General features: G+C 42.1%; 96 protein-coding genes (1 of these 96 running past the window's edge). 22 read left to right on the top strand and 74 right to left on the bottom strand.

Features of this window, described 5'->3' with window-relative positions; all coding sequences use genetic code 11:
- From P1X15_RS22605 to P1X15_RS22590, 4 genes are all read left to right on the top strand, one after another.
- Positions 1-81, top strand: partial view of an SIS domain-containing protein gene (locus tag P1X15_RS22605; protein ID WP_277340412.1) — the end only. Its footprint begins 726 nt before the window's first position; 81 of the gene's 807 nt are visible here — the last part of the coding sequence; the start codon falls outside the window, past its left edge; the stop codon is at positions 79-81.
- 363 nt (positions 82-444) lie between these two features.
- Complete coding sequence (locus P1X15_RS22600; RefSeq protein ID WP_277340411.1) at positions 445-936, top strand: GNAT family N-acetyltransferase; 492 nt, start codon at positions 445-447, stop codon at positions 934-936.
- A 29-nt stretch (positions 937-965) separates the two neighbouring features.
- A complete protein-coding gene (blaOXA, locus tag P1X15_RS22595; protein WP_277340410.1) occupies positions 966-1,772 on the top strand; it encodes a class D beta-lactamase in 807 nt (268 codons plus the stop codon).
- A 33-nt stretch (positions 1,773-1,805) separates the two neighbouring features.
- Positions 1,806-2,846, top strand: coding sequence for a methionine synthase (locus tag P1X15_RS22590; RefSeq protein WP_277340409.1), 1,041 nt, complete (start codon positions 1,806-1,808; stop codon positions 2,844-2,846).
- 51 nt (positions 2,847-2,897) lie between these two features.
- Here P1X15_RS22590 and P1X15_RS22585 read toward each other — a convergent pair whose 3' ends face one another.
- A complete protein-coding gene (locus P1X15_RS22585; protein WP_277340408.1) occupies positions 2,898-3,512 on the bottom strand; it encodes a DNA-3-methyladenine glycosylase in 615 nt (204 codons plus the stop codon).
- 36 nt (positions 3,513-3,548) lie between these two features.
- Between P1X15_RS22585 and P1X15_RS22580 the strand changes: the two genes are divergently transcribed.
- Together P1X15_RS22580 and P1X15_RS22575 are read left to right on the top strand one after the other, a co-directional pair.
- Complete coding sequence (locus tag P1X15_RS22580) at positions 3,549-5,723, top strand: gliding motility-associated C-terminal domain-containing protein (protein WP_277340407.1); 2,175 nt, start codon at positions 3,549-3,551, stop codon at positions 5,721-5,723.
- A gap of 77 nt (positions 5,724-5,800) precedes the next feature.
- The gene (locus P1X15_RS22575) at positions 5,801-8,452 is read left to right on the top strand and encodes a gliding motility-associated C-terminal domain-containing protein (protein ID WP_277340406.1); all 2,652 of its coding nucleotides are present in this window, start codon (positions 5,801-5,803) and stop codon (positions 8,450-8,452) included.
- Between the two features lie 12 nt (positions 8,453-8,464).
- On the opposite strand, the gene P1X15_RS22570 is transcribed toward P1X15_RS22575, so the two are convergent.
- Positions 8,465-11,404: a DEAD/DEAH box helicase gene (locus P1X15_RS22570; protein ID WP_277340405.1), complete on the bottom strand. Its 2,940-nt coding sequence runs from the start codon at positions 11,402-11,404 to the stop codon at positions 8,465-8,467.
- A 297-nt stretch (positions 11,405-11,701) separates the two neighbouring features.
- Between P1X15_RS22570 and P1X15_RS22565 the strand changes: the two genes are divergently transcribed.
- The gene (locus P1X15_RS22565; RefSeq protein WP_277340404.1) at positions 11,702-12,544 is read left to right on the top strand and encodes an AraC family transcriptional regulator; all 843 of its coding nucleotides are present in this window, start codon (positions 11,702-11,704) and stop codon (positions 12,542-12,544) included.
- 460 nt (positions 12,545-13,004) lie between these two features.
- On the opposite strand, the gene P1X15_RS22560 is transcribed toward P1X15_RS22565, so the two are convergent.
- Positions 13,005-13,466, bottom strand: coding sequence for an Lrp/AsnC family transcriptional regulator (locus P1X15_RS22560; RefSeq protein WP_277340403.1), 462 nt, complete (start codon positions 13,464-13,466; stop codon positions 13,005-13,007).
- Between the two features lie 192 nt (positions 13,467-13,658).
- On the opposite strand from P1X15_RS22560, the gene P1X15_RS22555 reads away from it, so the two are divergent.
- The 3 genes from P1X15_RS22555 to P1X15_RS22545 all read left to right on the top strand — a co-directional run bounded on the left by P1X15_RS22555 (position 13,659) and on the right by P1X15_RS22545 (position 16,623).
- Positions 13,659-14,612, top strand: coding sequence for an NAD-dependent epimerase/dehydratase family protein (locus P1X15_RS22555; protein ID WP_277340402.1), 954 nt, complete (start codon positions 13,659-13,661; stop codon positions 14,610-14,612).
- 25 nt (positions 14,613-14,637) lie between these two features.
- On the top strand, positions 14,638-15,849 hold the full coding sequence (gene kbl, locus P1X15_RS22550; protein ID WP_277340401.1) for a glycine C-acetyltransferase: 1,212 nt from the start codon (positions 14,638-14,640) through the stop codon (positions 15,847-15,849).
- 81 nt (positions 15,850-15,930) lie between these two features.
- Entirely contained in the window at positions 15,931-16,623 is a 693-nt protein-coding gene (locus P1X15_RS22545; RefSeq protein WP_277340400.1) for an alpha/beta hydrolase-fold protein, read from the top strand.
- A gap of 114 nt (positions 16,624-16,737) precedes the next feature.
- Here P1X15_RS22545 and P1X15_RS22540 read toward each other — a convergent pair whose 3' ends face one another.
- On the bottom strand, positions 16,738-18,225 hold the full coding sequence (locus P1X15_RS22540; protein ID WP_277340399.1) for an arylsulfatase: 1,488 nt from the start codon (positions 18,223-18,225) through the stop codon (positions 16,738-16,740).
- 83 nt (positions 18,226-18,308) lie between these two features.
- Here P1X15_RS22540 and dtd point away from each other — a divergent pair, with 83 nt between their 5' ends.
- The gene (gene dtd / locus P1X15_RS22535) at positions 18,309-18,761 is read left to right on the top strand and encodes a D-aminoacyl-tRNA deacylase (protein WP_277340398.1); all 453 of its coding nucleotides are present in this window, start codon (positions 18,309-18,311) and stop codon (positions 18,759-18,761) included.
- Positions 18,762-18,975: 214 nt separating this feature from the next.
- Complete coding sequence (locus P1X15_RS22530) at positions 18,976-19,641, top strand: tyrosine-protein phosphatase (protein ID WP_277340397.1); 666 nt, start codon at positions 18,976-18,978, stop codon at positions 19,639-19,641.
- Between the two features lie 99 nt (positions 19,642-19,740).
- Here the strand turns inward: P1X15_RS22530 and P1X15_RS22525 are convergent, their stop codons facing one another.
- The 27 genes from P1X15_RS22525 to ahcY form a co-directional block, all read right to left on the bottom strand.
- Entirely contained in the window at positions 19,741-21,156 is a 1,416-nt protein-coding gene (locus P1X15_RS22525) for an exopolysaccharide biosynthesis polyprenyl glycosylphosphotransferase (protein WP_277340396.1), read from the bottom strand.
- Between the two features lie 369 nt (positions 21,157-21,525).
- Positions 21,526-22,659: a YjbH domain-containing protein gene (locus P1X15_RS22520; RefSeq protein WP_277340395.1), complete on the bottom strand. Its 1,134-nt coding sequence runs from the start codon at positions 22,657-22,659 to the stop codon at positions 21,526-21,528.
- A gap of 260 nt (positions 22,660-22,919) precedes the next feature.
- A complete protein-coding gene (locus tag P1X15_RS22515) occupies positions 22,920-23,780 on the bottom strand; it encodes a YjbH domain-containing protein (protein WP_277340394.1) in 861 nt (286 codons plus the stop codon).
- Positions 23,755-24,783 (bottom strand): hypothetical protein, encoded by a 1,029-nt coding sequence (locus tag P1X15_RS22510; RefSeq protein ID WP_277340393.1) that lies wholly within the window; start codon positions 24,781-24,783, stop codon positions 23,755-23,757. The genes P1X15_RS22515 and P1X15_RS22510 overlap by 26 nt, the downstream gene beginning before the upstream one ends.
- 524 nt (positions 24,784-25,307) lie before the next feature.
- Positions 25,308-25,685 carry a glycosyltransferase gene (locus tag P1X15_RS22505; protein ID WP_277340392.1) on the bottom strand — a complete coding sequence of 126 codons (378 nt, stop codon included), beginning with the start codon at positions 25,683-25,685 and terminating at the stop codon, positions 25,308-25,310.
- A 215-nt stretch (positions 25,686-25,900) separates the two neighbouring features.
- Entirely contained in the window at positions 25,901-26,647 is a 747-nt protein-coding gene (locus P1X15_RS22500) for a WecB/TagA/CpsF family glycosyltransferase (RefSeq protein ID WP_277340391.1), read from the bottom strand.
- A gap of 69 nt (positions 26,648-26,716) precedes the next feature.
- Positions 26,717-27,112: a VanZ family protein gene (locus P1X15_RS22495; RefSeq protein ID WP_277340390.1), complete on the bottom strand. Its 396-nt coding sequence runs from the start codon at positions 27,110-27,112 to the stop codon at positions 26,717-26,719.
- 66 nt (positions 27,113-27,178) lie between these two features.
- Positions 27,179-28,009, bottom strand: coding sequence for a glycosyltransferase family 2 protein (locus P1X15_RS22490; protein ID WP_277340389.1), 831 nt, complete (start codon positions 28,007-28,009; stop codon positions 27,179-27,181).
- Positions 27,999-28,568, bottom strand: a complete 570-nt coding sequence (locus P1X15_RS22485) for a DapH/DapD/GlmU-related protein (protein WP_277340388.1) — start codon at positions 28,566-28,568, stop codon at positions 27,999-28,001. The genes P1X15_RS22490 and P1X15_RS22485 overlap by 11 nt, the downstream gene beginning before the upstream one ends.
- Entirely contained in the window at positions 28,561-29,694 is a 1,134-nt protein-coding gene (locus tag P1X15_RS22480) for a glycosyltransferase family 4 protein (RefSeq protein ID WP_277340387.1), read from the bottom strand. Before P1X15_RS22480 ends, P1X15_RS22485 begins: the two co-directional genes overlap by 8 nt.
- 5 nt (positions 29,695-29,699) lie before the next feature.
- On the bottom strand, positions 29,700-30,869 hold the full coding sequence (locus P1X15_RS22475; protein ID WP_277340386.1) for a glycosyltransferase: 1,170 nt from the start codon (positions 30,867-30,869) through the stop codon (positions 29,700-29,702).
- Positions 30,870-30,879: 10 nt separating this feature from the next.
- Positions 30,880-31,893 (bottom strand): glycosyltransferase family 1 protein, encoded by a 1,014-nt coding sequence (locus P1X15_RS22470; RefSeq protein ID WP_277340385.1) that lies wholly within the window; start codon positions 31,891-31,893, stop codon positions 30,880-30,882.
- Complete coding sequence (locus tag P1X15_RS22465) at positions 31,890-32,864, bottom strand: GDP-mannose 4,6-dehydratase (RefSeq protein WP_277340384.1); 975 nt, start codon at positions 32,862-32,864, stop codon at positions 31,890-31,892. Before P1X15_RS22465 ends, P1X15_RS22470 begins: the two co-directional genes overlap by 4 nt.
- 35 nt (positions 32,865-32,899) lie before the next feature.
- The gene (locus tag P1X15_RS22460; protein ID WP_277340383.1) at positions 32,900-34,225 is read right to left on the bottom strand and encodes a hypothetical protein; all 1,326 of its coding nucleotides are present in this window, start codon (positions 34,223-34,225) and stop codon (positions 32,900-32,902) included.
- Positions 34,225-35,484 carry a glycosyltransferase family 4 protein gene (locus P1X15_RS22455; RefSeq protein WP_277340382.1) on the bottom strand — a complete coding sequence of 420 codons (1,260 nt, stop codon included), beginning with the start codon at positions 35,482-35,484 and terminating at the stop codon, positions 34,225-34,227. The genes P1X15_RS22460 and P1X15_RS22455 overlap by 1 nt, the downstream gene beginning before the upstream one ends.
- The gene (locus P1X15_RS22450) at positions 35,450-36,604 is read right to left on the bottom strand and encodes an acyltransferase (RefSeq protein ID WP_277340381.1); all 1,155 of its coding nucleotides are present in this window, start codon (positions 36,602-36,604) and stop codon (positions 35,450-35,452) included. Before P1X15_RS22450 ends, P1X15_RS22455 begins: the two co-directional genes overlap by 35 nt.
- Before the next feature lie 24 nt (positions 36,605-36,628).
- Entirely contained in the window at positions 36,629-37,723 is a 1,095-nt protein-coding gene (locus tag P1X15_RS22445) for a glycosyltransferase family 4 protein (protein ID WP_277340380.1), read from the bottom strand.
- A 15-nt stretch (positions 37,724-37,738) separates the two neighbouring features.
- Complete coding sequence (locus P1X15_RS22440; protein ID WP_277340379.1) at positions 37,739-38,851, bottom strand: acyltransferase; 1,113 nt, start codon at positions 38,849-38,851, stop codon at positions 37,739-37,741.
- On the bottom strand, positions 38,844-39,815 hold the full coding sequence (locus P1X15_RS22435; protein WP_277340378.1) for a glycosyltransferase family 2 protein: 972 nt from the start codon (positions 39,813-39,815) through the stop codon (positions 38,844-38,846). Before P1X15_RS22435 ends, P1X15_RS22440 begins: the two co-directional genes overlap by 8 nt.
- Before the next feature lie 5 nt (positions 39,816-39,820).
- A complete protein-coding gene (locus P1X15_RS22430) occupies positions 39,821-40,963 on the bottom strand; it encodes a glycosyltransferase (protein WP_277340377.1) in 1,143 nt (380 codons plus the stop codon).
- A gap of 3 nt (positions 40,964-40,966) precedes the next feature.
- Positions 40,967-41,947 (bottom strand): hypothetical protein, encoded by a 981-nt coding sequence (locus tag P1X15_RS22425; protein WP_277340376.1) that lies wholly within the window; start codon positions 41,945-41,947, stop codon positions 40,967-40,969.
- Positions 41,944-43,227 carry a polysaccharide biosynthesis protein gene (locus P1X15_RS22420; RefSeq protein ID WP_277340375.1) on the bottom strand — a complete coding sequence of 428 codons (1,284 nt, stop codon included), beginning with the start codon at positions 43,225-43,227 and terminating at the stop codon, positions 41,944-41,946. Before P1X15_RS22420 ends, P1X15_RS22425 begins: the two co-directional genes overlap by 4 nt.
- Positions 43,228-43,398: 171 nt before the next feature.
- The gene (locus P1X15_RS22415; RefSeq protein WP_277340374.1) at positions 43,399-43,884 is read right to left on the bottom strand and encodes a UpxY family transcription antiterminator; all 486 of its coding nucleotides are present in this window, start codon (positions 43,882-43,884) and stop codon (positions 43,399-43,401) included.
- Between the two features lie 8 nt (positions 43,885-43,892).
- Positions 43,893-45,035 (bottom strand): GDP-mannose 4,6-dehydratase, encoded by a 1,143-nt coding sequence (gmd, locus tag P1X15_RS22410; RefSeq protein ID WP_277340373.1) that lies wholly within the window; start codon positions 45,033-45,035, stop codon positions 43,893-43,895.
- A 799-nt stretch (positions 45,036-45,834) separates the two neighbouring features.
- Positions 45,835-48,186: a tyrosine-protein kinase gene (locus P1X15_RS22405; protein WP_277340372.1), complete on the bottom strand. Its 2,352-nt coding sequence runs from the start codon at positions 48,184-48,186 to the stop codon at positions 45,835-45,837.
- Between the two features lie 74 nt (positions 48,187-48,260).
- Positions 48,261-49,076: a polysaccharide biosynthesis/export family protein gene (locus P1X15_RS22400; RefSeq protein ID WP_277340371.1), complete on the bottom strand. Its 816-nt coding sequence runs from the start codon at positions 49,074-49,076 to the stop codon at positions 48,261-48,263.
- 689 nt (positions 49,077-49,765) lie between these two features.
- Entirely contained in the window at positions 49,766-51,082 is a 1,317-nt protein-coding gene (ahcY, locus tag P1X15_RS22395; RefSeq protein WP_277340370.1) for an adenosylhomocysteinase, read from the bottom strand.
- Between the two features lie 402 nt (positions 51,083-51,484).
- On the opposite strand from ahcY, the gene P1X15_RS22390 reads away from it, so the two are divergent.
- A complete protein-coding gene (locus P1X15_RS22390) occupies positions 51,485-52,291 on the top strand; it encodes a M91 family zinc metallopeptidase (protein ID WP_277340369.1) in 807 nt (268 codons plus the stop codon).
- 326 nt (positions 52,292-52,617) lie between these two features.
- Here the strand turns inward: P1X15_RS22390 and P1X15_RS22385 are convergent, their stop codons facing one another.
- The 7 genes from P1X15_RS22385 to P1X15_RS22355 form a co-directional block, all read right to left on the bottom strand.
- Complete coding sequence (locus tag P1X15_RS22385) at positions 52,618-53,877, bottom strand: asparagine synthetase B (protein ID WP_277340368.1); 1,260 nt, start codon at positions 53,875-53,877, stop codon at positions 52,618-52,620.
- 369 nt (positions 53,878-54,246) lie between these two features.
- A complete protein-coding gene (locus P1X15_RS22380; RefSeq protein WP_277340367.1) occupies positions 54,247-54,831 on the bottom strand; it encodes a Uma2 family endonuclease in 585 nt (194 codons plus the stop codon).
- A 75-nt stretch (positions 54,832-54,906) separates the two neighbouring features.
- A complete protein-coding gene (locus P1X15_RS22375) occupies positions 54,907-57,099 on the bottom strand; it encodes a S9 family peptidase (RefSeq protein WP_277340366.1) in 2,193 nt (730 codons plus the stop codon).
- Between the two features lie 68 nt (positions 57,100-57,167).
- Positions 57,168-57,581 (bottom strand): PIN domain-containing protein, encoded by a 414-nt coding sequence (locus tag P1X15_RS22370; protein WP_277340365.1) that lies wholly within the window; start codon positions 57,579-57,581, stop codon positions 57,168-57,170.
- Positions 57,581-57,826 (bottom strand): DUF6364 family protein, encoded by a 246-nt coding sequence (locus P1X15_RS22365; RefSeq protein ID WP_273212168.1) that lies wholly within the window; start codon positions 57,824-57,826, stop codon positions 57,581-57,583. The genes P1X15_RS22370 and P1X15_RS22365 overlap by 1 nt, the downstream gene beginning before the upstream one ends.
- Before the next feature lie 66 nt (positions 57,827-57,892).
- The gene (locus tag P1X15_RS22360) at positions 57,893-58,675 is read right to left on the bottom strand and encodes a M48 family metalloprotease (protein WP_277340364.1); all 783 of its coding nucleotides are present in this window, start codon (positions 58,673-58,675) and stop codon (positions 57,893-57,895) included.
- A gap of 74 nt (positions 58,676-58,749) precedes the next feature.
- Positions 58,750-59,988 carry a NupC/NupG family nucleoside CNT transporter gene (locus P1X15_RS22355; protein ID WP_277340363.1) on the bottom strand — a complete coding sequence of 413 codons (1,239 nt, stop codon included), beginning with the start codon at positions 59,986-59,988 and terminating at the stop codon, positions 58,750-58,752.
- 455 nt (positions 59,989-60,443) lie between these two features.
- Between P1X15_RS22355 and topA the strand changes: the two genes are divergently transcribed.
- From topA to P1X15_RS22340, 3 genes are all read left to right on the top strand, one after another.
- Positions 60,444-62,906, top strand: coding sequence for a type I DNA topoisomerase (gene topA, locus P1X15_RS22350; RefSeq protein WP_277340362.1), 2,463 nt, complete (start codon positions 60,444-60,446; stop codon positions 62,904-62,906).
- Between the two features lie 294 nt (positions 62,907-63,200).
- Positions 63,201-64,058, top strand: a complete 858-nt coding sequence (locus P1X15_RS22345) for a dienelactone hydrolase family protein (protein WP_277340361.1) — start codon at positions 63,201-63,203, stop codon at positions 64,056-64,058.
- Positions 64,059-64,190: 132 nt separating this feature from the next.
- The gene (locus tag P1X15_RS22340) at positions 64,191-64,517 is read left to right on the top strand and encodes a multidrug efflux SMR transporter (protein ID WP_273212177.1); all 327 of its coding nucleotides are present in this window, start codon (positions 64,191-64,193) and stop codon (positions 64,515-64,517) included.
- Between the two features lie 93 nt (positions 64,518-64,610).
- Here P1X15_RS22340 and P1X15_RS22335 read toward each other — a convergent pair whose 3' ends face one another.
- Together P1X15_RS22335 and P1X15_RS22330 are read right to left on the bottom strand one after the other, a co-directional pair.
- Positions 64,611-67,289, bottom strand: coding sequence for a TonB-dependent receptor domain-containing protein (locus tag P1X15_RS22335; RefSeq protein ID WP_277340360.1), 2,679 nt, complete (start codon positions 67,287-67,289; stop codon positions 64,611-64,613).
- A gap of 156 nt (positions 67,290-67,445) precedes the next feature.
- Complete coding sequence (locus P1X15_RS22330; protein WP_277340359.1) at positions 67,446-69,482, bottom strand: putative porin; 2,037 nt, start codon at positions 69,480-69,482, stop codon at positions 67,446-67,448.
- Between the two features lie 206 nt (positions 69,483-69,688).
- Between P1X15_RS22330 and P1X15_RS22325 the strand changes: the two genes are divergently transcribed.
- Positions 69,689-70,474 (top strand): pesticin C-terminus-like muramidase, encoded by a 786-nt coding sequence (locus P1X15_RS22325; protein ID WP_277340358.1) that lies wholly within the window; start codon positions 69,689-69,691, stop codon positions 70,472-70,474.
- A gap of 6 nt (positions 70,475-70,480) precedes the next feature.
- Here P1X15_RS22325 and P1X15_RS22320 read toward each other — a convergent pair whose 3' ends face one another.
- The 33 genes from P1X15_RS22320 to P1X15_RS22160 all read right to left on the bottom strand — a co-directional run bounded on the left by P1X15_RS22320 (position 70,481) and on the right by P1X15_RS22160 (position 108,407).
- A complete protein-coding gene (locus P1X15_RS22320) occupies positions 70,481-71,113 on the bottom strand; it encodes a DUF1080 domain-containing protein (protein ID WP_277340357.1) in 633 nt (210 codons plus the stop codon).
- A gap of 95 nt (positions 71,114-71,208) precedes the next feature.
- The gene (locus tag P1X15_RS22315; protein ID WP_277340356.1) at positions 71,209-72,150 is read right to left on the bottom strand and encodes an SUMF1/EgtB/PvdO family nonheme iron enzyme; all 942 of its coding nucleotides are present in this window, start codon (positions 72,148-72,150) and stop codon (positions 71,209-71,211) included.
- 3 nt (positions 72,151-72,153) lie between these two features.
- Positions 72,154-72,624, bottom strand: coding sequence for a hypothetical protein (locus P1X15_RS22310; protein WP_277340355.1), 471 nt, complete (start codon positions 72,622-72,624; stop codon positions 72,154-72,156).
- 37 nt (positions 72,625-72,661) lie between these two features.
- Positions 72,662-73,156 carry a hypothetical protein gene (locus tag P1X15_RS22305; protein WP_277340354.1) on the bottom strand — a complete coding sequence of 165 codons (495 nt, stop codon included), beginning with the start codon at positions 73,154-73,156 and terminating at the stop codon, positions 72,662-72,664.
- Between the two features lie 25 nt (positions 73,157-73,181).
- Positions 73,182-74,279 carry a hypothetical protein gene (locus P1X15_RS22300; protein ID WP_277340353.1) on the bottom strand — a complete coding sequence of 366 codons (1,098 nt, stop codon included), beginning with the start codon at positions 74,277-74,279 and terminating at the stop codon, positions 73,182-73,184.
- Positions 74,280-74,289: 10 nt separating this feature from the next.
- Positions 74,290-75,132 (bottom strand): TssN family type VI secretion system protein, encoded by an 843-nt coding sequence (locus P1X15_RS22295; RefSeq protein ID WP_277340352.1) that lies wholly within the window; start codon positions 75,130-75,132, stop codon positions 74,290-74,292.
- A 124-nt stretch (positions 75,133-75,256) separates the two neighbouring features.
- Entirely contained in the window at positions 75,257-76,204 is a 948-nt protein-coding gene (locus P1X15_RS22290) for a type VI secretion system baseplate subunit TssG (protein ID WP_277340351.1), read from the bottom strand.
- A gap of 10 nt (positions 76,205-76,214) precedes the next feature.
- Entirely contained in the window at positions 76,215-78,044 is a 1,830-nt protein-coding gene (locus P1X15_RS22285; protein ID WP_277340350.1) for a type VI secretion system baseplate subunit TssF, read from the bottom strand.
- Positions 78,045-78,111: 67 nt separating this feature from the next.
- Positions 78,112-78,537 (bottom strand): GPW/gp25 family protein, encoded by a 426-nt coding sequence (locus P1X15_RS22280; protein WP_277340349.1) that lies wholly within the window; start codon positions 78,535-78,537, stop codon positions 78,112-78,114.
- Between the two features lie 7 nt (positions 78,538-78,544).
- Positions 78,545-80,449 (bottom strand): type VI secretion system Vgr family protein, encoded by a 1,905-nt coding sequence (locus tag P1X15_RS22275; protein WP_277340348.1) that lies wholly within the window; start codon positions 80,447-80,449, stop codon positions 78,545-78,547.
- A 5-nt stretch (positions 80,450-80,454) separates the two neighbouring features.
- Positions 80,455-81,465 (bottom strand): hypothetical protein, encoded by a 1,011-nt coding sequence (locus P1X15_RS22270; RefSeq protein WP_277340347.1) that lies wholly within the window; start codon positions 81,463-81,465, stop codon positions 80,455-80,457.
- A 123-nt stretch (positions 81,466-81,588) separates the two neighbouring features.
- Positions 81,589-81,981: a type VI secretion system tube protein TssD gene (gene tssD, locus P1X15_RS22265; RefSeq protein WP_277340346.1), complete on the bottom strand. Its 393-nt coding sequence runs from the start codon at positions 81,979-81,981 to the stop codon at positions 81,589-81,591.
- Positions 81,982-82,043: 62 nt separating this feature from the next.
- Positions 82,044-82,340 carry a PAAR domain-containing protein gene (locus P1X15_RS22260; protein ID WP_277340345.1) on the bottom strand — a complete coding sequence of 99 codons (297 nt, stop codon included), beginning with the start codon at positions 82,338-82,340 and terminating at the stop codon, positions 82,044-82,046.
- Between the two features lie 23 nt (positions 82,341-82,363).
- Positions 82,364-83,719 carry a phage tail sheath C-terminal domain-containing protein gene (locus P1X15_RS22255; protein ID WP_277340344.1) on the bottom strand — a complete coding sequence of 452 codons (1,356 nt, stop codon included), beginning with the start codon at positions 83,717-83,719 and terminating at the stop codon, positions 82,364-82,366.
- Positions 83,720-83,783: 64 nt separating this feature from the next.
- Positions 83,784-84,239 carry a hypothetical protein gene (locus P1X15_RS22250; RefSeq protein ID WP_277340343.1) on the bottom strand — a complete coding sequence of 152 codons (456 nt, stop codon included), beginning with the start codon at positions 84,237-84,239 and terminating at the stop codon, positions 83,784-83,786.
- A 121-nt stretch (positions 84,240-84,360) separates the two neighbouring features.
- Positions 84,361-84,825 carry a hypothetical protein gene (locus P1X15_RS22245; RefSeq protein WP_277340342.1) on the bottom strand — a complete coding sequence of 155 codons (465 nt, stop codon included), beginning with the start codon at positions 84,823-84,825 and terminating at the stop codon, positions 84,361-84,363.
- 138 nt (positions 84,826-84,963) lie between these two features.
- The gene (locus P1X15_RS22240; RefSeq protein ID WP_277340341.1) at positions 84,964-85,530 is read right to left on the bottom strand and encodes a hypothetical protein; all 567 of its coding nucleotides are present in this window, start codon (positions 85,528-85,530) and stop codon (positions 84,964-84,966) included.
- A 34-nt stretch (positions 85,531-85,564) separates the two neighbouring features.
- Positions 85,565-88,063: an ATP-dependent Clp protease ATP-binding subunit gene (locus tag P1X15_RS22235; RefSeq protein ID WP_277340340.1), complete on the bottom strand. Its 2,499-nt coding sequence runs from the start codon at positions 88,061-88,063 to the stop codon at positions 85,565-85,567.
- A gap of 178 nt (positions 88,064-88,241) precedes the next feature.
- On the bottom strand, positions 88,242-88,805 hold the full coding sequence (locus tag P1X15_RS22230; RefSeq protein ID WP_277340339.1) for a hypothetical protein: 564 nt from the start codon (positions 88,803-88,805) through the stop codon (positions 88,242-88,244).
- A gap of 110 nt (positions 88,806-88,915) precedes the next feature.
- Positions 88,916-89,842, bottom strand: coding sequence for a hypothetical protein (locus tag P1X15_RS22225; protein ID WP_277340338.1), 927 nt, complete (start codon positions 89,840-89,842; stop codon positions 88,916-88,918).
- Positions 89,843-89,908: 66 nt separating this feature from the next.
- Positions 89,909-90,574, bottom strand: a complete 666-nt coding sequence (locus P1X15_RS22220) for a hypothetical protein (RefSeq protein WP_277340337.1) — start codon at positions 90,572-90,574, stop codon at positions 89,909-89,911.
- Between the two features lie 8 nt (positions 90,575-90,582).
- A complete protein-coding gene (locus tag P1X15_RS22215; RefSeq protein ID WP_277340336.1) occupies positions 90,583-91,410 on the bottom strand; it encodes a hypothetical protein in 828 nt (275 codons plus the stop codon).
- Between the two features lie 253 nt (positions 91,411-91,663).
- Entirely contained in the window at positions 91,664-92,296 is a 633-nt protein-coding gene (locus P1X15_RS22210; protein WP_277340335.1) for a hypothetical protein, read from the bottom strand.
- Between the two features lie 31 nt (positions 92,297-92,327).
- Entirely contained in the window at positions 92,328-94,748 is a 2,421-nt protein-coding gene (locus P1X15_RS22205; RefSeq protein ID WP_277340334.1) for a tetratricopeptide repeat protein, read from the bottom strand.
- Positions 94,749-94,762: 14 nt separating this feature from the next.
- The gene (locus P1X15_RS22200; protein ID WP_277340333.1) at positions 94,763-96,088 is read right to left on the bottom strand and encodes a hypothetical protein; all 1,326 of its coding nucleotides are present in this window, start codon (positions 96,086-96,088) and stop codon (positions 94,763-94,765) included.
- A 28-nt stretch (positions 96,089-96,116) separates the two neighbouring features.
- Positions 96,117-96,587 (bottom strand): hypothetical protein, encoded by a 471-nt coding sequence (locus P1X15_RS22195; protein WP_277340332.1) that lies wholly within the window; start codon positions 96,585-96,587, stop codon positions 96,117-96,119.
- A gap of 2 nt (positions 96,588-96,589) precedes the next feature.
- Positions 96,590-99,742 carry a T9SS type A sorting domain-containing protein gene (locus P1X15_RS22190; RefSeq protein ID WP_277340331.1) on the bottom strand — a complete coding sequence of 1,051 codons (3,153 nt, stop codon included), beginning with the start codon at positions 99,740-99,742 and terminating at the stop codon, positions 96,590-96,592.
- Between the two features lie 320 nt (positions 99,743-100,062).
- The gene (locus P1X15_RS22185; RefSeq protein WP_277340330.1) at positions 100,063-103,830 is read right to left on the bottom strand and encodes a T9SS type A sorting domain-containing protein; all 3,768 of its coding nucleotides are present in this window, start codon (positions 103,828-103,830) and stop codon (positions 100,063-100,065) included.
- Between the two features lie 222 nt (positions 103,831-104,052).
- Positions 104,053-104,970, bottom strand: a complete 918-nt coding sequence (locus P1X15_RS22180; protein WP_277340329.1) for a PP2C family serine/threonine-protein phosphatase — start codon at positions 104,968-104,970, stop codon at positions 104,053-104,055.
- A gap of 18 nt (positions 104,971-104,988) precedes the next feature.
- Positions 104,989-105,729, bottom strand: a complete 741-nt coding sequence (locus P1X15_RS22175) for an FHA domain-containing protein (RefSeq protein WP_277340328.1) — start codon at positions 105,727-105,729, stop codon at positions 104,989-104,991.
- Between the two features lie 119 nt (positions 105,730-105,848).
- Positions 105,849-106,523 (bottom strand): hypothetical protein, encoded by a 675-nt coding sequence (locus tag P1X15_RS22170; RefSeq protein ID WP_277340327.1) that lies wholly within the window; start codon positions 106,521-106,523, stop codon positions 105,849-105,851.
- Positions 106,524-106,541: 18 nt separating this feature from the next.
- On the bottom strand, positions 106,542-107,711 hold the full coding sequence (locus P1X15_RS22165) for a hypothetical protein (protein WP_277340326.1): 1,170 nt from the start codon (positions 107,709-107,711) through the stop codon (positions 106,542-106,544).
- A 21-nt stretch (positions 107,712-107,732) separates the two neighbouring features.
- Positions 107,733-108,407, bottom strand: a complete 675-nt coding sequence (locus P1X15_RS22160) for an FHA domain-containing protein (protein ID WP_277340325.1) — start codon at positions 108,405-108,407, stop codon at positions 107,733-107,735.
- Between the two features lie 324 nt (positions 108,408-108,731).
- Between P1X15_RS22160 and P1X15_RS22155 the strand changes: the two genes are divergently transcribed.
- The 3 genes from P1X15_RS22155 (at position 108,732) to P1X15_RS22145 (ending at position 112,130) form a co-directional block, all read left to right on the top strand.
- Positions 108,732-110,294 (top strand): serine/threonine-protein kinase, encoded by a 1,563-nt coding sequence (locus P1X15_RS22155; protein ID WP_277340324.1) that lies wholly within the window; start codon positions 108,732-108,734, stop codon positions 110,292-110,294.
- Positions 110,295-110,557: 263 nt separating this feature from the next.
- Entirely contained in the window at positions 110,558-111,238 is a 681-nt protein-coding gene (locus P1X15_RS22150; RefSeq protein WP_277340472.1) for a peptidoglycan DD-metalloendopeptidase family protein, read from the top strand.
- Between the two features lie 46 nt (positions 111,239-111,284).
- Entirely contained in the window at positions 111,285-112,130 is an 846-nt protein-coding gene (locus P1X15_RS22145; protein WP_277340323.1) for a S1 RNA-binding domain-containing protein, read from the top strand.
- Positions 112,131-112,420: 290 nt separating this feature from the next.
- Here P1X15_RS22145 and P1X15_RS22140 read toward each other — a convergent pair whose 3' ends face one another.
- Positions 112,421-113,569, bottom strand: coding sequence for an FAD-dependent oxidoreductase (locus P1X15_RS22140; RefSeq protein WP_277340322.1), 1,149 nt, complete (start codon positions 113,567-113,569; stop codon positions 112,421-112,423).
- A 168-nt stretch (positions 113,570-113,737) separates the two neighbouring features.
- On the opposite strand from P1X15_RS22140, the gene P1X15_RS22135 reads away from it, so the two are divergent.
- Together P1X15_RS22135 and P1X15_RS22130 are read left to right on the top strand one after the other, a co-directional pair.
- Positions 113,738-114,229 carry a RidA family protein gene (locus tag P1X15_RS22135; protein ID WP_277340321.1) on the top strand — a complete coding sequence of 164 codons (492 nt, stop codon included), beginning with the start codon at positions 113,738-113,740 and terminating at the stop codon, positions 114,227-114,229.
- A gap of 87 nt (positions 114,230-114,316) precedes the next feature.
- Positions 114,317-115,126: a mechanosensitive ion channel family protein gene (locus P1X15_RS22130; RefSeq protein WP_277340320.1), complete on the top strand. Its 810-nt coding sequence runs from the start codon at positions 114,317-114,319 to the stop codon at positions 115,124-115,126.
- The last annotated feature ends 217 nt before the right edge of the window (positions 115,127-115,343 follow it).

Below are 115,343 nucleotides of genomic sequence, written 5' to 3'. Positions count from 1 at the left end.
TACGACGAACACGCCCACCGTATCGCCAAAATGTACCAAAAAGTAGGGATTCCGAGTTATGTAAGTGACCACGCAGAATAGACTTTCTAAGTTTATGGAAGCAAGTATCTTAGATTCAACACATTAAAAACTTAGAAAGTCTTCTAAGCTATATAAGTGACTACGCAGAATAGACTTTCTAAGTTTAGGGAGATAAATATCTTATATTCAACACATTAAAAACTTAGAAAGTCTTCTAAGCTATATAAGTAACTGTGCTGAATAGACTTTCTAAGTTTAGGGAGACAAATATCTTATATTCAACACATTAAAAACTTAGAAAGTCTTCTAAGCTATATAAGTGACTGTGCAGAATAGACTTTCTAAGTTTAGGGAAGCAAGTATCTTAGATTCAACACATTAAAAACTTAGAAAGTCTGAATAACTGATCCTTCAAAAAACAATATGGATTTACAAATTCGTTTGGCACATCACTCCGATAGTGATTCTCTTTGGGAAATCATTCAACCCGTCATCAAATTGGGAGATACCTACGTATTTGCGCCTGATTCATCACGGCAACAGATGTTGGCGATATGGCTTGCTCCCGAAAAATATACCTATGTAGCTGAAACAGAAGGAAAAATTGTGGGTACATTTTTCTTAAAAGCCAATCAACCCGATTTGGGCAATCATGTCGTTAATGCTGGTTATATGGTGCATCCCGCACATCGCGGAAGAGGTATTGCTGAAAAACTGTGTCGGTTTTCAATGGAAGAAGCACGAAGACATGGTTTCAAAGCCATGCAGTTTAATTGTGTCGTTTCGACCAATGACGTAGCCGTCCGACTTTGGCAAAAATGTGGATTCGAAATCGTCGGTACGCTACCCAAAGCCTTCCGTCACCAGCAGCTAGGGCTGGTAGATGCTTATGTGATGTATCAATGGCTCGGCTAATTTTCTATTCACAATATATCTATTCATCAATGAAACTTAACTTGACTTTCTTCATCAACTTTGTTTTTGCAACTACTCTTTTCGGCCAAAACATCGACTTCGAAAAGCACTTCAAAGCTTGTAATCAAACAGGCAGTTTTGTACTGTATGATTATCAAAAAAAGAGTTATACCTATTATAATAAAGCCGATTTTACGCATCAAACCACTCCAGCTAGTACTTTCAAAATACCCAATTCTTTGATAGCATTGGAACTAGGTGTGGTAAAAGATGAAAGTGAAGTACTCAAGTGGGACGGTAAAAAAAGAAGTATTGACAATTGGAATGCCGACCACGATTTAAAAACTGCCTTTAAAAACTCGACTGTGTGGTTTTATCAAGAAATGGCTCGCCGTATTGGGAAAGATAATTACAAAAAATACCTCTCCCAAATCAACTACGGCAATCAGGACATAAGCGCTCGCGTAGATGATTTTTGGCTAGGTCAAAGTATCAAAATAAGCCCTCAACAACAAATCGAGTTGTTGGTAAAACTCTACGAAAACAAACTCCCTTTTTCACCCAGAACCCTCCAAAAAGTGAAAGAAATCATGGTTCGTGAAAAAGGAGAAAACTACGTAATCAGGGCTAAAACGGGCTGGGCCAACGAAATCAATCCCCAATGGAGTACCGACTTGCGCCACGTAGGCTGGTACGTAGGATACGTAGAAAAGGGCAAAAATGTGTATTTTTTTGCAACAAGGCTCTATAGCGACGATTCTAACAACAACAAAACTTTTGGCCCTTGCCGTATTCAAATCACCCATGACATTTTAAAAGAAATGGGTATTATTTAAAAAATCAGAAACCTTCCAAAACATTACTTTGCTATGCAACCTGTCCCTATTAAAACCACCGTTGTAGGTTCGATGCCGTTTCCGGGATGGCTCGAATTCGCGAGCATGAATCTCGACCAATTTGGCCCTGCCGACATCTCCGAAATGATTGATGACGCCGTCATAGCTGCCATCCACGATCAAGTGAGTGCAGGACTAGATGTCATCACCGACGGTGAACAAACCCGCCTTGATTTCAATTTGTCTTTTTATGGGTTTATAAAAGGGATTGTCAATGACGGCACCGAAACCCGCAAATACGGGCCTCCCGCCCACGACCAACGCGGCAAAAATAGCATCATAGAGCCTCTCGCGGCTCCCAAAGGGTTGGGTGTAGTAGAGGAATACAAACGTCTCAAGCGTCTTGCTCCCGCTGGTCAAATGATTAAAATGTCGATTCCGGGCCCTTATACGCTCTCAGGACGGCTCAATCCTGGCGGGCATTACAAAGACCGTTGGGAAGTAACCGAGGCGCTGCTTCCCCTTGTTCGCAAAGAAATCGAAGATTTGGTCGCTCTTGGCGTACCTGAGATTTGTGTGGATGAGCCTTCGATGAGTTGCTATGCCTATCGGGAAGATACCAAACGTTTTGTGGACATATTCAATCGAACCGTAGCGCCGGGTGTGGGCAAAACACGCCTTTCGATGCACCTTTGTTTTGGCAACTACAAAGGTAGGTCGGTAGGCAAAAAGACCATTGCGCCCATGCTTCCTGATTTTTTGGATATGACAGTCGACGAAATTCATTCTGAAATGACCGTCCTCAATTTTACGGATGTGCATTTATTGGAGCGTTTTGCCGAAAAAGTGGACGTAGCCGTGGGAGTAATTGATGTGAAGAGTTATTATATCGAAACCCCCGAAGATGTAGCCGAACGCATTCGCAAAATTTTGCCTTATGTACCAGCCGAAAAACTGGCCGTTGCGCCCGACTGTGGCATGAGCCAAACCGCTCGCTGGGCCACCAAACAAAAACTCAAAGCCATGTGCGAAGGGGCCAAACTGGTTAGGAAAGAATTAGGGCTACTTCCTTAAAATGCATCATTTCCTATCAGTGGCCTCAACTTTTCATTGAGGCCAATACCTTTACTTCTTACTCACAAACTCATTATTTTTTATATAAAATCGATACGGTAAATCCGCTCCTTGGGTGATTCCGATACGGGTGGTAGTGACCACTTCAACATTAGAGACTGAGGGGGCGTTAATATAAAGTGAACCTTCCGTTAAAAAGGTGGCATTGTGCGCTACCAAAGAAATGCCCATCGCTTGTACCAATTTTCCGGGGCCATTGCATAACTGTTTTAAAGGTGTGTTCCTTTCTAATCCTTCGACAGTTTTTTTGTTTTTGATAGACCTTCTCATTTGCATCAAATCCACTCCTCGGGTTGGTTCAAGGGCGCGAATAAGTACGGCTTCTCCCATGCCCTCTTCGGCACTGACGACGTTGATACAATGGTACATTCCATAAATCAAATAAACATACACCGAACCTGCCGCACCAAACATGGCAGCATTGCGAGTAGTTTTGCGACGATAAGCATGACAAGCGGGGTCTCCAGTGATATATGCTTCGGTTTCGACGATTATACCAGCCGTTTGACCTTCGGCACTATCGTGTACAAGTTCACAGCCCAACAATCGCTGTGCGAGGGTAATAGTATCATACTTTTGATAAAATGCGACGTCTAATCTTTGCATTTTTTGCTAAATTTGGTAGTTTTTCTCTGAAACGGTATGATGCGGTCTCTATTTGGTTTGATGTTATTTCTCAGTTTGAGCTATGTACCTCTTAGGGCTCAACGAATTTATGGAGGGCAGATAGACCGCCAAATTCTAAACACTACACTGCCTTATTCTTACGGTATTGTCTGTACTTTTTTTACTGATAAAGCCGCTTATACTACCCTTCCTGCCAATTTACGATTGGGGATATATCGTAAAAAAGACCATCAATTGATACGCGAATTTTCGGCCACCAAAAGCTCCTACACCAATCAAAGCAAAACCGCTACCTCTTGCGACCGAAGCTCCAATGTAGAGTATATTTTTGTAAAATACACCGAAAACCTCATTCTTACGCCCCAAGTTTTCAACGACCCTGAGGGATATTACATTGTCAATGCACCCGTGGGGCCCCGCAACCCCGCCGACAATATCACGTCATCAGATGTAGTATTGTATCATTGGTTTTCGCCCCAGTACCTCTGGGAGTATTTTGACCCCGCCGAAGCTGGCAAAACTGCCCCTCAATGGCTGCCTGACTCATTCAATTTTTTTTGTAACAACGCCGAAAGTAATTTTAGCTTAATGGTGGTATCTGACCCACAAAAAACGGGGCTTACTTCCAATAATTTTAATCTATCTCTCACCAATAAGACACCGCTTACTTCCAACCCCAGCGGTTCCGTTCCCTATCAAAACGCCCAATGGAAAACTGGATTTTCTGAAAATCAAATGTTGCCCGGAGGTAATTTTGTCGTTCCACAGCCACCCGTTATTTTTTCATCCCAAGGCCAAGCCAATCTCGTCGTTTCGGCACGGCCTACTCGTACAGGTGTTTTTTCGGTGGGCTTTTTGCTACGCCATAGTCGGGCGGGGGTTCTTTTGAGTGAAATCTACCGTGAATACCAGATTCAAGTGGAGGAATGTCTCCCACCACCACCCGCTACCATCCGCCTAAGCGAGGTCGGAAATCCGCAAACCACCGTTTCTTCTAAAATATGCGAGGGAAAATCGGTGCAGCTCAATGCAGGAGCAGGCCAGCCCAACGTCAAGTATGAATGGTTTAGAAACAACACCCTTATCTCCAACCAAAACGACTCCGTGCTAGTAGTCACCGAAGAAGGTTCTTATAAAGTGGTGTTGACCAAAACAGGTGCGTGCTTTACGTCTACATCACCTACTACTGCTCTCCTTCTGGTACCTAACCCTCAAATCACCGTCTCATCTCCAATAGCTGGAGGGATATTGTGTCCCAATGACTCACTCAAACTTACTACGCTCGTTTCAGAACCGTTGGTGAGATACCAATGGTTTCGAAACAATGACTTGCTTCCGACTGTTACTAGCGCTACTTATTCCGCTACCCAAGCAGGAGTTTACTCAGTGAAGGTGATTGACCAAAATCAGTGTGTGGGAGAGTCTAATCCTTATATAGTTTCGCTTGGTCAAAATCAGTCCATTACCTTTCATCCGATTCCTTCACGGTGTGTCAGTGATACCACAGCTATCCTTCTAATAGGCTCTCCATTGGGAGGTTTATTTAGTGGAAAAGGAGTGATAGGCGAAAATTTTTACCCACACAAAGCAGGAGCAGGTATTCACGAACTTTCTTATCGCTTCGACAATCCAAATTTTTGTGTAACTGGCGCAACAAACCAAACTGCGGAGGTATGGGCACTCCCTATAGTCGACTTAGGCAATGACCAATTTATTTCCCAAGACGCTAGTATTCAACTTAATGCTAATGGAAATTTGGGCGTAGGTTATACTTACCAATGGTCTCCTCCCCAAGGTCTTGATGATGATTCTGCCCCTTCTCCTATTGCCTCTCCCGAAGTTACCACTGAATATCAGCTCCTCATAACTGATAGTCACAACTGCACTGCCACTGACACTGTATTGATTGGTATCATCAGAGGCATCGGGATTCCAGATGTTTTTACGCCCAATGGAGACGGTATCAACGACACTTGGGTATTACACGGAGCTGAAGAATATCCCGAGGCGGAGATTATGGTTTTTGACCGCTGGGGCTCACTGGTTTATTATCATACTGGAACCAAACAAGTAGCTTTTGATGGTACTTACCAAAGCAAACCTCTGCCTATAGGTGTCTATGTCTACACAATCAAAACTGAGCCGCAAGCTAGTCATACTTATCGCGGACAGGTATTGTTGTTGAGATAAAAACGCGTTGGATGCTGGAAATTCATTTGCCAACCCCTAACTTGCTCTAAAATTCTGATTCTACTCCATCTATCGTTATGAGACTTTTTTGGTGGCTTTTGATAACAGCATCTATAATTGTGTCAAAAGGGCATACCCAAGCACCTCGGATTTACGGCGGTTTTTTGGCCGATTATACCATTGCCAATACCCCCTCAAGTACGGGGCAGTTTTACAATACACATCAGTTTAAAGCAACCTATTTTGTGGCTACGGAGGACTTGTTGCGGATGCCCCCGTTTTTAGATTTGAATATTTTTAACAACAACAACGCCCTTATATCTTCAACCCGAACCGGGGGAGTTATCCAAAATGGAGTTCTCACACCACAACCTAACTCTAGTGTTGAAGCCTCCCAACCATATACATATACTTCTGTTTGTGGACAAAATATTTCTTTAACAAAAATTACTTACACTTTTTCAACTTTAGATTTTTATAATCTTTCTTATAATGAAATAGGCGGATATTATGCCGAGACATCCCCTATTGGTCAGCGCATCAATGTCACTAACCTGACCCAAACCAATACTCCTGTAGTACTAAGGTTGGAAATAGGTCCCGCTGATTTGGTGGAATACCGGGCAGGTCATACCCATACGCCCGTGGCCAATCCCTTAGCTTTGGGTAATTTTGAAGTTTGCAATGGTCAAAATATTGATTTTGCTAGCCCTATTTTTAAATTAGGAACTCCTCCTAGTCCTAATCTCACTCTTAAATACTCTTTTGCAACCCCTCGCTCTAATACTCCTCTCAGCTATCGCTCAGGCTATTCGGCACAAAATTTCACTTCTAATACCACCGCTCCTTTATCGATAGATCCTAACACAGGACGAATCACAGGACGTGTACAACAACCAGGTACCTACGTGTATGTAATCCGAGCAGATGCTTATCAGGGCAATACGAAATATAGCGCTATTGAGTATGAGTTTGTATTGTCAGTGATTGACTGCCGCCCCAACGAAAAACCAAGCATTACTATTTCTAAATTAGGTCAACCGCAGGTTTTGCTTTCGTCAACTATATGCGAAGACAGTACTCTCCAACTCAACCTCAAAGGATTTTCAAGAGGAGGTTCGTTACAATGGCTACGCAATGGTAACCCACTAGCTGGAAAAACCGATTCGGTATTGGCCGTTCCCGCCGGGCAGGGAGGTACATATAGCTGTACCGTAACGCTCGCCAATGCATGTCCCCCGTCTATTTCATCCGATACGATTTCGGTAGTAGTCATCCCCAAACCATCCATTAATATAGGGCTGTCCACTGGGTCAGGTCAAATATGTGAGGGGCAAAGTCTTACTCTCACCGCCAACACCAACGCTACATCTCCTGTATACCAATGGTTTAAAAATGGCAGCCTTATCCCAAACGCATCGGCGTCTTATTTTGAAACAGGCGAAACAGGTACTTATGCCGTGCGAGTAACAGGTATGACCAATTGTTCTAACCTCTCGTCTCCACAAGCCGTGACTATTATTCCTGCACCGACAGCACGCATCACGGCCCCCTCCAATTTCGTCTGTGAAGGAAATACCCTGACTTTGTCTGCTCCGCTTGCTCCCAATCATACCTATGAGTGGCGTCGAAACAATCAGCCCTACGTAGGGGTCAATCAGTCAAGCATCGCCGCAGGAGATGAGGGTAATTATACCGTTAAAGTTTCTTCTCCAGAAGGATGTTTTGCCGAATCAAGTGTTTTTTTTCTCAAAAAAGCAGCACTTCCCTCTGTAAACATTTCGTCGACCGCCAATGAGTTGTGCGAAGGCGCCACCCTCATTTTAACCGCCTCAGGAAACCAACTCAAGACCTTTGGTTGGACGCGCAACAACCAGCCTATCAGCGGCGCCACTCAAAATAAAATCAGTGTAAGGGAGAGTGGCACCTACCGAGTCACCGTCACTGATACCAATCAATGTCAAACAATCTCTTCGCCCTTTCAAGTCACTCAAATTCCTAGCATTGTAGTACAGCTCGATTCTATTCCTCCCTTTTGTGGAGTTTCGCAGCCCGCAGTATTGCTCAGTGCAAGCCCTACAGGCGGGACTTTTATGGGAAAAGGCGTGGTCAACAATACTTTTGATCCTACCAAAGCAGGGGTTGGTTCGCACGAAATCACATATACCATTACGAGCACATTTGCCTGCCAAAGTGGTAAAGCTGCCCGAACTGTGGTCATCAATGCTCCTCCTAATATAGCCTTGGCAGATACCCACAGTATCTCTCAAGGTGAAGCCCTGAAACTCGACGGAGATATAGGCTCAAATTTTAAATATGAATGGACACCACCTATCTATATCGATGATAGTCAAAGTGCACACCCCACAGTTACTCCTCCCGAAACCACCACTTATACCCTAAAAGTAACGGACGATGAGGGCTGTAGTGCTCAAGATTCAATGACGGTCTACGTATTGTCTCGTATTTATATTCCCGACGTCTTTACTCCCAATGGCGACGGCCACAACGACGTCTGGGAAATCAAAGGTCTTGAAGATTATCCCGAAGCAGAAGTAAAGGTTTTTGACCGTTGGGGTAATCTCGTTTTTCTATCAAACAAAACCTCCGTTCGCCTATTTGATGGCAATTATTTGGACAAGCCCCTTCCTAATGGCAATTATGTATACCTTATCCAATCAAAACAAAACGGACACGAATACCGAGGTAAGCTACTTATTTTGAGATAGATGACCATTTTCTTAAGCCAAAAGCTCCATGATATCTTCTTTGGTCAGAGACTTTACAAAACTCTCTTCGGTGGTAATGATATCGTTAAAAAGTTTTTGCTTGCTCCGCTGCAAATCCAAGATTTTTTCTTCTACGGAGTTTTTGGTAATAAACTTATAAGTAAACACTGTACGCTGCTGTCCAATCCGATGGGCACGGTCTACGGCTTGGGCTTCAATGGCCGGATTCCACCAAGGGTCAAGGATAAACACATAATCAGCTGCTGTAAGATTTAACCCCAATCCGCCCGCTTTCATAGAAATCAAAAATATCCTAACGTCCTCATTTTCTTGAAAAAACGCTACTTGCCCTTGGCGGTCGTGCGTAGAGCCATCTAGGTAAGCATATACGATATTTTTTTCATCTAAATAGTGTCGTACGATACTTAAATGTTTAACAAATTGACTAAAAATCAATACTTTATGATTTCCTTTCAACAATTCTTCCAACTTTGATTGTATCTCTTCTAATTTCCCAGACTCTCCTTCGTAGACCTCATCAATCATGCGTGGATGATTGGCTAGCTGTCGCAATTTGGTCAAGCCTTGCAGTACAATCATGTGCGATTTAGCCATTCCAGCTTCTTCAATCTGTTCTAAAATATAATTTCTATAATAAGATTTGGTCTCTTCGTAGCGTTGTTCTTGTTCTTCAACCATCTGACAATAGTGTACGCTTTCCACTTTGGGAGGAAGGTCAAGTGCCACTTGCGACTTATGACGACGAAGCAAAAAAGGCTTAATGAGTGAATACAATTTTTTGGTTCGTTGCTCATCATGTTGCTTTTCGATAGGTAACTGAAAATGATTTCGGAAATAAGATTGACTTCCCAGCAGCCCCGGATTTGCGAAGGTCATTTGGGTCCATAAATCCATCGTTGTGTTTTCGAGCGGTGTGCCGGTAAGCAATAGCCGATACTTAGACTGCAACTGCATCACGGCTTTTGTGATGTGAGAAGAAGGGTTTTTGATAGCCTGTGCCTCGTCCAATATGATATAATGGAAAGCATATTGCTGCAACAATTCAATATCAATACGCACAATCCCGTAAGATGTCAGCACCAAATCATAGCCCTCAAAGTGATGCAGGTTTTTGTCACGATACGTCCCTGTGTAGACCAATACCCGCATGTGGGGCGTAAACCGCTTGGCTTCTAGTTCCCAATTGTACAGCAACGATGTGGGCATGATAAGCAACGACGGTCGATCTGCCCCTTGTTCTTTTTGGTATTGCAGCATAGCCAAGGTAGTGACGGTTTTGCCCAAACCCATGTCGTCGGCTAAGCAGCCACCAAAACGGTAACTACTCAAAAAATTGAGCCAATCATAGCCCGCTTTTTGGTAAGGTCGTAGGCTTCCTACAAATCCTTCAGGCAAAGGACTTTCGTCGATTTCTTCAAAATCCTTCAATTTTTCCAGTCTACGATTCATGAGTACCTTTGCCAAACTGTCTTCAGCATATTCTTGCACAAGAGCAAGATGATGCTTCCGAAGCGTAAATTTTTGGCTATCAGCATCATATTCAGCAAAGGCAAACAGTTCGTTGTACTTAGTAAGCCAAATCTCAGGAATCACCGCAATCTGTCCATTGGGAAGCGCAAATTCCTTTTTTCGAGCCAAAATCAGATTTTTGAGTTTTACAAACGGGATTTCGTACTCCCCAAATCGTACCTTGGCATATACATCAAACCAGTCGTGGGCTTCTTCAAAAGCGATGTCAATGGAGGAATATCCCAAAAAATATTGTTTGGGGTTGGTGGCATTTTGCCTTACCACAAATCCCGCCTCTTCCAACTCAAAATGATGCACTCTCAACCACTCAAACGCTTCCCCCCTGGGCAATACACAATGCCCTTGGCGCATCTCTAGCCCCTGTTCTTTCAACCAAAATATCTTCGATTTCTCGATCTGTATATTACGCTTTACTTTATGAAAAATATAACTATTGTCTTTTTTTTCTAAGCTCACATTGGCTTGTGCCGCAAAGCTGTCGAATTTAAAAGAAAAATTGCCATACTGAAACAGTAGCTCCAACGTCACCTGAAGATTGTCGTCTTCATGTATTTGGTTATCAGTCTTTTCAGTCTGAAAAAGGGAAGATTCGACCACTTTGTGCTGCTCTGACAAACTCAATACAGGCACTAATTCGGCACGCTCATGTCGTATCTCAAATCCATCGGCATAGACCTCGTAGGAAGCCACCAAAGGGGTTACAAAACGCTGAAAATATTGTTCTTCGACATTGCGAGGAATCACTATGTGGTTTTTGGTAAGAAAGGGACGAATTTTTTTACCATCTACGTTTTTATCAAAATGATAAAGCTTGTTGTCAACCAGCAACCAAGCCGGCTCATCACATACCAAAAACGCATTTTGGCGCCATAAAGTAAGGCGCTCTCCGTTGTGTTTGATGATAGGATAATAATGCGTATTTTCTTCTTTTCTGGCAAAATGGAAATAAACACGTGCACTGCCTTGCATCTGCTCAATAGGCATCCAAGCAGGGTTGTTGTCATTGCCCATTATATATATACGTGTGGCAGGCAGTTTTTCCAAAATCGCGGCTTTGATCGACTCTAGGTAACCACCGATTGCTTCTTGGATAAGTTTATCTCCTTTTTGGGGGTCGTATACTTTCAAAAAAAAATCGATTGCTGTGAGTTTCTTAGGGTTGAATTTTTTTAGAATAGCATCTTGCTGAATGGCTTCAATGGATTTGACCAACTCCGCATCTCCTTCTTCTAAACCCGCCGCAAATTCAGTCACATTTTTGGTAGAAAGTATTTGATTGAGCAAGGTCAATTCTCCTTTGCTATTGACCTGCACCACATACGACCCAAACAAATACCCTAAATACTCATGTTGGAAAAGGGAATAAATAATCTTAAAAGGCTGACTAGAAGATACTTTCATAAAAGCAAAACAATCACTACAAAAGAAACAGTGTATAGAAAAAGAGTCTTTATTTTTTTTGAACAACTTCAAATATAACAAAACACCCTTAATTTTCCAAAGCTCCTTCCAATAGCAAAAAAGTGGCCTAAGCCACCCTTTCAATATTATCATAGGTCGTTTGTGAGAAAAGTCTGCTCGCAGAACATTTTGCAAATATCAACAAAAAATAATCAAGCTAAGAATTCCATTTTTGCCATATTTTGTTCTATTTTAACATCTCTGACACCTTTAAGGTATATTTAATGACAATCAAGCATGAAAACCGAATACGAAAACATCACCCCTGACCGTGGTAGTTCGTTTAGAGTACTTCATTGGTATGCTGACCATGATCGTTTTTTTTGGCACCAACACCCCGAATACGAAATCGTCTACATCCACAAAGGCTCCGGCAAACGCCATATCGGGCAACACCTTTCTTATTTTGAAGAAGGAGCGCTCATGTTTATCGGCCCCAACATCCCCCACCTCAACTTTGGGTATGGTGCTGAAGATAAGCATGAAGAAATCGTGATTCAGCTAAGAGCCGATTTCTTGGGAGAACATTTTCTGCAAAGTCCCGAACTTCAGGACGTCAAGCGCCTCTTTGAGCGCTCCAAACAAGGTATCAGTTTCTATGGCGAAACCCGCTGCCAAGTGGCTATTCAAATGTGCCAACTACCACAACTAAATCATTTTGAGCGACTCATCCAGCTTCTTATTATTTTACAAAGCCTTGCCACCTCCAAAGAATATAGTTTATTAAATATAAGCGGTCTTAGTTACGAACATAGTCACCGCCAAGAAGCCCGCATCCGCCAAGTATATGCCTATGTGGAGCAAAACTATCAAAACGAAATTGACCTTAACACAATAGCAGATTTAGCCAACTTAACAGTACCTTCCTTTTGCCGTTATTTCAAAAAGATAACCCAGATGACTTTTACTGATTTTGTGAATGAGTACCGTATTCAGCAATCTTGCAAGATGCTTATGCAAAACCAGTCTATCACAGACGCATGCTACCATAATGGGTTCAACAATCTTTCCCACTTTACCAAAACTTTTAGGAAGGTAACTGGAAAAACACCCCGCGACTACCGCAAAGAAATAGCGTAATTTTAAGTTTGGGAGATTCAGGTATTTATAAAAAACATGCCCCCGCTCCAAGGGAACGGGGGCAGTGCTACACACTTTACCCTACTTTGAAAATACTTTTAATATCTATAATCTTAGCTCTATGTTGTGTTCAAAACCAAACAACTATTAGCTATATTTTTGTCCTTGTTTGATGTTTCGAAGATAATGGATTTTTTTTTACCAATGGAAGTAAGATTCGTCAGGTTTTCGGCGAAACCTACTTTTTGAACCGTGAAATCTAACTTTTTGGCGGTGAAATGACTATTTTGCCCGGTGAAATGACTATAACACTGCCCCATTTACAGTCGCTTGACGCTTCTTTTCTCACTTACATTGAGTCAAAAAGTCATAAAATTCCATTTTGCATTGCCTCCAAATGCTTTTTTTTCAAAAAACTGACCGTCGTCAGTTTCTATTCACTGTATCAAACCACCCTCATCTACACTCTATAGCCTAAGCTTTTCTTGATTACTTTTAAAGAAAAGGTGCTATTGAGCGTGCCAATGTTTTCAATCCTCGAAAGTTTGTTTCTGACAAACCCATGATACTCGTCCAAACTTGCGACGTTGATTTTTAGTAAAAAATCTACTTGCCCTGCCATGTGGTAGCACTCCTGTACCTCTTCCAATTTTTGGATTTCTTCCTCAAAATTTTCAATAAATGCTTTGTCATGATAGCGCATTGAGACCTGACAAAAAATAGTAATCGGCTGCCCCAACAAATCCTTATCAAGAATGGCCACATACTGTTTGATAAAACCCAGATTTTCGAGGCGTTTGATTCGCTCATATACTGGTGAGAGCGTGAGTCCTAAGGTAGCAGCCAATTCCTTGGTCGTAAGCTTAGCATCGGCTTGTAGTAGCCTTAGTAGTTTTTTGTCAATTTCATCAAGTTGTTCCATTACCAAAAATTTTTCTTTCTATAATATCACTCATAAGTACAATTTAGCAAAAATCGCTTATTTATCACAAATAAACCATAAAATTAACTGATTTATAACAACTATTTCATTAATTATCACGGCACAATTAACTTTGTACCATTAATTACACTTTATCAACACCCCCAAAATCACCCTTTTTAGGGTTATGTTATGAAGCAAGACACTGTTTTAATCATTGGGGCTAATGGTCAAATTGGGACGGCACTTTTGCCTCAGCTCCAGCATTTGTACGGTTATGATCGGGTAATCGCCACCGATATTCGCCCTTCATTGCAATCTACCTCTATCTTCGAAACGCTCGATGCGACCGATGCCGCCGCCCTAGCAACGATTGTAACAAAATATCGTGTTACGCAGATTTATCACTTGGCGGCGGTACTCTCGGCCAAAGGCGAAACCGACCCACTTTGGGCTTGGAACCTCAACATGCAAACCCTCCTCAATGTATTGGAAGTAGCCCGTACTTACCAAATCCAGAAGGTATTTGTACCGAGTTCGATTGCCGCTTTTGGCGAACACGCCCCCAAATACGAAACACCCCAATCCACTCTCCTTGACCCTGCCACGGTGTATGGAATCAGTAAAGTAGCCGCCGAAAACTGGTCGGTTTATTACCATAAAAGATATGGCCTCGATGTGCGTTCGCTTCGCTATCCGGGGGTGATTAGCTATCAGTCTATGCCAGGTGGAGGCACTACCGACTACGCCGTTGCTATTTATCATGCCGCTGTACAAGGTATTGATTTTGAGTGCTTTCTGACCGAAGACACCCTTTTGCCCATGATTTATATGGACGATGCCCTTCGGGCTACTTTAGAGTTGATGGAAGCTCCTGCCCACCAAATCAGCGTTCGGACTTCTTACAACTTGGCAGGCATGAGTTTCACCCCTGCACAAGTCACGGCTTCTATCCAAACGTATTTCCCTGATTTTAAGCCCACTTATCAGCCCGACTTTCGCCAAGCCATTGCTGATTCTTGGCCTAAGAGCATCGACGACTCCGTAGCTCGCCATGATTGGGGCTGGAAGCCAGCCTTCGATTTACCCAAAATGACCCATGAAATGATTACGCACTTGACTGAAATGTATCACCAAGTCGCCTAACTCCCCCTCTTAATTCTCTAAAATCATGTACGGAAATATCAAAGAAGAACTTCAGAAAGAATTGGCCTCTATCCAAGAAGCAGGCCTCTATAAATCAGAGCGTATCATTGTCACGCCCCAATCATCGGTCATCGCCGTACAAGACGGGCGTGAAGTCCTAAACTTCTGTGCCAACAATTACCTAGGGCTGTCGTCGCATCCTGAGGTAGTCAAAGCCGCCCACGAAACCCTTGATAATCACGGCTTTGGCATGTCATCGGTACGGTTTATCTGTGGTACCCAAGATATTCACAAAGAGCTCGAACGCCAAACTGCTGCCTTTGTAGGGGCGGAAGATTGTATTTTGTACGCAGCCGCTTTCGACGCCAACGGCGGGGTTTTCGAACCACTTTTGAGCGAAGAAGATGCCATTATTTCGGACGAACTCAACCATGCCTCTATCATCGACGGCATTCGACTTTGCAAGGCAAAACGTTTTCGGTACAAGCACAACGACATGGCCGATTTGGAAGTACAGCTTCAAGCTGCTGCTAGTTGTCGCCGCAAATTGATAGTCACGGATGGCGTATTTTCAATGGACGGTACCATTGCTCAGCTAGACAAAATATGTGATTTGGCCGACCAATACCAAGCACTTGTGATGGTAGACGAATGCCATGCCAGTGGTTTTATGGGAAAAACAGGGCGCGGTACTCCCGAACACAAAAACGTGTTGGGTCGTATCGATATCATCACCGGCACTTACGGCAAAGCCTTGGGCGGAGCTTCGGGCGGATTTACGGCAGCCCGCAAAGAAATCGTCGAATTGCTGCGTCAGCGTTCGCGTCCCTATCTGTTTTCCAACACTTTAGCTCCTTCTATTGTAGGAGCTTCGCTCAAAGTGTTAGAAATATTACGTGGCTCAACGCACCTACGCGATAAGCTCGAAGCCAACACCCGCTATTTCCGGCAAGCCATGACAGAAGCTGGATTTGATATTTTGCCGGGCGAACACCCCATTGTACCGATTATGCTCTATGATGCGCCCCTCGCACAGGAATTTGCCAAACAACTTTTGGAAGAAGGTATTTACGTCATTGGATTTTTCTACCCTGTGGTTCCCAAAGGTAAAGCCCGGATTCGCGTTCAGATTTCGGCAGGGCACGAGCCTGAGCATCTCCAACGCGCCGTCGCAGCTTTTGTGAAAGTAGGACAAAAATTGGGCGTCATTCCCACCCACGAAGTGGCAGAAAATTAATCTTTTTCTTTTACCTTTATCCCAGAGCCAGCTTATGTATATAGGCTGGCTTTTTGATTTAAAATTAGCCTACTATTACGCATGAAACGCACCGCTATTTTATTGATTTTCAGCACACTTATTGGTTTTACTAGCAAAGCCCAACACCTAGAAAAGCCCAAAGCTAAATACAATTATCATCTGTATTTACCTCAAGACTACCAACAAAGCAACAAGAAATATCCCCTTTTGATATATCTCCACGGAAGCTCCCAACGCGGCGATGATTTAAACAAGCTAAAAGGCTACGGGATTCCGCGCGCCGTGGCACAAGGGCAGCATTTTGATTTTATTGCGGTATCTCCTCAGTGTCCTAGCAACAAATACTGGTTTTCTGAAGATTGGTTTTCGGTCTTATACGCAGAATTACAAAGCAAATACCGTGTCGACCCTAGCCGTATCTATCTTACAGGCGTGAGCATGGGTGGCGGTGGTGTATTTGAAGTTGCCAAAGATTATCCCAATACCTTTGCCGCGCTTGTACCTTTGTGCGCATGGCTTAGTGACACCGAGCGCCTTTGTTCTCTCAAAAATATCCCCATCTGGACTTTCCACGGCACTGAAGATGAGGTAGTTCCTATTTCTGAAACCGATAGCAAAGTCAAAACCTTAGAAAAATGTCAAGGCCGTATTACCTATACAAAACTCGAAAACGAAGGACACGGTATTCATTGGCTTTATGAAAAGCGTGAGGTTTATGATATTTATAAATGGATGTTGCAGTTTAAGAAATAACTCTACGACAACATAACATACAAGAGCGATAGCTTGACCCAAACTATCATTTGGGTCAAAAAAATGGTGCTGCGTCTCCGACGCACAGCCTAAAATTTGAACAATCTCTAACTTCTATTGGCCGAATTTAGGCGATACAAACTCCCATTCTTTGAGGTGTGAAGGCACGTGCTCCCGCTCCACTATCTCATCAAACTGTCGAACCAACTCAGGATGTTGAGCGGCTACGTTGGTTGTTTCGCTTTCATCTTTACTCAAATCATACAACTCCCAAGGCCCTTTCCGATTTTTACGAACTTCGGTTTTGACAGCTTTCCAACTCCCCATACGAATCGCCAACTGTCCACCTTTTTCGGGATATTCCCAGTAGAGATAGGCGTGTTTTTTTTGTTTCGTTTTTTGGCCGAGCAAAGTGGGCAAAAAAGAAAGGCCATCTGTATCAATCGTTTTGGTATATCCTGCTATGTCAGCCAAAGTAGCCATCACGTCGTATTGCACCGACACATGGTCGGTGACCTGATTGGCAGGAATTTTTTTGGGCCACCGCGCAATCATGGGTTCTCTAATTCCCCCTTCGTATACATCCATTTTGAGGCCTCGCAAATTTGCCACGCTCCTAAAATAAGCGGCTTCGACCCCACCATTGAAAGTAGCACCATTGTCGCTCGAAAACATCACGATGGTATTATCATCAATTTTGAGGTCTTTGAGCAATTGCATCAATGCCCCCACTTGCTTGTCCATGTACGTAATCATGGCCGCATAAGTCGCTCTAGGATAAGGAGTTGAAGCATAGCTTTTTTCTCCTAAGTAAGGTTTATCATCAAACTTCCCTATGCATTCGTTGACAGCCTCTTCGGGTGCTTGAAGCGAAACGTGCGGCGTCGTAAAAGGTAAGTATAGAAAAAAAGGACGATTTCGGTTTTCTTTCACAAAAGCCAATGCCTTTTCGGCCATTTTATCAATCGCATAATCCTTCCCTCTATAATAAGCAAAGGCCGCCTCCGTTGCCGTTTCGGGCGTGAGTTTTTTGTGTACATCAATTACCGGATTGTTGAGCGGAACCGACTTACCATTTTCCCATAAGTGAGTAGGATAAAAATTGTGTGACTGCTTTTGGTCTAAGTAGCCATAAAAATAATCAAACCCCTGACTATTAGGATTTCCGCTGCTATTGGCCATCCCAAGTCCCCACTTCCCAATGCAAGCAGTCGTATAGCCTACACCCTGCAACATCCGCCCAATCGTAAAAGCCCCCGGATAGAGCGGCATCTGCCCCCCTTCCAAAGAATCTGGAAAACCGCCCAATTCGTAGTTACCCCGAATATACGAATGCCCCGCGTGCTTACCCGTAAGCAATTGACAGCGGGCTGGCGCACAGACAGGTGTACTGGTATAATGTTGAGTAAAACGAATGCCTTCGCTTGCCAGTTTATCCAAATGCGGCGTTTTTATTTTTTTTTGTCCATAACACCCCAATTCAGCATAGCCCATATCATCGGCATAAATGTATATAATATTGGGTCGAGTCGTGGGTGGGGTGGTTCTCAAAAAAGAGAAACCTACAAGTCCTAATAATAAAAGTGGAAACAAACGAATCATAATATAAAAGGTTTGGGGAAGTTAGCCTGCAAATTAGTACAAACCTTTATTTTGCACAAAATATATACCTTATCTTATTGTTTATGATTGCAGTCATCCAAAGAGTGAGCAAAGCATCCGTCACAATCGAAGGCCATATCAAAGGTCAAATCCAAAATGGATTTCTTGTTTTATTAGGCATTACTCATACCGACACCCACGAAGACATAGAGTGGTTGGCAAAAAAAATAGTCGGAATGAGAATCTTCTCGGATGAAGAAGGAAAAATGAACCTCGACCTCAAGGCTGTTAGTGGAAATATCCTGCTTATCAGTCAGTTTACCCTACATGCAAGTACTAAAAAAGGAAACCGGCCCTCGTTTATCGAAGCCGCTCGACCTGAAGTAGCTATTCCACTTTATGAAAAAATGATAGGTCAATTGTCTACACTTTTGGAGCACCCCATCCAAACGGGCGAATTTGGCGCCGACATGAAAGTTTCTCTCCTCAATGATGGCCCTGTTACAATCGTGATTGACTCCAAAAATCGTCAATAATTCATATACCAATTTGCCATTTTTTTATCCTTATTCGACTATGTTTTTTTATCAAAAAGCATTACTTTCACGGCACCATCCCCACCCAAAACACTGTGATTCAAATTATTATAGTATACAATAGAATAATCCTAAACACCATATAATTATGTCCCTTATCACCAAACTATTTACAAAAAGTAACCCTAAAATTATCGAGAAACTAGAAGTTGACATGCACTCCCACCTACTTCCTGGTATCGACGACGGGAGCCCTGATTTAGAAAGTACCCTACAGTATTTACGAAATCTACAAGAATTAGGTTTTCAGAAAGTCATCACCACTCCTCATGTAATGACCGACCTCTATCCTAACACTCCTGCGAAGATTTTGCAAGTGCTCAAAGTAGTTCAAGAAAAAATCGTTGAAGTAGGTTTACAAATCAAACTAGAAGCGGCGGCGGAATACATGATCGATGAAAACTTTGACAAACTCATTGAAAACGACACTGTTCTCCCTATCGCCGCTAAATACCTACTGGTAGAACTTTCGTATGTTGCCCCCGTACTCAATTACGAAAGCGCGATTTTCAAAGTGCAAGCCCGTGGTTTTGTGCCCATTTTGGCTCATCCTGAGCGTTATTACTATTTTTCAATGGCCGAGCTTGAGCACTTACACCAGCTAGGATGCTTGTTTCAAATCAATATCCTTTCTCTGACGGGCTACTATGGCAAGCATGTAAGTACAGTAGGACACAATCTCCTCCAAAAAAACATGGTGTCGTTTCTGGGTACCGACTTGCACCACAAAAAACATCTCGAAGCACTCAAACGCTTTGCGGCAGACTCAAAACTCAATCGCCAACTCTCCAACTACGAGTGGCTCAATCCCTCACTTTGACAAAAAGACTTTCCTCCTTTACAAAAAAGCCCTTCTCCTGACAGGAGAAGGGCTTTTTTGTATTATTACGAGTTTACGTATAACTATTACCGTTAAAACTCAATAAGCCATCGGATCACCTTTGAGCATATTATAAGCGGTACGAATCACAATCTGCATATCTAATACCAAACTCCAGTTTTCGATATACCAAATATCATAATCTACCCGTTTCCGCATCAGTCCTATTTCGTGAGTCTCTCCTCTAAAACCGCTTACTTGTGCCCATCCCGTAATGCCCGGTTTGATACGATGACGAATCATATAATTGTTGATGTGGGGTAAGGTTTCGAGGCTATGTTTAACGGCATGTGGTCGAGGCCCGACTACTGACATACTCCCCAAAAATACATTGATAAATTGAGGAAGTTCATCTAAATTAGTACGACGCAAAAACTTCCCAACTTTGGTTACTCTAGCATCGTTTTGGGTCGTTTGTTGAAACCCACCTTTGTCTTTGACCGTCGGGGCATTGTGGTGCATGGTTCTAAACTTCCATACTCCAATATTACGACCTTTCATTCCCCAGCGCTCTTGAATAAAAAACACCGGGCCTTTTGAGTCTAGCCAAATCGCAATCGCAATGATAGGAAATAGCCAAGAGGCTACCAATACCAAAAACGCAACGCTAAAAATCACATCAAAAGCTCTTTTTACCATCCACCAATAATCCATTTCGAGAGGTGTGCTACGCACTGTTATTAAAGGAAAATTACCAAACAATTCTAACGAATAGCGAGAAGCACTAAACTGAAAAAAACCTGGCGTAAATCGTACCAAAATACCTTTGGTATCAGCCCAGTTGATAAGCCCTCTTACGTAGTTTTCTTCAAATTGCCCTTGTACTATCACCAACTCATCAATGGCTTGCAGCTGAATCAGACCTCTCAAATAATTAAGCGTTTCAGTCAAAGGCAAGCGGTCGGTGAGTTTGTAAGTCCAGAGCCCCGCAATCTGATACCCAAACTGAGGGTTGCCTTCTATCAATGTTTTCAAACTATCGACCTGCTCTCTCTCACCCACAATCACCAAATTTTGCTGGTTTAAACCATTGGCTTGAAAGTACCGTAAGATTTTGCGAGAACTGTACATTTTGAGGGTCAATATACTAGACATTGCCGCCACATATACCACCGCAAATAAACGCGCTCGCATGTCATCGTTTAGGAAAAACAACGACACCGAAATCACCAAAAACTGAACAATCACATTAGGAATAAGCGCCAATATCTCATCCACAAACGTCACCGTCCGGAAATCATCATATAGCTTCGAAGCTTTTGAAGTAAAATACCAAGTCATGCACAAACCACCCACCACCAGCAAATCGACTTGTCTTAAATGACGCCCCACCAACTGAGCTGCAATAAGATACGAAAGAAGTGCAACAAGACCATCCGACACCAAGCGTGTGTAGCTTTGGCGCCTATGAATTCGGTAATTGACCGCACTAGGTAACAATGAGTTCTGTGCCATAACGTCTAAAACTTTAAGGTGGATACTTGTTTATCGTTATATAATTTGCTTAGGTAAAGGCATGAAATGGCCAATGCATCACTTAAACAAATTCTTGCTTTTTTACAATATAAACCGATATTCATTCGATTTATCTCACAAGCAGGGCGCAGTGCACAATTTTACGAACAATTCTTAAAAATTCATAATAAAAAATGGTATATTTTTCCAAAAACTTACCGAATGATACCCTTATTCATAGAATCCCTTTAAAATCGCTATTAATTCTTAAAGTTGTTATATATTCTGATTTTGAGATTTTTATCGGTAATTGTTCATAAACTATTGTTCGTAAAAAACAAAAAAATACAAATATCATTTTGGTATATATTATTTCAATTGCTGGTATTGTCGTTGTAAATAAAACTGATGATACTGTCGCAGTCTTTGATCCAGTTGATACCCTACCTGATAGCGCTCCCCAATCTTAAAAGTGGCTGCATACAAGTACTCCCATCTAAACTCCTCAGTCGTACGCAACCTTACTTTTTTGCCTTGTATAATCTTTCCGGGAGGAATCGGCACCGCAAAGTTAAAACCTGCCGTGGAGCCATTTTGCGTCATGAAGGCAAACAGCCCAATTTCAACATTGGCAAACTGCCGAATAAAATCAAACCTCACGCCTTTGTCATTCCACAAAAACTGCCCCCCCGTTAATTTAAGGGTAAGATCAAGCGGTCGAAAGCAATAGGCCACATCTGCTAGTAGCAACAACTCGTAAAGTTGGTCATAATAAATCCCCCCTCTCGGATAGTAATAATTGCCCGTTACTCCTACTTCCAAACCATAAGACCACGGTTTGTTAAAATCCACGCGACGGTATTGCACATTCAGTCCGTACTTATCGTTGTGAAAAAAGCCCAACGAGGCACTTAAAAAATGGTCTTTTTTGGCGTAAAATTTATTCAAAAATACGGGTGCGGGTCTAACAATCTGCGGGCGGTTGTCAAGCTCATTGGTAATGGGAAAAAGCACTCCCCAATACAGCGTCAACCCAGGCAACAAATACACTTGGCTTTGGAGCAAAATACTGGCATTGCTCCGCACAGGTTTCAAAAAATTCCCAAAACGGGCAGCGAAGACGGGTTGAATCCAAAAATCAAATTTATAATCGCGTCGTTGGTACGGAAAGACCGATAAGGCCCTGTACGATAATCGCTCTTGTTCGCCCAAGGGCAGCACTTCTAAAGTGGGTCCCAGCCGGTACTTGGCAATCGGTATCCCCTGCATCAGTGGCACAAAATCCCGAATACTTGAATCCTTGACTACTTTCCGCATCTCGTGCAGTCCGATAAATGGATTTCGGTAGAGACGTTGTTCGTAATAGACGGTCTTCGTAAGGCTATCTATCCAAACATTTTCAAAATTTCGACTGCGTTTTTGATCTTTTGGGGAGACAGTCTGCGCCAGCAATTGCCCCGTCCCCAAACATCCTACTAAAATCAACAGTCTACTTCTTATCATTACTTACTTTTTTATTTCTTATCAACAACTTGACCCAAACTGTGATTTGGGTCAACAACGGTATAGCGTCTCCGACGCAAAAACTTGCCTCAAACTATAATTTGTGGCAACAACGGCACTGCCTCTCCGACGCAAAAACTTGCCTCAAACTATGATTTGGGGCAAGAACGGCACTGCCTCTCTGACGCAAAAACTTGCCTCAAACTATGATTTGGGGCAACAACGGCACTGCGTCTCCGACGCAAAACCACGATTAACAATTACTTGACTTTCCTAGGCAACTTGAGCAGATTGACACCAAAAGAAGTCCCAAACATAAATTGGTCACCATTGAGCCAGCCCGCTTGCACAGTCCACTTTTTAAAGAAAGTAGCGTAAGCTCCTACATTCAAATGCTGAGAATCATACTCTGCCATCAGCCCTGCTTTTTGACGAAAACTAACACTCAACCCGCCAAAAGGCCCTTCCAAATAATGATTCCGATAGCGCCAAGTACTTTTCTTTTGCCACACAAAATTCGACAAAAAACTGTAATTGGTATTGGTACTTCCTTGCCGATACACAAAATAAGGACTTCCGTAGCCCGCACTTACTTCCAATTTCCAATCACGCGCTATCTCAAAATGCTTAGTGGCCACCACTACATGAGTGAGCATCGCTCCGTCGATTGTAAAAGGCACCGTCATAATCACCGCCAAGCCTGGTTGTTTTTCGGTTTCTTTCAGTATTTGATACCGCAAATCCATGCCTCGGTCGCCAATCCCCTCTTTTTCGATTTTTTGGATATCTGTATCAAATTTCTGAAGCAATGTTAGAGCTATTTCTAAACGAGGCAAAATAGTAATGTTTGTAAAGAAAATACGTTCTGGATTTCTATTACGATTACCTAATGCATAACGAATAGGGTTGTAGTTTATCCCAAAACTAAGGTATCCGTCATCAGTCATGACGGCGGAGGGGGTATACATCAGTCCTGATTTCCCCGAGAGATTCACTTGAGCGGAGGTGGGTAAGTACCACCACACCATTACCCAAAAGAGGAGTAAAAAAGTGTGGTGGTGGTTTCGTCTTGCTAGTTGCATCGACGAGCTGTAATTATCCTTGATCGTGTTGTTCTTCACAAAGCGCGATGGCTGCGGCTTTGGCTGCATTAGCCTGCGCAAGTGCATTTTGATAGGCAAGTTCGACGGCTGCATTGCTGTTGTTGCGGGCGGTCAAAGCGTTGTTATTGTTGACCAACTTGGTTTGCGTACATACTTTCTTGTCGGTAGTCTCAAAGTTGTTGAGCTGTGTGATAAACACCACCGTTCCAAGATTAAGCATCGCTTTCAAAGTTGTATAAGTGGCAAGTGGAAGTGAGCTTTTGGCGGCTTCCAAGGCGGCAGCTGCCGCTGTTTTCGACACCTGTGCTGCCGCTCTCAAAGGTTGGTAGCGAGCCGTGGCAGTCGAGATACAACTAGTTTCGGTGGCGGCATTGTTGGTCAAAGTCTGCTGATAAGTAGTCTCTACTTGTGCAAGCTGTGTGGTGCGGTTAGATTGTAGCGTAGTAACGGTGGTATTGTATTGATTTTCAACGTTATTTAAGCACTGCGACAAAGGATCAGAAGTTATCCGCGCATTTTTAGGGATTTGTAGACCTTTTGTTTTATCTACCAGAGGTGACTCATCTAGCGTAGGCAATACCACATTGTTCATGTAAGCTTTGAGGCGGGAATCATTGGCTACTTTCTCCAAAATCGCCCTGATATTAGCAGGAGCCTCTGCGCCTGATTCCATCGCCGCTAGTGTTTGGGGGGAAATTCCTGACAGAGCTGCGACTTCGGTCGTATTCAATACCGACGACAACTCCTCAATCGACGTTTTGAGATTGGCCGGAATCGCACCAGAAGGGGTAATTTGCGCCACCAATTTTTCGATTTCCGTTACTTTGGCCGACGCCTCAAACGACCCAGGCGTACTTTTGGCAGGCTCAGACTTTTCGATTTCCACTTTTTCCATTTCAATCTTTTTCAGTCCGTCCATGATTTTTTCATTGGGTCCCAGCGGGTCACCCTTTGAGCAGTTGTACATGACCAGCGTCAACGCCAAGCCGTACACCATGAAAGAGAGCATTCTTTTTTTCATTGTCTTCAATTGTTAAGTATGCAGGTTATATCATTACGATTATTTTATTTAATTAAACTAACGTATGAGTATACACGCACATCATCCATGCATCATACTACTTTTAATTGTTATTTTTATATTCGTTTACTATCAATGTATTTAATTGCGATTATGAGGTATCGTTACCCTTTGCCAAACGACATTTCCGCACTCTGATCAAGTGCTACCTCATTCTACCACACAGACCATTAGCACCTAGCACAGACACAAATCACAGGTTTTGTGTGCGTTAATACTTTTTCAACAAATATCGTAGGGATTGAATACTTTATAGTATATTACAAATATACGCTTTTTTATTATATAAAAACAAAGAAGTCTAAAACTACCAACCATAAATCACTTATAATCAATGATATATTTTTTAAAAAATACAAAAAATACAAAATTTTCTTTTAAAAGTATTATCAAATATTAGTATATTTTATTATATATTAGCACATAAAAAACTTTTAAAGGCAACCATTTTTAAATCCTGAGACCTATACGGCTGTCGTTTGTACCTCAAGATTTTGTTCTATCAAAGCTTTTATATTGGTTGCTGACTTTTCTATCGAAAAATACTGTGCGTATACTTTTTTAGTTTGCTCCACCATTTTTTTCTTTTTCTCAGCAGTTAATAGCTCCCATTCTATCAACAAACGTCGAGTACCCTCTACCGTATCTTTTGCGACCAAGCCCGCTTCTCCATCGGCGATTTCTCGCCAAATATTTACTTGATCCGAAATCAGCACGGGTTTTCCGCAGGCCAACGCTTCTACCACCGCTATCCCAAAATTTTCTTGGTGACTTGGTAGTACAAAAGCCTCACAACCATACAACGCACCCCATTTGGCTTCTACTCCCAACCCTACTACCACTTCCAGCGGTGGCCGGTAGGGTGTAAAAGTTTCCCGAGCTAGTAAGCGTATTGTGTTAGTTAAAATTCTGCGTGAATATATGACAGAGTCTTAATGCACTAATAATGAACTACTTCCTCACAATTATACCAAATACCATTTAAATCACTATCAATTGGTACATAAATTTATACAAAAAGTTATCGAACGGTAATATTTTAAAAATGAAGGGAATTTTAGACAAATTTTATGACTTTTTTTTCGCCATAACGAATAATCAATCCTAGCAGCGGAATCGCTTCTAAATAACGTTTGTAGTACTTTGACGGTGCCGACGCAATCCGCACCAACCACCCCAAATACAATTGATCTGCCCACGCCGGGATATGCACTTGTTTTCCTGTTTTGAACGCAATCGCCGCTCCTGTGCATACCAAAGCGGGTTGGTAGCTAAGGTGCTTTTTGAGGTATGCCCCCAAAATCTCTTGCGTACCACCGCCGATGTTAATCAACACCCAATTGGGCTTTTTGGCTTCGATAAAAGCGCACAAGGCCTCATCTTCCACTTTCCCTTTGGCATAGAGGGGCGCAATGTAGCAATCTTGCTCCGTGATAGCCACCCCTAAAGACTGTAGATAAGTCACATTGGCTCGCTGTTCGTCGGGTGTGGGATTGACCAGAAGCAAACGCCGATTGGTTTCTTTGGGAAACTGCTCCACAAAGTAATTGATAAACGCCAGCCCCGACAGCCGTTTGATTTTGGGACGGCGGAACAAATTCCATAACAACACCATATAACCGCTATCAGGTATTGCCACATCGGCTTGCTGTACCGATTCGTAATACTCCCTTTCGCGGGCAATACTCCCCAAGCCCGGCCCCGAAGGTGCCATCATCAAGCCTCCTTTTTGATTGAGATGCTCGTAGCACGACTCTACCGAATCATCCCAAAAAGCAATTCCTAATATGTTGATTGTTTTCATTTTTTTAACCTCTCCCCCACCCCCTCACGGTACGGCGTCACGGCCTTTCTGGGGAGAGGAGGTGTTGAATTATCTTTTAGATATCAAGGCCACTGCTTTAGCTCCTACTATCCCTAGGGCAGCACCTAGAGCACCGTAAAAAATATCCCCCCAATCGGGATAGCGACTAGGCAACAGCATTTGACCAAGTTCGGCTACGGCCACAATCCCAACCAACCCCAACCACGCCCAACCGCGCCACCGCCAACCTTTATTTTTTGACTGCAATACCCACTCTACCCCAAATCCCAACACGCCCAGAGGCACGGCAGTACGTACATTTCCGTTGGCATTAATCCAATAGCGAATACTCGCCGGAACGGGCAAAATATCTCCCACGTTAGGGTTGGGAATCCAGCTTAACAGCAGCACTAAAATAACTCCCAGCAGCATTCCGCCTCCGACAAGCAGCTGTACTTTATTCATTAAATAAATCTATCTCTGTGTCACTCTGTGAACAAAACTCCGTGAAACGTTGTGTCCAAAAAATGTTCATATCTCTTCTTCAAGTTCCTTTATTTTACAATACACTTGCGTAAAATACGCCATTTTCAAAATCCCGAAAGCCAAGCCCCGCGTACCATCCCGCAAACCACCCATCAAAAAATAACTCCCTACAAAAAAAGCAGGACCAATCAAAGGCGTACGCATCAATCCATACTTTATTTTTTGTTTCCAAGTCCAGTTACCACTGGCCTTTACCTCCTTACTTGTCTTCAAAAAACGCGCTGCTTCCCAACTTGCATAGTCGTTATGTTTATTCACGTAGTGGGTTACTCCTCGTAAATCTTGGTGGTCAATTTTGCTTTTTATGACCCCTACTTTACCTTCCAAAACCGGGTGCTCGTGTACTTCCATGTCCAATTGGCTCCATTGGGCTTCATCAATCCGCTCATATTCTCCTGCCCCTACCCGAAACAAAGCCAACTTATGCAGCGGATAGCCTCCTTTGAGTTGCTTCCCCATAAAATAAATGGTGTAGCGAAGCCAATAACCTACGTATTCATCATTACTCAAAGCCACTTCTATTTCCTTCTTAAACTCAGGAGTCAGGTACTCATCGGCATCTAAAAACAAAACCCACTTGGTAGTGGGCGTATGATTTCTTAAAAACCAATTGCGCTTCTTGGGAAATTGCCCATTCCACTCAAAATTCACCGCTTCTGCCCCCCATTCTTTAGCGATTTGGCAAGTAGCATCTGTACTATTAGAATCAATAACCACTACTTGCCGTGCCCAATTATTTCCAATCGCCGCTAAACACAAAGGCAAGTTTTTGGCCTCATTTCTAACGGGTATGGCTATGGTTAAATCAAGAGGCATCATTTAATTCACTAATAACACGTGGTTTAATTGGTTTACAAGGGTGGCCCGCACACACCATCCAAGCAGGCATATCCTTAGTGACTAAACTTAAAGCTCCAATTACAGCATTTTCACCAATTGTGACACCAGGCAAAATAAAAGCTCTAGCCCCAATAAAAGCATTAGCCCCGATTCGAATTGGTTTGGTCACTAAATTAAATTCTTCTCTATTAAACGCATGAGTACTAGTACAAACGTATACTTCTTGAGCAACTGTTGCATACGGTCCAATCTCAATAATATCATGCGAATATATATTTGTTCTATCTCCTATACATGCTCGGTCATGCATAATTAAATTCCAAGGAATTTGTATCCTTGCTCTAGGATGTACAAAAGGTTTCCCATATAACTTAGCACCAAACAGCCTCAAACAAAACACCCGCCAGCTATTTGCTGGTTTAGGGGTCCAAACACAAAATAAATACCAAAAATATTCCCATAGTAGCATTTTAAAGCGCTGAGAAACAGTCCAAGGGCTATCAAATGCAGAGTTTTGCTCATAAACTTTAACCATTCCTATAACGTTTTTCGGCAATTAATTTTTTAAAGTCTTTAACATATGTATCAGCAATTTTCTCACAAGAAAACTTTTCTCTCCCATACAAATATGCATTTTCTCCAAATTTTTCAATTCTATCTATATCCGCAGACATGGTAATAATTTTCTCTTTCCAACTTTCAACGTCCCCAGCTTTAACAAATTCACCTGTTACATTTTCTATCACTAAAGGTTGGTTAGCTGGTAAATCAGAAATAAGTAAAGCTTTTCCTATGCGCATACATTCCAATATACTCATATTTAAAGTTTCACCCCCAATTGAAGGTAAGACAACTACATCAGAATTTTTTATTTCAACATCTAATTTTTCCCTATCAAAGATTGGTGGGCAAATAGTAATATAATTAGAAACACCATTGACACTTATTAATTCTTTCATTTCTAAGAATAACTCCTCGTCTCCGCCTTCGCTAGAAGTTATAGGGCCAATACATTTTAATTTAATAAAAGGATTTTCTTTTATTGCTAAACAGAATCCTTTTATTAAAGAAACAACACCTTTATCTCTTGAAAAGCGACCTATATATACAAACTCAATAAATCCATTTCTTTTTTTTAAAGTCGGTTGACTATAATTTAAAAAATCTACACAATTATAAACTGTCTTTATAATATTATCTATTTTTGGAACAATTAGTTTCGCGTCTTGAGCAACATTATCACTTCCCACATATATTCTATCAAGTTTTAAAAAAAAATATATAAATTTTTTTGGATCTCGATGGATTGTATGGGTAACAATCGTTGCTTTATTGTTCTTTGTAAATAAAAAACCTTGGAGAAGATGGCAACTTAAAACATCACTTTTTTTTAAGCGAGACATAACCCTTAATACATAAGGAATTCCCATAATAAAATTAATTACATGATTTTTTTTTCTAGGCATACCTTTAACTCTTATATGTGTAATTCCATTATCAATCTCTTCCTCTGATAAACCTTCCGCTAAAGGAGAGTATACACTAACTTCATGCCCTATAGAAACTAATCCACGACATAATCCTAACAGCAATGAATTAACGCCCCCGCCTTTTTTAGGAGGGAATGGAAGTTCATGCCCTAGGACAAAAGAAATTTTCATAATAATTATATTAAAATTTTCATAAATAATTGCTGTAGTTTCGTAGCTGCTTCGCTGACCGAAAAATACTGCTTAAAGGCAGTTTCGGCCTTTTCATCAAGTCCTACTTTTTCTGCCTTATACCATTTTTTCAATAAATTCACTACACCTTCTTGTGTATCAGGCTCAACAATTCCTGCTTTGCCCGCGTCTATTTCTCTCCAAATATTTACTTGGTTAGAAATCAACACTATTTTTCCGCACGCTAATGCCTCCACCACTGCTATTCCAAAGTTTTCTTGGTGACTTGGTAACACAAAAGCCTCGCAACCATAAAATGCCCCCCATTTGGCATCTCCGCTTAACATTCCCGGAAAAACAATATCTTTATCAACACTCGCCAATTGGACCATTTCTTTACCATAAGTGGTCTCCAATCCTGGCCCCGCCACGACAAGTTTTGGTAGCGCCAATCCCTCTTTTTTAAGTTGCAAATATGCTTTGATTAACAAATCAACACCCTTTTTAACGTGGATACGACTCAGAAAAAGCAAATAAGGCGAGTACTGTATTTGAGGACATTGCTGATAAAATGCCGTCTCCATTTCCTTAGAACGAGGAGGTGGGGGTTGTATACCATATCCTACATTCAATTCACGTCTGGGCGCATAAGGTCGAAAGGTTTCTTTTGCTAACCTTAATTCTTCTTCACAGGTAAACAAAATACCGTCGGCGGCGTGTATTACCTTTTGTTCGACCAACTTCCAGTAAACCCAATTCCGAATCGCTTTTAATTTTCGCCCCTCCGCTCGCTGAAACCAAGGGTCTAGCATTCCATGCGGCATCACGTACATTTTAGGAATCTGTTTTCCTTCTTTCTGAAGAACTTTTAAGGCTTTGTAAACCGCAAACCCATGATAAAGCCACAAACCATGCACAATCACCGCATCAAAACGTAGTAAATGTTCCCTCAACCAAGGCAACAACTGAGGATGATAGCTCCATGGGTTATTTGCTTCTCCTAAAGCGTGAATAGTGAAAGGCGATTTTGTAATAAAATTAGCTTTCGTATCATCCAAACATACCACTTCATTGGCTATTCCTAATTGCTCAAGGGCTGGAATCATATTTCGAATGCCTTGTCCTGGCCCTCCAGAAGTTGGATTTATACTAGAGATGACGCGTAGTACTTTCAAATTTTTACTTTTAATATTTTTCCTGCATTTTACAATATAGTTGATAATAAGAATCAGCAATAGTATCTGCATCAAATCGAAGTCGATTGATACGCCCTTGTTCAATAAGGGCTTCTCGGTAATCATCATCTTCGATTACTTTTAGAATGCCACGCCGTATATCATTTATATTAAAAGGATCAACCAAACATGCCGAATCACCTGCCACTTCAGGCATGGAAGAAAGATTGCTCGTTACCACCACTCGCTCTATGCAATTGGCTTCCACAATGGGCATTCCAAACCCTTCAAAGGTCGATACATAAGAAAGAATATCACATTCTCGATATCTTTGTACCATTTCTTCTGCGGACAGATCATAGCTATTAACATAGTCAATGTTACGTCGATTCAATGCTTCTTTGTGCTCTGGAGTGAGTTTACCCACAATGCTTAATCGACAAGAAATCCCCTCCAAGGCATCGATAAGCCTAAAAATATTTTTATTGTGTCCTAATCCGACGTGCAAGATAGTAGGCTTCTCTTTACAAAACACTTTGAGGGCAGGTTGGTATGCAAGTGAAACAGCGACAGGAACAACGACAATTTTATCTACACTACAGCCGGTAAAGGCAATAATTTCTTGCTTAGTAGCTTCCGAAATTGCTGTAACTAGTCTAGCTTTTCTTACTGGACCTGAAAGATACAACCAACGAATAATAAGACGCGCAAGTCCTTTTTTGCGGTACATCATTCCACAGTCTAATATCGTCAACAAAACCCGGTTTTTCTTCATCAAAAGATTTAAGAAATGAACCTCTCCTGTGATATGATTAATGCCTTTCCCCTGTCGGATACTTGCCTCTAGTATATTATAGAATTTAGTAAAATACCCATCATTGAAATAGGAACAAATTTTCACCTCTGCTTCTATTTTTCCTTCAAGGCGTTTTCTTACATCTTCAAAGATATATTCAAGACTAAAGCTAAAGCCTTTCCGAGGGCGGCGTTGAAAAAAATAAATGACTGGTTTTTTAACACTCATAGTTGCTGCTTCTTAACATACTCCAGTTCTTCTTCAATTAAAATATCTAGAACATCAAAAAAAGATAAATCATATTGCCAATTCAACTCCTGTCTTGCTTTGCTGTTACTACCATATATATCGGGAATTTCTGTAGGTCTATAAAAATCAGAACGTACTTTGAGGCATTCCATAGAAATCTTCAATTTAGTAAAGACGTATTCAATAATTGAACGTAGTGAAACCGATGTATTAGAACAAATCACGTAATCCTCAGGTTCGCTCCGTTGCAACATCAAATACATAGCTTCAACGTACTTTGGAGCCCAGCCAAAATCGCGCTTTATATCAATATTTCCAACTTCTAGTTGGTTTGCCACACCTCTTTGAATTCGAATACTTTCTCTTATAATTTTTTTTATAAAAAAATTCTCGCTTCGAAGATATGATTCGTGATTAAATAGAAAACCGCTACAACTAAAAATATGGTACGCTTCACGATAATTTTTAGTAATCCAGTACGCGGAAGCTTTAGAAATACTATAAGGGCTAATAGGATTTATTGCACTTTGTTCAGTAATAGGTAATTGATTAGTCCCTCCAAAAATTTCACTACTAGATGCCTGATAAAACTTTGTATCGGCCTTGATCAACCGAATGGCCTCAAGCAAATTCAAAACCGAAATTATGTTAAAATTAATAGTACCGATCGGTTGCTTAAAAGATAATGCCACAGAACTTTGAGCTGCCAAGTTATATACTTCCGTAGGGCGCGTACTCCCAATTACCGAAATTACTTGCGACAAGTCAGTTAAATCACACTCCACTAATTCTACTTTATCTTGTATTCCTAACAAACGTAGCCCCCTTACGTCACTGCTTGTGTAACTTCTAACAATCCCAATTACTTTATACCCTTTCTCCAATAAAAAACGACTAAGATAAGCACCGTCTTGACCCGTAATTCCCGTAATAATGGCAGTAGAAGACATAATTTTTTCAATAAATTTTTGCAATAAAATATATACTACTGACGTTTCAATGAAGCTATTAGTAATCCGCCAGCTAATACTGAAAATCCTAAAGAGGTAGGTTGTGCCCATTGGCCTTGTAAAATAGGGACAAACGAAAAACTCAAAAACAGCCAAGAAAGGATATTCTTTTGTCTAAGAGATTTATAAGCGCTGATATTCATCTTATAAAGCAAATGAGATCTAACAATAATAGCCAATAACCCTAGAATTAGCCCATTCTCCCCTATAAGACGCCCCCATTCTCCTTCTGATATAAGAAACGTTTGGGTTCCGCTCAATAATTTCCCGCCTGCATTAGTTCCCATACCTAGTCCCTTACCCCATATTAAATCTTCTCCTTCTAGGTTAATGGCATCAAAAGAACCGGCCATAAATCGATTTAAAATAGTAGTTTCGACACCTCCTTCTGATGCATTTGCAATCTCAAAACGTGATGTAAATGCCTGCGTTGCGGTTTGAAAGAAAGCAAGACTTTCTAAAAGACTTAGTATTCCTACGCAAGCTATTGATGCGAAAAGCATTCTCATTAAATATCGAGGTTTCCGAGCGACAACCATTATAGCAAACAAAATACCTACACAATAGGTAAAAAACAAAGAACGGCTGATCGATAAAGGAAGAGCTGCTATTAGTGCGATAGTAGAGGAAATTAGTAATATTTTATTGATCTTAATACGACCATCCAGCCAAAAATAAAGTACATAGATACTTGTTAGTCCATAAAATAAAACTACCCCTGAGATAAATGAAAAAGTCCCTGGAGGACGAAAATAACCCATTGCTCCAGAAAACCCTCCCCCTGACATATCTCCCCCAATCCCTCGATTTACCCAAGCCGATTGAGGACTGTAGAACTGAAAGGCAATCAACACTGTCATGGGAACAGAAAGCCATAGCAAAACTGTTCCTATTTTAATCACATCTTGAAATGAAAATAGACGGCCTATCAAAAACAAAAAGGGAAAATGAATAAGCATAATACGTGCCCCATATAAAGCTACAAATAGATTCGCATGCCCAAATAATAAAGTTGTGATAAAGGCAATAAATGTAATAAAAATACTGAAGGCTATGTAACCGTTCACTTTAAAATAACCACTTCGATAAGCCATCAACATCACAACAATCGCAATCGGGTCCCTTACAATAAGGAGGGGATTGGACAGCCCCGGCAAAACCCATTTACGCAAAGCACCTTCAAAGATTAAAAGCCAAAAATAAAGCCATACTCCTTGCTTAAGCCGTTTCACCATATATAACGACTTCAGAGCGTCTTTAGGCAATTGGGTTTCTTTCAAACTTATAGGCTCTGTAATCATTAGTTGTTCAATGAAGTTATTTTTAATAATTCTTTTATTGCTTCAGCAATCGTATATCCATACTTTTTCCAAGTATATGTCGCCGCCTTTTTTTGCGCCGCTTCCTTCATATGAAATAATGCCGTTCGGTTTTCTAAAAACCAATTAAGTTTTTCCGCAATCTTCTCCGGAGAGCGCATAGGTACTACAAATCCTGTCTCACCTTCTTCAATTAAATCTGCTCCCCCTGTATTTGCTGTAATGATCAATGGCAGCCCTTGACTCATCGCTTCTTGCATTACCAATGCCCTTCCCTCTACAATCGAAGGTAAGCAAAAAACATCACATGTTCTCATCAATGCCAACACCTGCTCATTAGGGCGGCCTGGTTCATATGTAAAATCAGAAAATTCTTTCCGATAAAAATCCATAGGGGCTTGTAAACTGCCCATCACAACCAACTCTATTTCATGCGGCTGAAAGTAGCGCATCGCAGCAAAAAGATCTGCAAGCCCTTTGCGCTGTCCCATCGAACCTGCAAAAAGTAATCTTAAAGGGCCTTTATCTACTTTTCGCCAATTCGTTTCTACACCCTTATGAATAGTTGGTGTTCCAAAAGGAGATACAATAATTTTTTTTTGTAATGCCCAGTCGGGCAATGAATCAACCACAAATTGGCTTGGAACCACAACAGCATCTGCCAATTGTAACTCTTTATGTTTTTTTTCCAATTTTTCGGAAGAATCCTTTATCCCCCCCCCCAAAGTACCCGCCCATGCGGGTAACCGTTGTGCTTCATCCGCCATCAGCCTTTGACCTGTTTCCCAGTAAGCGATAGGAAGGTCATAAACACATGTCAGTCCCAACTTCTTTGCCTGCTTAAAAGTATATAGAGCTCCGTCTTCATAAGCATACACCACTTTTTCATGTTGAGGTCTATGAGTCAACTGAGTGGCTACATGCATGTCTAGACGACGGTATACTTCGTCCACACAAAAAAAGCCTGTCTCATGTTCTAATAACTGATTTAACTTCAATGCCCTCGCTAAAAGTCGTCCAGCTTCATACCAGGGATAGATATGGGTAAACGGCTTAAGCATAGGCTTAAAAGATCGACGTCCTAGATTAGCTGAAAATTTTGAGATACCAGCTTGCAGCCAGCTCTCTTCAAAAACTGCTAATGAAGTATAGAAAGCTCCTAGTTCTCCCCTCTCAACAAGTGTACTAACAAGCGCACGAGTAAAATTATTGGCGGTAGGATGTGATAAGACTATTTTCATTGGTAGTTGGTTTGCGCCCCCATCGGCGTGCTAATTGATGAGCCGGGAATTCAATTAATCTATAAAATATAGCCGCTACCACTAAAGCTATGCATGAAGAAAAAAGACAAATTAGAAAATTGGTTGGTTTACTACCCATCTTATCCACCCAAAAAGCACCCAATAATCTAAATAGAGGAAAATGGATTAGGTAAAGAGAGTAGGAGATTTTCCCTAACCAAACCAATGAATCATAGATCACTTTAGGAAGGAGTAAACGAGGAGCGGTGCGAGTCAGGCAAAACCACAATAGAAAGAAGTAAATCGTAGCCCATACAAAATGCCCTACTGGAAGCAATATTTTTTTCATTTCCATCCACAGGGCTATGCCTAAAATCAACAACATGGGTCCCCAGTAGACTACTTTCCATGCAGGTAATTGATCCGTTCTTACTAACTGGGCTAATGCCACTCCTGCACACCAAATAATCCAGTATTTTAAAAAATCAGCTTCCATCCATGGAGCGACAAAGATTGATAATCCCAATGCTACCAACGAAATGAAAGCTATAAGTGCCAACGAGTAACGTATTCCTATCTTATGACTAAGAAAAAAAAGAAACGGGTAAACAATGTAAAGTTCTACCTCTACCGGTAACGACCAAAGTGAAGGATTAGAAATCAGTTGTCCAGGTTGAGGGGGATAATTTTGTAACATCAAAAAAGTCTTTCCAATTGTTTGCCCTGGTGATGTTTCCTGCTGAAAAAAAATATGACATACCCACTCACTTAAAAGACTTACACAGACTGCCGCCCAGTAAGGTGGTAAGATGCGAGCCATTCGTCGAATAAAATAGTGTCGAAGAGGTAAAGTTGAAGATAGCGCAGATGGATAATGAATACAAAAACCACTTATTACAAAGAATAACATTACCGTTGACCCTAAAAACGGAGTGGGAATAGAAAGCCATGCCACGATTTTATCAGCTACTGAAAATTTTTCTGGATGTTGCTGAATAGCTTGCCATCCTACCCAAAGATCCACCCTAGAGTGAAACAATACAACGCCAAAAGAAGCAAGCCCTCTCAAAATATCGATCCAACCAAAATGATCTTTTTTAGTTATATGTAAATCACTCATTCGGGGTTGATTAGCTTACTAATACTAAAGAGATGTACTTGTTTTTGCAGACAGTCTGAGCGCTTTTTTCCACTCACTTACCAATACGGGCGCTGAAAATTTTTGTTCATATAGCTTTAGCTGTTTTTCTACGTTCGTTTTTCCCGAACGTATATCGTCAGCAAACGATAAAACAGCTTCCTTCATTTTTTCATAGGAAGACAAATGGGAAATCACTTTTGTAGAATCAGGATCACAAGCAATATCCAGAATACCTCCTTTATCGGTTGCTAGCCAAGGCAATCCCGCACTCATTACTTCCAACAAACAAATGGGTAAGCCTTCTGCATTTGTTGACAATAACAGGAAACCATCTATAGAATGAATGACTCCAGTTAGTTCCTTTCGACCTCGAAAAGGTCCATGATAAATTAGTCTTGGATAGTTTAAAAAAAAAGAAGGTGGATATACATTCCCTTCTCCCCAGATATGAAAATGAATATCGTGACAATCAGTATCAGCACTCAGTCGACATAATACATCAATTCCTTTTTCAGGTATAAGCCGCCCAAAGTACCCCAAATGAAGCCCTTTTGTTGTTTTGAAGGCTGGCGATATCTTCGTCGAAAAGCAAGGAATAGTCTCCACATTTCGTTGAAGAACATCACCTATCTCCTTTGCATTTCGCTGAGAACAGGCAATTATCTTCGGTACTCTTTGCAATGTCTCCCAATAGGCCTTTGTCCATGTTTGACGATCTCCTTCGTCCCCAGATGTATGATGATGATGCACCCAATGACGATATCTAATAAATCGACCTATCCACCCAATACTATTTCCTTGCCCATTTGTATAAAGAGCGTCATACTTTTGAAACCCTAAACGCAAACCCGTTTTGAAAAGCCATAATGCCTTTTGAAATGGGTTCTGGTTTCTACCAAGGTACGCACAGCGCACTATTTTTTTTAATTGATTATCAATCTCTACTATTATGTCAGTGTTAAAAACCACTAAGTCGATAAGAACGTCAGCCTCTGACATATGTCGACAAAATTCGAGCAAATGGCTCTCAATTCCCCCGCTACTCTTAAATTGCGTCGAAAAAACGAGTATTTTAGGCTGTTTTGCTTTTTTGTTCACTATAATTACACTTTCTTAATGCGCTTGTAATATACGAGCTTTAACTATTCCCTTCAGCTTAAGATACTTTAGTATTCTTCCAAAAAATAGTACCCAATAAGGTCTATATTTATTAAGAAAGTATCCAATAATAGCACACAATAAAATAACGGTGCCCATTGCTTGATTTAGTTGCTTTTGATTATTTTCCAAGTATCCAAAAACACCTCTAAAAAGATGCAACAATGGGTTATGCAATACATAAATAGGAAAGGTTAAATCTGCTACATCCCTAAAAATTTGTAGTGATTTTTTTGGCAAATCCAACTCTCTCCCTTCTGGTAATATCCAAAGACTAAGGGCTACAACAATACCTAATATATAATCGGTTAAAAATTGAGCTGAAAAGAATAAAGGTGCATATCCTAATTGAGCAGGGTAAGGAGGCAACCACTGATAAAGTATCCCTAAAATAAAAGCTAACAAAATTATAATTCCCCAAGCAAGGTTTTTATTTAAACTTGGAGCAGGAATTTTATAGGCATAAACTCCCATTAACCAAATTGGCATCATTAACAAAATTTTGGGACCTGCTATTAGACAAGCGATTAATGAAGCAAGCTTTGCCTTCCAAGTAGATTGAGCGTACACCCATAATCCAAAAATGACATAGTACCAAAATTCATAACTTAACGACCATAAGGGACCATTAATAGGAGGGGCTGCCGAAAAAAACCAAATTTCGTTTAAAAACGAACTTGTCAATACATATCGAACAAGGGTATTACCTCTTGTACACTGCTGATATATCGGTGGATTAACATAATAAAGACAAAATTCAACAAATATGGAAAAGAGTAGACCTGGCAACAAGACAGAATACAAACGTCCTAAGCGTGCTTGAAAATATTTTAAAGCACCTTTATTTCGGTTAACTGTTGTATATGATATGACATAGCCTGATAAAACAAAGAAAACCACAACGGCAGTGTGTGCCTCATCTCCAGGAAGTTTTGCATTAGGCACCTCATCTGGAAACCATATCCCCCTCGCATGATAAAAGAAAACGACTAAAGAAGCACCAAAGCGTAACGCGTCTAAAAAAAGGCTCGGTGCTCCTTCAATACTTCGATAGTGGTTGCTATTCATACTTTTTGAAACTATGCGTCAAAAGATCCTTAAACTGACGAGACAATTGAGTCCGTCTATCTCCTTGCCACACTAGGAGTTGTACTGTTAACCATTCTCCCAAATGCCGCACCATAACAGGAAGTGGCCATGCCAGTCGAAGAGCTATAGGGTGAAAACGCTGCAAATACCTAATACGACCACGGTGAAATTGCATTGCTCTCGTTTTAGACCAAGCCGACAGCGTTTCCCGGTTGTCATGAATAACGCCTTCTGTATCCACGACTCCCATCTTCCATCCTAAAAGCGATAAACGTTTTGCCCAATCAACATCGCAATCGGAGAATGGAAACATTTTTGCATCCAATCCCCCTGAATCTATCCAAGCCTCTTTCTTGACCACCAAAGGACTGGTATATACTACATCCACATAACTAAAGCGACCTCCTTTTTCGTTGACTACCCATTGAAAAGTAGGTCGATCCAAATGAAGTCGATTAACAAGTTGACGCCCTATTAAAAACTGTCCTACGGTAGGGAAACTACTACCCAAACCAGCAGGTTTTCCGCTGTGTTTTTTGACAGTAAATCCACAAGCACCTACATCATTTCGTTGAATCAATTGATCCAACGCCTGTTGTAAAGGACGCTCATTTTGGATTTGGTTATCTGTTTCATAAAAAACCAGATAATGTAATGCTGGAAAAGTATTTATAGCTGCATCTACTCCCGCATTGAGCCCTGCCGCAAAAGAAGTATCATCATTCGGTAAAGGAACGACAATTTCTAGAGGAAAAGGCAGGGTTCCTTTCGATTGCTGAAGCCATTCCAGACTTCCATCGGTAGAACCCGCCTCAAAAACAACCACTCCGATTCTGCCATCAAACTCCGATTTAGGTATCCAGTCTAACGCTAAAAGACATTCCTTCAGTAAGGAAAATCGATTAAAGGAATTAATAACAAATGCAATATCTATTTTCTTCATGCTTTTTACACTTTCTCGGATACTTGAAGATCTACCACAAAATTAGCTGTAATGAGTGGTAACATAATCTCTTCCTTGTATAGCTGAACAGCCTCTTTTGCAGTCACATATTCTTCCCATGAAGGGTGTAGTTGAATCGTTTTTTTTAAATTATCTGAATAAAAACCAATTTGTCCATGACCCCTCATTTCTTCATGCACATAGGGAGCTGCAACTGGCACTCCATGAGATAAAAAAGCAGCTACACTTGCACTTTTTCCTAATGCGTGACGAGGTACTGAGGTAACTCCTAGCTGACATTGATAAATGTACTCTGAGACTTCTTGCTCTGGTAAGAAGCCTGTCGTAGTAATCGTTGTTTTCTTAAGTTCTTTTTCAAGTACGGCTTTTAATTCATCCATTTTTTGCTTGTTACCTCCAATAAAAATAACTTCTGGATGATAGCCTTTTTTTAGGAGAAGACTAGTAAAGTCCTTCAAAAATTGAATGACTGAAAAAGAAAGAATAACTTGGCTAAAAAAAGCCATTCTAAAATTATTTTTTAGTGTTTTGCTATCTTTTTTGAAGGGATAAATAGAGATAGTAGCGAAAAGGGGCAAATTATAAACTTTTGAAGATATTTTTTGCAATTTTTCTTTATATATTGGGAGGTGAGTATGAATACATTCAGGGTGTAGAGTTTTAATTAGTCTAGTAATCAAAAATTCTTGAAAGTAAGAAACTACTTTCCGACGCAATGGTTGTGCCTTGCCTCTACCAATCCACAACTCATGAAACATTATATTCCATTTTCTTCCTGCACTAATTTGAATCAGTGAATTTACTAACCCAAAAGGTAAACCTTTTTCCTGAAATCCATACGGCACATATTGTAAACTCAACCAATCTGGATTGAATTCATCCACATATTCTTTTGCCATTTTTATTCTCTTATTCCAAGAAATACCACTTGGCAACCGAAGTGTTGGCACTTCATAATCTTGGGTTATTTGAACTTCCTGTTGTATTTTATCAATATATTTATCATGAAAAGCAATAATACACACCGTGTACCCTTTCCTTATCAACTCTCCAGCCAATCTCCTTGTGTAATCTCCTACTCCGTCTTTGCCTAACTCGAGACTAGAACATATAAAAACGATTTTCATAACCTAAGCTTTCTTATAAAATCTACTCAAAAATGTACACACATTTATTATAAATTTCATTTTTACTACTTTAGAAGAACTGTATATACGGACTGGCTCTTCTGTAAATTCCCAAAAAAGCTTATCAACTAATCTTAGTGGATTACCCTTTATTATGTATGAGAATAGTTTAAAATTCCATGGCTTTGGTACACCAAGAGCATGTGGTACAATACATAAACCACTTGCAAAACCCATAGCCTCTTTGCGCATAAAGCTAAAATCAAAAAAAGATGCTTCAACTGCAACATTTAAAGCATCTTGATCAGTAGCACTAAAAGGAGCAAATGGGCCAGAAGCATTTAATGGTAATGACTCTCCTTGTAACTTTGACCTATTTAAACCATTCACAGCCGGCGCCATTAGATCCTGAGCTGTTTTCCATGTCTCTAAAAACTTAGCGTATTTTGTCAAGAGCCCAACAAATCCTCCATTAACATAAATTGAGGATTTAAATGTTAATTCAATTTGTGAGTTTAGATAATAATTTCGCCAAGCTACACGTCTAGGATGAAATTTTTCAAGAGGAGAATTCACATCTTCACAAACTGCTATTCCGCAATTAAGCCATTCTTCAAAAAAGCTCCAGGGAGCATTAACAATTATATCTGGATCAAAATAGCATATAGCATCGCATGAATATTTATTTAATAATTTCAACATAAAGTCTGGCTTATAATTAGTTAAATGATAGTTAGTATCAAGTGGTAAAAAATGGATATAAAGATTGCCATTAACATTTAATGTAACAGCACCATTCCACTGTAATAAATTATTTTCTATAGCGTCTTTAGTCCAATATGGCAAATTTCCTCTATAACCAGCATATATATTACCCCTAAAACCTTGCTTGTATAGTGAATTAATTAAGACTGCAACTCCACAATGATAATCCCCTTCAAAAAGTGTACATACAATAGAGGTTGTTGAACTTGTGTCTTTCATGTAGCAAAACTCCTAGTTTTATAATAGCAATAAAAAGTATTCAATAAATATTGGGTTCCACTTAAAAGTAAATTAAAGTATAAAACACCTATTAGTGTTGAGTTATCAAACAAAAATATGCCTACTAAGATAGACAACAAACTAGTAGATATTGAAATCACTGGCTTTATTACCCATCCTCTTGAAGAAGATAGACCAAATGAAAAACCTGCCATGAAATTAACACCCCCTCCTAAAATAATCAAGACTAGTTCATAATTTAGATTTTTGTACTGCTCACCAAGTAAATACAATATTTCATTTGAAAAAACTGAACATAAGTATACAATAATAATCACAAATATACTTGTTACCCCCGTAGTTTTAAAAAAAAAAGCTTGAACATTTGAAGTAATTCTTGCGAAGTGAGGAGTTATTATAGTAGCAGCTAAGATTGAGAATACATTTAACAACATTGTAACTCTTCCTAGTGCTCCTATTTGCGCAATTGCAACAGTAGTGCCAAATATTGATAACAACCACACTATAATCTGACCTGACAAACAATAATAAATGGCTCCAGGTAAGACTCGATATACTATTTTTAGAATTTCTTTTTTTATTTCTATACTAGGACTTTCTGTGTTTTCAATAAAACCTTCATTAATTTTACGTAGTTGAATATTTCCATAAACCCTCGGAATACCATTGGCTAGTAACGCTACAAATGTCCATGGAAAAATAAACAACGTAAGTCCGCTTAATAACAAACGAATAACACTTACGGTCATTTGATTTTTTTGTAAAGGGACTATCTCTTGATGCAGTTTAGGGGCTACTTGCAATAAAGAATCAGAAAGTGCCGCAAAAAAAGCGGGAATCAAAGAAGCGATAATCAATAAAGTCATGAGGCCACTTGCACCATGATTCTGGAGCAAATACACTAAGATAGGAATAGAGACTAGTAGACTCCCTATTGCAAACTTCCTGCGTAAATCTAATCCCGTGGCAATTACAATCCCTAACTTCTCCTTATCTCGCCATACTTTTCCTCCCTCTGCCATTACTCCCGCAGAAATACCTCCGTCCGCCAAAACTGTCATGGTTCCCAGCATGGTATTAGCTAGGGTATACAATGCATACTCTTCAACGGGTAACAAACGAATAATTAAAATACCACTCAACAAACCAGTAGCTTGCACCACTGCTTGCGCGCCGCCCGTGATAGCAATGAGCTTTACCCAATGCCACACTTTAGCAAAAGTAGGATGCGCTTGTAGTTGCAATACCAGTTGTTTCATACGCTCAAATAATCCCAAAAGCCTAGGTTTTTATTGGCTTTCCTGTAATTTATTTACGGCTTCGCCCTTTCAGTCCCATTTCTGTACCTATTCAAGCTATTTTACTATATTTATTTTATTCCTCTGTGATACTCCGTGCCCAACTCTGCGCAACTCTGTGACCTAAAAAACCTACACCACCACCGTCATCGTCTTAGAGACATCCACGGTCAGCATCATTTGTAAGCTTTCTAGCTTTAGTGTCACCAAATTCCCTTGTTGCCGCAATACTACCCCGCTCTGCTCCGCAAAACTTCCCGAATCAATCTTCAATACGTCTCCTACTTGAAACTGAGTCACTTTGATACATTGATGAGGTACTTCATTGAGCATTTTTTTGATGGCGGCAATCTCCTCTTCCCTCACTATCGCTGGCTTTTTGAGCCAAAACAAATAACGCACCACCCCCTGCACGCCAAACACCTGAGCGCGTTCGTGTTCTTCAAGCTTCACAAAACAATAAGATTTAAAGAGCGGCTCTTCCACTATTTTGGTGCGGTCAGACCAACGGCGCGCAGTCTTGAGCAAAGGACAATAGACTTCTATTCCCCGCTTGCGCAGCTGTTCGGCCACCAATTTTTCGTTTCGCGATTTTGTATAAAGCACAAACCAAGGCATACGATTCCTTATTCAAAATAATTCAATACCCCAAAACCTTCTTTCAACAGCAATTGGTCTTTTTGGAACAATCGGAGATCAGATAGCGCCATGTCTTCAATCAAAGTGGCGAGGGTATATTTAGGTTTCCAGCCTAATTTTTCTTGGGCTTTAGTGGGGTCCCCTATTAATAGTTCTACTTCGGTAGGTCGATAGTAACGCGGGTCGATGCGAAGCACCGTCGTTCCTTCGGCCAAATGTGGCTCTTTTGCTATCCCCAAAGTCAACAAACGATTTTCATCTACTTGGGCAATCGTGGCTATTTCGTTTTCGGCTTCGCCTTCAAAGGCCAAAGTCACGCCTAGGAAAGCAAAAGTTTGTCGGATAAATTCCCTCACACGCGTGGTCACGCCCGTGGCTACCACAAAATCTTCGGGCTGTTCTTGCTGCAAAATCAAATACATGGCCTCCACGTAATCTTTGGCGTGGCCCCAATCGCGCTGCGCGTCGATGTTGCCCATGTAGAGGCAATCTTGCAAACCCAACACAATCTTGGCGGCGGCGCGGGTGATTTTGCGCGTCACGAAGGTCTCACCGCGCAGGGGAGATTCGTGATTGAACAAGATGCCATTGCAAGCGTACATGCCATAAGCCTCGCGGTAATTGACCGTAATCCAATAAGCGTACAGTTTGGCCACCGCGTAAGGCGAACGAGGATAGAAAGGTGTGGACTCAGATTGAGGAACGGCCTGCACCAAACCGTACAATTCGGAGGTAGAAGCTTGGTATATTTTGGTTTTTTGAGCCAAGCCCAGTAACCTAACGGCTTCCAATATACGTAAAGTACCAATCCCGTCGGCATTGGCCGTATATTCAGGTTCGTCGAAGCTCACTTTGACGTGGCTCATTGCCGCCAAATTATAAATTTCGTCGGGTTGTACTTCCTGAATGATGCGTGTCAGGTTGAGAGAATCAGTGAGGTCGCCGTAGTGTAAGATAAAACGAGGATGTTCTACGTGCGGGTCTTCATAAAGGTGGTCGATGCGGTCGGTATTAAACAACGAACTGCGGCGTTTGATACCGTGTACGGTATAACCTTTGGAGAGCAACAATTCGCTCAAGTAGGCACCATCTTGGCCCGTAATCCCCGTTATTAATGCTACTTTGGTCATTTGTTATTCGTTATCAATATATCCGTTAGATGTTATATTAGTTAACAGTGGCTACGGTTGTGTGGTTATTTCTTAAAACTGTCTTTCTGAATAAAAAAAGGATAATAAGTACCCATTAGATGTTTTTACATCTTTTGTATTTTAAAGTGGTCTTTATCCACTTACTCCCCTTCTTTTGAAGCCTTTTTGTAAGGCCGCCGTCGCGGCTAAATACCATTTTAACCACTAATAACATACGAATTCACGCTACCTGCCCCCTAGGGATTATTTGGCAAAATAGGCTTTTAACGATATATTTTGTAGGGTAAGAACGGTAATAACTTAAGCTTTTTAATGCTTAATAGAGGGTGTCCCTCTTGCTTTTATAACACTAAGGTATATAAAAAAAAGATACCATAGTGCACATTTTCTAAAAAAAGTTCAAAAAAATTATCAAACAACTTGTAAAATAGAAGGTTAAGAGATAAAATTGAATTTTTCCAAGGTATTTAGCTCTATACTTTTTGTAACTAATTGGAATATGTCATTTAAAAAGGCCATTGAAATTATATGTTGAATAGGTGTACCTATGTATAGCCCCTAAAGGGGCATCTATATGTGATTTCTCTATTTTCTACCCATATACAGTCCCTAAAGTGGCATTTACATGGGATTTCCCTATTTTCTATCGATATACAGCCCCTAAAGGGGCATTTACTTATGATTTCCCTATTTTCTACCGATATATAACCCCTAAAAGGGCATCTATATGTGATTTCTCTATTTTCTACCGATATACAGCCCCTAAAGGGGCACTTTTTCAAATTTTCTTCCTCCACCGTTTCCACCAACTAACTTTGTCTTCCTCCCCATAGTAGCCATAGCCGTAACCATAGCCATAACCGTAGCTGTAACCATAGGCACCACCGGCTTTGACGCCATTGTAGACCAAGGAGAGGGAAGGCATCTTTTTCTCTTGGGCTAGCTGCGCTAGAGACGAAAGCGCCGTTTTGGGTGTGTGGTCGTGCCGTACCAAATAGAGCGTCACATCTACCAAAGGAGCGACCAAAAGGGCGTCGGTGACTAGGCCGTGGGGCGAACAGTCGATAAGGATGTACTCAAATCGTTGCGAGAGCTCCTCTATCAATTTTTTCATGGCCTCACTTCCCAACAATTCGGCGGGGTTGGGGGGTACGGGTCCACTCGCAATAAAAGTCAGGTTTTCGACCCGCGTAGGTAAGAGGATTTCGTCCAGTTTTTTGCGACCAATCAGGTAATTGACCACCCCTACTTCATTAGGAATCCCCAGATACTCATGTAGTTTGGGTTTGCGGATGTCGGCATTGATCAATACCACTTTGTGGTTGGCTTTGGCCAAACTAGAGGCCAAGTTGAGCGACACAAAGCTTTTGCCTTCGCCCGTAATGGTAGAAGTAATGAGCACCTTTTTGACCGCCAGATCCCCTTTGAATAGGTAATTGAGGTTGGTTCGTAGGATACGAAACTGCTCCACGATAAAATTACGCTTGTTGGTATCCAACAGCGGGCCATCCACTTCTTTGGGGCGCTGCCCAATTTCCCCCAGAATAGGGATATTGCGGGTTTTGTCTTCGATTTCGGCCCGAGATTCTATTTTGTCATTGAGCATCGCCTTGACACTCAGCACCGCGAAAGGCACACCCAAGCCTAACAGCAACGCTGCAAGGTAAATCATGTTTGGCTTAGGACGCACGGGGCCTGGGCTACTGTAAGGCTCATCTACTACACGGCTATCCGTCACGGTAGAAGCGTAAGAAATTGCCGTCTCTTCCCGCTTTTCGAGCAGCAATAAATACAGGCTTTCTTTGATGCCTTGTTGTCTTTTGATAGTCAAAAACTCTCGTTCTTTACGCGGAATAGTTCTAATAGAAGATTCAAAGCTATCATTCAAACGCTGAAGACTCTTTTTGCTAATGTTCAGGTTTTCGCGTTGATTATTTATATTTTCACGAATAGCGGCTTTGGTGTTGGTAATTTGCTTGTTGACTGTCTCTAACAGAGGGTTAGCGGAGGCAGTAGTACGGGCTAACTTTTCGCGTTGATTATCAAGCTCATTGAGTTTGGTGAGTAAACCCGTCAACACAGGGTCAGAGACCATCAAAGTAGCGGGTGCTACCCCTAGCTGACTGCTTTGTAAGTAGGCATCTACCCCATCCAATACTTTGAGTTGGATGTCTAACTCGTTGAGCTTGGCATCATTTTCTTTGACTTTTCCCAAAAATAGATTGGCTTCGGCACTCAAATCAGTAATCCCCTGGCTACTCTTGTAGGTTTCGACATCTTTTTCGACATCTCCTAGTTCTCCCGTAATCAAGCGCAAACGTTCGTCAATAAATTTCATGGTATTGGCAGCTTCGCGGTTTTTATCTGCCAAGGCCGAAAAGGTGTAGGCCTCCAACAATTTGCTCAAAATTGCCTTGCCTTTGGCAGGTAAGGCTTCTTCTATCGACAAACGTAACACCGTACTTTCTTTGTTTACTAACTCGACTTGGACAGCCCCTTGATAGCGCTGAATCATACCATCCTTGGAGGCAAAACGAACCTGAATCAAATCATTAGCGTGTCGATACAAAGAATCGTGTAAAAACACCCGAAAAGTGCCATAATCTCCCTGTACTTTTTGACTGAATCCAAACTTTCCCTGCGTCTCGCCTTCTTCATTCTGAACTTCAAATTCGTTTTTATCTTTTATTTTAATCCAAATAGGTTCTTGGTACGCAAGTGGACTGAGTTTGTCAGGTTCAATCCAAACAGGTACATCCCCAAACATTTCTTCAGCCGCTCTCACTTTTCCTTTTTGATAATAAGAGGTAGTGAGTTTAAGATCGGTTATTACTCGCTCAATCATGGCGCGTGATTTGAGCAGTTCTATCTCATTTTCAATGATTTTATTGCCTGAATACGCATCTAGCTCTTTCAATGCCCCCTTGGTAGATAGCTCATCTTTAATCATCAATACAGTACTAATTTTATAAATAGGGACTTGCTGACGTACATAAAAATACGCCACAACCAGAGCAATCAAGGCCGAAATAACAAACCAATACCAGTAACGGAGGTATTTCCAAAAAAACGCTTTAAAATCAAACTCTTCTTCTTGGTCTTCCCAATAGACCTGTTCTTTATTTGCCATTGTATTCGTTTTTCACTGCTTGAGTAAGTACTAAGACAAAGCTAAAAAGCTATTATCTATAAGAAATGAAGAAATTATCTTCTAAAAAGATTGACGACAATTAATACCGTACTTAGGATACTTATGTAAACAGGCAACAGCTGCAAACGCTGATCGGTATTTGTTACTTTGCCTTTGTTCATGTCCACATAAATGACATCATTGTTGCGCAAATAATAGTAGGGAGAGTTAAAAAAATCACGTTGGGTAAGGTCGATGCGCACTACTTCTCTTTTTTCGGCAGTAGTACGGATTAGCATTACATTTTTGCGTAGGCCATAAAGGGTTAAATCCCCTGCCATAGCCATTGCTTCAGGTAAAGTTGTATGATTGTCAATCAAGTTAAAAACTCCCGGCCGACCGACCTCCCCTAATACGGAAAATTTATGATTAAGGAAGCGAACATTTACTGTAGGCTCTTTTAAATAGGTCAATAGCCTTTGCTTGAGGGTGTCTGCTGCTTGTTCAAGCGTGTATCCACTAATTTTCAATCTACCAATCAGAGGCATTTCAATTTTACCCATAGAATCAACCAAATAACCAAGCGGTTGTTGTCCCGCCACACCACCTCCCCCAAAACGAGACATAGTGATTCCATTCTCATTGGCGGCATTAAACAACACATTCGACTCTTCGCTCAAACTACTTACTACCACCGCCAAAATATCATCGGGTTGGATGCGGGTCACTTGGGGAGTGATAGGAGGCATCACTTGGTACGCTAAAGTATCTCGGCTTTGAAAATAAGTGATGTTACGCGTATCTACCCTTACACAAGAAGCACACAAAACAATAGCTAGGAGGTATATTCCTACTCCTAGGAGGTTTACTTTTCGGGAGATTTTGAACATAGAGCCGATTTGTATTTTTCCAAGAATATGCAAATATAGCCTTTATTTAGGAAATTCAATCCTTCAGGGCATTTTTGTTGTTCACCCTCTCCTGCCACTTCTCCTAAATGGTATATTATCTAGTGGGATAAAACTCAACAATGGTTTATATTTTGACAAATAAAAAAAAATATTTACAAAACACCCACGTTTGGCACAAAAAATTATCGTACGGTAACACAACCTCTATCCCCGGCCCTTTCTCCTTACTGGAGAAAGGGGGTTTTTCTTTGGTTGGTGGAATAACCTCGCGCGCCTGACTTTTTTGCTTGCTGGAGAGAGTAATAACCTCTATCCCCGACCCTTTCTCCTTACTGGAGAAAGGGGGTTTTTCTTTGGTTGGTGGATCAACCTCTCGCGCCTGACTTTTTTGCTTGCGAAAGGGAAACCTCTATCCCCGGCCCTTTCTCCTTACTGGAGAAAGGGGGTTTTTGGGGTGGGTGGAATAACCTCTCGCGCCTGACTTTTCTGCTTGCTGGAGAGAGCAATAACCTCTATCCCCAGCCCTTTCTCCTTGCTGGAGAAAGGGGGTTTCTTGGTGTTTTTTTATTGCCTAAAGCTTACTGCTTAAAGCATAAAGCTCGCTGCCTAAAGCATAAAAAAGCCTCGACTTACGCCGAGGCTTTAGATATATCAGAATCGCTAACTCTCTAGTAACGATACAAATCAGATTTGAACGGCCCTTCTACCGTCACACCGATGTAAGCTGCTTGCTCCGCATCGAGGGTTTCGAGTTTGGCTCCGATGTGTCCTAAGTGCAATTTAGCCACTTTCTCATCTAAGTGCTTAGGCAAGATGTACACTTGTTTTTCGTATTTGCCAGGGTTGGTGTAAAGCTCAATTTGCGCCAATGTTTGGTTACAGAAAGAGTTTGACATCACAAACGAAGGGTGTCCCATCGCACAGCCCAAGTTTACCAAACGACCTTCGGCCAATACGATGATTTCTTTACCGTCTAGCGTGTACAAATCTACTTGTGGTTTGATTTGCTCTTTGGTGTCACCGTAGTTGGTATTCAACCATGCCATGTCGATTTCGTTGTCGAAGTGACCGATGTTACACACCACCGCTTTGTCTTTCATCGCTTTAAAGTGGCGATCTTTGATGATGTTGATGTTACCAGTAGCAGTTACGAAGATATTAGCGCGGGTAGCGGCTTCATCCATTGTCACTACTTCAAAACCGTCCATTGCTGCTTGAAGCGCGCAAATAGGGTCGATTTCGGTCACCAATACACGGCAGCCTGCGCCACGGAGTGATTCAGCTGAGCCTTTTCCTACATCACCATAACCGGCCACTACGGCTACTTTCCCGGCCAACATCAAGTCGGTAGCGCGGCGAATCGCATCTACCAATGATTCTTTACAACCGTATTTGTTGTCAAATTTTGACTTGGTTACGGAGTCATTTACATTGATAGAAGGCAAGTACAAGGTGCCATTTTTCATACGCTCATACAAGCGGTGTACGCCCGTAGTAGTTTCTTCCGACAACCCACCAATGCCTTCGATCAGCTCAGGGTAGTTATCAAATACCATATTGGTCAAGTCACCACCGTCGTCCAAAATCATATTCAAAGGCTGACGCTCTTCGCCAAAGAATAGCGTTTGCTCGATACACCAGTCAAATTCCTCAGCAGTCATGCCTTTCCACGCATAGACCGAAATTCCCGCTGCTGCAATCGCGGCGGCGGCGTGGTCTTGGGTAGAGAAGATATTACAAGAAGACCAAGTTACTTCCGCACCCAAAGCCGTAAGGGTTTCGATCAAAACGGCGGTTTGAATCGTCATGTGCAAACATCCTGCGATGCGTGCGCCTTTCAAAGGTTTAGATTCGCCATACTCAGCGCGGAGGGCCATTAAGCCGGGCATTTCGGCCTCAGCCAAACGAATTTCTTTGCGGCCCCAGTCGGCCAAGGTGATGTCTTTTACTTTGTACGGTACGTACGTTCCAGTTGCTGTTGACATGTGATATTGACAAGTTGTGTTATTAATTCCTAAACAAAATGCAAAATTAACAGGTAATTGCCAGAGATTGGCATTTTTGGGGGTAAGAAAATAGGTACTTGTTCTAAAAAAAGATATTTTTTGGCTAAGTATCATCTACTTTACCCTTTTGTTTGGATAAATCATGAAGCCTAATGTCTTATTTTAGATAAATCATCTTTACCCCCTATGAGGTATGGGCGTGAAAAACGTTTTGATGAGCTACCGATATATATATACATTCCTCCTTCTACTCAATCAGTGCCGCTGTTGGCTCATTTTGCCCAGTGTTTTTCAACAAAACACCCTACCTTAGAATACAGGTTGATTTGGAAATAGGTTGAACTAAACCATTTTCAAATTATCTAATTTTCAAATTGCCCCATGATTACTTCTTTTCAATACGCCCAAAATATCAAGGTAGCTATCGGCGACGAGCATGTTTTCAATACAGATGCTGATTGGAAACAATTTGAGGCTAAAGTATTGAGTACCCTGCTCGAAATCATGAAATTTAACTGGACTGGTTACGGCGTCATTCAAGGCATTAGAGAAATAGGTAAGCCCATTTTTATCACGCCCACTCGTACCCAAGGCAATACTTGCGCCGAAGATTATCGAACTACTCCTGGCTGGAATGGCGGCATAAGGGTGGCGATAGCACCTTCTTTTATGGATGGGGTCAACAAAGGCCCCGGTTCTAGTCCCGATGAGGTACTTTTACACGAATTAATCCACGCTTTTTCAATCATCAGTGGGAGTTATCAGAGAGGCACTATGCTCATGCAGCAATTTGATTATCATACCATTGAAGAATTTATGGCCATTCTACTCACTAATATTTATATCTCAGCCAAGAAAGGTACCCAATCGCTCCGCAAAGACCACCGAGGTTTCACTGCTCTTTCTTCTTCTTTGATTGATAATGAAAAATTTTTGTTGTTTAAAAACAACGACAGAAACCCCTATCCGCATTTGAGCAATATCAAAGAATTGACAGAACGAGGTGAAAAAGCCAAACTTTGTCGTCAGTTTGTACGGCATGATGGAGGAGCTTTCAATCCCGTCAATTTTTATCTCAATAACAAACAACGACTTGATAGTCATTTCCAACCAATGGATGCCCCTGATTTAGATCCTGCTTTACAAAAATTGTTGCGTGATTCGGAAAAGGCATTGCAAAATCGGTGAATGACACAGAGAGCCACGAAGTTTTAGCCCTCCGTGCTACTCTGTGAGAAACTCCGTGTAACTCCGTGGTACAACACTACTTTAATCTCCTTTTGAGAATGTATAGCTCCTACGGAGCAAAGCACTTTTTATCGTATTCATTTTCCTACCAATATGTAGCCCCTACGGGGCAAATGAACCACTCTTGCTTTTGTAATGCCTGACTCGGTGACAAATTCCTTTTCCTACCAATTTGTAGCCCCTACGGGGCAAATGTCAAAAAAGTACTCCGTGCTACTCTGTGACAAGCTCCGTGTAACTCCGTGGTACATTGTTTAAACCTTGTACTATGTTTTCCGTTTCTTTTTCTTGGCCGACGGAAACAATACGTTGTTAAGAATCAGGCGATAGCCTGGTGAATGCGGATGAAGATTCAAATCGGTAGGCATCCGATGAAATCCACGTTGTCCTTCTGGGTCGTGGCCACCGTAGAAAGTAAACTGTCCGCGTCCCACTTCTCCGTAAATATAACGGTCGGAAGACTTACTTTGCCCCATGACCAATACACTTGGTTTGACTGTTTTTCTATTAAAAGCCGTAGTTTGCCCAAAAAACTCCTTAATTTGAGAAGTATGATTTTGAACCAACATCGCGGGAATTACGTCCCATTTGGCCGAGAAATCAAAAAGAGAGAAAAAACCTGAGCCTTCATCGCCCCACCCTTGCCCTGCCGACGAGTTGATATTCGAAAACGACATGCCACCCCGATATTCGTCGTCGTTGAGTTCCAATTTAAAGTTTTCAAAGGCCAAAGTTTTACTAAAATCTAGTTTTGATTGCGCTTGCGGGTCGATGCCGTCACCGTCAAAAACCGACCCTACAATATCTACCCCTTCCGCCGCCAAAGCCACATCAAACGACTCTGCCCCCGAACACATCGCAAACAAATACCCGCCGCCTGCACAAAAGCCTTTGATTGTTCGCGCTACATCGAGTTTGAGGTGAGAGACTTTCTTATAACCAAATTTTTTGGCGATGTTTTCTTGTGCCTGAATATCGTCGAGCGTCATACGCCGACGATTGCGTCCAAACTGCCCCGTGAAGTCTTCGTGGTGCAGGTGAAGCCAGTCATACTTAGCCAAGTCTCCTTTTAGTATTTCTTCATCATAGACGATTTCGAAGGGAATTTCGGCGTATTTCAGTACCAGCAGCACGGCGTCGGTGTCTTCAAAAGTGGCATTGCTTATTTTAATGGGACTATATACCACGATTTTGGCTGCTTTCTGCAATTTGACCACATCCATATTTACATCAGGATGCGTGATTGATTTGACCAGAGAGTTGACGGTAGCATCCGAAATCACCTCATAAGACACCCCCCGTAAGCGGCATTCTCTCTCGATATTGGAAGTATATTTGGTCATAAAACTCCCTCCTCGGTAATTGAGCAACCAATCGACTTCAAGGTCTTCTTTCAAAACCCAATACGCCACGCCATACGCTTTGAGATGATTAGACTGTTTGTCGTCCATCGGAATCAAAATCGAATTGGCCGAAACTTTGCCAACCATCGCACACATCAATAGGAAAAGACACCAAGCTTTCATTGCGTTTTTTTAGGGTTAGGCACTGATTCACCAACCAAAATGAAGCAGGAATGTTTAAAAATCAACGGGTAGATTTCTAAATCAAAACCATTGAAAGTGTAGCACTTATGATCTTTTCCTAAGCACTTTGGCGGGGTGCTGATATAGCTAAACAAAATTAGCAGGAAAATTCAAAAAAGCAAGAGAGAAGAAACTTGTTCTTTTTGTAGCTGCCTAGCCCTAGGCGATAAGCTATAAGCAGTAGGCATTTTTTGTGAGATTTTTAGGAAAACACAACGGAGGCCTGTTTAGGATTCAAAACCTTTTTTAATAAAAGCTTATTGCTTACGGCCTAAAGCATTTTGCTAAGTCGTGAGGAATTATCATTTTTTAAAATTCAAATGACGAAAAAGCCACCCCATAGTAAATGTCTGAAAGCCGAATTTCAATATTTACTGAACGCAATATTACAATCGAATCAAGGTCAGTAAATGTTCTGAATTCCCATTTATCCCATTCATTTTTAGAAAAGACTTCCACCAAAGGAAAACGTTGTTCTATCAAAACATATTCTTTGAAAGAATCAATCATTCGATAGCGCATAAACTTCCCTCCCCGGTCGTAAGCCTCTGTCTCTTCTGACAAAATCTCTATAATCAGGACGGGATTACTAACGGCATTTTTTAGTTCTTCAAATGATTCTATTTTACCACATACTACAGACACATCTGGATATACATATTTATTGCGTGAAGTAGCAATGCGCAAGTCACTATTGTAAGCAAAACAAGGCTTTCCTTTCAACGAAAGATTGAGAGACGCTCCTACATTATTAGCGATTAAGCTATGGGTAGGCGTTCCTCCAGCCATTGCATAAACTTCCCCGTTGTGATATTCGTATTTAGTATGTGTTTCTCTTTCTAAAGCTAAATACTCCTCTATTGTTAGCCGATGTTGGAATGCAAGCTGTTCCATAGTAATATAGGTTTATGCAAAGATAAAAAATCCCGAACGCTTTGGGGCTGTTCGGGATTGATTGTTGAGAAAAGCTTATCTAGCTCCGGGGGGGCAATGTTCTTTTAAGTATTTGGTAAAAAGCGTATGCAAGTGCCGTGAAGTTCCTTCTCCCTCATAAATCCCGTGCGAGCGGTTGGGATAAGGCATAAACTGAAACTGTTTATTATATTTTACAAGCTCATTGACAAGCTTTTCAGCATTTTGGTAATGCACATTATCGTCGCCCGTACCATGAATATAGAGAAGGTTTTGGGTCGGGCGCAGATTTTTAGCGTGACTAATAGGCGAGCCAGCCACAAAATCTTCGCGGTTTTCTTGCGGAATTCCCATGTATCTTTCTTGATAGATATTATCATAGCTGAGTTGGTCGGCTACGGCTGCTACCGAAATTCCTGTTTTAAACAAATCAGGGTATTGAAAAAGTAAATTGAGCGTAGAAGACCCACCGCCACTCCAGCCGTGAACCGCTACGCGGCTTGTGTCAATAAATGCGTTTTGGGCAAAAATAGCCTTAGCTCCCATTGCCAAATCACGGATATTGACAATGCCAATTTTACGATAAATAGCCTTACGCCAAGCCCGCCCACGAGGTGAAGGCGTACCGCGATTGTCAACAGAAGCGTAGATGTATCCGTCTTTGGCCATATCACCCACGTACAATCCATTGCGTCCGGTGCCCCAGCTGTCTTTGACGGTAGAGCCTGCGGGTTCGCCATAAACGGTAAATACAATGGGGTATTTTTTAGAAGGGTCAAAATCAGTAGGTTTTACCATCCAGCCCTCTAGCTCAATACCGTCGTCGGTTTTTACTTTAAAAAATTCGACTTTTTTGGGAGTGGAAGCCGCCGCTGCCAATTTCTTAGCAATATCGTCCGATTCTTTGAGCGCCTTATGCTCTGGCAAGCGTATCCACTCACTCATAGGAGGCGTATTGGCATTCGAAAACGAATGCGAAGCCCAGAGGCTATTACCCGAAATATCGTAGCGGTGGGTGCCCACTTGGCCGGCAGGCGAAACGCGTTCGGCTTTACCACTTCCGTCCAAACTTACCTTATAAAGATACGTCTGCGTGGCATTGTCGGGTGAAGCTGTAAAGAAAATGACGTTATTTTTTTCATCCACCGACACCACCGACATTACATCATAGTCACCCACGGTAAGGCATTTTTCGGTTTTACCATCGCGCGAAATCCGATAAATATGCCGCCAACCGTCTTTTTCACCTAGCCACAAAAACTCTTTTTTGTCGTTGACCCAATCCCAGCCTTCTGGCGAATCACTCCAAGAATAGCTACTTTTGGTTTCGACCCAAGCATCATCTTTGTCTACATAAATAGGGGTGATTTTGCCCGTTTTGATGTCGGCATAAAAGATTGTAGATTCATTTTGCTTGCGGTTGAGGTGTTGCATAATCAACTCATTGGCATTGGCCCATTCCATGCGTGGCACGTAGGTATTGCCAGGGTCGCCCAAGGTACTCATCCACTTCGTAGGCCCTCCAGCCGCGCTTACTACGCCTATTCGATAAGGAGAAGGGCGTTCACCGACTTTGGGATATTCTACTGGTACATTGAAGGCATAAGTCGAATCCGTATTATTAATCATTAAGAAATTACGAATCTTGGTAGCGTCGATTTGCCAGTAGGCAATGTTTTTACTGTCAGGACTCCAACGGAAGCCGTCGCGGCAATCAAACTCTTCTTCATACACCCAATCAAACGTACCATTGATAAGGCGAGTGGTTCCGTCTTTGGTGAGGGCGGTTATTTTTCCGGTAGCTAAGTCTTCGGTGTATACATTGCGCTCACTTACGTAGGCTACTTTTTTGCTATCGGGCGAAAACTTCGCAAACATCAATGAAGAGGTAGGACGCCCTTTTCCCAATTGAGTTAAGGTATTTTTATCGAGGTCCAGCACCCAATAATCGCCCCGGGTATCGTAGCGCCATACGCGAGCAGTATTGGTATAAATCAAGATTTTACGACCATCTTGCGAAAACGCATAACTTCTAATAGTAAGGGGGGCCGCTTGTCCTTTGGGGGTCAGTTGCTGCGCCGATACGAGCGTTTTCTTTTCTAGATTGGGCAGACTATATTGGACAATCTCTTTATTTTCGAGTCGGATGTAGCCATTGCCATCACTAGTCCACTGCACACCACGGTTAAACTGCGCCCACAGCGACAGCTGCGACAAAAACAAGGCAAAGACAAGAAGGGTTTGTTTCATGAAGTTTGGGTTCATTGTAAGTAAATTCGCCGTTTAGGGATTGATTTAAGTGCTAAAGCGCGGCTCAATTATTTGAACAATCTGAGATATTCTCCGGCGGTTAACACAGGTAAGGTAGCATTTTTAAAATCTTTTTTATTTCTTGTGAGAATCACTTCCATGCTATTTTCGAGCGCAGTATAGTATTGAATTCCATCTTCAAAATCGCTAAAATCTGAGACTAGAGCTAGTTCTATAATCTTATCATCCATAGCAAGCACTTCAACAAGTACTTTGAATTTAGCAATAATTTTTCTAGCTCCTATTGAACCATAGTGTTTGGCAAGTAAATAATGAATATTTGCAAGTGTTAATGCTGATACATATAACGTTACTTCGTTTTTATCAGCCAAAGTAAAAAGCTCTTGTGCTTCCATATAGAAGCTTTCTCGTTTTTGAAGTAAATCCAGTATTATGTTAGTATCAACAAAGATTTTCTTCATTAGGAATACTTATTACTTAAATAATCATAATACTCCTTTTGACTCTCATTCTCAGAATCTTGGGGAATGATTCCTGTCAAACTTTCTACAAGTGGACTTACAGTAGTTTCATTTTTCTCCTTTGCCATTAGTGAATTTAAATAATTTTCTATCAGCTTCGAAAGACTTGTATGATGACTTCTAGCATAATCCTTCGCACTTTCTATTACGCTTTTATCCAGATTTAAAGTCAGTTTAGTGCTCATTTTCTATCTTTTTAGTAAAAATACAAAACGTTTCTATTCTCAAAGAATTTTACGATACGCATCTTTCTACCGATACTTCGCCATTGCCTCTTTGATTTTCATGACTCGGTTTTCGGGACTTGGATGGGTACTTTGAAATTCCGCAGGGCGGTTAGGCCCACCTGCTTGCGCCAAAATATCCATCACTTCTATCATCGCCTCAGGATTGCGACCAGTAGCCACCATGTATTTTACGCCAAAATCGTCTGATTCGAGTTCATCGTCACGACCATATTTTAGATTGACGAGGTTGGCCACATACTGTGCGATGTACGCACTTCCATTAGGAGAATTGGGATCAGATAAAGCCACTGAAGCCGCTCCTGCCAATCCTCCCAAAAGGTCTTGCTTGGCCATTTGCTCGGCAGAGTGCCGCCCTACCACATGACCAATCTCATGCCCAAGCACGCCCGCCAATTGATCTTCGCTTTTGAGGCGTTTGAGCAAGCCCATCGTAATGAAAATTTGCCCTCCTGGCACGGCAAAAGCATTAATAGTTTCGGGGTCGGCCAATACATGAAAGTCAAATTGATAAGGCGAATTTTTTACTTCCGTATTTTGTACAATTCCTTGTCCTACCTTCTTGACCAAAGCCTGTACTTTAGTATCTTGGTATAAACCACCAAATTCAGCGGCCATTTGGGGAGCACTTTGTAATCCCAAGGCAACTTCTTCTTGCGGGGTAAGATTTACGTGTTGTTTTTCGCCCGTCACGGGGTTCACCTGAGTTTTACTAAAATATCCAATCAAGGCCACGATTGCCATAATAATGCCAACCAACAATCGACCTCCAAAACGTGAACGTCCCATAGTAGTAAATCCCCACCCCGACGGGGAAAGTTAATGTTTGAATTACCTTTTTCGGGGAAAGGTATAATATTTAATTATAAAAGCAAACCCGCCAAAGTAGCCGACATATAAGAGGCCAACGTACCACAAATCAACGCTTTGAAGCCAAGACGAGCCAAGTCGGAGCGACGATTAGGAGCCAATTCACTAATTCCTCCTACTTGGATAGCGATAGAACTAAAATTAGCAAAGCCACACAACGCAAAACTTGTGATAGCGATGGTTTTGGCATCAAGAGTATCCTTAATATGTACCATATCAAGGTAAGCGACAAATTCATTAATAACCATTTTGGTACCCATCAACGCTCCCGCTACTTCTACGTCTTTGGAAGGGACACCCATCGCCCACGCAAATACCGAAAACACCTTACCCAATAAGAAATTGAGACTTAGAGTAGGGAAAGCAAACAAACCACCGATTTTTCCCAAGAAGAAATCTAGTAACCCAATCAAAGCAATAAACCCAATGAGCATCGCAATCACATTGAAACCTACCTTCAAGCCTTCACTTGCTCCGGCAGCAATAGCGTCAAGCAGATTGGCATGAGATTTTTTGATTTCCAACTTTACAACTCCCTTTGTTTCGGAGGTTTCGGTTTCGGGAAATACAATTTTTGAAATGACCAATGCCCCCGGAGCCGCCATCAAACTTGCCGCAATCAAATAGGGAGCAGGTACACCCAATTTAATATAGGTAGCCATCACGCCCCCTGCAATACAAGCAAAACTACCCGTCATAGAAGCCAACAGCTCGGAATTAGTCATTCCTTTTAAGTAAGGCTTAATCATAATCTGAGCTTCTACTTGGCCTACAAAAGCACTCGCTACGTTGGACAAAGCCTCGGCGCCACTAACGCCCATGAGCCACTTCATGAGTCGCGCCAATACCGCCACAATGCGTTGCATGAGGCCGATATGATAAAGGATATTGACCAATACCGCCACGAAGATGATAGTAGGAACGATACTAAAGAAAAAAATGAAATCATTGCCAGCGCCAAAAGCTTTGTTGAGAATCGAAGGTTTTACCAGAGGACTAAAAACAAACTCCGCACCTTTGTCAGAAAAACTCAGGACTTTTTGAACTCCTTGTCCCAACCAATTGAAGAGGGTTTGGCCAATTGAAGTCTTGAGAATAAAAACCGCTAGCCCAAATTGAAGGCCAAGCCCAACCCCTACGGTACGGTAATTGATAGCTTTTCGGTTGTTGGAAAGTGCGTAGGCAAGGCCTAAAATCAAAATAATACCAATCAGTCCAGTAAAACGTTCCATGAAGTGTGTTAAATAGCGCTTAGTGTCGGTTAATAGTTGGTTAAATCAAGCGAGTAAAGATAGGAATGCTTTTGTTTTTTTGGTAATTCTCCCTCTTTTTTCCAAAAAAACGTTTGTCATTATGAATCTTTATGGCTTACAAACGGTCTCTTCCTACCAAATTCAAAAAAATTAACCAGTCTGTCAAGATATTTTTAGCTTGCCAAAAACAGAATAAAATAAATATCACTCTCCAGCACACCTTTTTTATACATAACAAGCTCATTATAATACATTTACGAATCTCATTGTTCTTCTTAAATCTTTGTTCTCATAGCATTTCTTTTCTAAAACGCCCCCCCCAAAAAACGCCTTAATTTGTCTACTTTCTAACAGTTCAAAAAAATTGCACTTTGTTTTTTTGTATAATTCTCTCCTATATTTGACAGTAATTTATGGGACTAAATCAACCCACCATGTCGAAAAACTTAGTAATTGTAGAGTCGCCGGCCAAGGCCAAAACCATTGAAGGGTACCTCGGAAATGATTTCACGGTCAAATCAAGCTTCGGTCACGTTCGTGATTTGCCTGATAAGGACTTAGGCGTAGATGTTAAAAATGGATATGCTCCTGCTTACGAAATTTCACCCGAAAAAACGAAGGTTGTCAATGAGTTAAAAAAAATAGCCAAGTCATCAGATGAGGTTTGGCTAGCTACTGACGACGACCGTGAGGGAGAAGCTATTTCGTGGCATTTGAAGGAAGCATTAGGGTTGTCAAACAATACCAAACGAATCGTATTTCGTGAAATTACGAAAGGTGCTTTACAAAAAGCGATTCAAAATCCACGCTCTATCGATATGGACTTGGTGAATGCTCAGCAAGCCCGACGGGTATTGGACCGTCTTGTGGGTTATGAACTATCACCGGTACTTTGGCGCAAAATTAAAATAGGTAACAATAGTGCTTTGTCGGCAGGGCGGGTACAATCGGTAGCTGTGCGCCTTATTGTAGAGCGTGAACGTGATATAGATGCTCACGAATCTAAATCTTCTTATAAAGTAACAGCGCGTTTTGACCTCGAAGGCGGCAAAGTGTTAGAAGCAGAATTGCCCAAAAACTTTGAAACTGAAGCAGAAGCTCGTACTTTTTTAGAAAAATGTAAAGGAGCTACTTTCAGTATTCGAAATCTAGAAGTAAAACCCGGCAAGAAATCGCCTGCACCACCTTTTACCACTTCCACCCTTCAGCAAGAAGCTTCTCGCAAGTTGAGTTTTTCGGTATCCCAAACCATGACCGTCGCCCAAAAGCTTTACGAAGCTGGGAAGATTTCGTACATGCGTACCGACTCCACCAACCTGTCGGAAGAAGCGCTCCAAAAAGCCAAAGACCAGATTATCACCGAATACGGACAGAAATATCATTATCAACGCGTCTATAAAACCAAATCAGAATCGGCTCAAGAGGCCCACGAAGCCATCCGCCCTACTAATTTTGGGGAACTCAAAGCCAGCAACGACCGCAACGAGCAGCGTTTGTATGAATTGATTTGGAAACGTGCCATCGCTTCCCAAATGTCTGATGCGCAACTCGAACGCACCATTGCCACTGTCGGGATTTCGACCACTAGCGAAGAACTTATAGCCCAAGGAGAAATCATCAAATTTGACGGATTTCTGAAAGTTTATTTAGAATCTAAAGACGACGAAGAAGAAGAAACCAAAGGGATGCTTCCTCCGCTCAAGATTGGACAATCATTATTGCTCAATTTTCTCAAAGCAACCCAAAAATTTTCGCGCCCCAAACCTCGCTTTACGGAAGCAAGTTTGGTCAAGCAACTAGAAGAAATGGGCATTGGGCGTCCTTCTACTTATGCTCCTACTCTCTCGACCATTATCAAGCGAGAATATGTAGTCAAGCAAGATAAAAAGGGACAAGAAAGAGAGTTTAAAGAACTGGTTCTGAAACAAAACGAAATCAAAGAAACCAAAGGAAAAGAAAATTTTGGTGCTGAAAAAGCAAAATTATTCCCCACCAATACAGGCATGGTAGTGAATGATTTTCTGGTTGAGTTGTTTCCTGATGTGGTTGACTATTCGTTTACTGCCAATGTCGAAAAAGAATTTGACGAAATCGCAGAAGGTAAGCTTTCTTGGCAACAGATGATTGATGGTTTTTATCAAGGCTTTCATCAAAAAATCGGAGAAGTAGAAGGCTCCAAAATTCTTAAAAAAGCAGAAGCAAGAGAGCTAGGACTCGATCCCAAATCCGGAAAGCCTGTTTCGGCTAGAATTGGGAAATTTGGACCCTATGTCCAAATTGGCGAAGCCACCGAAGACAGCAAGCCCCAATACGCTAACCTCAAAAAAGGTCAGCTCGTCGAAACCATTACCTTAGAGGAAGCTTTAGAGCTGTTTGCCCTTCCGCGCGAAGTTGGATTTTTTGAAGATAAAGCTATGATTATTGGCGTCGGTAAATATGGCCCTTATGTCAAGCACGACGACAAATATTATTCGCTCGACCGCAACGACGACCCCTATACGGTAGAAGCCGAACGCTGCATAGAAGTGATTCGTCTCAAGCGTGGCGACCTAGCCAATGAAGGCGAAGGCCTCGGTGAGCTAGAAGGTAAACCTCTCACCACAGGTACTGGTAGATACGGACCGTATGTCAAACATGATGATAAATATTATTCTTTACCTAAAGGCAAAACCTTACAAAGCCTAACGAGAGAAGAAGCTTTAGAAATCATTCAGAAAAAACGCGAAGTCGAAAACAATAAAACCATCCGTGAGTTTCCCGAGAACCCAACGGTAAAAGTATTGAGAGGTCCTTATGGTCCCTATATTGCGGTAGGCAAGCGAAATATCAAGATTCCAAAAGATACTGATCCTACTACACTTACATTAGAAGATTGTCTAAAATTGGCTGGGAGCTAAACTTTAAAGACTTTTCTAAAATCTCAACTTAGCGTCGCTCGTCAAATACGGGCGGCGCTTTTGTTTAACTTGCAAAATCCTGAAATAATTTTCTGATAAAAATCAACTATTTAGTTTGCGTCAAAGACGCAGCACCATTGTTTACCCCAAGTGATAGTTTGGGGTAAGCTCTTTTTGTACCATAGGCACTGCATTTTCAGTTCAAAATCTTAAACAAATCACTTAACTATTTTATCGAAAAATAGTCGTAAATTAGTCATTTCAAACCACTTATCATCCCTAAACACTTAGCACATGGATCAACGTATCATAAACCTTTTTGATGAATATACCCACAAGCCACTTAAAAGAGATGATTTTTTACAACGTCTCACTACGCTCACAGGTAGCACTACAGCAGCAATGGCGGTTTTGCCTTTATTAGAAGTTAACTATGCACATGCCACTACTGTCAAACCTAGTGATGAGCGTCTAATCACCGAAAATATCACTTATCCCGGAGAAGACACCCAAATGAAAGGCTATTTGGCACGCCCAGCTGCTCCTGGCAAATATCCTGCCGTAGTAGTCATCCACGAAAACCGTGGTATCAATCCTCACATAGAAGACGTGACAAGGCGGGTAGCGTTAGCGGGATTTATTGCCCTTGCACCCGATGCTCTTTCGCCTTTTGGAGGCACGCCTGCCGACGCCGAACAAGTACGTACTTATTTTGGTCAATTGGACGCCAAGAAAAACCTTAGCAATTTTGTCAAAGCTTTTGATTATCTGAAAGGTCGCAACGACTGTACTGGCAAAACGGGCTGTGTGGGTTTCTGCTGGGGCGGAGCGATGGCCAATCAGCTAGCAGTCAATGTACCTACCCTCAATGCCGCCGTAGCCTACTATGGGCGTCAGGCCGAGGCCTCTGATGTGCCCAAAATCAAAGCTAGTTTGATGCTACATTATGGCGCGCTCGACGAACGAGTCAATGCGGGTATTCCGGCCTATGAAGAAGCCCTTAAAAAAGCGGGCACTGATTATCAACTCTACATATACGAAGGGGCACAGCACGCCTTCAACAACGACACCGCTCCCACTCGCTACAACGAAGCCGTTGCCAAATTGGCCTGGGAACGAACGATTGGGCTTTTTAATAAGAAACTAAAATAAGGTATATTTAAAAATATTTTTGTCCCTTCCATTATTTAGCACTTTTTAAATAATGGAAGGGGCAACTTTTTTTGTGCGCGTGTTTATCCCATTTTTTTGAATTCATTTTCTCTTATTAAAAATTCCAAAAACATGAATTGGTTGATTTTGATTGTGGCAGGCTTGTTTGAAGTAGCTTTTACAACCTGCTTGAGTAAAGCCAAAGAAACCACTGGTACTACTGCTATGGGCTGGATGGTAGGTTTCTTTCTAAGCCTCATTATTAGTATGTATCTTCTTTACAAAGCCACGCAGATTTTACCCATGGGAACAGCCTATGCCGTGTGGACAGGTATTGGTGCGGTGGGGACGGTACTGATAGGAATCTTATTTTTCAAAGAATCCACTGACTTTTGGCGTTTGTTTTTCATTTTTACCCTTATCGGTTCCATTATTGGACTAAAAGTAGTATCGCACTAAGTTTTATAAACTTTCCCCATAAAAAAGCCCTTCCAATACTATTTGGAAGGGACTTTTTTTTAACGGAGTGGATATAAGGAAAAGCTGCTTGAATTAGTTGCCACGGCGGCCTCCGCCACCTTGGCTACCTTGGCCACCTTGACCTCCTGCCGAGTCTCCACTATTGTCGCCACCTTGTTTGGAGTCATCGTTGTTGACACTTTTCTTACGTTGGAAGAAGTTGCCGTCGAAGCTCATTTTTCCAAAACGCTTGCGGAAAGTGATACGGAAACCACGGTTATACATTAAGTTGACCTGCTCTTGGGTAAATACATTGCCAGGGGTATTGCTTTCCAAGTTGGTACGCTGACGGAAAGCATTCTGTAAGAAGTTTTCAGCACCAAAACCAAGGCTTGCTTGCTGTTTTTTGAATTCTTTCAAGATATTGAGACTATATCCCATGAATCCCCCTCTGGTACCTTGAAGTTGGATTTCGCGAGCTCGTCCAAAACCAAACAATTGAGCGCTCCAATCTTTGCCAAGCTGATACTGAACTTGACCAAAGAGATTGAAAGTCCAGTTTTGATTGCTCACTCCCAATGCTGGACTATTAAGAGTAATATAGCGAACGTCTACGTTACCATTGATAGTAAGGGTACGAATGGGCTTCACCATCGCAAATACGTTAAACCCATAGGCGCTATTGCTACCGATATTTTGGTAGGTTGTCAACAAAGTGTTATTGCTTATCACAACATTACCCACACTTACACCTTGTGCTTGCGTAAGCTGATTAAACAATTCCTGTCCTCCTCTAAAACGTACCGTTTCAATGGAGTTGGTAGTCAAACGAGTATAAGCTGAAAAATTGAGCGTAGTTGTTTTGAAGAAAGTACTCAAATTGACTTCAAAGTTGTTGGTATATTCTGGATCCAAATTGGGGTTACCAAACGATACATTGAAAGGGTCGCTTTGCGAAACGTTAGGATTCAAAAATTGCACCGAAGGGCGTTGGATACGGCGGTTGTAGCTAAAACGAATGGTCTTACCACCTTTGAGGCTTTTTGACACTGTTACACTTGGCACTAACGTACCAAAATTTGGCAAATTCACTTTAGGGGCATCTTGGTATTGAGCGCCAATTTGAGTGTATTCATAGCGAAGCCCAGGTTTGAAACCCCACTTATTGGTAGTTTGGAACAAGAAAGACAAGTAACCCGCAAACACATTTTGATCATAGCTAAAGATATTGGTACGTTGCGGATTGGCGATATAATTACCTCTTCCTGTGCTATCGTAGTTGAAGCGAAAATCACTTTCGATATGACGCAAAATCATCTTGGCACCTGTTTCGATTTGGGCATATTTGCTCAAAGGATCTTGGTAGTCAATCTGCAAAGTACGCTCTTGAGTATAACTCTTGTTGGGGTTGCTTTCACGATAAAAAATCTCTCCTGCCGAAGCACCTCTGTATTGGTCACGAGTGTAGCTATTGTCACCAGTATTCTGACTTAGCTGTGCCAACACGCTAAACTCCTTGTTTTCTTTTTCAAACTTACGGGTATAATCAAAGTTGACATCTAAGTTGTTACCAATATTTTTGGTATCAATTTGATTACCAAACGTAGGCGTAGTCACCGTTCCAAAAATGCTGTACGATTGCTGGGTATTTTCAAGATTGAACGCCCTACGGCTGTTACGCACACTCAAAGTAAAGTTATCTTTGGTAGTAGGCGAATAGTCAAGACTTAATTGCACATTGCCAAAGCCTCCAAGTTGCTGTCCGTCGTTTTCTTGGCGCGTACGCAAAAAGTCACCTGAAGGAAGTTGACGACTGATATTGATATAACCACCAGTAGGCGGGTACATCATACGCCCACCACCGTTGATGGACACACCCAATTTTTTGGTGCGAAGGTTCACATTCCCAAATAAATTGCTAGAACGGTTTCCTGCGGCCACGTCAATCGAGCCTGTAATTCCTTGTAGCGTATTTTTCTTGGTGATGATATTGATAATCCCCGCCGAACCTTCGGCATCATACTTGGCAGAAGGAGATGTAATCACTTCAATCGTCTTGATTTGATCCGAAGGAATCATTTTCAAGGCATCTGCCACGCTGTTTGCTACAATGGTAGAAGGTTTACCATTGATAAGCACTCTGATGTTTTGGCTACCACGCATCGACACGTTTCCGTCGAGGTCAACCGACAACATCGGAACCTTACGCAATACATCTCCGGCATCGCCACCGGCATTAGAAATGTCTTTTTCGGCATTGTATACCAATCTGTCTACTTTATCTTCAACGATAGGTTTTTCACCTACTACTGTCACTTCTGCCAAACTCCGAACATCTGGTGGGAGATTGATATTCCCTAAATTTTGTTCTTTATTTCCTTTGCCTATCGTAAGCTTAGCTACTTCAAAGTTTTTGTAACCAATGAAGCTCACCACAAACTTAAACTCTCCATCAGGCACACCTTTGAGTAAAAATGCTCCTTTTACATCCGTCACACCACCATCGATAGGCTTTCCTGATTTTACCTCAAAAAGAGCCACAGTAGCATATTCGACGGGCTTACCAGTTAAAGAATCAAGGACTATTCCAGATACACGACCATTGCCACGGGGTAAGTCAGGCATTTGTTGCTGTTGTTGTTCTTGACCAAATCCCCGGTTTCCACCGCCTCCACGACCACCGCCTCCAAACCCTCCACCACCTGGAAACTGAGCTTGAAGCGAGTAAGAAAAACCTAATACGGCTGTTAAAACGTAAACAAACTTTTTCATTAGAATTATTTAAGTGAGTATATTGTTCAGAAGGATTATCTACTATTTATGACAAAATTTCAGGTACAAATGTTGCACCTAAAGAGTTAGGAATTGGAGAAAAACGACCAACTACAACCTAGACTCGACTAAACAGGGGAGAAATATAGACGAAAATTAGTCGAACAAGGGCCAATTGACACCAAAGCCCAACGAACGCCCCACAACGGGATAATAAGGAGTAGAAAAATAACCAGGGTTTAGTAACCCTTGTGCCGCATTGGCCATTTTTACAAACAATCTGACTCGTTTTATGCGGGCATTGAGAAATAATTCCGAATAAACTACACCCTCGGTTTTGATACGATTTTGGAGAAAAAACTGCTGCGTAAGCGGCATATAATCATCCGCATAATAAGCCGACTTATAGTGTATCTCTGCCCCTACTTGAAGGTACAGCACCTTGGCATAGATAAAATCAAAAGAAGCACGGAAGTTGGCAAAAAAGCGTGGAATACGAATGATATCGTTGTTGGAAGAAAGAGTGTAATAGGTGTGAGCAATGAATTGAAATTTACGAGGCTTCCATTCAGCAATTCCCCCTACCCTCAATATACTAAAAGGAGAAGCAAATTGCCTCACCACCGCTGCCGTATCATAATAAAGATAATTGTTGATTAAATGATAGTCCAAGCGAGGGGCCAATTTGATGGTATTTGTATTAAAATTTATCTGCCCATAAATGTTGTTGGAGTTCATCAAATTAAAATCATTTTCCCACCGCAAATGATTGCTATGGTAATATTGCTGAAGTAAAGTTGGCGACGAAAATACTGAATAATAACCCGCCGAAAACCATTTACTTATTATTTCACCTTTCAGCTTAAAGTCGCGTCCCAACAAATACTCAAACTCAGCGGTGGCTCGCTGTGTGCTGTCTTTTAAGTAGTACGCAAGCCAAAGCCCTACAAAGTTTTCGAAGCGTCGCCGAGTAGTAGTGCCATTTGTGGAGTCAATAGCCACAATGGTTTGAAGCGCTGTCAGCTTAGGAGGGGTTATTAGGTTATGGTTTTCAACCATACTCACAATACGCTGACGATAGTGCGCTCGATAATTGAATCCTTTGTATCGGCCTTTGATACCAAATTTGTTTTCAATCAACCTAAACTTTACTTCCTGACGCGTGCTAGTGGAGTTGTACAAATAATCATAATATGATAAAATCGGAACTTTGGAAAAAGTAGGGAATCTCGTAGTACTATCAGGATAATAAACCCTATAAAAACCGTAGGTCTGTGCATTGGCTAAATTGGCATCCGAATATACATTGATTGTTCGTTTATAGTCAAAAATGTGATAAAACTGTAAACCAGGCACCCAAGCATATTGATGATAAACGTGCCAATTGTTGCGTCGTTCCCACGATTGGGCCGTTTTGAGGATAGCCGAGGGATTATTGTATTCTATCGTCCCATTTCTAAAATTGAGACTATCGGGGGTCATTCCACCTTGCTCATAAGCACTGTGATTAAGGTGGTTAAACTGTCCCAATAAAATATACTTATCGTTTTTGGAGCGGTAGTTACCATGAAATACAAAGGCCCAGTTTTGCGTAAGGTTTACTTGCGAATCTGACGACCCACTCGTACCAAAATACTTGTTGGTAGTAAAGCGTTGCGCATTGATACCTAGATTAAGACGAGGCGTAAGGTTTTGGCTATGGTCAAAGCGAGCAATGTTTTGCCCCAATCCACCCAAAGTCAAAAAGAGATTGGTATAAGGTGATTTGGTATCATAAAATTTCACCTCATTGATAGGGTAAGCGTAGGGGGTATAGGCTTCATAACCAAACTGCGTACCAATCTGCTCAACTGGTCTGAAAAACACAAAACGAGAAGCTGTTCCCAAATTTCCCAAATCTACCAATTGATAATCAGAACGTTGAACAAAATTATAGCGATGAAAAGCATCGTAAGAAGTGTCAACTCGATAAAGTGCTTTCACATTGTTAAACACATCCTCTTCCAACATGTATTTGGTAGTATGGGGGCCATATATCATTTTGGTAGAGTCGTCAATCTGCACTTGCCCACCTTGCCCCATCCCTCCTTGGGTCTGCCCAGAACCCAACGAACCACCCGACGGAAGCCTGATTTGCCCCAACGCTGAGAGGGCATAAAAACCGAAGAAAATAATGTACAGCCACTTTTTCACGCCGCAAAGTTAGCAAAGTTTTGGGTCTCCGATGAAGCCTGCTCGTTTGAAGTATGACTTTTCTAGATTTCACTACTGACTATCAGTTTTTTAGTGAAATATTTTCGCTAAAATTTAAGGATATTTAACCTTTTTAGTTTTCGGTTAGGGAATAACTTTACAGGATGTTAAATTTGCTTAGTGTTCAGCCAAACAAAACAAAGCTCATGGCAAAATATGCTTTTACATATCATCAAGAGATTGGACATCAAGGCCAAAGTCTAGTGCCTCATTTTCCGGGAGGGCTATCAGGGGTCACTATTGGCCCTGGCTATGACATGGGTAGCCGTACACCTTCTGAGATTTTTGACGACCTTACCAAAGCGGGGATTCCTTCTTATACTGCCGAAAAGCTTATGGAGGCTGCCTACAAAACCGGCCCCGAAGCACAAGCTTGGGTAGAAGCTCATCGGCATGAGCTTGCCATTACTGAAGCCCAACAAGAAGCCTTATTTGACCATGTATTGGTAGACGAATACGAACGTAGGGTTCGGTCACAATTAGTGGATTTTGCGAATCAAAATGACTCCGTCACTCACGATATGATAGCATGGGAAAATCTATCTGAAAAGCAAAAACACATTTTATTCGATTTTGCGTACAACCCCGGTCTGAGCAAATTTCCAACTTTGACCGAGGCCGTACTACAAGAAGACTGGGATACAGTAGCGATTTCTTTTGAACGGTTTTCGGCGGGGGAGCCATTGGCTTATCGCAACGATATGTTTTATAGTACTTTTCTTGACCCCAATGCTCCTCCCTTACCTTCCGATACCGAAATCGCCGAAGTCATAGAGATTGTCGAAACCCCCGACACCGAAACCATAGAAGAAGTATGGGAGAATGATTTATATACCGAAATACCCACTTCTATGGAATCTTTTTCCGTTCCAGAAATTGAATCTGACAAAACACTCGACAATCTCCTCGATGAACAGAATTGGCATCTATAGGGGCGCTTAATCACCCAATGGTTTTACCATAATATCTTTGTAATAAACCTTGCTCTTGGGGTCGTGGCCTTGCAACGCAAAAGTTCCACTGCTCAGTTTTCGGTCGCCATTTTTGGGTTCGTCAGGTTCAGTATACTCAATGACGGTTTTGTCGTTGATTTTAATGGTAATCTTCTTCCCTTGTACAATAATGTGCTCGGTGTACCACTCATTATCATTCACAAATACATCTTTCAGATCCTCAATACCGTACAAACTACCCGTACGTCTCCAATCGGTGTGAGAATTGTTTACTTGTATTTCATACCCTTTTGAAGGCCACCCTTTTTCTTGGTATTGGGTATGAATATATATCCCAGAATTAGAGCCTGGTGTGGTCATGACTTGGGTTTTGAATTCAAAATTTTTGAAGTTATGATTACCCACGGGGCCATCATAAAAAATGTGTGCACGAGGGCCATTGACCACAATCGCCCCATCAGCCACGCTAAAAGTACTGGCATTTTCGCCTACTTTCCAGCCTTCTAAAGATTTACCATCAAAAAGCGAAATCCAACCATCTTTCTTTTTCTTTTGTCCAAAACATAGACTTACTGACAGCAATATCAGAAGGCTACCAAAATACATCGTTTTTTTCATGAGGTTTTTTAGATTAAGATTAATACACGATGTATAAAGGGGAAGAATGGATAGAAATAACCGTACGACTCAAAAAATCCTACAAATTCTTCAATTTATTTGTCCTCATAACAAATTCGGAAGCCTACTGTCGGGGACTTAGATGCGGGTGGCAAGGCATAGCGAAATGTAAGTGATTTGGGTTCATCCCCAAACGAACGCCCACGTACCACTTTGCGAGTACCTTGGGCTGGCCCGACGGGAGTTTGAGAGGGGCTCTGGGCATAATATCCTTTATCATACCAATCGGCGCACCATTCGGCGGCGTTGCCTCCCATATCAAAAATGCCCCATTTATTGGCTTTTTTGGTACCTACGTTTTTGGGGCTTGCACCGTCGGTGTTACTGATATACCATCCACTTTCTTCTGGCGCAGTTTTTTTGGGTCCTTCAGAGGCGGCATACTCCCATTCGGCCTCGGTAAGGAGTCGGTATTTTTTACCGTTTTGTTTTGACAACCACTCACAATACTCCACCGCCTCTTGCCACGACACTCCTACGATGGGGTGGTCATCCTGCCATCCCCAATTGGGAGGAGTGGGCATTTCTTTTGCGGTGGCTTTACAATATTGTTTGTATTCTGCTACGGTCACTTCGTGCGTGGCTACATAAAAATCTTTGAGCGTCACCGAATGCATAGGTTTTTCGTCTACCGCTCCTTGGGGAGCACCCATCTGGAAAGTCCCTCCTTTGACTAAAACAAAACTTAAAGTCGAAGGTTTCGTAGGCTTGGGCTTAATAGGAGTAGGATTAGGGGTAACAGGCGTACTCGTTTTTTTTGCGAGGGCTTTTTGTACTTTTTGAAGTTGGCTTTTACAATAAGGTTCTTCATTACGAATACGCAAAGCTCGCTCGTAGTTTTCTTTAGCACATTCATAATCTTGCTTGTTGAAACAGGCATCGGCTCTTTTTTTGTATTCATCAAAGTTTATCTTTTGGGCAAACAGCTTGTTTCCCCAAATTAAACCCATCATCAACAAACTAATCCGAAAAATCATATTTTAGAAAGTAGTTCTTTGTTTTTGCAAATCGCTCAATTGTTGTTCAAGTTGCTTTCTCTCTTCCAGCAACTGATTGTACTTGGTTGCTAGCTGAGCCCATTCATCGTCTTGGATATTTCGCGCATTCCCCAAATCTCCCACAAAGGCTTCATAACTTTTCAATACCGCCAAAAATAAAGGCTTGTTATAATAAATTTTTAACTGGTTGATAAACCCAAACACTTTTTGATACTGAGCAGGGGAGTATTGCTGTGGTTTGGTCAGTATCCGTACATAATCATCAAGACGGGTGGTTTCTTGCAAAAAACCTTGCATTTCGGCGGCAGTAGTACGGTTCATTTCTGACGCGATCTCGGGAATTTTTCTAAAATTCAAATACAGTGAAATCAAAAACAAAACCACTAACCCGGCATAACAAAGTCCGAAGTTGATGATTCGTGTACTACGCATGTCGTCATTTATTGCTTTCATAGTCAATGTAGGGTTGTGGGTCGCTAATCATTTGAAATTACTTCGCACCTTGAGACGGTAGTGGTTGTAGTGATATATTGTCAATTTGTCTTTCCAAACGCTGATTCATTCGGGTAAGTTGGTCTATTTTATCTTTTAATTCCAGTTTTTGAGTAGCTAATCCTTTTTGATTTTGGATGGCTTCCTCATTGACCTTGATTACTCCATAATAATTTCTGATTACCCTCCGAAACAAAGAATCTCCCTCGTTGGAAGTTGCTGGTTTCTTTTGCATTTCGCTCAATTTCCCCTGAAAAATCCCCCTTGCTTGCACAGCCGCAATGGGGTCAGTACCCTTCACAGCCACGCGATACGAGCGGTAAAGGGTATCCATCAGCTGAGCATTGATTACAAAATCTTCTTCAGATTGAGTCGAAAGTTCGGTAGTAGTCACTGATTTGTTTTGGGGAGCCCAAAGACGATAACACAGCAGTGTTAATAATCCAAAAAACAATAGCCCCACAAGCAAGTATTTCCAAAAGGGTGTTTTCATGTATTAGAGGTTGTTAAATAGGATTTTATCGGTATTGCTCTCTCCCTCGATAACCGCCATCGGTATCACCTTTGTATACGTATTCCAAACCACTCAATTCGTTAAATATGGCGTTGAGATTGTCAAGAAAATCTTTGATGATAGCAAAGCTCGCAACCACGTCATTGTGATTGTATTGAATTTTTACCAACATATTGAGTTTGGATTCGAAGGTAGCTTGAGTTACGCCAAAACGTTGTCCAAAATAGTTGTACATATATTCTTTATTGCGCTGAGGCAAACACCTCAAGGTTCCTAAAAAAACACGAGCAAAACGGGCAAAATAAGCTACAAAATGAGCAGGCGGTGCTTCGTTTAGTATCAATCGATATTGGTCATAACTATCAGCAATGTGAAGAACTACTTTTTGCGCTAAGATTCCTACATTTTTGGACCAATCATCCTGCGCTTTGAGGTACACATTCTGAACGGTAGTTTCCGCATTTTTGTCAATTTGACCAATCAATGCATCAAACAAATCATAATACCAAGCTAGGGTCGGGTGGACCGCCATATTGATACATGGAGGCACATATTCTCCCGAAGATAGCAAATTAAACTGCTGATTGACTTTACGCAACTTCCCTACCACCAAGTGATGCAATCCAGAAGGGTTTTGTCGAATATGCTCAGCAGTAGCCACCGCTAGCCGAAGTGAAGGCATCCAATGTGGCAGCCGCAACGGAGTCTCTTGGGGATTGGGTTCGCCAAAAGGAACTACCGCCGTAGGATCCACAATAAGCAAAACATAAAATTCGGAGCTTCGGTCGTTGAGCAATTCGTTTTGGATACTCGACAGAGAACAGGTAAGCGGTGGCTGATTGGCATAGACCGGAAAATCCACCCTTACTCCGCCCGGTGTAACGGCCTTACAAAAAGGAAGACTTAGTTCATTTCCATTCTGAATGAGCTGACATACATTGCCATCACCTGCCGGCAATAGCCCGTAAGTATAACTGTTGAGGTGAGTACGGGCTATTTCTTTCATGGCATCAATAGCTGCCAAGTCACTTCCCAAGAGATGCTCCTTGGTGATTTTCATGCCGTCTACCCAATTGATAGGCTGATACTTCGAAGTTGCCATAAGTGAGATTTTAGTCGATAAAACTGCGCGCCACTATAGGAGTGCTAGTTGTGATATTGTTTTGGGTAAATGTCTTATTAGGGTCATAGTAGGTCTTTACAAAACCAAAGAAAGAGGTTCTGTAAAAAACCCAGCCAAAGGGTTTGCCAGTTTGTACATCCACCACTATGATTGGGTGCGCAGGGTCTACTTTGGTGTTGTATAGCTCAATCATATACTGCATCCATTCGCCTAATTCGCGGTCTTTTGGGGCTTCAAACTCATGTCCTTCCCAAACAGAGCTGTTGGGCTGCTTGAAAATCCTAATTTTTACACGTTGGGTATTGCGCAGTTCAATAATAGGCACTTTCGAATTGAGGGGATAGTACCACTTACGGTATTGGAGAATGGGGATAGATTGCCAAAAATCGTAGGATTTTATAAACAAGTAAGGTAATAAATAACGTAAGGCTCCCAGTGACAAATAAGGAGTAAGCAGCACTGCCTGCTTCTTAATCAAAGAATAGGAAAGAATAAAACCCGCAATCCCAAAAAACATCAACGCTATACATAGCCATAAACCGGGCGTAAATTCGTCGCGTGAGAGCCAAGTACGAAAACTTTTGTAGGCGGTCATGACAAAGACAATTCCCAGAATCAGTGCCCCAGTTTCAAATACAATAAATCCAAGACCTACTGAACTAATCTGACTTACCACTCCCCCTAAAGCAGCAAACATGGCAAATACTCCTAAAATGTGCATTAGCAACTTTTTAGAGAATATCTCTGCTGATTTTAAATATGCCAAAATGCCCAAATTGGCTATTCCAAAAACAATATTTCCAATAAAAAGCGTAAGTACAGTTGATGACATAATAAGTTTTAAAAATAAAATGACTGAATTGTAGTTTCAAACTTTCATTCTATCGCCACTTTCTGCCTGCTATGATCGTTTTTAACAATATTTCTTTAAAAAGCCCTAGACTGCTTTTCTAATTTCACAAAACTGTAGTAAATCCTAAAAGCGCTCCTGCCCCTGATGTACTCAGCTGAAAACCAGCTTGTTTTTCTTCAGACAACAACTCCAAACGCCAATCCATTTCAATAGGCACCAACATATCGCCTAAGAAATCCACCAATTTTTTGTTTTTTGCATTAGGAACATACTCTTCCATCTCCCTAGCCGATAAGGGGCCCACGCTTACTTTCAAACGCCGACTATCATCTGTGAGCGAAGGAGAGACGGTTACTAAATCAACCCCCAAGCCTGCTTCTCCTAGCCCCTTAAAAGGGGTGGACATAGGAAGTTCGTATTCAAAATCTTCGTAGGAAAGACTCACAGGCTGGCCGAGTATTAGTTCATAACACGCTTGCATCTCAGCCAAATTTCCTGCGGCCTTGTAGGCTAAGGTCGTGATTTGAAAAAGAGATGCTTTTTGATGTGCATTTAATTTCAAATCGGTATAGTTAGGCCAAAATATTTCTAAGAACTCTTTCAAAAAACCTTCATCTTGTCCGGCAAGTGCTTGTTTCTCAAATTGCTCAATTTTGATTCTTTGATGGTACAGGGCATTGTCGAAAGGCAAAAAAAACTGCCTTGCTTCAGCCTCTTGTCGCTCTTCTTCGGCACGAATTTCCTCCCAAACATCATTGTTTTTTACCCGACCTGAAGGCTGATGAAAAAGCCGTTCGGGAAGAGTATCGTATAGGCCATCACGGGGAGTCTCGATTTTTAGCCAATCCATACCGCCCAGTTGATTCAACATAGGCTCGACCGAGAGTACATCTCTTTCAAAGAACTTCACCGAGGACATCTCTGGATAAACCACAATCTCTTCTACTCGGCAAAAACCATTGGCAATAAGCTCCTCCACGACTGCTTCTACCCGCAGACGTTTGACGGCCATTTGCTCTAGGTTGGCTTGAAGGATTTCGGTTTTATCCATGCTTGGTTTTTTATTCGACTCCATTCAATAGTACTCTTATTGGTAAAATCCCTGATGATTGTTCCTCTAAGATATACTTTATTTGCATTTTATAATCGTTCCACTGCTCAATAGGAATATTTTTTTGTGAATTGGGAATTAAATTTATGTCGAGTGTCCGCTGAACTCCTTGGTATCGGGAGGACCCCATCATAAATCCTTTGGTAATTTCGACCCGCTGTAATTTATCGCCTAGCTCAGCCATACAAATAGCCTTGTAATCTTCCATAGTCACGGCTCGTCCACGCGATAAAACGGCCTTCTTAAAAACGGGCAAATTTTCATCTCCTTGCAAAGGCCGCTGTCCTCCTTTGGTAGTAGTAAGCAAAACCGTCATCTCGTCGGTAAAGGCGATATTGGTGCGGTCACGGTTAAGTTTTGTACCAAAAGCTATATTGTTGGCCATATCTGCTTTTGTAGTCCAATAACGCACGTCTAAGCGTCCACTTTTTTCGTTGGTTTTGACGTTTACAAACAAATTTTGCAAAGTATCTTTTTTTACTACTTGCGAAATCCGCTCCAATCTTTTTCGGATTTCTTCCACATCAGTTTCGATTTCGCCCTTGCCTAAAGCCGAAAAAATAGCACTTTCATCTCTGAGCAAATCGACCACATAGGCCAATATCTCCGATGCATCACGCTCATCAAATCTTGCCACTCCCCCTTGCCGTAGCAAATACTGATTGGTGAGCTCTCGACTAAAATGCTGTACATTGGTAAGTTTCGTGCCCATAGGTGTTTCGATGCTTATCATGTCAGCAAAAAACTCACCTTCTTCAACCTTTACCGGAAACACATTGAAGACAGGGCGTAGGTCTTGCAGCATCTTATTGGCTTTCCGATTGAGGATAGGGAAAGCGTTGATATCAAGATACATCCGCGAAAGGTGTTCGGGCGAAAGCCCACCCGGAAATTTTATTTTAATCCAAAAAAGCTCTTCTGGAAAGTATTTTTGAAGTTCGTCGGGTTTTAAAAAAGACACAATTGCCTCTGGGTATTTGCTTTTCAGACGTTGTATAGGAAGCTCCGCACCAGATTGTCGATTGCGGCTGCTGAGACATATAAAATGCGCGTCGTATTGTCGCCTTACAAGACGCTCAATACGAGCCGACACGCTTACTTCCTCTACCAAGCCCCCTAATTCATTTCGATGAGCTACTCCTTGTTTGATTTGTAATTCTTCTTGCTGTGTAAACATGCGCGCATCCACCAGTCTGTTGAGATGCATGGCCCGATTGGGGTCGTTGCGCCAATCAAAAAAGAAAGCGAGATTGTTAAGTTCTTCTAAATGCTCATCCAAGGTGAGGCCTACCCACATTTCATCCAAAGGCAGAGCTTGATCCATAAAATACTCGCGAGGGTTGTTTGCGCTCAAATCGCGAATACGGCTTTGTTGAATTATCCTGTTGATTTTTACATTATGAAGTACAAAATTCCCAGCCGCCGTAAAATGAAACTCTTTTCCGGTGGCATTGAGTGTAAAGACCTGCTCAGGGCTTACTTCATAAAAAGGATCCAAAATGCTGACTTTCATGACAGCATGGGCAGGTTGCGGTCCCGTGAGTACGTCGGGCGTGAGCAGTTGGGCGAGGCGTTGTACTACCCGATTGCGCGAATTGTCGAGTTCATGATGTACATTTTCTAGGCCCGTTGCAAATGCCCCAAGTAGCATACCCACCAAAGGGTCAAAACTTTCGACAGCAAGCTCACTTTCATCATAATGCCACAAACGCGCAATTTCCCGAATCATTTCACTTCGGATATACTCACGGTTTTTATAGCGACGAGGTTCGTTGTACATAGGTTTAGGGATGAAAAGCGAGGGTTTTGGGGGTAAGTTTTAGGGCAAAAACTTACGAAATAATGTCCTATGAATACCTTACCAATCGAAATTTCATGTCGGGTAGACGCTCTTGCGTCTGAATAAGCGTACTCGCAATCACAATCTGAATATAGCGGCATATCCTTGGATTGCCTCCGTCTACTTTTTCTTCTACGTCATCAATATTGATATCTACCTTATTGACTACGATTCGCTTCTCAAACTTTTTTAAATATTCTTCCACACTCCGTTTGATTTGGTCTTTGCTAGGGGTGTCTTTGAGCTGTCTGAAATCATAGCCATGCACAATACAACCATACTGATTATCAAAATAATACTCCTTTGGCTTAGACGCCAAATACAAAGAGATATTTTGAGCTATCGATTCTTGTGCCGATATCTTTTCAATCACGGGTTGTTTTTTCATGAGTGCCCCAAACGACGGCGGCATAGGATAATAATCTTCGGGCATGGCAGTATTAGTTGATTTTGACCATTGGTCCAGAAAGAGCCGCAACAGTTCCTCCTTCGAGATTTAGCTGAACACTGCCTTTCACATTGGTATTGGTTTTGGCATCAATACTAACATCCAACCCATCCACCGTTATCGACATATCGGAGGTCATTTCTGTGCCCATGGCACTTTTGAGATTGAGCTTATCTTTTGAGTCTAAGAAGATACCTCCGGTTTCGGTATAAGCAGCGACTTCTTTTTGGGCACTTATGTATACACTCTCTTCCGTATTTACTCGCATCATATCTTTGAGAGTCACATCATATTTCTGGGCTTTCATATTGATGTTTCCTCCTGCCTCAAAATTAATATCTCCTTCACTTTTGATAGTAATGTGCGTACCATCAAGGGAGAGTTCAATCAAATTTTTCTCTTCTTTATTGAATATTCTTATTTTTTCTTTGCCATCTGTATCATCAATGATAATATGATTTTGAGCCCGAGTAATAATTCCTTTGATATGATTATCCGAACGAAAAAGTTCACCTCCCGGTTTTCGTGGGCCAGCATCATTGGCATACAGACTTCCCACTACAAATGGTAAATCTGGATTCCCGTACTCAAAGTCCACCATCACGGTATCGTCTACTTCGGGAATAAAATAGCTTTTTGATTTGCCTGTCATGTGCATAGCCACCCGTACCCAGGGCGTAAGTTGATCTGGTTCGGAGGCTCTTACTCCTTGCCACCACATTTGTAGCTGTACCCTTCCCAACTCTAAAGGATCTGCCGTATCTTTTACGATGGCCACCTGAGGGGTAGCTTTGCGAGGAATTACGTTGTAGTTGACGGGTGGCATATCTGTGTCTTGTGGAATTCCTTCAAAATACGCTTGATAGACTCCACTTCCATCCACACTATGATAAAGGGCCGTAATCACGAATGTCCCATATTCCACTCTATCCACAATCTCCCCATTTTGATAAATAGGCTCGACGATACTTACTAAATTTCCAATTTTCAGTTCCATTTCAGGCGTACGTCCTGAAATAATGGCCAATTGATTGGCTCTTTCGCTTTTTTCTACTTTTACAGCTTGCTTTAATGCTGCTTCTGTCACAAAATCCTGATAACCAATTTCGTTGAGACCATTGTCAGTAAAAGTTTGTTCTGAGCGGTCGAGCATCATTTGTGACAACGAACTCAATCCGCTTACTTGCTCAGCAGCCGAGTCGGCATCAAAACGCTGAAACTCTTCATAGTTAAAATAAGACGTTTTCCATTTGACTGGTGTAATGCGAAGGCCGTACTCCATATCAAAAAAATTACGGCTGTGCATTAGCGTAATGGTAGGCGTCGAAGGGCGAGCATTCTTGCCAAAAATTAATTTTTCGCCGTTATAATAAAACCACTCGCCATAACGGTCTGCCAAACGTTGTAGAAAATGGAATCGGTCTTCGTCATATTGAGTAACGTACGGGATAGGAGTAGTATAGGTAGGCGAATTGAGTACCCAATCGTCAGACAAAGTGCTATTCACAATGTCGGATAGGGTTTTTTCTGAATAAGATCTCGTACCTAGTCCCATCGCTAGAAAAATACTCAACCCAAAACCTGTAATCAAATAACTAGAGTTTTGGCTTTGTCCTCTTACCAACTTTACAGACATCACTACGCCAATAAAAGTATTGTTTTGAGTCGGAAATCCTTCTCTTGTCTGTGACATTCTGACGGCGACTCGCTGCCCCATAAAACTGTCAGCTACGTTGCGAAGTCTTTCAGATTGGCCCGCTAAAGTCGAAGGCGAAACACTGATTTCGAAGCTATGATGAGACTCAAAACGCTGATTGATACGCAGATAATTCACCCTAGGGATGGTAGTCCCATTGATGGTTATCTCAATATTTGATGTAAAAGTACTAGTTGCCATGATGATTAGTCCGTAATTTGGATGATGTTACTCACTATCAGCGATACATCGCTACTTAACTGTGCTCTTGATTCGCCAGACGACATCGTATTTAGTGAACCGCTCGCTGAGCCTACGTATTCTGAAGAAACCATATTTACAGAGCTCTGAATAGCCAAGATTCCTACTTCTCTTAGCGATTCTCTAAGTTGTTGAGCTTCTTGTTGGGTGATAATTTCGGTAGCTCTTCTTGCACCAGCTCGACTCAAACCCCGGCCTAAAGTTCTTTCAGTAGCGTTGATTTCAGCCATAATAGCCTGACGTTCGGCAGCACTCATTTCATTGAGAGCCGCTCGTATAGCTGCTCCACGTTGGGCATAGTTGGCGCCCCTTAATCCTTCTCTTACGCCTCGACTTATCAGATTTCCATTCACTCGAAGTACAAGGGTTCTGATAGCAGGACCTGCTGCCACTACCCCCGACAACACCCCTATCATATCAATAGCAAAAGTTGCGGTCCGATAGTAGGCATTATCATCAAGGATATCATTGTTTTCGGGTGAAATAAGTTCATTTGCAAGTCTCCCTACTCCAATACCACACTGTGCTGCCGCTGCAGCACCTCCAATCCAAACGGCGGCCGCAATAATCAACCCAAAAGGGCCTGTCATGGCGGCTGCCGCGGTTAGGGCTGCTGCACCTCCTGAAGCGGCCAAGCCGGCCATTGCACAGCTAAACCCCGCTCCTACCGCTTCTCTACCCCATCTTGAGTCTCGTACGGGTGCCCTTCGAGGAACGTTATTAGGCGAAACCTCCCCGTAATTTCCACTATTTTGTGATGTTCTAACAATTTCGATTGCGACTTGCCTAGATACGCTCTGCTCTTCAATCACTACCCAAATATCTCCTGCATAAGGGGCAGGGGCTTCCCTTATCACCCTTGAGCGTCCTCCTCCTTGATACCCAATTCCCGCCCCACGTAGGCTTTGGATTCCTGAAATAGCAGCAATAATTTGAGCATCACTTAAAATCGGCATAACTGTCTCAATAGAAAAACATTTATAATTAGTAATTCAAACTTCCTGAAAAAAGCAGGTGGCTTTCCCAAAAAGTTTGAATTAATGATGACTTACCTCCAATTGTATTGCAAAATTTTACAATTACTCTCTCAACAATTTCAAGATATTACCTTGGATATCTAACTCTTTAGAGCAGATTGTAAAAGTCTGAGTACCCGTGCCACTTCCCGATAAGTTGAAGGTTTCACTGAAATTGACAACCGAAGCATGTTTGAATTTAATTGTGCGTAATTCTTCCCCCTTTTGGTTGGCAAATTTGATTTCGCCATCTATATCATCTTTGTGTTGTAGAGTCATCAGCTCGATGATTTTGGCGTTTGCATTACGAGTTTCAATAGTCACGTCAATATTGCCGCCAAAAACCTCTGAAGTGGTTTCGTTGGTATGAGGATTCACATGCTGATGCATACTATATGAACAATGTAATACTTCGAACTCTTCACTGTCGATTGTAATTGTTGCCTTGTGTGCCATGGTTGTAAAAGTTTAAGAGTGATTTTTTGTTATGTTAAAAATTTGATTGTTTAATTCCTGAATTACCCTCCAATTAAGACTGTAGGAGCGCCCATTGCAATCGTACCACCGTGAACCGTCATATCTCCCATACGAGCGGCGGGCTTACCTTCAATAAACACAGTAGCCGACCCCTTCACGATAGTATCCGGAGGACCTGCGCAGGTACACATCGTTCCTACAGTAGCAGCGGGCATTCCTGCGATAAGAACTTTTGATACGATTGGTAGGGGTAAGATGGGTCCTCCCACATGAGGCACCACTCCAGTTACCATTGGGCATACGTGATTATCCCCTACTCTTGCGGCAGGCTGTCCCATGATTTTGTTGTATTTTTTGGTTGTTATTTAATATCAGCGTCCCAGTCGCCCTTGGTACCTGTCATGTTGATAGCAAAGACCTTAGCAGGAAAAAACGGTTTTAAATCCACGTTTATAATCACGTGCGTAGGTTTGGCAGGATTCCGTTTTACCTCTAGATTGCGATAGTCTTCGATGATTTTGCCTGGTCCCCGAATCTCGGCCAGAAACTTCGACATCTGCTTTTTGATGTCTTCGAGCATGCGATTGTCGATATTTTCGAAAGTACGGCGATTCAAGAAATCTTGCATAATCTTACCCACCCAATCAAAAACCCGTACCACACTGTACGTCTGTAAGCCTACATTATCTCCGTCAAACAATGTTTTAGCCGATTGGGGCACTACTCTTCCCCATTCATAAATGAGCGGAATAAGACCTTTGCTCTCTAGTTGGGCGACTTCGTTTTTGCGCATCGTAAAGCGAGTACCAGAAGCCATCTTGAGCTTACCATGTGCCAAACCTGCGGCTGGTTGGGCGATATTACCGCCCCAAAGTAAGCCAGCAAGAGCCATTGATGGGGGTATAAAAAGGTGCTCTTCTTCGCCAATCTCAGTGTTGGCTTCACGGCCTACCACCCAATTGCAAGGCATCATTACGTGCGCCTTATGTGGATCAGAACCAGTGAGTTTGTCTCTATCAAACATTGCTTCTACGTCTTCGGCACTGTCTAAGTGGCGATAATCTGTCAAAAGCATTGTTTTGTTTTGGTGCGCAAGCTCCGCCCACTTGTCTACGATGGTGTTTTTTTTCAACCAGCCTGGCAATACAAGCAATGAATAGTTGTTGGTAAGGTCAAAACGATCGTAGTTGTCACGAAGCTCCCTGGCAACTTGCTCAAAGATTCCAGTGGGATTGCTGAAGCCGTCGGTGTCGGTAGTAGCATCAAGTCCCGCATCAAAAAGTGTTAAGTTTTTGATTTTTTCTTCGGCGGCATTTTCAAAAAACAAAGCCAATGAACGATAAGAGCGTTCGAGTTCTTCTGTTTGGCTCAGGCAGTTGAGCAAGTTTGACTTAAGTGTCTCACTAGCAGAAGCGGCTTTTTCTTCGGCTTCAGCTACCATATCTGCTACATTATCATGAGCAGACAATAAATCTGCCACCGCTTGAAGACGTTTTTTTAGCTTTTTACGATCCGCTTTATTTTCATCTTCTTCCATAAACATGGCCTTTCTTGCTTTTTTGGTAGGGTCCATGTTTTCGGTACCATCCACGATTGTTTTGATAAATTCAAAACCGCCGTATTTGGCTAGTTGCTGAACGGTCTGGGTAAGAGGACGTGGAGCGGCTTTTTCTTTGGTGAGTTCTTTTGACTGGGGTAATTGTTCTTCTTGTGCCATGATAAGCTTATTAGTTGCAAAAGTGAGTCATAAAGTCAGATTAGTGTCAAATGTGAATGGGGCGTTATTCGCCATCAACATCATCAAGTTCGACAATCATTGCATTCAATGCTTCCAAAAAAGCAGCTTTGCCAGCAGGGTCGGCCAAAAGTTTCTGAAATACTTTGTTGGTCATCAGTCTTTTGATAAGCGTCTGATAGTCATCTTCTTTACCTTTCAATTCTTGCAAAAATCCACTCTGCTCAATCATCCCTTTGACAGTAAAGGCACTCAAGCTCGTAAAGTTCAAAGTTTCGTTTACTTCTTGGCCTTCTTCGGTTGTATGCGTAATGTCTACTTGAGGTTGAAAATGGTCAAATGCCTCTTGCAATTTTTGAATTCCTTCTACGGGCGCTTGACTCATAGAATCGGCCGTAAACTTGCTCACAATCGCCGTTTTATTATCATGCAGAAGCTTGATTGCTTCGCTTGTGCCTTCGTCAATGATGACGCCGCCGAGTTGAGGTTTTTCGATTGCCATAGTTAAAGGTTGTTAGGGGTTTGTTTGATTGACCTTACAAAGGTATTTATTGATTCTCAAGGATTTTATAGTGAAAATACGCAATTTTTCAAATCAGGTATTTTTACGTAATATGTTTATTTTACGCACGTGGTTGAGGATGATAAAAAAACCAACTACCACTTATTGATACACTGCTACTCCGCTGAAAATACAACGTATTTCGCTGTACTCGCCGCGAGCCTTTAACATTACACTCCAACACTTCAACGACACCATTTGCCCCTACTGAAGCTACAATCGCGGTATGGTGCGGGCGACTCTCCTGCCACCAAGAGGAGCCATTATCAACGGTCACAACATAATTCCGAAACTGAATGATGTCTCCTTCAGCCAACTGGGATAATTCTCCTACTAACTCTCCCCATCTATAATCGGCATCTGCGGTGAGATTGTCGGCACCCATAATATCACTGGACGTCCGCGCTTCTGATTCTCTGAGGGCTGTTTCAGCTAATGTCCAACATTCGCCATTTCCTACTTGGTGTCCTATTTTCCTTGATACCCAATTTAATATTCTCCTATTTAGTAGTAAGTTTAGTCCCATGATTGTTAACATCTAATTTTAGTTTCATTTACCTTATTGACAAAACAAAATTACATCTTAACTATCAATCTTTTAAGCGTAAAAACCCTTGATTTTAAAATCACGTATTTATCCCTATTGGGGTCTTTATTACTTAATTTATTGAGGTGGAGCTACGATATAATCAACAATCGAAAACTTTTGGAAACTACTCGTAATACTCAACTCTGCCGCAAAACCACCTACAGGTATATCTATCGTTATCAATTGGGGCGTAGATTTTCCTTGTGTTAGCAATCCATAATTGTTATACAGCAAATGCCCCAAGTTTCGAAGGTCATCTGCGTGCCTAGAACCCTCAATAATCATTCGAGCAGCTTGAGGTCCCATATCCATAAACGGGCGAAGATGCCGTATCGCACTTCGTGCAAATCCTCCCCAACGATTACCCAATGAAACCCCTAAGTCGATGTTTCCTTGCACTTCATAAGTGTCTGTTACTAGAGCCTGTGGACTTAGGCAATTGAGAGCCACAATAAAACACGCCCCCGTTCCCCCGCCTAGACCAAGACCTATTTTGATACTTTCAACATTGAAAATGACGCGGTCATAAGAACCTAAATTCATCATCCATCCAGTAGTAGTTTCGGCACCGATACCGCCCAAAAAACCGCCATATTTAGCACCTACTCCAATCCACGTAACGTTAGGTAAAGATAATCCCATTGGGTATATTTATTTTTAAAATATTATCGAAAGGTCACACTTTCTCCCATTCAAACTCCCCATTCTCCCCCAATTTCAGTCTTACTTCAGAGCCTTTGCCGATTTCGCCCGCCACAATCATCCTCGACAGAGGCCGGCGAATGCGATTACGGATCACACCACGAATAGGACGCGCGCCGTATTTTGGTGTAAAGCCTTCAAGTGCAAGGGCTTTACGTGCCTCATCGTCAATCTGCAAAGTAATTCCTTGTTTTTCCAATAGCTTTTCTAAAGGCTTCAACTGAATATTGAAGATATTGATAACGGCTTTCTCAGTAATGGGACTAAATGGAATAATCTCGGTGAGACGCCCCAAAAACTCCGGCCGAAAATGCTTAGTCATCAAATCAAGTATGTCATTAGAGGCGGGAATCGTGCCTTTCCCAAATTGTTCGGTAATCCACTCTGCACCGATATTGGAAGTAAATAAAATGATGGCATTCGAAAAATCACCCTCGCGCCCAAGACGGTCGTGTAGGGTTCCTTCATCCAAAATCTGCAAAAACAAATCAAAAACCGAAGGATGCGCTTTTTCTATTTCGTCAAACAATACAATAGCAAAAGGCTGTTGCTTGATTTTAGTGACCAATAGCCCCCCTTCTTCATAACCTACATAGCCAGGAGGCGCTCCGTACAAAACCGCTGCGGAATGTTCTTCTTTAAACTCCGACATATCGAAGCGGATAAGGGCTTTTTCGTCATTGAACAGAAAATCTGCCATCGTTTTGGCAAGTTCAGTTTTTCCGGTGCCAGTAGGTCCCGAAAAGAAAAAAGACCCAATCGGCTGCCCCGGACGACTCAATCCCGAACGATTTTCGAGAATTGCATCTGCAATAACCTGAATCGCATGGTCTTGCCCAATGACCCGTTTTTTGAGGTGTTCGTTTAGTTGTAGCAGCTTCTCACGTTCTTTGGATTGCAATTTTCCTAAAGGAATACCCGTCTTGTGAGCTACCACCGCCGCAACATCATGTTTCTGAACCGCTTCTTTTTCTCGCTTTCCTAAGGTTTCTAATTGCTCAACCAATAGTTGCAAATGTTCGGCAACCGCTTCAGGTAGTTCTAGCTGGGACAAATCAAGTTGTTCTTCCAGCTGACCCAACAAAATGGGACTTAGCCGATGCTGCAACTGCCGTTCGAACCAACGCAATTCTTGTAGGTATAACAATGGATCTCCTCCACCATGCGAAGCTTGCAAAAGCGACAATTCTTCACGCAAAAAATCAATCTCGCGCTGCGTAGTTTCGCTCATGAGTTTCATAGCGGCCATGGTGCGGTCGATGAGATCAATAGCAGCATCTGGCAATCGGCGATCTTTGATATAACGTCTTGCCAAGCGGACGGTTTCGGAGATAGTGCCCTCACCTACCTTTATTTGGTGATGTTCTTCAAATAAAGGAACAACTTTACCAATCATCCGTGCGGCTGTTGTCTCGTCAGGTTCTTCTACTTTTACCAATTCAAAACGACGACTAAAGGCCTCATCAGGCTCCATGTATTTTCTAAACTCATCTAGTGTAGTAGCCCCAATTACAGTCAACTCGCCCCGAGCAAGTTCTGGCTTTAGGAGGTTGACTAGTCCCATTGCCCCACTCTGCGGGTCCATTAAGATGTGGATTTCGTCAATAAAAAGCAGCGCTCTGTCTAACTGTTTTACTTCGGCAATGATATTTTTAAGTCGATCTTCAATTTCTCCTTTGTAAGAGGCTCCCGCAATCAAAGCCCCCATGTCTAGCTGAAGCAAAGCTGCATTTTGCAAATGCCCCGGCACCTGTTCAGCAACAATCAATTGGGCGAGCCCTTCTACCAAGGCGGTTTTTCCTACCCCAGGTTCTCCCACAATGATTACATTTGGTTTAGTACGGCGACCTAAGATTTCGATGGTCATACGGGTTTCTTTATCGCGCCCGATGATGGGGTCGAGTTTTCCTTCCCTTGCAATGGCCGTTTTGTCGACACAATACTTATGTAATGTTTTTTGTCCTGAAGTATCAGTTTTTGTGCCTCCCGACGTGTTATTTTTACTCCCATTGGCAGGAGTTACACTACTTTGCACCCCAGCCCCTTCCATAGCTTTGGCGAGCAGCTCGGTCTCTGTAAGAGGAAATGATTTTAGTTGGTCTTTCTGAAAGCCTACCCCTGGCCTTGCAATAGCCGTCAAAACAGCCAAAGGAGAGACCTCTTCTTCACCCAACTTCATTCGTATCACATCTGATACCTCATACACGGCTTGTACTTGCGCGTCGCCTCTTATATCACTTACTGGCCGTGCGGATTTGGGATATTTTTCTATCCTAATATCTGCCCAATCTCTCAAGTAGTGCACATCGACGTCCCACGAAGCAAGGATACTCGACAGCCCTACGTCATTATGCAAAATCCCCTTGAGCAAATGCCCCGGCGAATAATTAGCCTGCTGATTTTCTTTTGCTACAGACTGAGCTATCTGAACCGCACGTTTGAGGTCGCTACTGAATGTAAGGGTAGAAAGCATAAAGGGTTTAAGTGTTTAGAAGTCTTGTGCCGAGAACCTAAAAATCCGAACTCACTTTATCATAACACTTTTCAAACTTAGAAAAGACACCTCCCAATGTCAAGCATTATTGAGTAAACGGTAGCTTTTGTTTAGAATATACCAATTTAGAGTGCAAGCCCCCTATTTAGGGCATGATTTATACTAGGTTATATTCTTCCAAAAAGGCCACGATATCGGGTACAGGATCACGTACCAATACAGTAGCAGAAGGTACTACTTCTTCTACATGTAGCCGCGTAAGTCCTGGCAAATACACCTGCGAAGCTCCGCCCCAGAGCTGAATAGCGGCGGTATAGCCCTGCCTTTTCATATACTGTTCGGCATAGCCTTTTTCGGTTTGGGGACCAATATTTCCCACAAATCCAACCACGTCTTGTCGAAGTCGTATGATCACCAAAGAATTAAGGCCATTCCAATTGTGCAATACCGCATTACGTCGCCGAATACAGTCTAGCAAACTCTTATTGGACTGAGTAGCATAAGCCAATACATCATGCAAATCGCCCAAAGTGCCCCAAAAAGCCGAGACCGATTCTTTGAGTTGGTTGGCAGTGTCTGTATAAGAATTGAAAACTTCCCAGTCAGTAAACTTGTAAAGTAAGGTACCTACTGCTATTTTTTGTTTTTGAGCATGAAGTCCATTAAACGATCTTCGATGATTGAGCGGAATCTGATCAAATTCAAGATTAGCGTTGAGCATTTTGTTACGAATTAAGTAAAACTCAATATTAAGGCCCTATGCTGTATAGGTCAATAGAATGTTATCAAGCGGTAAAAAAAACTTCTCTGAAACAATTTTTTAAGAAACTACTATCTCCGAAATCGCATCAGTTTAAGAATGTCCTCTACAGGTGGTAAACTCCCTATACGGCTTATTAGTGAGTTCATTGAAGTTACGGTTTCCATTCTTGCTTCAGCCATAGCTAAACGCGCGCTTTCTTCTTCGGCACGTCGACGAATACGCTGCGCTCTCGAAGATTCGCCACGATGAGCCTCAAAAGCCCTAACTCCCCCTACCATTCGCAATGCACGCGAGGTGACTTGGGCATAGCGACGCCCCAAACGAGCTGCTCCTTCTGTTGCTCGTTCATCGGCCAAATAAGCCGCCGCTTCTTCTTCTATCAATGAGTGATTTTGGATAGCATATTCAAATAACTCTTTTCCGATGATTTCGATATTTTGAAAAGGGTATTCACGCCAATACATGCTGCCGTTAGCTTCTAGTATTTTCCGTACCCAAAAGGGCCACAAATAGCTGTTAGGATGAACGATATAGTTTTGGTTAGCCACAGGATGAAGCTCTGGATATACTACCACGGCGGGATTGCGGGTAGCGTCTTCGGCAGTAGTGTGGGCATATACCGTAGAATCAGCAAATTGACGGCTGATTTGCTGCGCAAATCCACCAGGAGTCCCTGTACTACAAGCATACAGTATAATCTTTGCGCCACGGTTGATTCTACCCCTAAAAATATCACAAAACTGCCTGACCGTCATATCGGAAGAGATAAGAGAATGACTTCCTCCATGCCCAAAATAAGCCACCAAATCATAATTGTTCTGAAAATTACCAATTTGTGTTCTTACCGAATCTCTTTCAGAAGAATCTTCTAGGGCATTGACTTCAAAACTTATTTGATTTACTTGATACCCTTCCTGCCTTAAATACTGCCGAAAAGCTCCCGCAGCAGGCAAAAAGCCTTGTCTTTCTTGGGATGCAAAAATAAGAGCATTCATAACTAACAGTGAATCTGAGTAATACTACATTTGATTTGATAACTCACTGGAATGGTCTACCTTAATTTATTGAATTTCAAAATAAGATTGACTATCGGGATATATCACCCCCACATCTCTACCCGTATGGGGTGCTGGCTGATTTCGCTCTCTAAGTTCTCGTAAAAAGGGGGTATTCTGGTCACATCTGAGAAATGTATCTTGGCCTTCTGTACGTTTCCGATAAATATAAAACACCCTTTTACCAATCATATCATATTCCATACCTGAAGATCGGGTATATGCTCGGTGCATACACTGCGAAATTCTAGCGACTGTTTCATGCCAACGATAGCGATTCACAAACCACAAGTCAACAATGCAAATCTCCCCATTTTCAACTTGGGTGCGTCGAGCTATTTTCCACTGAAAGTTAAGACTTCCAAATGCCATCTGAAAGTTACGTTGATGATATCTGCCTTGATTATTTGGAATAATGCCTTGCTCCGATGAAATATCTCTGGAAAGATGACCTTGAATATTTGTTTTTACACCTTCATCATTTTCAATTATGCCTTCCGTTGGGATAATGAGATTCCCTCCACCTCCATTTAAAAAATGATGGAGAAAAATTCTTCCCAATGGAAAAGCCCTCATTACAATATCAACATCGTTTCTTATACCCTCAGGCGAAACATTCAACCTATCTGCCGCTCCACAATAACTTTGGATTGCCACTTCTAAAGCTCCCATATCGCTGTCTATTTATATTTGAAGATAAGTGCTTGGGTAGTTTCTTGTTTGGTTTCAATCAGATCACTAATCAACCAACCCGAATTAGTGTTTTCGCGGGTATATTCTTCTAATTTGATAATCCACCCCTCGATTCCAGTCACAAAAACCGTAACATGGTCACATTCATTAAATTTCACAAATTTGTTGTCGACCGCAAACACAAATGCACTCAAGGCATCAAAACGAAAGCTTGTGTCTGTATAGTTTCGTAAAGGTACTCCTGCATGTAGTTCGTTAGAAAGACTCAGAAAATTGGTTTCATGGGCATTAGGTACTACCGCCCGCTGTTCCGTTTTTCTTTCAAATTGAACCATAAAATCATCCGAAACACCTTGCAAGAGCCACGAGTGGGTGCCTTTTTCTACTTTCCGACGAAACAATAAATCGGTGGTGGATGGCGAACTAAAATACTCTACTTTACAAGAAGCAATGGCATATATCTTATCATCAAATTTTTCTAAGTAACGCGGTTTGTTTTCGTCACATACCAATTTGATAAAACGCAAAAGTTTTTCTCGTTCTTCGGGCTTATGCCATTTAGTATCTTCTGCATTGACTAATCCCCGAATCAGCTCAGCTCGCAATGAAGTTCGTCGCAATGAATCACTGATTTTCTGTCCGTTGGCCAGCCGGTACGCATTAAATCGGTCATAAAATTCATCAATCTGACGAATATTTTCAGTCGAGGACAAAGGCGCTTTCGATTTGGCATGTGGTATGGCAATCTGCCCACATACACTATTTGTGAATAGGCAGCCTATCCACATCACTAAAGTATATCGAACCCACTTCATAATTAAGTGCTAAGGCATAGTTAATCGTTACCTGTTATGATTATCATCAATTTAGAAACAGTTATACTCTAAGTCTGTTCTACTACTTAAGTAATTATGCAAAATTAAACTGGATGTTATTAATAATCTGTGACTCCTTAAACCCCACGTTGCATCGGTGTTCCGCCTTTAGACTAGGGTTAGAAGATAACACTTATTATATAAACTTAATTATTTGGCTACCAATGTGTTATTTTCAAATTTACACATTTACTTAATTGATAGGTTTGTCGGGGGTTTTTGTCTCAAGTACTTTGATATTTCCCAATTTTACCATCCATTTCACTTCTTTGTCAACATCGTCCATGGTGTTTTCCATAGATACGTCTACGGCTTTTTTGGTTTTATCTTCATAGACAGTACCAGCGGCGGTTGTGCCCTTAAATTTTTGTTCAAAAGTAGCAGTCGTATAATACTTGCCGTCTGGTCCTTTTCGATAACTCCCCATGTATACTTTATCAAAGGTGATTTCGACTTCTTGATAATTCAACGCCCTCAGTCTACGCAAGTATTCGCCTACAGTGTACGATTCTACTTTAGCTCCTTTTTTACCAGAAGATACTTGAATCGTAGAGCCAGGGATAAACATCTGAATCGCATTTTTGAAAGCCAAATCCTTTTTGTCTTTGGTGGTTTCTTTGCTTCCAATAATCTGAATGCACCGTTGCAATTCCAATATCGTTTCTTCGGTACTTTTTTTGTAGGGTCCCTCCAACTCTTCCAGGCTAATCTCGCGCAGCTCTCCCTGAAAATCGGGCAAACTACTCTCTTTTTCATTGGTCTGGGCCTGCGCCAATGTTATCAGCATCACAAGAGCCATCCCCATCCATATTCCTTTGGTTTTCATCCTCATTTTCTTAAAATTTTTGGAATCCTCGCTATTGATTAAAATTTGTAATCACCGAAAAGCCCTCCCACATTTTTTCAAAAGTCTTTCCGTCTTGTAGCGCCAATATCACCTTCAATCCTTGGGGCGATTTTTCAAATTTACCCGATACGATAAAATCACGTTTGGGTACCATTTGCGTCAGTACGCATTCATCTGAGTTAACAACTTTCAGGCGTGGCTGCATTTTTTCGAGTTGCCTAATCATCTGCCGGCTTACCTCGGGTACGTAGTTGGTAAATCCCCCAGCGCCATCGTATATAAGTGGCTCTAAATAAATCTGTTGTTTTGGAACTGAGGGTAATTGTTTCTTTAAATCACTTACAAGCACACTCAACTGCGACGACATCGCCATGCCCATTTTTGCTTCTTTGGTAGCTTCATTTTTAAGCTCTTCGTTGGTCAATGTCCCTATCGTATCTTTGGAAGTAGCTTCTCTGACACTTTTGATATAAATATCCTCAAAAGCTAGATTGCCGTCGGGAAGCTCTACCGGTTTGAAATAAAACCTAAACCTTGTCATCGTCTCCTTGTCTAGGTTCATTTTGCCGTAAAGGGCATTGAGACGACCGTGGATTTTTTTAGGCAGAAATACGTCTAAATAGGGCTCTTTCTTGGAGCCTAATTGAATTTGGGAGAATCGGGCGGCTTCCGTATTTAAGGTTGTTTGGCAACTATCGAACCACACCGAAGCGATATTGTTAAGATAAGTATCTAGTTCTAAATCGGCGGTGAGCCGCTTAGCAAAAATCAGTGAATCAGGTAAAATAATTTTGGGTGAAAAATAAACCTTTTCGTTGTTTTTTGCCATAAAACACTCCTGCACCAACTGTCGTTTGTAACTTGCGATTACATTGGCCGACTGACGAGGCCTCCCCAATAAGTTGAAATAACTTTGGTATTCGTCAATCATTCCAAAGATGTTGGTTTCGACCAGACTCAAAATGTCGCTATAGGTATAATTTTGACGCTCAATTTTAGAAGAGGACAATACCTTACCTTCAATTTCGATTTTATCAATTAATTTTTGCTGCGCATCTTCAATCCGTAATAGCAAGCGAGTTTGCTCTCCTTTGAGCTGTTTGGGATTGATAGACAAGGCTATTTCTGCCGTTTTTTTACCGTTAGCATCTACTTTGAGTGCTTGTGAGGAAGCCAGAACGGCGATGCCACTCGCAGTATTTGATTGCAAAGAAGCCTTGACCATAAGTGGTTTTGATTCTTCATCGGCTTCATTGACAATGCTAAATTTGATGACGGGTCTTGAAAGAGGCGTAATATATCCTTCCCGAGTACCTTCCCACTTCACCAATGGATATTCAAAATGTACCAAGGGCGTTTGAGGCTCTTGTACAGGTATGGCCCATTCGTCACTAAATTGGTAAGTTCCATTAGGGTCTTGTATCGTTATTTTTAGGGGTATAGTAGCAGCTACCATACTTGAAGGAGCAAAGAGGTCACAAGCGTAAGTAACAGATTCGTTAGGTAAAATAGTAGCCACTGAGGCAGGCGTAAACATCACAGGAGTGCCATTAAAAGTAGCCGTAACCTTTGGCTTAGAGAGCAATCCCCTTCCCTCGTTTTTGATTGAAAACTTTACGCCTTTGGAGCGTCTGCCTTTTTCTAAAATAAGTTTACTGCTATTGGCAGCCAATACACTTCCGAGTTTCAATAAAGGAGCCGCAGGACTTAGGGTTTTGAAATGAATTTCGATCTCATCCCAAAGCTGCCCACCTTCACCTTCCAACTTCAAGGTGACTGAGGCTTTGCCATCTAGGAGCAGTGATGAGCCTTTGAGCGTCACTTGAGCAACGCGGTTGGCACCAGCTCTTACGTCTCCCACTGCCACCGTCGGTTCAAACTCCACTCCTTTTATGGCATTGGGCAAAGAGGTTCGGATAAATCCTTTCTCAAAACGCCCTTCTCCCTCATTCCTAACCGGGATTTTTAAGGTGAGGGTTTGTCCGCCTTCCAAAGTTTCGGTGCTTTTTTCAACCCTTTCCTTTTCAAAACTTGGTTTGGCCAATTTGGGGGTCTCAGCAATAAATCGCGGGTCCTGCCAATTAGGGTCAATTTTTTTGAGATACCCCACCGTCCGCTCAGTAGGGTCGTCGGCATATGATTTTTCCAAATACTTTTTCGCCTCCTCTTTTTTGCCCAACATCAAAAGTGCAATACCCAACTCGCGGTTTGGATAATATTCTGAAGGGCGCCCCGTACGCGAAGCAATCGCTTTGCTATCGTGTGTATTGGTTTTGAGAGCTTCTTCAAAATACTTGACCGATTCGCTCCATTTTTCTTCCTGATTGAGTTTGGCACCTAGTTTATAAAAATTGACAAATTGCTGTCCCAAGGTTATCTGTACTGATAACCCAATCAATAAAAATGCGATGAGCCAAGGGCGACTTGTCATACAATTGGTTTGCCTTAGTTTTGAAGAAGTACTACCAAATCTAGCGTGAGGTTAGTACGAGTTAGATGATTGATACTAGTTACTCCTTGTTGGTATTTGAGCTGCTCATAAGCTCCATGAATCTTAAAACGGTCAAAAAACACCGATACGCCTGCACTAAAGCCTCTGGCAATGCTGCTGCTACCATCGTTGTTGAGGTATGATTGTTGACGATAGCCTCCTAAGATTCTCATTTCAAACAAACGACTATCCAACAAAAACACTTCTCCGCCTCCTCTCAACTGATAAAGATTTTCGGTAGCCAACACGGGCCTGACGGGATTATCGACCACCAAAGGAAGCGAGCTACTAGAAAAGAGGCTATTGTATTGGTTATATTCAAAAAAAGTTTGGGAAACCGATTGCCCTTTATAAGGCAATATCTCTACATCTCCCGTAAGCAACAATCTCCAAAAAGGACGATAAGCCACTCCCACTCCTGCGGTAAAGGGCATTTTATACTTTTGATTGTAAAGACTACTTTCTTGCAAATCCAAGCTACCTCGCTGTACGGTCCCATCAAGGGTGTATTTATTGCGCAAAGCAAAAGGCGTAGAAACTCTAAATCCCAAACGCAAAGGGAGATTGTTGTCATAAAAATCAAACATCAGCCCTCCAATAAAATTAACCCCACTAATACGATATTGTCCAGTGCCCGTGCGGGTCAAATTATCAGACTGTTGGGTAGCAGTATAGCTAAGTTTTCCTCCTAAACCGAACCAATAATTGGCGGTAAGACCCACCGACATATAAGGAGAAAATTGATAAGCCGCTGACAATGAAGCGGTGCTAATGTTGAGATTGCTTTTGATACTAGTCGACGATGAAGGGAGGGTTTGCTGTGTTTGATAATTGTTTCCATCCATTACATTGTGATAAGCGGCCGAAAAAACAATACTTGGATCAAATCGCCCCAAGCTTACGGGTTTGCCCGTCAGAGTAGCTTTTTTATAAGGTATCATTACACCCACAAAACTAGGAGAAAAACGAGGGGTATAAGTGACAGGTGTGGTTTCGGAGGTCACTTGAAGGGATTGATTGCGTCCAGATACGAGCGCATGCATGCCTTGCCCGTCTTCGAGCATTTCGTAGGTGTAGTCGATAGTAGCAGTACCGGCGGGATTCCAATACACGGCCGTGACATCATCGGCCACTCCAATAAAAGCCCCTCCCATCGCCGTTGCCCTACTACCAGCTCCCGACACATTCAGATTTAAGCTCTGACTATAAGCATTGTACGAAAACAACCCTATCAAAGTAAGGTACTGATAAGGCTTTATATTGATAGAAATCAGCTTCATTTGTGGTTATTACCAATTTTTATCACTCCTATTTAGCTTGAAGGATGTATTCATTAAGAGTATCTCCTGTTTTATCACTACTATACAGCCTGTTGATTTTCAATTCATTATCAGAAACAGAGTTGATAAAAAACTGAATTCCGTCTTTCATACAATCGGAGCGGTCATCGATACACGTAGGCTCGGGACTCAAATCATACAACACTAGTTTTACTTTCTCATCTACACGCCATTTACCCACAAAATCGTATCTATCACCTCCCACTGCAACATCCGTAAATTTCAAAGCATCTGCATTGGTCAAGTCTAGGAGAAAAGGTTCGTAGTTAAATAAGTTTACGCCATTGGTCTTATCATACACTACGTTTCGTCCTCCATTTTTATCAATATGAATCGCCTGTTTTACAATCCACACGCGGCCTAGTTGGGCAGTTATATCCTTGTTTTTACAACCCAACAGGCCCATTAAAAGCACGAAAGACACCATTATTGTTTTCATCTTCAATATTTTATAATCTTAAATGATTCTTTATGTTTTCCTTGGCTTACTTCTAACACATAACTACCTATCGGAAGATGCTTACAATCAAGCTCATGACTCTGATTTGAGAATTGTTGGGTAGTGATAAGATTGCCCCGCATATCTATCAGTCGTAGCTGCAATGCAGCAGGCATAATGAGTGAATTTTTGAGTTTTAGGATGAGTTTATCCGAAACGGGATTAGGCGAAATTTCGACCCAATCTGTAGGTATTGACTCCTCGATAGCGACGACTTGCTTAAGTCCCAACTGAACCGTCTGTACTCCTTGCAAACTCCCTCCACAAGCTCCACTTACACTCTGTATACTAAATGGCCCCGCCGTCTCTATCCGAAAACTCAAGGTCGTATCTCCCGCATTTTGTACTCGCACCGTACGACCACCACTAAAAGTAAGCGTAAAGGGACCACTGCCCGTAAGTCTTACCCGCACCTGAAAGTTATTACCCGTCTTGCGATAAATAATCGAGGTATCTCGACTAGGTTGGAGCATTTGAGCCGTAGCAGAAGACAAAACCACAATCGCACGACTCGTCGCTCTTACCGTCCCGCTCTCTACCAATACTTGATAATTACTTCCTGCTCCTATACTCGCCGGAAGCATCGCTTGTAGCGGACTTTGAGTTCCACTTCCTAAACTCCCCCCTACTTTCTGACCACTGCCATCGACCAAAAACACACTAAAATTACCCACCCCATCCGAAGGCTCTATCCCAAAACTCACACTTATCCCAGACCCTGGACAGACCGAATTTGTATTTACGCTCACATTCGTAATCCCCGTCACTGGCTTGGTCGATACCGTCACCAATACCGTATCTTTGTTTTCACATCCTGCCCCACTACGCACCGTCACAATATAACTACCACTCATGCTCACCGACGCATTGGGCCTACTTACACTCAATCCACTACCCGTGAAGCCCCCCGGACCCGTCCAACCTATCGTGTAGTCACAAGCCGGTGGACAGATGCTAAAATCATTCTCTACCTTCAACCCTATCGTCTCCCCTACATAATACGTACTCTTCTCACTCACTGCATTCGGCTTCGCTACCGTACTCACCGTCACTCGTACACTATCGCGAGACTCCCCACAACTCCCCACCGCTCGAACATGATACATTCCACTGCTACTTGGTCCTGCCGAAAAGGGTGTCAAATTCGCAACCGTCGACGTCAGTCGGAAATTCCCCGGTCCCGTCCAGATATAACTCGTAAAACCACTCGTCCCTGACAATACCAACACTCGACCTTCGCATAGTTGCAAATTCTTCTGGGAATTGGCCTGGGCTACCACACTTGGATTGCTCACTATCGTAAACACCTCGCTATCTTCCACACTCACTCCTACAGGATTGCTGCTGCGAACTCGTACCTTAAAGCGCTTTTGGGCATCTGTAATTCCACTCGACAAGTACTCATCGATCCGAAATCGAATCGTATTGCCTACTATCGTTGTATTGCGAGAACTCAGACTCGTGTAGGGTGTATTACTGCCTTCTGGTATCAACTCTGCCGTAAAAACATTTCCACTGTTGAAGGTCCCAGTCGTCGTAAAGGTCACTACCAACGTGTCTTTCGTACATAATGTTGTTCGATTTAGAACTGGTTTGGAAATCGAAACTTTGAAAGGGTTACCGTCTTTATCAACTACTTGTAAGTAAGCATCTCCCGTACAGTCATTGGTACGATTACGAAGGTCTCGCCACAAAAACAGGTAAGCATTGCTATTGAGCATATAATTTTGGGGACCGTTTCTACTTCCCGAAGCATTGCTAATAATTTTACCATCATTGCCCCACTCTCTGACTCCTTCACCAGTATCACTGTCAAATCTGATTATTTGGGCATATATTTCGCCGTTATCACGGTTTTCGCCCGCCAGAAGGTATCTATCAGGACTTTCACTGATGAGTGTCCCTCCAAATGTAGGATCCCCAGAATGGGTTCGAAACGTAATATCTGTTTCAGCACTTTTACGATTTTGCCCCTCGAAACGTTGGATTTTTTGACGCCCATTGCTTGTATAAATAAAAACAGGGCGAAATCTATTTCCACCCGCCATGCGGGGTGGTCCTACTTGCTGTGCCCCTACCAAATCCGTAGCTTCACGAAAAGTACCTGTTGCAACATCAAAGCGATGCGCTTGGATTTTTTTGACGGTATTGTCGGCCGAAGAGAGACTCGCAAGAGCATACATGTCTCCAGTATCACTATCTGAAGCTTGCATACCGACATTAGCGTATAAATCTGTCACATTTCCTAGCAAACGTTCGCTACCACCCCAATCTTTGGTGATGGTAGTGCCATTCCAGTTATAACGCCTCACCGCTAGACGATTTCCGTCTTTTACATAAGAAACAAAAATTCGATTGCCAGTAGCATACATTTTAGGGAGTGTTTGCTCTCCACTTGCTTCTTCATGAAAATAGGCAGTAGGTGCACTGCGGTTACTAGGATCCAAAATCGCCAACCTGATGTCAGTGCCATTGGCTAAATTGCCTCCACCGCCTCTTTTTGTATCTGAGGGGTTGTTTTTTTGTTGCCACGCCACTGCTAGACGACCGCCGCCACCTTTGATAAACATCGCTTCTAAAAAAACAAAAACATCGGCTCCGCTACCATAATTGTACCCTAAATTGATACCTCGACTTTCATTGCCATCTATGACAGGAATTTTGGGTGAGGCATCATTGAAGGATATAATCTGATACTGTAGATACCAAGTTTCGGCACTTGATAGGATGCTGATTTGAGTGCCTAAGGTATAAAGCACAAAAACATCATCAGAACCTGACGCTCTTTGGGCACTTACTCCCGTAAAAGTGGCCCTGGAGCACGACTCACTTGAAGTATATCTGAATATTTCTTTTTTAGCCAAAGAGACTGTACCGTCTGCGCGGTATTTTTTGGCATACATGATAGCCGCATTTCCTTCTCTTTCAGACCATATCACCATTACACTTCCATCCTCTCTCGTCACTGCACTAAAGCCAAAAGAATTCATTCCACCACCACTAACACGATCATTCTGACTTAGGTCACCACTCCACTGTCCCCAGCTGCAAAAACTCATTCCCCACAAAAACAGTAAAATTGCGTTACGCTTCATTTCCTTTCTAGTTTTTTAACATTGAGAACCTTTGCCGTCTTTGTTACAAGTTCAATTCATTCCAAATCAGCATTTTTAGTATTTTGATCAAGGCATTGATGGCAAGTTACTTAAAACAAAAAGTTTAATATCTCCCCAAGTATATGTTTTTATCAAACGGTATTAAAAATGACATCATACTCATGCACAGATTGAACTTTTTCGTATCAGAAGCCTATAAAAATATAGTTTATTGTCCTGATAATCAAGTATATTCTAAAAAACACCCTTCTTTTGAGTCATACAGCTTGAAACTTCTCTTCAAAAACCACCTTATAACTTCAATTTTTGATAAACCTAAACGACGCTTTATATTCTCCTTGTTTTATCTGCAACCAATAACTACCGACCGACAAACCCTTACAATCTATCTCTTCTCGGTCTTGTATCATGTCATGTTTTAACATCACCCGCCCACTCATATCCAACACCTCTACTTGTGCAGGCATTGTTACTCCTCCTTTTCCCTTTCTATGCAGTTCCAATTTCTCCCTTACTGGATTAGGCCACAATTCAAACTTAATATCCTCTTCTTTTTCCTCGATAGCAACGACTTGTTTGAGTCCCAACTGAACCGTCTGTACTCCTTGCAAACTCCCTCCACAAGCTCCACTTACACTCTGTATACTAAATGGCCCCGCCGTCTCTATCCGAAAACTCAAGGTCGTATCTCCCGCATTTTGTACTCGCACCGTACGACCACCACTAAAAGTAAGCGTAAAGGGACCACTGCCCGTAAGTCTTACCCGTACCTGAAAGTTATTACCCGTCTTGCGATAAATAATCGAGGTATCTCGACTAGGTTGGAGCATTTGGGCCGTAGCAGAAGCCAAAATCCCAATCGCACGACTCGTGCCTCTCACCGTGCCACTCTCTACCAACAATTGATAATTACTTCCTGCTCCTATACTCGCCGGAAGCATCGCTTGTAGCGGACTTTGAGTTCCACTTCCTAAACTCCCCCCTACTTTCTGACCACTGCCATCGACCAAAAACACACTAAAATTACCCACCCCATCCGAAGGCTCTATCCCAAAACTCACACTTATCCCAGACCCTGGACAGACCGAATTTGTATTTACGCTCACATTCGTAATCCCCGTCACTGGCTTGGTCGATACCGTCACCAATACCGTATCTTTGTTTTCACATCCTGCCCCACTACGCACCGTCACAATATAACTACCACTCATGCTCACCGACGCATTGGGCCTACTTACACTCAATCCACTACCCGTGAAGCCTCCCGGACCCGTCCAACCTATCGTGTAGTCACAAGCCGGTGGACAGATGCTAAAATCATTCTCTACCTTTAATCCTATCGTCTCCCCTACATAATACGTACTCTTCTCACTCACTGCATTCGGCTTCGCTACCGTACTCACCGTCACTCGTACACTATCGCGAGACTCCCCACAACTCCCCACCGCTCGAACATGATACATTCCACTGCTACTTGGTCCTGCCGAAAAGGGTGTCAAATTCGCAACCGTCGACGTCAGTCGGAAATTCCCCGGTCCCGTCCAGATATAACTCGTAAAACCACTCGTCCCCGACAATACCAACACCCGCCCTTCGCATAGCTGCAAATTCTTCTGGGAATTGGCCTGTGCTACCACACTTGGATTGCTCACTATCGTAAACACCTCACTATCTTCCACACTCACTCCTGCAGGATTGCTGCTGCGAACTCGTACCTTAAAGCGCTTTTGGGCATCTGTAATTCCACTCGACAAGTACTCATCGATCCGAAATCGAATCGTATTGCCTACTATGGTTGTATTGCGAGAACTCAGACTCGTATAGGGTGTATTACTGCCTTCTGGTATCAACTCTGCCGTAAAAACATTTCCACTGTTGAAGGTCCCAGTCGTCGTAAAGGTCACTACCAACGTGTCTTTCGTACATAATGTTGTTCGATTCAGACTAGGTTTGGAGATACCCGACGTCGATACGGTAATTGTCACCGAAGCAGTATCAATACATCCACTAATGCTCTGACCTCTCACTACATACTTTCCACTCATGGCTACGGTGGCGTTTGGACGAGTGGGATTCTGATTAGCAGATGCAAACGAAGCAGGCCCACTCCATTCGTATACAGTTCCGCCGGTGGCTTTCAGTTCTATGGTTTCTCCTACAGAATAGAGCGTTTTGGAAGCAGATGCTACAATAGTTGGTAAGGGATTGACAGTGATAACATCGCTCATGGGTGACTTATAAGGAAAGCTAACTCCTGATGTTTGGGGAACCCCCACAATCTGGACTCTGTACTTGCCCGTTGGTAAATCTGCTGGAATGGTCACCGTCAAAGGCGAAGTAGTGGCTGTCTCGCTCAGTGTTCTAATCGTATTAGTCCCTGCTTCATTCAATATCGCCACTGAAAAATTACTAGAAAAACCTTGGTTTAACCAGCCAAATGTAATTGTTGTTTTTGCACCTACACAGACATTGGTAGGTAGACTAGGCTTGCGAATGATATCGGGCATGTTACCATTCAAATCAAGTGCTTGGGCATATAAATCACCTACACAACTGCCCGAAGCATTGCGCTCATCTTCCCAAATAGAAATGTAAGGATTGACCGACCCTTTGCTATAGGCATGTCTGATATTTCCACGATAAGTACCTGTACCTACGTCCGCAATAAGGCGTCCGTCGTTTCCCCACAAAAGATTGATAGCTCCGCTACTATTGACGCTAGCCAATTGAGCATACAAACGATTGCTTACCTTGCCCGTAATGAAATAGCGCTGAGTTCCAGCGGCATCATCTATCAATAGGCCCGTCAGTGAACTCCCTCCTCCGCTATATCCATTGATGACGGTTCTTTCGGCGCTTACGGCATTCGTTCCAATGAAGGTACGCATCACTTGGGCGTTAGCAGCTTTGTTGAGATATAAGAAACAAGTATTTCCATTGATACCAGTAGTAGTATTTACCTCAAGCGCAGTGGCGGCATTGAAGAGCGTAGATGCTCCCAAAAAAGTCCCATCACTGATTCGGAAACGATGCCCCCTTACATCGGCTCCCGAAGCAGCAGTACCGTTGTTGCGAGCATAAACCACCAATTCTCCAGAGGAAGGTTGTACCACAGAATTTTGAACCTGGATTACCTGCTCAATGTCGCTGCTGTTATCAATACGAGTCGAATATTGTTTGGTGATGGTGCTGCCATCTACGCGATATGATTTGACATACAGACGATTTAGGTTATCGCTATGGCTCACAAAAATAGAAACTCCACCTCCCCAAGCCGCGCCATAAACCCTTGGACGAAACTGATATCCGTCTTCGTTTTCGACAAATGTAGCGGCTGGTCGCGTAGTGGGACTTGCTAGGTCTACCAAATCAAGTCTCAAATCACTTCCTTTGTCAGTCCCATTGATATAATTGTTATAGTTTCTGTAATTGGAAACAATAGCGAGCTTTCCTCCATTAGGGACAAATGAGGCATGCCATTGCAAATTTGCATATTTAGTGACATTACTCGCTTCAGCAGGATTGGGTGCCCCACAATATTCTGCCAACGTAAACCCCCAATAAGGTTCGGTACCATTGGGGATTTGCGGCGCTCCATCACTAAGATTGATTACTTGATATAAAAGGTATGAGGCGGGGTAATCATTGCATCTTTTCAATCTTTTGATGGTGTACACCAAAATAGCATAATTGGCTCCGTCAGGGTGATAGAGTCCGATTGTTTTTATACCATCATCGCAGTTAGGGTCTTCGATATTACCTGTTATTACAAAAATCCTTCTGCCTCTTTTATCATTAGGGTTGGCGGTATATTGAGGGGTTCCGTTGGCGTCATATCGCTGTACGTACATAGCGGCAGTATTGCCTTCGCGTTCGGCCCAAGCCATGAGCGTACCTCCCTGATCGTCGCTAGCCACGCCATAAAGAGTAGATTTATAAACTTTACTGACATCGCTCGAAATACGTGAATTTTTATCAAGGGTGACATTGGTCCATTGTGCTAAACTAGAGAGATGAACACCCCATAAAACCACAAAAAGCCCCTTCAGAAGTACTGACTTTTTCATTTTCGTTAAGAATTTTCAAGAAAATTATTTCGTAAGGATATACGATTGCGGCGTTTGTTTTTACAAAATACCCATGGAAAGTTACTTTATTTGAGCTACTCCAAAGCCTTTAATTATCTAACGGTAGAAAAACTTTAGGGGCTATTTTCACAGAAGAGGTAAATCTCAAAGTGGGTCCTATTTTCTATTGGCAATATAGCAAATCATGGTAGTGATTTACCTTCAAGAATTTCCTAAATACCAAAGTCCATTTCCTAAATCAACCGAATTGGAAGGAGGATCTGCCACTGGCTTTTTGGTAGATTTAGCACCGCCAAAATCAACGGTTTGATCAAGCGATTCGGCACTCATCAATTTGACATTGTCTACCCAAGCATTGTGGTCTTGCTTGTTTACTGACTCAATTTTCACCAAATACCCCGAATAGTTATCTCTGGTATTTCCTTCGCAAAGGTTCAGGATAAGCTGAAGCTTATCGGCCTCCGATTGCTCACTATCAAGTATCTGACAAAGAGCTTCATCGGTCACATTTTCGAGTACGCCATCGGTACATTGAAAAAAATAATCTCCCGCCACAATGTCAGTCAAAAGAGTGGTTTCGATTTCGGTTTGGCGGTGTGAGCCTTGAATCGCCCTCGTAATTACGTTTCGTTCGGGATGAACGAGTGCTTGCTCCGGCGTAATCATCCCAGCCCTGAGCAAATAATTTACCTTCGAATGGTCTTCACTTTTAAACACGACCTTGCCATTTCTTATCTGATAAATGCGACTGTCGCCAATATGCGCCACGGTGATGTCATTTTCGCCGATAGCTACCAGCGTAAGGGTAGTAGCCATGCCTTTGAGAAGATATTGCATCGACAGTATCTGGTCGAATTTTTGTTGAACATACTCAAAAGCCTCTTGAATATAAGTAATCGAAAATTGGGAAGCGGGGTGCTGATTGAAGTATTCGGCAAAACCCGTACTAGCAGTCATGCTGGCGAGTTCACCTTTTTGGGCACCCCCGACCCCGTCGCATACTACAAAAAAACGTTGAGATGACGTAGCTTGACCAGAGGGCGGGAAGATAGCGTCTTCGTTATTTTCGCGTTGTCCCTGAAAAGTAAAACCTAAAGGCTGACAAATTGTAATCGCCATAAATAAAGAGGGAGTTGCTTACCAGATGATTGTTTTAGAGTAATCGGTATTTTGCACATTTCGCGCAGCATCTCGGGCGTTTGACGCGCTTCTTGTGGTTTGTAAAACTACTTTGGTTCGTCCCATTTGAATGGTGTCACCGTCTTCCAGATAAATTAAATCTTCCGGTTCGAGCTTTAATTTACGCATAGGGTCTTTAGCACCTATTACAAAAGTCCCATTTTTACTACCCGCTTCAGCAATCAAGTATTGAAATTGGCCGTACTTATCACGCGTTACTTCCAATATCACATGCCGCCTACTCATCATTCCATCGACGGTATCAATCAAAATATCGGCGGTGGGTACCGAACTTTTACGACCAATCACATTGGGGCCAATACGAAGCGGATGAGTTTGTGATGCTGCATTCTCGTCATGCACCACAATAAACCCTACCGCCCCTGTTTGCTGAAATATTTCATTTTGAAGCTGGACTTCTTGTCCAGACAAAGGAGCAATCACGGGCCCTCCTCGCTCTGGAGATACCGTGCGGTGATAATCGACGGGAGGCGGCAAGGGAGGCGGCACTTTAGCGGCAGCCTGCTCTTGGGTAGCTTGAAGCGGCGCTCCCGCTTCTTGAATCACTATATAAATACACTTCTCGGGACGTTGCTGAACACAATTGAGCTTTGCAGGACTCCCTGGCAGCAATTTAACGGGTGATTGTCCTTTTTTGGAATGCTGGCATTCCTTACATCGAAAAACGTATTCAAACATCCTGAAATAATCTAAAAAACTACTAATTCTGAAAGAAAGGTCACGCCAAAATTTTTGCTCTACTGTTTAATACCTTACTCCCAAAACATAAGGGAGTATTACTTCTTTATGTTTTGAGTTTAGGAAGTGGTAAACAAGTCATCCATGGTATCAAGATGGGATGTATCATGCAAAGGAGAATGTAAACCAAACAATGGTACATCAGTCTCAGCATGAGCAATCTCGTCTCCACCTTCGGGTCCTATCAAACTTTGAGGCGTATCCACCACAGGCATATCACCACTAGGTTCTACATAGGGTTTTACCAATTCTGCATAATCTTCTTTTACCGAAGGAGTCATTCCTTGCCATTCTTCAGCTGTATAGGTATTGTACCATTGACCTCTCCACTCAAATATGCCCCCAGGACCTACTTGCGCACGTGCAGCATCAAAAGCCTCTTTGAAAGATACTTCTTGTTTGACCTCCGCTACTTCTAGGATTGACATATCCGTACTTGGGGATTCGTTTGATACCAAGGTAGGGGGTACTACCACGGGCGGCGGAGTCGTAGTAGTGGAAGGAGCACTCACGACCTCAGCCACTTCAGGATTGCCTTCGTTCATCGACCACCATGATACAAAAGCGATATTACCTAGCATAATGGCCCCCGCCCCAATCATCTCTGTACGCGTCATTTTATCAGGTCTAAAAGACTGAGGCTCTTCTTTTTCAATTTCAGGTTTGGCAGGAGGAATTTCCATTTTAGGGGCTTCTTTTGGGGTAGCGCCTAATAAGCCTGTTTCGTCTAACATACTTTTTATGGTTGGAGATTAAACGTTGAACAAATCATCAGTTGCGGCATCAATTTCGGCATCTGTACCGAAATTGGGGTCAAGCGTAATCGGTAATTCGGTATGCTGGATGGGATCAAAATGAGCAAGGTCTTGATGTACAGGCACTGCCATCTCTATCGACTCTGATTCTACCTCAATTACCTCCGAAATCTCGCCTCCTCCCAAACTAGCCGTGGCCGTATTTTCGCCACCCATTGGCATTTCTAAAGGAGTATCGAGCTTATAAGACTGGTCTTCCAATACCTTCCCCTCATCCGAAACTGGAATAGCAGTCTCCAGCTTACCATCATTGTCTTTATCGACGTACATGATGCCAGAAGTCCCCTCACCTACTTCATCTTTGATAAGAAGATCGGCTTTACCATCACGGTTTTTGTCAGACATAAATACGTCGTCAACACCGTCATTATCAGTATCCAATTTTAATATAAGAGGTTCTAGGGGCGCTTCTGTGACTGGTTCAGCCTCTGCCATTTCAACAGGATTGACAATGGGCTCGATACGAGTATTGAATTCATCGCGCATATCGGCGGGCATTTTATTCCATTCTTCAATCGAAAATGTACTGTACCAATGACCTTTATATTCAAACAACCCACCAGGCCCTACTTGGTCGCGCGCTTCTAAGAAAGCATCTTTAAACTCGGTATCATCACTCACGTTGGCAATTTTAATATCATCGGGCAATACCGGCGAGGCCATCGGTTCTGGCTCAGGTTTGGGCTTAGGGGCACGTGCCACTACAGGTTTGGGAGCAGGAGGGGGCGAAGGTTTTAGTTCTTCTACTACTGGCTCGGGAGCTTTCATCTCGGGTTCAGGTTCTACGACTAGCTCTGGGACTACTTTCTGAATAACCGAATCTGGCGCAGCTACTGGAGGCGCCACCTCCCCCTCGCCGTCAAAAGCAGTCCATGAAATAAACCCAACACTGCCTACGGCCACTGCCCCAATGGCCAAAGCACCCACTAGTTTTTTATTGTCTCTAGGAGGAGTCGAGGGTGGCTCAGGCATGGGGTCAGGCTCGATAGAAGGCTCGACTGGAATACCTATATTAGAGGATAAAGAAGGCGTAGAAGACAAGGGCATTTTGGGCGGAGTGGGTTCGCCCGGAGCACCAAAAAATTGAGTGTGTTCGTTGAGACTCATTGTAGCTGTTAAGTTAAAAGGTTATGATTTTACCCAAACGGCCTTACATTGAACGCACTGCCGCTGTTTTTTATAATATTCATAAGGAAATCCATAAAGCGACCGAGCGCATTTTGGACATACATACTGGATTTTAAAATCGTTTTCGATTTCGGTAACTACATTTTGAGTTTTGGCGGTTTTATTTTTCGAAAACAATTCTCTCGCCGCTAATCCCAAGGCACTTCCCACGGCAGTGCCACCCATAGCCCCGCCAGCCACTACGGCTCCCGCCACGGGTCCCAAAAGCAAAGCAGGCGCTACCAACAAGCATACCGTCATGAAGGTATCCATACCATTGTTGCTACGGGCTTGTTTGAGGAGAAGCTGATAATTGTCCCATACATTTTGCAGTTTGCCAAACTCTACCGTAAAATCGTTGGGGTCGTCGCGGGTAGCGCGAGCGGCCTCAAATATTTGTTGAAGGCTTAGACGCTGATCTGCCATCATAATAATGTCATTGTGGCTGATACTTTTGCGTTTGATTCTAAAGCCATTGACAAAAGTGCCATTGGTAGACCCTAAATCTTCCAAAATCACAACATTTTTGTTAGGATCAATCATTGCCCTTGCGTGCTGCCCCGATACACCTCGTGAATCAAGAACGACTTGCCCCGTAACCGGCTTATTGCCCCGACCGATAAGCACTACTTGCATAGATTTTGTGTCATTATTGATTCGTTTACAATACTTTATCTAAAACCTTGAGCTAATTTACGAAATAATAGAAGCTGCAATACACTTTTTTATCGAACGGTTAGAGAAACATGTATCTTCATTCTGAGATTTAAAGAAGAATTCCTTTTTTTTGTAGCGTAAGACACCCACAAAAACCTAATATTGTGCTATAAGCTCCTTATTTCTACGTTTTTTGAATAAGCTAACCGTTTGATAAAAAAGCATTTCACCTTTAAGGTTTTCATCAAAAACTCTCGTATTTTAGCTACCTGTTGGCCTCAATAGGCAAATACACCAAAGCAAATGACTTACGATCAATTCAAACAACGATATCGTTACGACCCCGCCAATGACTTATTAGGAGAAGGGGCTTTTGGAAAAGTATTTAGGGCGATAGACACCGAAACTGGCTCTACGGTAGCTATCAAAGTAGCGCCGGTCAATACCTCCAACGAAAGCCATTCCTTAAAACATGAGTTTGAGACAGTAGGCAGAGTGGAACCTCACCTCCACATCGCTTTATACGACGAATGTTACCGTTTTTCGGTAGAATGGGCTGGCCTCCACGATTTTGCCATTCTGGAATATTATCCTTTAGGAAGCTTAGATAAACTCATCAAAAGCCAAACTTTGAGTGATACCGAAAAGGTTGACTTAGGTATTGGGATTTTGGAAGGGCTTAGGCATCTGCACAACACGGGCGCTCAAGGAGTAGTACACCGCGACCTCAAACCACGCAATGTCTTGATTCAGAAATGGCGCGGCAAACTAGTCCCCAAAATCACCGATTTTGGGCTTAGTAAATTCTCCGATTCGGTATCAAATAGCGTCATCTCCCAAAGTTTTAAAGGCGGTACCCTCAACTACGCCTCTCCTGAACAAATCAAAGGCGAACAGATTAGAAAAAATACCGATTTATGGTCATTCGGGGTGATTCTTCATGAAATCCTAACGGGCGAAGTCCCTTACAAAATCGATGATAGCTCCGAAAGTACACTAAGGCACGTGTATGCGCGTATGAATCAGCAGTCTCTGCCCGAAACTTTCAAAAAAGTAAAAGAACCTTTTGCTACAATTATAAAGAAATGCTTGGTGGTCAACCCCAACCAACGCTATCGGACTGCGGAAGAAGTATTAAAAGATTTTAAAAGTATCACATCGACTACGGCAGCTGTCTCACCCCCTCTTACTGAGCCGACTATCCCCACTCCTCCCCCAGTGATAAAGCCCTCTCTTCCCGTAGAGCCCATAAAACCACCCATGCCCAAAGACAACACTGAGATTTGGGAAAATCCTCCTTTTGAATCTTTCAATAAAAAAACAGAAACACCCCTCCCCGACGCTACCAATATCAGTGATGTAAAAAAACAAGAGGAGGGTTCCAAGAATAAGGAGGAGATGCCTTCCTCTACTCCAAAACCTAAAAAAAACTATGGAGTGTTTGCCGCTATCGGAGGGGTCGCCCTTTTAGCAATTATTACGTTTGCAGTGTTGTTTAAAGAGACAGATTCAACAGAAAAATCACTTGCAACCGCCGATTCGTCTAACTCGACCGTAGCCGCCATCAAAGAAATCGCCATAGACACCACTACACTGGCACGGCAGGCAGATTCTCTCTTTGTAGAACCCAAATACGAAGAATATGCTCATATCATTTTACAAATCAATGAGGCTGTTCCGTCTATACAAGGTGCTCACAGCAAAGCGTCTGCCCTCGTTAAACTAAAGAAAAAAGCGGCTTCTTGGGAGCAGTATAGTATCAAGGACCCAGAAGTGCATAGTTTTTTGGAAGCCTTCAAAAACGCGATCCTTCTCCTAGACCCAACTGATGCCAAAGGAAAAGAATTGGAAGAAAAGCTAAAATAAGAGATATTTTTAAGTGTCATATTACCGATATACAGCCCCTACGGGGCATAATTCATCCACTTTCAAATTCACAAATTGACATCTACCGATATATAGCCCCTATGGGGCACAATTATCACATTCTCAAATGCCTACCGATATACAGCCCCTACGGGGCATAGTTCATCCATTTTCAAATTCACAAATTGACATCTACCGATATATAGCCCCTATGGGGCATAATTCATCCATTTTCAAATTAACTCATTTCTAAATTGACACACTTGCACGTTGAGCTATTAAAGCAACAAGCTCCTCATTTTGCTTCCGTCGTAGCTTTTGACTGGTACAAAGACCCTTATGTAGTACTAGACTTTTCGGCTCAAAACTCCGAGTTAGAAAGCGTTGACTTACAAAATAGTCAGACTTTTTCGGACTATGTTTTTGGCAAACTCCAACAAGCCAATGCCGCAGTGGGTGTAGGTGGCTATGATGAGCATCGTATCATCTACCGCCGTAGTACGCATTTTCAACAAACGACCGAACCTCGCTGTATTCATCTCGGAATTGATATCTGGACCAAAGCAGGTACTTCTATTTATGCACCTCTAGCAGCAAAAGTGCATAGCTTTGCCAATAATGCCAACTTTGGCGATTATGGACCCACTATCATTTTGGAACATCAGCTAGGGGAACAATTTTTTTTCAGTCTTTATGGACACCTTAGCCTAGAGTCACTCTCCGACTTATTTGAAGGAAAACTCATTGAAAAGGGACAAAAAATCGCCGAAATCGGCCATTTTCCCATCAACGGCGACTGGCCTCCTCACCTTCATTTTCAGCTCATGACAGATATGCTAGGTTTGAAAGGCGACTTCCCTGGCGTGTGTACTTTGCGCGAACGCCAAAATTTTTTGCAACTTTGTCCCAATCCTAACCTGATTCTTCAGATACCAAAACTCTGAAAACTCAGTAGAGACATTGTTATTCATCTTTTAGCACACAATCAACATGGGAAATCGCCACTTACGTATGGGTCAGTACAACCGCCTCAAAATCATCAAACGCCTAGATTTTGGGGTTTATTTGGACGGTTATGATGATGAAATTTTGATGCCTACCCAATACGTACCTGCCGATGTAGAAATCGGGGATTTTGTGGATGTTTTTATTTATCGTGATTCTGAAGATCGTGCCATTGCGACTACGCTTGAGCCGTATGGCACCGTAGGAGAGTTTGCCTATTTGGAAGTAACCGCCACCAATTCTATAGGTGTATTTATGAATTGGGGCTTGCTCAAAGATTTGCTGGTTCCCTTCAAACAGCAACGTGACAACATGATAGTGGGTAAATCTTATCTCGTTTTTATTCACTTAGATACCAAAACAGACCGTATTGTGGCCTCCGCCAAAATCGAACGTTTTTTGGAAGAAGACATTTCCGAACTCTCCGAAGGAATGGAAGTCGAATTACTGCCTTTTGAATACACCGATATGGGCATCAAAGCGCTTATCAATCAGCGATATTTGGGGGTAATCTATCGCGACCAAGTATTTAAAAATATCGAATTAGGAAAGCCTACACTGGGATTTATCAAAAAAATCAGGGAAGACCAGAAAGTAGATTTGGCATTGGTAGAACAATCCTACAATCGTATCGAAGGTAGTAAAAATGAGCTATTTGAAAAGCTACAAGCCGCTCAGGGCTTTCTTCCTTTTACCGACAAATCCGAACCCGCACTTATCTACCGTACTTTTGGTATGTCAAAAAAAGACTTTAAGAAAGCCGTTGGTGGATTACTTAAAGAAGGTAAAATTTTACTCAAAGACGACGGTATTCATCAAGTGAGCTCTTAGTCCTTCTTACCACTTCTCGATTTTCCAAGTTTTGAAAAAATAGACTTGCGAAGTTTTGGAAACTTCGCAAGTCTCCATCTCTCCACTTCCTCGACCTACCAAGTTTCGAAAACTTGGCAGGTCAACACAAAAAAAGCGCGACCAACGGTCACGCTTTTTCACACGAATGTCTATTGTTTACCCCAATAGATGTCTATATTTCGAGAAGAAATGTCAGCAGTTAATAGGCAGCCCTATATCTTACTAGACGTTATTGGGAAATAAAAGGTTGGAATGCTTCTTCATTTTTTTTAGCTACGCATATCTTCCATCAATTTTTGCAACACACCTACGACCTTTTCGGTCTGCTCACGACTAGGGGTGGTGTCCCAATTTCCGACAATTCCATTGCCCCCTAGATAGATGCCGTCTTTGCGTGAGATGATACTTGCCCCTTTGGTATTGAGTTTGTAAGTCACTTCGGGTTGTGGAATCAAGCACGAAAGTTGCCCCGAAACAGGAGTTAGGTGTTCGTCGTTGAAAATAGCTTTTGCCCCCAAGCCCATACAGTTGACGATGCATTTTTCGGGCAAAGCATCAATATCTTCCAAACGTTTGATTTCGTGAATCTTCACTTTTCCGCCAAACAACAAAAAATCGGTCATGTGCTTGTGGAGATAGGTAGGGATATTAATCATCACATTTGAGCGCCTTGATACATAATCTGCCTTGAAAGGATGTTGTTTTTTGGTAAGCGGTACTCGTTCAGGAACCAGCCCCGCCAAATCAGCAAAAATTTCGGAATTAGGACGTTCGGCAGGAGGCTCATCAAAAACATTGTACTCATCTACCCAAGAAATAATATCATTAAGCCCCAATTGAAACTGAAATGCCCTAAAAGACAAACGAGTGACTTTTTCCCACCATTCTTTAAATTCGGGTTTTATTTTCTGAGGGTCACACACCCGCGACGACGGCGACCATGTGCCTGTAGCCAAACTACTCGTGATGTTTGGTGCCAAGTCTTTGGCATAAATCGTAACTTCAATACCACGCTCTTGAAGCAAACGGGCGGTTGTGAGACCAATTGTGCCCGCCCCAATAACAGCCACTTGCTTGATACCTGTTTTCAGAACTTCTTCACGCGCCATCATGCCTGTTCCCCACGACAGAGACCAGCCACTACCACCATGACCATAATTATGTACAAGAGTCTTAGATCCAAGCTGCTCAGATTCTAGACGAGGCCCCAACGAACGAAAGGGGCGCAGACCTACCGTTTCGCGCACAATCCTATCCATTGAAAGGCGCAATTTGGGGATGCGATAGTATCCCATGTTGATTTGAAAGTGCTTGTCAGCATAACCTTTGGCGGCACTTGCACAAGAAGCAACAGTACCACCTACGGCCGCCCAACTACCAGCTATCGCGGCCTGTTGGATAAATCCACGACGATTCATAAGAGAAGGTTAGATTGTTGAGTGAATTATTGTCTCCGTGCGGCCTTCGGAGGATTTTATCAAATCTACTCTTAAATCAAGGTACAACAAAATATAATTTTAGCTATTTTACATTCTCAAAAATTATATTTCACAATCCAACATTTCACAACACAAAAACTAAAAATTATGCAAAAATTACTTTTATCATTTTGGGGATGTATCTGCCTGTGCTTTACATTGCAAGAAGTCGAAGCCCAAGCTGTTACTTTTTTTGGGAACCCTTCTTCGGCGATTTCGTCGGGGGCAATTGTGCCCGAAGGCAAAAAGATGTACTGGACGAGTGGAATAGTTGCAGATGTAGCAGATAGTACGGCACAAGTAGGCACTTACGCGCGTTTTGGCAATACTAAAACCCAAGCCTTAAGTATTTTAAAAAAAATGAATCAGGCTTTGGCACTTCAAAAACTCTCTTTCAAAGATGTGCTTTACCTGCGCGTGTATGTAGCTCCCGATATGTTTCAGAACAATAAAATAGATTATCAAGGTTGGTTTGATGCTTATGCTCAGTACTTTGGCACCAAAGAAAACCCCACCAAACCCTGCCGCTCTACCATTGGAGTGGCTGCTCTTGTACAACCTGACAAGTTTATTGAAATAGAACTTGTGGCAGTGTACTAGCTCTGATTTTCAAAATTTTATAGTACAATGAAGTGACCAAAGCCATCGGTAAATAGTCAAAGCATTAAACTAAACTATTTTTACCCTATGGAACAAAACCTCATTTCTATCAAAGACCAAATCGTATTAGCTATTACCCAATATGGCGGCAAGATTTTGCTTGCCATTGTGGTATTTATGATTGGACGGATGATTATTAGTCGTATCAACAAGGTCATTAGTGACCGCATGACGAGCAGCCACGTTGATAGAGACGTACAGCCTTTTATAAAATCATTAATTACTGTAGCGCTCAATATTATGCTACTGTTGAGCTGTGCAGGTATTTTAGGAATTCAAACTACGTCTTTTGTCGCGATTTTGGGAGCAGCGGGCTTGGCCGTTGGACTTGCTTTACAAGGTAGTCTTGCCAATTTTGCCGGCGGGGTCTTACTGTTGGTATTTAAGCCTTTCAGAGTAGGTGATTTAATCAATGCTCAAGGTTTTACAGGTACAGTGGAAGCAATTCGCATTTTTGACACAGTTTTGGTGACTGTCGACAACAAAACTATTACGCTTCCCAACGGCCCTCTTTCCACAGGTCCTATCACTAATATTTCGGCCAAAGGCGACATCAGAGTAGATATGGTGTTTGCGGCAGGAAGTCAGAATGGTGTCGACAAAATCCGCGCAAGTATCGAGAAAGTAATCGCGGCATGCCCTTATGCCACCAAGACTAACCACGATGTATTGGTAACAAAACTTACCGAAAATGCTATCCATTTTGATGTGAGAGTATGGACCAAAGCAGAAACTTTCTGGGATACTTATTATTATGTTCATGAACACATCAGTAAGCAGTTTACTAATGATAAAGTAGAGCCCCCTTTGTTTAGATACACAATACACCAAGGCTAAGAAAAAAGCGCCGCAAGTTGTAATGCGGCGCTTTTTTCTCTTTTAAACAAACTCCTTTATTTTCAAATTTTCTTACTTTCCTGCTTCTAGTACACTGTTTTAAAAGTTTTTATGTATATTAGTTTTTGAAAAACTATCAATAACTGATGCAGAGACAACACATTACTTTGAGTGAACCGGATCGGGATTATCTGCAAGCTCAACTCAGCAAAGGGGC

The organism is Runella sp. MFBS21, assembly GCF_029433105.1.
Lineage (GTDB): Bacteria > Bacteroidota > Bacteroidia > Cytophagales > Spirosomataceae > Runella.
The sequence above is the reverse complement of the archived record's forward strand: the minus strand, read 5'-3'. Positions and strand labels throughout refer to the sequence as shown.

Excerpts from the sequence above, each read along its gene's own strand:
- P1X15_RS22600 (WP_277340411.1), top strand. The coding sequence starts at position 445 with ATGGATTTACAAATTCGTTTGGCACATCACTCCGATAGTGATTCTCTT.
- blaOXA (WP_277340410.1), top strand. The coding sequence starts at position 966 with ATGAAACTTAACTTGACTTTCTTCATCAACTTTGTTTTTGCAACTACT.
- P1X15_RS22590 (WP_277340409.1), top strand. The coding sequence starts at position 1,806 with ATGCAACCTGTCCCTATTAAAACCACCGTTGTAGGTTCGATGCCGTTT.
- P1X15_RS22585 (WP_277340408.1), bottom strand. The coding sequence starts at position 3,512 with ATGCAAAGATTAGACGTCGCATTTTATCAAAAGTATGATACTATTACC.
- P1X15_RS22580 (WP_277340407.1), top strand. The coding sequence starts at position 3,549 with ATGATGCGGTCTCTATTTGGTTTGATGTTATTTCTCAGTTTGAGCTAT.
- P1X15_RS22575 (WP_277340406.1), top strand. The coding sequence starts at position 5,801 with ATGAGACTTTTTTGGTGGCTTTTGATAACAGCATCTATAATTGTGTCA.
- P1X15_RS22570 (WP_277340405.1), bottom strand. The coding sequence starts at position 11,404 with ATGAAAGTATCTTCTAGTCAGCCTTTTAAGATTATTTATTCCCTTTTC.
- P1X15_RS22565 (WP_277340404.1), top strand. The coding sequence starts at position 11,702 with ATGAAAACCGAATACGAAAACATCACCCCTGACCGTGGTAGTTCGTTT.
- P1X15_RS22560 (WP_277340403.1), bottom strand. The coding sequence starts at position 13,466 with ATGGAACAACTTGATGAAATTGACAAAAAACTACTAAGGCTACTACAA.
- P1X15_RS22555 (WP_277340402.1), top strand. The coding sequence starts at position 13,659 with ATGAAGCAAGACACTGTTTTAATCATTGGGGCTAATGGTCAAATTGGG.
- kbl (WP_277340401.1), top strand. The coding sequence starts at position 14,638 with ATGTACGGAAATATCAAAGAAGAACTTCAGAAAGAATTGGCCTCTATC.
- P1X15_RS22545 (WP_277340400.1), top strand. The coding sequence starts at position 15,931 with ATGAAACGCACCGCTATTTTATTGATTTTCAGCACACTTATTGGTTTT.
- P1X15_RS22540 (WP_277340399.1), bottom strand. The coding sequence starts at position 18,225 with ATGATTCGTTTGTTTCCACTTTTATTATTAGGACTTGTAGGTTTCTCT.
- dtd (WP_277340398.1), top strand. The coding sequence starts at position 18,309 with ATGATTGCAGTCATCCAAAGAGTGAGCAAAGCATCCGTCACAATCGAA.
- P1X15_RS22530 (WP_277340397.1), top strand. The coding sequence starts at position 18,976 with ATGCACTCCCACCTACTTCCTGGTATCGACGACGGGAGCCCTGATTTA.
- P1X15_RS22525 (WP_277340396.1), bottom strand. The coding sequence starts at position 21,156 with ATGGCACAGAACTCATTGTTACCTAGTGCGGTCAATTACCGAATTCAT.
- P1X15_RS22520 (WP_277340395.1), bottom strand. The coding sequence starts at position 22,659 with ATGATAAGAAGTAGACTGTTGATTTTAGTAGGATGTTTGGGGACGGGG.
- P1X15_RS22510 (WP_277340393.1), bottom strand. The coding sequence starts at position 24,783 with ATGAAAAAAAGAATGCTCTCTTTCATGGTGTACGGCTTGGCGTTGACG.
- P1X15_RS22500 (WP_277340391.1), bottom strand. The coding sequence starts at position 26,647 with ATGAAAACAATCAACATATTAGGAATTGCTTTTTGGGATGATTCGGTA.
- P1X15_RS22495 (WP_277340390.1), bottom strand. The coding sequence starts at position 27,112 with ATGAATAAAGTACAGCTGCTTGTCGGAGGCGGAATGCTGCTGGGAGTT.
- P1X15_RS22490 (WP_277340389.1), bottom strand. The coding sequence starts at position 28,009 with ATGCCTCTTGATTTAACCATAGCCATACCCGTTAGAAATGAGGCCAAA.
- P1X15_RS22485 (WP_277340388.1), bottom strand. The coding sequence starts at position 28,568 with ATGGTTAAAGTTTATGAGCAAAACTCTGCATTTGATAGCCCTTGGACT.
- P1X15_RS22480 (WP_277340387.1), bottom strand. The coding sequence starts at position 29,694 with ATGAAAATTTCTTTTGTCCTAGGGCATGAACTTCCATTCCCTCCTAAA.
- P1X15_RS22470 (WP_277340385.1), bottom strand. The coding sequence starts at position 31,893 with ATGAGTGTTAAAAAACCAGTCATTTATTTTTTTCAACGCCGCCCTCGG.
- P1X15_RS22465 (WP_277340384.1), bottom strand. The coding sequence starts at position 32,864 with ATGTCTTCTACTGCCATTATTACGGGAATTACGGGTCAAGACGGTGCT.
- P1X15_RS22460 (WP_277340383.1), bottom strand. The coding sequence starts at position 34,225 with ATGATTACAGAGCCTATAAGTTTGAAAGAAACCCAATTGCCTAAAGAC.
- P1X15_RS22455 (WP_277340382.1), bottom strand. The coding sequence starts at position 35,484 with ATGAAAATAGTCTTATCACATCCTACCGCCAATAATTTTACTCGTGCG.
- P1X15_RS22450 (WP_277340381.1), bottom strand. The coding sequence starts at position 36,604 with ATGAGTGATTTACATATAACTAAAAAAGATCATTTTGGTTGGATCGAT.
- P1X15_RS22440 (WP_277340379.1), bottom strand. The coding sequence starts at position 38,851 with ATGAATAGCAACCACTATCGAAGTATTGAAGGAGCACCGAGCCTTTTT.
- P1X15_RS22435 (WP_277340378.1), bottom strand. The coding sequence starts at position 39,815 with ATGAAGAAAATAGATATTGCATTTGTTATTAATTCCTTTAATCGATTT.
- P1X15_RS22430 (WP_277340377.1), bottom strand. The coding sequence starts at position 40,963 with ATGAAAATCGTTTTTATATGTTCTAGTCTCGAGTTAGGCAAAGACGGA.
- P1X15_RS22425 (WP_277340376.1), bottom strand. The coding sequence starts at position 41,947 with ATGAAAGACACAAGTTCAACAACCTCTATTGTATGTACACTTTTTGAA.
- P1X15_RS22420 (WP_277340375.1), bottom strand. The coding sequence starts at position 43,227 with ATGAAACAACTGGTATTGCAACTACAAGCGCATCCTACTTTTGCTAAA.
- P1X15_RS22415 (WP_277340374.1), bottom strand. The coding sequence starts at position 43,884 with ATGCCTTGGTTTGTGCTTTATACAAAATCGCGAAACGAAAAATTGGTG.
- gmd (WP_277340373.1), bottom strand. The coding sequence starts at position 45,035 with ATGACCAAAGTAGCATTAATAACGGGGATTACGGGCCAAGATGGTGCC.
- P1X15_RS22405 (WP_277340372.1), bottom strand. The coding sequence starts at position 48,186 with ATGGCAAATAAAGAACAGGTCTATTGGGAAGACCAAGAAGAAGAGTTT.
- P1X15_RS22400 (WP_277340371.1), bottom strand. The coding sequence starts at position 49,076 with ATGTTCAAAATCTCCCGAAAAGTAAACCTCCTAGGAGTAGGAATATAC.
- ahcY (WP_277340370.1), bottom strand. The coding sequence starts at position 51,082 with ATGTCAACAGCAACTGGAACGTACGTACCGTACAAAGTAAAAGACATC.
- P1X15_RS22390 (WP_277340369.1), top strand. The coding sequence starts at position 51,485 with ATGATTACTTCTTTTCAATACGCCCAAAATATCAAGGTAGCTATCGGC.
- P1X15_RS22385 (WP_277340368.1), bottom strand. The coding sequence starts at position 53,877 with ATGAAAGCTTGGTGTCTTTTCCTATTGATGTGTGCGATGGTTGGCAAA.
- P1X15_RS22380 (WP_277340367.1), bottom strand. The coding sequence starts at position 54,831 with ATGGAACAGCTTGCATTCCAACATCGGCTAACAATAGAGGAGTATTTA.
- P1X15_RS22375 (WP_277340366.1), bottom strand. The coding sequence starts at position 57,099 with ATGAAACAAACCCTTCTTGTCTTTGCCTTGTTTTTGTCGCAGCTGTCG.
- P1X15_RS22370 (WP_277340365.1), bottom strand. The coding sequence starts at position 57,581 with ATGAAGAAAATCTTTGTTGATACTAACATAATACTGGATTTACTTCAA.
- P1X15_RS22365 (WP_273212168.1), bottom strand. The coding sequence starts at position 57,826 with ATGAGCACTAAACTGACTTTAAATCTGGATAAAAGCGTAATAGAAAGT.
- P1X15_RS22360 (WP_277340364.1), bottom strand. The coding sequence starts at position 58,675 with ATGGGACGTTCACGTTTTGGAGGTCGATTGTTGGTTGGCATTATTATG.
- P1X15_RS22355 (WP_277340363.1), bottom strand. The coding sequence starts at position 59,988 with ATGGAACGTTTTACTGGACTGATTGGTATTATTTTGATTTTAGGCCTT.
- topA (WP_277340362.1), top strand. The coding sequence starts at position 60,444 with ATGTCGAAAAACTTAGTAATTGTAGAGTCGCCGGCCAAGGCCAAAACC.
- P1X15_RS22345 (WP_277340361.1), top strand. The coding sequence starts at position 63,201 with ATGGATCAACGTATCATAAACCTTTTTGATGAATATACCCACAAGCCA.
- P1X15_RS22340 (WP_273212177.1), top strand. The coding sequence starts at position 64,191 with ATGAATTGGTTGATTTTGATTGTGGCAGGCTTGTTTGAAGTAGCTTTT.
- P1X15_RS22335 (WP_277340360.1), bottom strand. The coding sequence starts at position 67,289 with ATGAAAAAGTTTGTTTACGTTTTAACAGCCGTATTAGGTTTTTCTTAC.
- P1X15_RS22325 (WP_277340358.1), top strand. The coding sequence starts at position 69,689 with ATGGCAAAATATGCTTTTACATATCATCAAGAGATTGGACATCAAGGC.
- P1X15_RS22320 (WP_277340357.1), bottom strand. The coding sequence starts at position 71,113 with ATGAAAAAAACGATGTATTTTGGTAGCCTTCTGATATTGCTGTCAGTA.
- P1X15_RS22315 (WP_277340356.1), bottom strand. The coding sequence starts at position 72,150 with ATGATTTTTCGGATTAGTTTGTTGATGATGGGTTTAATTTGGGGAAAC.
- P1X15_RS22310 (WP_277340355.1), bottom strand. The coding sequence starts at position 72,624 with ATGAAAGCAATAAATGACGACATGCGTAGTACACGAATCATCAACTTC.
- P1X15_RS22305 (WP_277340354.1), bottom strand. The coding sequence starts at position 73,156 with ATGAAAACACCCTTTTGGAAATACTTGCTTGTGGGGCTATTGTTTTTT.
- P1X15_RS22300 (WP_277340353.1), bottom strand. The coding sequence starts at position 74,279 with ATGGCAACTTCGAAGTATCAGCCTATCAATTGGGTAGACGGCATGAAA.
- P1X15_RS22295 (WP_277340352.1), bottom strand. The coding sequence starts at position 75,132 with ATGTCATCAACTGTACTTACGCTTTTTATTGGAAATATTGTTTTTGGA.
- P1X15_RS22290 (WP_277340351.1), bottom strand. The coding sequence starts at position 76,204 with ATGGATAAAACCGAAATCCTTCAAGCCAACCTAGAGCAAATGGCCGTC.
- P1X15_RS22285 (WP_277340350.1), bottom strand. The coding sequence starts at position 78,044 with ATGTACAACGAACCTCGTCGCTATAAAAACCGTGAGTATATCCGAAGT.
- P1X15_RS22280 (WP_277340349.1), bottom strand. The coding sequence starts at position 78,537 with ATGCCCGAAGATTATTATCCTATGCCGCCGTCGTTTGGGGCACTCATG.
- P1X15_RS22275 (WP_277340348.1), bottom strand. The coding sequence starts at position 80,449 with ATGGCAACTAGTACTTTTACATCAAATATTGAGATAACCATCAATGGG.
- P1X15_RS22270 (WP_277340347.1), bottom strand. The coding sequence starts at position 81,465 with ATGCCGATTTTAAGTGATGCTCAAATTATTGCTGCTATTTCAGGAATC.
- tssD (WP_277340346.1), bottom strand. The coding sequence starts at position 81,981 with ATGGCACACAAGGCAACAATTACAATCGACAGTGAAGAGTTCGAAGTA.
- P1X15_RS22260 (WP_277340345.1), bottom strand. The coding sequence starts at position 82,340 with ATGGGACAGCCTGCCGCAAGAGTAGGGGATAATCACGTATGCCCAATG.
- P1X15_RS22255 (WP_277340344.1), bottom strand. The coding sequence starts at position 83,719 with ATGGCACAAGAAGAACAATTACCCCAGTCAAAAGAACTCACCAAAGAA.
- P1X15_RS22250 (WP_277340343.1), bottom strand. The coding sequence starts at position 84,239 with ATGGCAATCGAAAAACCTCAACTCGGCGGCGTCATCATTGACGAAGGC.
- P1X15_RS22245 (WP_277340342.1), bottom strand. The coding sequence starts at position 84,825 with ATGGGACTAAACTTACTACTAAATAGGAGAATATTAAATTGGGTATCA.
- P1X15_RS22240 (WP_277340341.1), bottom strand. The coding sequence starts at position 85,530 with ATGGGATTATCTTTACCTAACGTTACGTGGATTGGAGTAGGTGCTAAA.
- P1X15_RS22235 (WP_277340340.1), bottom strand. The coding sequence starts at position 88,063 with ATGCTTTCTACCCTTACATTCAGTAGCGACCTCAAACGTGCGGTTCAG.
- P1X15_RS22230 (WP_277340339.1), bottom strand. The coding sequence starts at position 88,805 with ATGCTCAACGCTAATCTTGAATTTGATCAGATTCCGCTCAATCATCGA.
- P1X15_RS22225 (WP_277340338.1), bottom strand. The coding sequence starts at position 89,842 with ATGAATGCTCTTATTTTTGCATCCCAAGAAAGACAAGGCTTTTTGCCT.
- P1X15_RS22220 (WP_277340337.1), bottom strand. The coding sequence starts at position 90,574 with ATGGGAGCTTTAGAAGTGGCAATCCAAAGTTATTGTGGAGCGGCAGAT.
- P1X15_RS22215 (WP_277340336.1), bottom strand. The coding sequence starts at position 91,410 with ATGAAGTGGGTTCGATATACTTTAGTGATGTGGATAGGCTGCCTATTC.
- P1X15_RS22210 (WP_277340335.1), bottom strand. The coding sequence starts at position 92,296 with ATGAAAACCAAAGGAATATGGATGGGGATGGCTCTTGTGATGCTGATA.
- P1X15_RS22205 (WP_277340334.1), bottom strand. The coding sequence starts at position 94,748 with ATGACAAGTCGCCCTTGGCTCATCGCATTTTTATTGATTGGGTTATCA.
- P1X15_RS22200 (WP_277340333.1), bottom strand. The coding sequence starts at position 96,088 with ATGAAGCTGATTTCTATCAATATAAAGCCTTATCAGTACCTTACTTTG.
- P1X15_RS22195 (WP_277340332.1), bottom strand. The coding sequence starts at position 96,587 with ATGAAAACAATAATGGTGTCTTTCGTGCTTTTAATGGGCCTGTTGGGT.
- P1X15_RS22190 (WP_277340331.1), bottom strand. The coding sequence starts at position 99,742 with ATGAAGCGTAACGCAATTTTACTGTTTTTGTGGGGAATGAGTTTTTGC.
- P1X15_RS22185 (WP_277340330.1), bottom strand. The coding sequence starts at position 103,830 with ATGAAAAAGTCAGTACTTCTGAAGGGGCTTTTTGTGGTTTTATGGGGT.
- P1X15_RS22180 (WP_277340329.1), bottom strand. The coding sequence starts at position 104,970 with ATGGCGATTACAATTTGTCAGCCTTTAGGTTTTACTTTTCAGGGACAA.
- P1X15_RS22175 (WP_277340328.1), bottom strand. The coding sequence starts at position 105,729 with ATGTTTGAATACGTTTTTCGATGTAAGGAATGCCAGCATTCCAAAAAA.
- P1X15_RS22170 (WP_277340327.1), bottom strand. The coding sequence starts at position 106,523 with ATGTTAGACGAAACAGGCTTATTAGGCGCTACCCCAAAAGAAGCCCCT.
- P1X15_RS22165 (WP_277340326.1), bottom strand. The coding sequence starts at position 107,711 with ATGAGTCTCAACGAACACACTCAATTTTTTGGTGCTCCGGGCGAACCC.
- P1X15_RS22160 (WP_277340325.1), bottom strand. The coding sequence starts at position 108,407 with ATGCAAGTAGTGCTTATCGGTCGGGGCAATAAGCCGGTTACGGGGCAA.
- P1X15_RS22155 (WP_277340324.1), top strand. The coding sequence starts at position 108,732 with ATGACTTACGATCAATTCAAACAACGATATCGTTACGACCCCGCCAAT.
- P1X15_RS22145 (WP_277340323.1), top strand. The coding sequence starts at position 111,285 with ATGGGAAATCGCCACTTACGTATGGGTCAGTACAACCGCCTCAAAATC.
- P1X15_RS22140 (WP_277340322.1), bottom strand. The coding sequence starts at position 113,569 with ATGAATCGTCGTGGATTTATCCAACAGGCCGCGATAGCTGGTAGTTGG.
- P1X15_RS22135 (WP_277340321.1), top strand. The coding sequence starts at position 113,738 with ATGCAAAAATTACTTTTATCATTTTGGGGATGTATCTGCCTGTGCTTT.
- P1X15_RS22130 (WP_277340320.1), top strand. The coding sequence starts at position 114,317 with ATGGAACAAAACCTCATTTCTATCAAAGACCAAATCGTATTAGCTATT.